This is a genomic window from Pseudoalteromonas peptidolytica (genome assembly GCF_012641745.1).
Classification (GTDB): domain Bacteria; phylum Pseudomonadota; class Gammaproteobacteria; order Enterobacterales; family Alteromonadaceae; genus Pseudoalteromonas; species Pseudoalteromonas peptidolytica.
On the sequence record NZ_WEHZ01000009.1, the window covers coordinates 1 to 115,343 of the forward strand.

Sequence of the window (115,343 nt, forward strand, 5' to 3'; positions counted from 1 at the left end):
CGTGTGTACTAATGATATGAATGAACTTGGCTATACCTAAATAACATCAACAGAATTTGAAGTTTCTTGGGTATCAGCGAATTTACGGCTTCAGCTTAGTACAAATCTACACACGCAGATTAACGAGTGGGGAAGACCATGATGCTGCTTTTGATTGGGAAGTGACAATGGGAGCAGGCGCTTCAGACGACAAAAAACCCAGAAAAACTGGGCTTTTTGTTACCATCGAGCTTAATTTACGATGTCATCATCAGATAAGCTCAATGTAAGTCGTTCGTGTGTACTAATGATATGAATGAACTTGGCTATACCTAAATAACATCAACAGAATTTGAAGTTTCTTGGGTATCAGCGAATTTACGGCTTCAGCTTAGTACAAATCTACACACGCAGATTAACGAGCACGGAAGACAATACGTCCTTTTGTTAGGTCGTAAGGCGTCATTTCAACAGTAACTTTGTCACCTGTTAAAATACGGATGTAGTTTTTGCGCATTTTTCCAGAAATATGTGCAACAACCACGTGACCATTTTCTAGTTCAACACGGAACATTGTGTTTGGTAGCGTATCAAGGACAGTGCCTTGCATTTCAATTACGTCTTCTTTCGCCATGTGTAGCGTATCACCTCTTGGTTAAATTAAACGATGCAGATTTTGCCCAAAAGCGGGGAATAAGTAAAGTTACAAGACAATTTTTTGTTAATTTGTTCTTGTTTTAAGCCAGTACACTTCAATTCTCTGCTTGGATGCTACTACACAAAGCAACAATATGGATGAGTGGTAGCGATAAGGTGTGGATTCTACCACAACTATTTCGACTAGTAACGAGTGAATACTAGACTCTTTACGCTTTGGCTTACGTTTTTTGGCTATGATACGTTGAACAGCAGGTTTAAGTGTATAGCTACACAGAATAAGGTACTAAGGTTCAATATCTAACCAAATATCTTTTACGAGTTTTTGAGCAGGCAAAAACTGTGTTTTATAACGCATTTTTTTACACTCATCAATTTGGTAACCCAAATACAGATAGGGCTTCCCTTGTTTTGCCGCCTGTTCAATTTGAGCCATAATCATAATCGAGCCAACACTTAGTGATTCATAATCAGGGTCGAAAAACGTGTAAATGGCCGATAACGAATTAGGCATTGAATCAGTTACTGCAACAGCAATGAGCTTATCGTGATGCCATAGCTCAACGAAAACAATATTCATCCACCTACAAAACAAAAAGCTCTCATATTGTAGGTGATTGGGAGGGTACATTGAGCCATCACTATGTCTCAATGTAATGTACTTTTCATACAGTGGGTAGTATTCGGGGCGCTCTTGATGACTTATAACAATCTGATAGTCTTGGTTAAGCTTATTACGTTTACGGCGTTGAGACTTACTGGCTTTATACTTTGCTGTTAATACTCTAACAGATTGACAAGCGGAGCATGATGGGCAGTGAGGTCGATAAATTTGATCGCCACTGCGACGAAATCCCAACGCAAGTAACTGTTCAAATCTATCTGGGCTGTAACAATTTGGGTCGAGAATAACCAGTAACTGTTCCTTCTGTTCAGGTAAATAACTACAACTAAATTGTTGGCTTAGTCCAATTTTAGAGGGAAAGTGTTCATTCATAGATAGCTTTCAGCTCCTGAGGCTGCCACATAGATGATGGGACCTGAAATTGTCCCGCCAATTTAAGTCTAGTCAAAAACTCAGGCCTTGGTATAACTTTTAACCCTAAACTTGTCAGATAAGGGTTTTCTAATTGACAATCAATAAATGAAGCCTTATGCGCCTTTAGCCAATTAACCAGCGCCCACATCGCCATTTTTGATGTGTTGGGAACGGTATGAAACATAGATTCACCACAAAAAACACCAGACTGCATGATCCCGTATAAACCACCGACTAGCTTTTCCTCATGCCAGATTTCAACGCTGTGTGCGATCCCTTGAATGTGGGCTTGTTGATACGCAGATAGCATGGCATTGGTGATCCAAGTACCTTCAGCAGCCATTCTTTGATCACGGCATGCTTCTATCACTTGATTAAAGGCGGTATTGACTGTAACGGTCGGCTTCAATTTTCGCTGGGCTTTTTTTAATGTTTTACCACAATGAAACTCGTCAAGTTCGAGAATACCACGCTCACTTGGCGTCCACCACATAATAGGTTCTCCCTCGTTAAACCAAGGAAATACGCCATTCGCATAGGCTTGTTTTAATCGCTCAACGCGTAGACACCCACCAACTGCTAACAGTCCGTCAGGTTCTAATAAAGCGTAATGATTGGGTGGAAATCTGAAGTCATTTTTAGACAGGTGAAATAGCTGTTGGACCATCAAGCAAACTACGAATTTGTTATTTACGACAATATAGCAAATTAACCTGAGCTTCGGATAATTAATGCCTTTCTAGCAGCCAGTTTTAGCGCTAACTGCGTTGAATTCACATCCAATAGCCAGATATTGGTACGTAAATTAACCTTGTTATCCCCAAAACTGTCTGGCTAGAGAAGGGATAACTTCATGTGGTCTTGAAAACAATGAGTCAGCTCATTCCTTATCCAAACCTCAGGTTAATTAAGATGAGGATAACAGGGGGCCGTGAACACAGACCCCTACTTTTTACGAACAGAAAAGACTACTTTTGGCTATCAAGAAAGCGTTCTGCGTCTAACGCTGCCATACAACCTGTGCCTGCAGAGGTAATAGCTTGGCGATAGATGTGGTCAGAGACGTCACCGGCAGCAAATACTCCCTCAACACTAGTTTGAGTTGCATTACCATTTAGACCAGACTGAACCACCAAGTAGCCATCTTTCATTTCTAACTGGCCTTCAAACATATCTGTGTTTGGTTTATGACCGATAGCAATAAACACGCCTGCAAGGTCAAGCTGCTCAGTTGCATCAGAATCAGTATCCTTAATGCGGATACCTGTTACACCCATTTCATCACCTAATACTTCATCTAGTGTACGATTTAGGTGAAGCACAACATTACCGTTCGCTGCTTTATCCATTAGGCGATCGGCAAGAATCTTCTCACTGCGAAATGAGTCGCGACGGTGAATAACATGTACTTCTTCCGCGATATTTGAGAGGTAAAGCGCCTCTTCAACTGCAGTGTTACCACCACCTACCACTGCCACTTTTTGGCCTCTGTAGAAGAAACCGTCGCAGGTAGCACAAGCTGATACACCACGACCTTGGAATGCGGTTTCTGATTCAAGTCCTAAGTACTTAGCTGATGCGCCAGTCGCGATAATAAGCGCATCACAGGTATACGTACCTTGGTCTCCTGTTAGCGTGAACGGACGCTTTGTGACATCAACCTTATTGATATGGTCGAAAATGATCTCAGTTTCGAAACGCTCCGCATGCTCTTTCATACGATCCATTAACGCAGGACCCGTCAAGCCGTGTGCATCACCAGGCCAGTTTTCAACTTCGGTTGTGGTTGTCAGCTGACCACCTTGCTGCATACCAGTAATTAGCACTGGGTTTAAATTAGCTCGTGCAGCATAAACTGCCGCTGTATAGCCTGCAGGGCCTGAACCTAAAATCAACAGTTTGCAGTGTTTTGCGTCGCTCATGTAATTTTCCTAACTATATATTCTAAAAATTGCGATAAAGCAGAAGTTTGTTCGATTCTATGTAATTCAATAGCGAAGTAAATAAAAAACAGCAAACAGATTTGAAAGAAATTGGCAACTTGTCAAAAAATTTGTACTGTGTTGTTTTTAAATCGTCTATTGAGTAGACAGATTTAACTAAAGCAAACAAAAAAACTTCTCTATTTCATGACCTCTGGAGGTTTTTTTGATATGTTTTAGAGAATTTTGTTTTGCTATCACGAGTTGATAGTCTAATTGAAAAGGTACATATGGCATTTTGGCAAAATACCCCAGGCTTTGGGCTAAGTGCGCAAGATTGTGAGGTGCTAACTGATGCTAAACAATATCATCAGACACTCTTAAAATTAATTTCACAGGCAAAGACGCGCATCTACATAACAGCACTCTATCTTCAGGATGATGAAGCGGGCCGGGAAGTGCTACATGCGTTGCATCAGGCCGCACAACAAAATCCAGCTTTAGATGTCAAAGTTTTGGTTGATTTTCATCGAGCCCAGCGTGGTCTAATCGGAGCTGAAAAGTCAGAAGGCAATGCCAAACTATATTGCGATTTGAAAGCGCAGTTAGGCACGCAAGTTGAAGTGTATGGTGTGCCTGTAAAAGCAAAAGAGCTATTTGGTGTGTTGCACCTTAAAGGCTTTGTTTTAGATGATACCGTTTTGTATAGCGGTGCAAGTTTGAACAATGTTTACTTGCATCAAGACGATAAATATCGACTTGATCGTTACTTCTTAATTCAACATCCTGAGTTGGCTGATAGCTTTTGTGATTTTACGGATAAAGTACTGATTGCCTCGGATGCGGTACCAAGATTGGATATTAGACCTCTACCGACGCTGCTTGATATTCGAACTGAGCAAAAGCAATTGATGAAGCAGCTTAAAAAAGCTAGTTACGATGTCTCTAAAGCAACAAGTTGGAGCGGGTTAACTGTGAGGCCTTTTTTGGGTTTTGGCCGCAGAACAAATAAACTAAACCGTTTAATCAAAGCGTTATTTGACACCACAGAGCAAGAGTTGGTGCTGTACACGCCATATTTTAACTTTCCTGCGCCTTTACTGCGCTCATTAAGACGTTTGTTAAAAACAGGTAAAAAGGTAACGATTGTTGTGGGTGACAAGACTGCAAATGATTTTTACATTAGCCCTGATCAGCCATTTAACCGTATTGCCGCATTGCCATATTTATACGAGACGATTTTGTATAAGTTCGTAAAATCGCAGCGTCGTTATATCAATTCAGGCTTGCTTGATGTTTACCTTTGGCAAGACGGTAATAATTCATTCCACCTAAAAGGTGTAAGCAGAGATGGCAATACGCATTTAATGAGTGGCCATAACCTCAACCCGCGAGCATGGGGGCTAGATATTGAAAACGGTATTTTAATTGAAGACCCTGAGCAGGCAATTCTTCCTCAAATCGAGCTAGAAAAGCAAGCAGTTCTGCAACATTGTCGACGTCTCAATGGTCATGAGGATCTAGAAACGATAGCAGACTACCCAGCGCCCGTTAAAAAGTTATTAGGGCAAGCGAAGCGGGTGAAGGTAGACTTTATTATTAAGCGTTTTATTTGATTAGCTTTTAGTTATATCACATTACAGTTTGCATAAACAAAAAGGGACGGTTGTCCCTTTTTATTTACCAGTTTATTACTCTGTTACTGTTACTGTTACTGTTACTGTTGCTTGTACGCGTCATTGTGCGAGCTTGCTGCGCGACCAGAAGGGTCCGCATTATGTTGAAATGACGAATCCCAAGCGAGGGCTTCAGGGGTTGAGCATGCAACTGATTTGCCATGTGGCACGCATTTGGCCGCAGCCTCTCCAGGAAAATGTGATTCAAAAATAGTACGATAATAGTAAGCTTCTTTGCTGTCAGGAGTATTAATTGGGTAACGGTAATGCGCGTTTTCCAGATCAGAATCACTTACCTGTTGAGCGACATAGTCTTTAAGCGAATCTATCCAACTGTATCCTACACCATCAGAGAATTGCTCTTTTTGACGCCAAAGCACCTCATTTGGCAAGTAGCCGTCGAAGGCTTCACGAATAATATGCTTCTCGATCCGTCCATCTTTACACATTTTATAGTCAGGGTTCGTACGCATTGCAATATCGATAAACTCTTTATCTAAGAATGGCACTCGTGCTTCTACGCCCCAAGCGGCCATTGATTTGTTTGCACGTAAACAGTCAAACATGTGGAGTTTAGAAACTTTACGGTTGAGTTCGTTGTGGAACTCCTCAGCGTTTGGCGCTTTATGGAAATATAAATAACCACCAAATAGCTCATCAGCACCTTCGCCTGACAGCACCATTTTAATACCCATAGCTTTGATATAGCGAGCCATTAGATACATAGGTGTAGAAGCCCGAATTGTGGTCACATCATACGTTTCAAGATGATAGACCACTTCTTTAAGGGCATCGATCCCTTGTTGTACAGTAAAGTGAATAGGGTGGTGTATCGTGCCGATTTTATCGGCTACCTTTTGTGCCGCGGCCAGATCGGGTGAGCCGGCTAAACCAATAGAGAAAGAATGGAGTTTTGGCCACCACGCATCAGAAGCGCCATCGTCTTCAATACGCTTTGCCGCAAACTGTTGTGTAATTGCTGAGATGACAGAAGAGTCAAGACCACCTGATAGCAGCACACCATATGGAACATCACACATAAGCTGACGTTTAACAGCTGCCTCTAATCCATTTTTAACCGCTTCAGGGCTAGCATCGTTGCTTTTAACTGCTTTAAAATCTTGCCAGTCGCGCTGATAATAAGGTCTAGCTCCCCCTTCTTTAGAATACCAGTAATGTCCAGGAGGAAACTCTTCGATTTGTGTACAAATTGGAGTGAGTGCCTTCATTTCACTTGCAACATAGAGGTTTCCACTCTGATCTCTTCCAGTGTACAGTGGAATAATACCAATGTGGTCGCGACCGATTAAAAAAGCATCTTTGGTCTCATCGTAAAGACAAAACGCAAAAATCCCATTTAGGTCGTCTAAAAACTCAGGCCCCTTTTGTTTGTATAGTGCCAAGATGACTTCACAATCGGACTCTGTTTGAAATTCAAATGGCACAGTGAGTGATGCTGCGAGTTCTTTATGGTTATAAATTTCACCATTGACCGCTAAAATATTGGTTTTTTCTGGGTTAAATAATGGCTGTGCGCCACTAGATACTCCAACAATTGCTAAGCGCTCGTGCACCAATATTGCTTTTTCACTTGAATAAACACCAGACCAGTCAGGACCGCGGTGTCGGAGCTTCTTGGACATCTCAATCGCTTGTTCGCGCAGCGCTAAGGGGTCGGTCTTGATATCAAGTACGCCAAAAATTGAACACATAATTCCTCATTCCTATTGATGTGTTGATTTTAATAACAAATTATTATTACCAATGCTGACAAATCACATTGGACTTTCTCTGTTCTATCAAAAATAAATTGATAAGTCACACAATGAAATAGGGAATATGTGAATTTTTTGTGATTTAAAATGGTGCAACATTGCACCATTTAGGGGAGAGGGGGGGTTAGTGTGTTGTGCCTGCAACAAGCTTTATATCTTGCTTCTGTGTGATAGCGCTAGTTATAAGTATTTTTATTCCTTTAACGAGAGTGTCGATTTCCATACTAGGTGCACCACTGTGGTGCGCAGCTTGAGATGGTAAATAAGGGATATGGACAAAGCCTCCTCGACAAGCCAAATCGTGCGTGCTTAAGTAATGCAATAATCCATACATAACATGATTGCACACGTATGTTCCGGCAGTGTGAGAAATGCTTGTAGGAACGCCCGCCTGTATCGCGCTCTTAAGCATGCTTTTAATAGGCAGTGTTGTAAAATAAGCATCTGGACCGTGTGTAACAACAGGGGTGTCTATGGGCTGATTACCTGCGTTATCAGCGATCCTTGCATCATTAATATTTATAGCGATGCGTTCGATAGAAATATCACAGCGACCACCAGCTTGCCCCAAGCAAATCACGACACTTGGATGATACTTATCAATCGCTTTGGTTAATGAGGCAATACTGGTATCGAACTCACAAGGGAGTTCTTTTGTGTGTATGATGTGCCCTTCAAGGGTTTCCCCCTCAAGTTGCTGTGCTAATTGCCATGAAGGATTGATTGACTCACCGTCAAAAGGGGTGAATCCGGTGACGAGGACACACGGCTTACTGTAACTGGACATTAAAAAACCACTCCATACATCAGGAAAATATTAATTATCAATAAAGTTATAGCAGTGGGTATTTGCACTTTAATGACTTGGTATTTATCTTTTAAATCTAGCAGTGCCGCTGGCACGATATTAAAGTTAGCAGCCATAGGGGTCATGAGTGTACCGCAATACCCTGAGTACATGCCAATTGCAACCAAAGGCGCAGGGGCTGCTCCGTGGCCTTGAATTAAAAAAGGTAAGGCAACGCCTGCTGTCATCACAGGAAATGCCGCGAACGCATTTCCCATTATCATAGTGAATAACGCCATACCCACGCAATACAGGGCAACCAGCATAAACCGGTTATCAGGGGAGATAAACAGTGTAACTAAATCTTGAATCGCCGTGCCTGTATTTGCAACAATAAAGACACCGCCAAGCATAGCAAGCATTTGCGGCAGAATAGCAGCCCAGCCTATGGAGTCGACTAAACGGCGAGATTCAGACAGCGCTTGCAAAGGACTGCCCTTAGTAATTCTCCAACTTATCAATAATGCTACAGTACAAGCCAGTGTTAACGCTGACAGTGTCACATGACTTTGGTCAAAAAAGTACAGCGTACCTAAGTGAAGATCATCAAGAATAATGGTGCAGATCACAGTAACAATTGGAATAATTACAGCTGGGATGAATAATTTGTTGCCAAAGCGTTTGGCATCTAGCGCCTTGAACTGCTCATCAGGTACGTCGTAGGTGCCCATTGAGACCATATTCATTCCCGCTAACAGGGCAATAACAATCACGCTCACACCAACCCATAAATAGGTGATCTGTTCACCAACTAAAGTGATAGAAACATCGCCAAACATAAAAACAGAGCCAAAAAGAAACCAAAACAGCGCAGTGCTTAAACGCTTTGGGTGGGCGCTATCTTGTAGGGTTTTTATCACCAAAAACATGACGATAAAACCGATGAGTAAATAAACATTGTTAATAGATAGGAGTGCTAGAGGCTCTGGCGCTTGCTCTACAGACTTCATAACGAGCCTTCCTTAAACATAGTGGTGCTATCGTCAGTAGCACTGGCTTGCTTAGTTTGCTGCTGGCAACGGGCGATTTCGGTACGAATTTTTGCCTCAAATCGCGCAAGGCGAAATAAGTGAACCACTAACGCGGCAATCGCTGTGGGAATTGCCCAAAGACCAATATGTAATGGCTCTATTCCGGCGATGCCATTTTCTTTTAAAAACGCGTCCATTAGCAATACGGCGCCAAAGGCGATAAAAATATCCTCGCCGAAGAATACGGCAATATTATCACAGGCTGCAGCATGGGCACCTATCATATCCTTAACGGCTTGTGGTAAGTCACCATACTGGTTTGCTGCTGCACCTACTGCCATAGGTGCAAGTAGAGGGCGTACGGTTTGTGCTTGACCAGCTAAATTAATCAGTCCAAGTGCTGCTGCACATTCACGTACAACAAAATAGATACTTAAGATCCGCGAAGTCGTGGCACCTTTGATACTGGCTACCCAAGTTTTAGCGCGTTGCTGAAGCCCATAGCGCTCAAGAATAGCAATGACGGGTAAAATAAGTAGGAAGCTTGCTAGTTGACGAGAGTTCATAAACTTTTCACCAAATGTGGCTATTAAGGCGATAAAATCAATACCAACGGCAAATCCGGTCACTAAACCAGCGGCAGTGACAACCAACAGAGGGTTAAAACGCATTGCAAAGCCAAGAACAATGACCGCAATACCAGAAAGGGGAAGAAAGTTAATCTCATTCATATTGTTATTCTTTTTTGTTGAGTGCTAACTTTAGCTGATTAAGGTGTGATTTTACTCTATGTCGCTGCTTGGCAGTATGAGTTGTAGACGTTGATTTTAGATGCAGACAATCACCGGCACTCAGTTGGCTGAGATGGCGCATATCTGCTTCTGTGATCACACCAATAATTGGATAACCACCTGTAGTCTGGCAATCATTCATTAAAATTATAGGCTCACCACTTGGAGGAAGCTGAATGACGCCTGGGTGAACGGCTTGTGTCGCAATGCTGTGATTATGTGTTAGTGCCTTGTGACTGCTGAGCCTGATACCCATACGATTACTGTTAGGATGCACTTTCCAGATGGTTTGGTTCAATATATCAAAGACGTGAGGTGAGACTAGTTGTGCATGGGGGCCAGGAGTAAAATGAATGAGCTTTTCATAGCTCGGTTGCAATGCACCAAGAGCGGGTTTTGCCTGCGCTTGTTGATAATACAGTTTATCACCCACCTTTAATGCTCGACCATGCAGCCCACCAAAGCCTGCCATGAGATCGGTGGAGTAGCTGCCAAGCTGCTGGTCAATATTAAGAAATCCACCTTCAACCAGCAGGTAAGCACGTACGCCATCTCTACTTTGCTTAAAGCTTAGTCTATCGCCAGCCTTGGCGCTGTAGCGCCAACATGGATATATATCTGTATCATTCAAGCAAGCATTAAGATCTGCGCCAGCAATAACAAAATTAGCCGGAGCGTGAAATATAAATTCGCATAACCCTATTGTGATCTCAATGGCCGCTGTATTTTCATGATTTGCTAGTAAAGCGTTAGCAAGACGTAGTGCTAGCGGGTCTAATGCGCCAGCTTGACTCACGCCGAGGTGGCGCATTCCACGCCTACCAAGATCTTGTACACTCGACAGTGGCCCTGGTTTAATAACTTCTAACATGATTTCTCCACAAAACGCACTGTATCACCAGGCTGCAATAAGCACACGGATTCTGACTCTGCGTCAAATAATGTTGAGTCTGTTTGCCCCAACAGATGCCACCCGCCAGGTGAGCCACAAGGATATACAGCAGTGTAGCTATCTGCAATTGCGATGCTACCTTTGGGAACATGAGTTATAGGGGTTGATTTTCTGGGAAGGTGGAGTTGAGCTGGCAGGCCCGAAAGATAAGCAAATCCGGGTAAAAACCCCATAAATTGCACTTGATAATCGACACTGGTGTGAAGGCGAATAAGTTGTTCATGCGTCAGTGCTAATCGGTTTGCTACATCGCCAAAGTCTTGACCAAATTCACCCCCATAATTCACGGAGATATGGTGCAGCTTAGACTCGAACGAATCCATCTCAAGATCATTCCATTTTTCTACGATTACTTGTTGCCATTGCTTTATTTTTTCTGGGTTGATTAGATATGCCGTAATTGAAGACATCGCGGGAACGACATCAATAAAGGCATCGCTACTATCTAGCCATTTTTTTAATGCAAAAAGCTTTTGATTAAGCTTTGGTTGCGTCGCTATGTGGCAAGCCACATCAATTACAATCGCGCGCTCTCCCAATAGATAACAGCTGACATTGGTCATAGAAAACAAAGTATTACTTTAGTAAAAATTATGTTTCTTATAACACACCTTGTAATTTAAACGAAGCGATTACGTTTACTGAGTACTTTTCGATGAATAACCTGAACTTGGGGTGAGAAGTGAGTGAATTAGCTAGGATACCAAAGCGCAAAAGGCGTAATGCCGCTTTAGCCAGACTAATATAAGGCAAACTTATTCGCCAATAGCTAGCCTATTGGCAGTGAATTTAACGCAGTTAACGCTACAGCCTTTCTACTAGAAAGGCATTAACTATCATAAGGTTAGATAAAATAGTAAAGCCGCGATATTCGCGGCTTTACTTTAGCTTAACTAGAAGTAAGGCTATTTATTATTAAGTAACCATTGGCTTAAAAGACGAACGCCATATCCAGTACCACCGGTTGGGATTTCATCTTTAGCTGAGCTTGATAATGCGTTTCCAGCAATATCAAGGTGAACCCATCTAGTATCACCAGCAAATTGCTGTAAGAAAGTAGCAGCAGTTGTGGCACCTGGGCCACCAGATCCCACGTTTTGGAAGTCTGCAATGTCAGACTTTAGTTTTTCTTTATAGCCAAGCGGTAAGCGCCATACGTTCTCGTTAACTACTTTACCAGCATTAGTGAATTGAGTGATTAACGCATCATCCTCAGAGAATATCGCAGAGTAATCATTGCCTACTGCACGGATCTTTGAGCCTGTTAGTGTTGCAACATCAACCATGATCTCCGGACTATAGAATTTACGTGCGTACCACATCGCATCAGACAGCACTAATCGGCCTTCAGCGTCAGTGTTTACGACTTCTACACTGATCCCTTCAGCGGTGCGAAGTACATCTCCAGGTGCGATTGCATACTGGGAAACCATGTTAGCAGCCATACCCATTACGGCTACAACGTTAACATCTGCTTTGCTAAGTGCCATTGCTTTTACGGTGCCAAGTACCGCTGCAGCACCCGCCATATCTGACTTCATGCGTGCTATAGAGGCACCTGTTTTGATGCTGTAACCACCAGAGTCGAAGGTGATCCCTTTACCCACAAGGGCAATCGGCGTTTCGTTGTTTCCTTTGTAATGCGCAACTACCAAACGTGAACCGTGCTCACTGCCTCGACCGACACCTTCAAGTGCGCCCATGCCCAGCTCTTTTAGCGCCTCAGGTGCAAGAATTTTTACTTCAACACCGTATTGTTCAAGCTCTTTTGCCGCGTTTGCGAAGTCAACAGGAGTCATTTCAGTGGCAACTTCAGATGTCAAATCACGCGCTAAAAATACGCCTTGTTGAATGTGTGCAAGCTTTTGATAATGCGATTGAGCAGCTTTCTTATCTGCAACATCTAAGTGATAGCTGACGTTGAAGGTCTTTGGTTCTTTTTTATAAACTTCAAAAGTATGGTCACGTAAGTTTGCACCGTGCGCAAACTGTGCGGCTAGTTCAGCATTAGAGAGTTTGCCGTTCACCTCATCAAAAGCGATTGCAACATTTTCAAGCTTTTTAGCTTCAAACTTAGCATGCAAGTTACCGCCAAGCTTGGTCAACTTACTTGCATCAAGTTGCTCAGATTCACCTAAACCAACGATGAAGATGCGTTTATAATCAGAGTCTACAGGAGCTAGTACCTCTACCGTTTTGCCATAAGCACCTTTGAAATCTTCAGCAGCAATTGCACGCTGTAATTGCTTGCGAGTATCTTTGTCTAAAAACTTTAAGTTACTTTGATTTTCACCTGCTTGAAAAATAACCAGAGCATCAGCGTCTGAAAGTGTTGAGTTAAACTTAAAGTCAGCAGCATTTGCTGAAGCTAGGCTGGCAACTGCTAGCGCTAGAGCAGAAAGGCGCGTAGTCAATGACATATTTTTATCCTCAGATAACTAAAACTGCGCCGTTTTTACCTTAAATAGATAAAATTAGACACTATTTGTCGTTGAAGTAACAGGTTTTACCGTTCAGTGACATTTGGTAAGCGGCTTGTCATTCCAATACCCAAGAGCGTAATAACTATGTATAAACCAAGTAACGCATTAATTGAGAATACTGAAGCGATAATCCCAAGTAGGCTTGTTAATAATAATATGATACCGATCATCGTGTTGCTCAACGTAACATAACTAGTCCGTTTATTGCCGTCGGCCATGTCTACAACATATGTTTTTCGGCCAACTCTGACGCCTTGGTGAGCAATTGCAATTACAAAGTAGCAAATTGGAATAAACCATACTTGTGTTAAAACGCTAGGGTAGAGTACAGAGGCGATGAGTACTGTCAGCGTTACGATAACGGTGAGTATTGCACCGAGTATCATGACTTGTTTGCTCGACTTGTCTGCAAGACGCCCCCAAAAGGCGCCACTGGTTAGGCTTGCAACTCCTGAAACACCCAACAAAATTGCTAACACCCAGACTGCATTACTGATATTTTGTTGCGCCAATACAGTGAAGTAAGGAGGTATAAGTGCAGAGCTTAATAATAATCCCCGCGCAAATATAAAATTTCTAAGCATACGGTCTGTTTTCAGTAGTGTAAGCTCTTGTTTGATCTTGTGTAGGCCATTTTCACCGCCGTCTGTCGCACCTGCATACTCATTAATTTGCGCAAAAACAAATGCGCCAATAATCCAAAAAACGGCTGCAAGCAGCAAAGTGAGGACAAAGTTAATGTTGCCAAACTCAGTTGCAGCGTAAAATAAGCCAACGCCAAAAGTAACGGTGACAAGTCCACTAATGGATGAGGCTTGACCACTTAATTGCCCGCGTTTTTGTTTTGGGATCGTCTTCCCTAACACATCTTTTGAAGATACTGAACTTAGGCTTCTTGCAACACTAAAAACCACCAATAACCCAAGTACAAGCCAAGCATACAGTAAGTTTTCAGTTTGTTGCCATGCCAAGGCTGCCATTAAAATAACGCAACCCGACTGTATCAGTGCACCGAGTGACCATAGCAATTTGCGTTTTGCATGTTGTCTTACCCATTGTCCAATGAACAGTTGAGGGATAAGTGAACCTGATTCTCTAATCGGCACTAACGCTGAAATCATAAAAGCGGGTGCTCCGAGGGATTGCATCAGCCATGGCAGTGTTATTTTTGGGTTGAGTAGTGCATCCGCTAACTTGCTAAAAAGTTGACTTAGTAAAATTAGAACATAGTTGCCAGGCACCTCTTTACAAGCTTTGTCGTCGATGGCCTTACAAGCTCGGGCTTCATCGTCATTGGTCAATTTTTGATAGAGACTTTCACTGAACTTATCCACACCGTTTTCCTTGTTATTGCCGCTGCTATAGCGGCTGCTATAAATGTAATACTCAAATCATGACAGAGGGAAGATGAAAGAATCATTAACTTCTGTCGGTCTGATCCAATACGTAAGAAATAGCATTTAGTTTATATCTACTTTGTGTACTTACATCGAGAAAGGTGCTCGTTATTGCAAGGTTAGTTAATTGCGCATGTATTGTGAGAGGTGAAAAATGAAAATGGTGTATCTTGCTGTGGCAGCAGGGGGATTGATTTTGGCGGGCAGTGCAATTACTGCAAACGCGGGCACTGGTATGCCAGAGCCTAAAGTAGATGGCGCGAGTAACCATATAAAAACGTTAGTCCTTGGATCTGGTTGTTTTTGGGGGCCTGAAAAGCGTTATGAGAAAATGACCGGTGTGATTGACGCTGAATCAGGTTATGCTGATGGCAAAGGCTTTACCCCAACTTATAAAGAAATCATCAAGGCAAGTCGACGATTTGATGAGAATAATTATGCTGAGGTAGTGAAAGTTACATACAATGCAAATTTATTGACGACAGAAGCCTTGTTGAAATCGTATTTTGAGAGCCATGACCCGACCCAAAGTAATCGACAAGGAAATGATGTGGGAACTCAATATCGCTCGATTATACTGTATTCAGATACGCAGCAGGGTGATACGGCTGAGGCAGTAAAAGTGCAGTTTCAGCAACGCCTGAGTAATGCGGGTTTTGGCAAGATCCAAACTTCTATTAAGCCACTCAGAAAGTTTTACCCAGCTGAGGAGTACCATCAAAACTATTTAGCTAAAAACCCGAATGGCTATTGCCCTGATCACAGTACTGGCGTGACCTTTGAGAAAGCTGAAAAAACTGAGGTTGACAACAGCTTGCTCTTAACGGGAAAGCATATTGTGATTATCGACTCTAGGAGCTACTGCCCATACTGCGAAAAGCTTAAAAAAGAGGTCATTAATGATTATCAAGGTGATATTCCGCTGCATTTTCGCTTTGCAGATCAACTCCAGGGTTTAACCATTAAGACCGCAACTTGGGCAACGCCGACGATTCTTTTTACGGAGAATGGTAAAGAATCATATGGTTTCCAGGGTTATATGAAAAGGAGTGACTTCTATAAAGCACTAGGGGCTTTTAAACTAGGGCGCTCTGAGGCTTTTAATATTGCCTTTCAAAAGGGAACCGAACGGCCGTTCTGTAAACAATACGATATTTTTAAAAATACTCCAGATGGCGTTTTTGTGGATAAACTCAGTGGCAAAGCATTATTTGATACTCGAGATAGATTTAACTCAGGTACTGGTTGGCTCTCTTTTACTCACCCAGTAGAGGGAAGCGTCACCTATCATCAAGACTTGAGTCACGCCATGGTAAGAACCGAAATTCGGTCTAAAAGTAGCGGGATCCATTTAGGTCATGTTTTTAAAAATGAAGGGCCAAAGGGAGAAGACCGTTATTGTATCAACGCCCAAGTACTAGAGTTTAAATTGAGAGATAAGTTCAGCAAATAGCACTCAGTGATAAGCAGACACTTAATATATTTTCATCCAGTAGTGAGCGTACTGCACTTGGTATAAATTAGATTGCCAAAGAGCCAAAATAAGCGTATACATCGCGCTGAATGATAGTTTTAATTTTAGGCATATTTGTGGACTTTTTCTGGGTACTTTTACTCATCACTTTGAGTGCGGTTTTCGCACTCTGTGAAATTTCATTAGCTGCGGCGCGTAAAGTGAAATTACAAACTTTATTTGATCTTGGTGATGTCAGGGCAAAGAAAGTATTGTACTTACAGGCAAACGCGCATCAATTTTTTGCAGCAGTGCAAGTTGTGTTGAACGCATTGGCAATTGTTGCAGGTATGATTGGTGAGTCTGTTTTCACTCCCTATATCCTGCAATTACTCAATTGGGTAGCCAGTTTTATTTTTGCTGATGTTGCAGTGTATGCGTCGATTTTGCTGCAAATTTCCACCGTGCTCTCTTTCTTATTGATCACATCGTTATTTGTACTTTTTGCTGACTTGCTACCCAAGCGAATAGCGATGGTCATTCCTGAAAACATTGCGATGCGCTTTATATCCTTGATGTGAGCAAGTGTTTGGCTGTTTAAGCCGATTATTTGGTTGTTTAATGTCTTTGCTGACTGGATCATTAAATTATTTAATTTACCCAACGAACGAGATGAACAAGTAACACGAGATGATATTTATTCTGTGGTTGACCAGAGCGCAGAGCAAGGTGAGCTGTGTGAACATGAGTACAATATTATTGGGAATGTGCTGGATCTTAACCAAACCAATATTACCCAGGCGATGATCAATCGTGATGCGATTGTGTGGCTGGATGTTCAAGAGTCAGAAGAGAATCTAAGTAGTCTTATCCAGCGTCATAGTTTCCAACAGTATTTACTCTGTGATGGTTCGTTAGATAAAGTGGTTGCTGCACCTGAGGCGAAGCAATTATTAAGTAATATACTCGCTAATCGGCCACTGTTGGATGGTCACGACCATGACTTCCATAAGCCTGTCATATTGTTGGATACATTGAGTCTATCTGATGCACTGGATGGTCTGAAAAGTCATGAAAGCAATTGTGCTGTTGTGATTAATGAGTTTTCTACTGTAGTTGGTATGGTCACACTTTCGAGTATTTTAAATCTGATTGCATTAAAGGATGATCAAGCGATAGAGGCGCAATTTAGACAAAAAGACAACGCTCGTTGGTTGGTACAAGGTGATATGTCGATTAAAGACTTTCAAACTTCAGTGATTGAATATGAGTTCGAGCCAATAGAAGCGATAGAAACGTTAGCAGGATTTGTGATCCATAGACTAAAACATTTTCCAGTGGAAGGAGAGTCTCTTCAGGTCGAGGGATTTAAATTTAAAGTAATAGAGATCCAAGGTTTATCAATTAAGCAGATTGAAGTGATAAAAGAGCCGACAGTGTAAACTCGCTTAATCTTTAAGTATGGATGATAAGCAAACCTTGAAAGCCAATAATGTTGTCCATTATTACTAATACCTAATATTAAGCTAGATATTTATTGAAAATAACGGGATTATTTTTTGTCGCAACATTTTCATTAATGAAATTTTAATTATTATATTCTTGACCTTGATTATTTTCGGAATAGAATGGCTGCGTTTACGAAGTTCTGGGATTAGATCTTCGTAAACCAAATTAATACTTAAGGATGAACAAAATGAAAAAGTTAATCACTGCACTTGCTGCATTCGTAGCACTATCTGTATCAGCGCAAGAAACCCAAGAAGCAAAAGTACAAGTTGCACAGCAAAATATAAAAATTGTTGCAATTGGTCAAAGTGGCTGGGATCCAATTTGGAGAGAGCCAACTTGCAGCATCCAAAAAACAGATGAAGATGCTGTTGGTAACGCATACATGATCAACCATTATGACATGTGTTTATGCCAAAACAGTAAGAAGGCGAGTTATTTAATTGAAGATACGCAAAGTAACCCAAAACAAGCTGCTGTTATTTGTTACTTAGAGCAATAAGATCTAACCCACTTAATATTGAGTCTGTTTGAGGCATCAAATCTTATTTTAAAGACCTAACTCAAAATAGATAACGACATTAAGTAACTAGTTATAACTAAATTTATTGAAAGCGGAATATTATTATGCTCCGCTTTTTTCGTTTTGTTAGAGTAACCGATATGTATCAAACGGCTAGATATAGCTTTTATCTTTAAAGCCGTTACGTCACAATGTTGATTTAAATAATACGGCAACCCAAAGCAAGGTCTTACGCCTCAACTAGGACTGCACTTTTTCTATCCAAGGCCACAAAAATTTATAGTTTGTCACATTTTTTATCGTTTTCCAGCCATCAATCTGTTTTTGAGTATGATAGTATCCGTTCAGCAGTTTTTTACGAGATAGATTATGTTTCAACCAGTTAGCCTCTTTGTTGGGTTAAGATATAGCCGCGCAGCTAAAGGTAATGCGTTTATATCGTTTATCTCATTTTTCTCTATTGCGGGTATAGCACTTGGGCTGATGAGCTTGATCACGGTAAGTTCGGTTATGAATGGATTTGAGCAGACCCTCAAAGCTGCGATGCTTGATCTGATCCCACATGTGCAAATTAAGGAAAGTGAGCAACTCGATCAGACAAAACTAAAGGCGATAGAAGATCACCCATTAGTCAAGCAAGTATCACCCTATGTTACCAGTGATGTGATTTTACAAACCAATCAAGACTTGGTAGGCGTGCAGTTACAGGGGTTGTTTGAAGGGTACGAAAGTGTCCTAGATGATGCTATTCGTGGCGGGAGTCTAACGCGGCTACACAAGCACAAGTACCAAATTGCATTGAGCCGTTATTTGGCAAACAAACTAGGTGTAAGTATTGGTCAGCAAATCCGTATAATTATGCCAGAGTACACCACATATACCCCACTTGGTCGTACACCAACGCAACGTTTATTTACGGTTGCGGCTATTTATGATGCTCAGAGCGAAGCCGATACTTACCTGGCATTTGCGGATGGCAAAAGCTTGCAACGGCTAATGCGCAAAAAGCCAGAGCAATATGATCTCAATATTCAATTATTTGATGCGTTTAATCTACCAGATTTTTATCAACAAGCAGGTCATTTGTTGCAAGGGTTTGATACCCAGGACTGGCAAACTCAGCAAGGTACATTGTTTGCTGCAGTAGCGATGGAAAAGCGCATCATGTCATTGTTATTAGGGTTGATAGTGATCGTGGCGGTGTTCAATATCATCTCAGCGTTGTCAATGATGGTAAGTGAAAAGCAAGGAGAGGTTGCGATTTTACAAACACTTGGCTTCACACCACAAATGATTGCTAAAGTCTTTATGGCACAGGGCATGTATAACGGTATTTTTGGAACGATACTAGGGATTTTTGGTGGGTTATTACTCTCTAATTACATAAATGAAGCATTACATCTTGCCGGTCTTCAGTTGCTTGGCGGCGCTGAACTTCCTGTCAAAATAGAGCAAACAGAATTAATGATCATGGCGATGGGTAGCATTTTACTTAGCTTTTTAGCCACTTTGTACCCAGCCAAACGCGCGTCCAGTGTGCTGCCAGCAGAGGTATTAAGATATGAGTGATTTAGTTATTGACTGTCAAGGTTTGGTTAAAAGTTACCAAGATGGTAAATCCGAAGTAACTGTCTTAAAAGGGGTTGATCTTACTGTCACACAGGGCGAAATGCTAGCTATAGTGGGTAGCTCAGGCTCGGGCAAAAGTACCTTACTACACATTCTAGGCACCTTAGATAAAGCATCTAAAGGTAGTGTGAAAATTAAAGGTGTCGAAGTTGGTCAGCTGTCACGTGCAAAACAAGCTGAATTTAGAAACAAACATTTGGGCTTCATTTATCAGTTTCACCACTTGTTGATGGAGTTTAGTGCGTTAGAAAACGTAGCAATGCCGTTATTGATTAAAGGTTTGAAAACTAAGCAAGCACAAGAAAAAGCATTAAATATGCTCGATAAAGTTGGCCTTAGCCATCGTGCTAACCACAAACCTTCGGAGCTCTCAGGTGGAGAGAGGCAGCGAGTTGCAATTGCCCGAGCGTTAGTAACTGAGCCTGATCTGGTGCTTGCAGATGAGCCTACAGGGAATCTCGATAAGCACAATGCACTTAAAATTTATGATCTCCTGGCTGAGCTTAATCATCACCTTAAAACCAGTTTTGTTGTCGTAACCCATGACTTAGAGCTAGCTGACAAGCTTGGTCGTGCGGTGCAATTGGATGACGGTAAAGTAGGTGTATATCAGGATGCTTAGTTACTTTTTGAGCAAACGTTTTAGAGAGTCTAAGCGTCAGCTTGGCTTTATTGGTTTTCTAACAAGGGCCTCAACTCTTGGTGTCATGCTGGGCATGGCGGTGTTAATTATTGCGCTATCAGTGATAAATGGGTTTGAAGAACAACTAGAGCAGCGGCTGCTTTCTGTGGTGCCGCAAGTGAGTTATCAAGCACCTTATGACCCCATTCAGTCATGGCAACAAAAGGTTGATATTTTGGAAGATCAACGAGGCGTTGTCAGTGCGACTGCTGAAATCAATTTAACCGCAATGGTACAGTATAAAGGTACGTTGAAAGCTACCCAGTTGAAGGGGGTTGTACCGCATAGGCATCACGCAGTCTCAAGTATTGGCGAATTTATCCAAGGAACACAGCTACCAGCGTTGAAGCCGGGTGAAGTCATTATTGGGAAGGGGATCGCAAACAAACTGAACGTCGCGATCGGAGATAATGTGCAGCTATTGGTCGCAAACAAGCACTCCGACAATCCATTGGCTGCACCAAAGCGATTAACTGCCACTGTGGCCGGACTGATTGCCATGGGTGGGCAAGTTGACCAAACATTAGCTTTAGTGCCACTTGGCGCACTGCAAGAGACGATGGGATTTAGAGAGGATCAGGTAACGGATTTACGAGCGAAAGTGAGTGACGTATTCCAAGCACAGCACATTGCGACATCTGCAGGCAGAGCGTTGCCCGATTTGGTATATGTATCATCGTGGTTCAGAACACAAGGTGGGCTATATCAAGATATTCAGATGGTACGCACTATTGTTTATCTTGTCGTATTTTTAATCATAGCGGTAGCTAGCTTTAATATCGTGTCTTCCATGGTGATGGAAGTGAAAGAAAAACGAGCCGATATTGCTATTTTAAAAACCATGGGCGCACAAGACAGTACGATTTTTTCGACATTTGCGCTACAAGGCGTGACCTATGCTGGTATTGGTGCACTGCTAGGCACGGTAATTGGCATTTTTATCGCCATCAATATTCCCGATATTTTTAAAGCTTGGATTAGCATGAGCGACGATAACCCGCTGGAAGGTGTTTACTTTATCGAATACCTGCCTAGTAAAATTATTTGGACTGATATTTACATCAGCCTACTAGCGACGTTTTTTATGGCGGTAGTTGCAAGCTTATATCCAGCTTGGCAGGCTACAAAAACCGATCCTGCCAAAGTACTTGGAAATGGCTAATCGGAAAGAGCAATAGGCGGCCAAAGGCACGCCTATTCCAACTATAAGCTTTGTGCGTAATGATAAAGCGCTTTTAATATTTGCATATTGCGCTCATTACCTTCATTCTCAGCAACAAGGTTTTCTAGCTCAAGCATAAAGTCTTCGGCCGAAATGGATGGGTTTTCATCATTGTGCATTAACTTGTTTTGGCAGTATTTACGCCATTTATCAAGCTCTAAAGGTGATAGTGACTCTGGCCAATTTCTCGCACGGTAACGAAACAACATTGTGTTGAACTTGTTATCTTCAAAATCTAGCTCCATAGTTGCGAGTTCTTGTGGTGAGGCATTGCGAATTATTGCAAACTTGGCTTTGTCTGCTTTGCTAGTAAAGCCATCATAGAGTTGATAATCTGGATTACTCGGCTTTTCAAAACCTTTGTCATCGCTGAATACGTCAGCAACCTTATCTCTTAACTCTGGTCGCGCTTTGAGATATTTTAAGTTTTCAAGGCACTGTTCACGATCAATCCCTAGCCTTGCTGCGTTTTCTGGCAACAAGGTTTTAGCGGGGGCCACTAATGGGCACTTATTGATATGAAGCAATTTAAGCCCGACCGGCAATTCATCATCGCCCAGCTCACTGCGTTTTGTGTACAGCCGTTCTTTAAGCGCCTCAACGTCAAGATCGTTCAGTACCTCAGGCGACTGAGTCAAGTCAAAGCAGATCACGGCATTGCTATTAATAGGATGGAAACTCATCGGGGCAATCCACGTAGTGCAACCTTGCTGAGCTGGAAACATCGAAGAGATATGCACTAAAGGCTGCATATTAAAGACATCGATAAGGCTCGACACGGCCTTTTTATGTCTGTGGTTAAAGTAAAAATCGTACAGTTTAGGCTGTTTAGTTTTAATCAATTTTGCCAGTGCAATGGTTGCAGTAACGTCACTTAGTGCATCATGAGCTGCGCCATGTTCAATACCGTTGGCAACGGTTAGATGCTCGAGTTTAAAGCTGGGGCTACCATCGTCTTTGGTTGGCCACTCAATCCCTTCAGGGCGCAGTGCGTAACATGCTCTAACAAGATCGATAATGTCCCATCGACTATTGCCATTTTGCCATTCACGCTCGTATGGATCATAAAAGTTTCGATACAGGCTATAACGGGTGAGCTCGTCATCAAAGCGGATACTATTGTACCCAGCAACGCAAGTTTGCGGTTTTGCAAATTCGGTGTGGATCTTAGCCATAAACTCTGCCTCAGTGAGGCCTTTTTTTAGCGCTAGTTGCGGCGTGATCCCAGTGACCAAACATGCTTGAGGGTGAGGGAGGTAATCAGGAGCTGGTTGACAATACTCAATCAAAGGTTCACCGATAATGTTGAGATCTAGATCCGTTCTGATCCCAGCAAATTGGCTTGGTCTATCTTTTTGCGGCGTAGCCCCCCAACTTTCGTAATCATGCCAAAAGATGGTTGGGATATTCTGAGCGTTATTTGGTGTTTCCGATTGGTTTTTATTTGTCATAAAGTCCAGGTGCTATTTAACTATTTTTGTTTTGGCCAACATCTGCGGTGATGGTATCACAACTCTATAAGGTCATGTGTATATGGTGGTAAATAAGTTACCACCATAAAGGAATCGTATTCACGAGTATTATCGCATAGGGGGGCGTGTAGAGTAATACCAATTAGCCTGAATACTTGCTCAATTTGAAGGAGTAAATCTGACATTAATTGCGTTATAAATTTCTTATTTAGAACAACAAAATAGCAAATCTTTGTCTTAAAATAGGCTTTCTAATCAAGATAATTGGTACAAGACTTATAGAATCGAGTTATCTAATACTCAATTACTGACTCTCGCTGGTGAAATTATGGCCTAATCTATTAACATGCTTCCACATGACTATCGTCACACTGATTAATAGGGTAGCTACAGCGACTAGGGTGTTAAAATTCAGTGTTTGATTGTCTTCAGTTTTGACCAATAGACTTGCGAAGATGCCGCTTGCAGCAATTGCAAAGTGTTGAATTGCATTTTGTAAACTAATAAAGGCACTACGCTCTTGCGCCTGTAAAGCAACAATAAGTTCTGTTACCAAAATCATTGAACGACAAGAGCTCGCAATGATAAAGAGTATAAAAAGTGCCGCTGAGAATGTACTTCGACTCGTATTAAAGCCAACCAACACAGTCAGTAGCATAACCCCACTTAGGAAGTAAACTAAATACGATGTGGTTCTATTACTAAACTTACTTCTCGCATATAGCTGAATGACAATAAATGAGCACACACCGCTGAGTAGGTAGCAATAACTAAGTGACGTATTGGAAATGCTGAAGTTGGTTATTAGCATGACGGGAAACTGAGTTGAAATGATAAATGTGCTCATCACAACAACAAAGCTAAAGAGTAGGGCAAAGCTTAGCTTTTTATTAAATAGATGGTTGTTGTTTTGTTTTATTTGACATTCATGATTGACATTCGCTGGTATATTTCTTTTATGCTTTTGCATAAAAATTAACAGAAACAGCAGCGCAGTGATAACCAAGCAGCAGCCCAATAGAAATATACTCGACTGCCAGCCGACATGCTCGGTGATAAATAAAAGTACGGGTATTCCTATCGCAAGGGCACAAGGAAATGTGCTTAGTAATATCGCTGTATTTCTTTTTTTGTTGTGGTGGTCGCTGAGCAAAACAACAAGATTAAGATTAAGTACAAGTGCTGCACCCGCGCAAAGGCCGGTTAATGCTCGTACAACTAGAAGCGAGTAAAAACTATTGAGCAACGCAGTGCAAAGCGTAAAAAACGCGGCTGCGAGTAGTAGACTAATGAGTTTGCGACTTTCGTTAGCAACGTTTTCACCGCCACGAACCCATAAACAAACGAGTGAGGCAGTAACTGCATAAACTGCAACTAATAGTCCTGAATTTGCAGGGGTGGTATGAGTGCTAAGCGCCATTTGCGCGCTAAAAGGAACAATGATTAAAGCATCCAAAGCGAGTAGAAAATGTATGGCAAAACATAATCCAAATGTGACACTTGAGTGCACTGAGTTGTTTAACGAGGCTGAAAGCATATATATCCATAATCAAATTAACAAAAGAGAATATGATTGTATTAACCTCACTAAGGTAATAAAGTGCGTTATATTGGATACATAAACCCATTTTTTGGGCTAATAAAATGACTGACCAAGTAGATCATCAGTGGTTAAAGAGTTTTCATTGTGTTTATGAATGTTTGAGCTTTAAACAAGCCGCCGAGCTTTTAAGGATCCCGACTTCAAATGTAAGTAGACATATCGCCTTACTAGAGGAAAAGCTTGATACAAGATTATTGGAGCGCACAACAAGAAGGATTTCTGTCACGGAAGCTGGTGAGCAACTGTATGAGAGTACAAAGCCGCTGCTTGAGTCATTATCAGATGCGATGCAAGAAGTAACTAGACATGCAAGCACGCCGACAGGGCATTTGCGTATATTGATGCCCGATATACCAATACTTGGTAGGGCAATCGTGACATTTTGTAGCGCTTATCCTTCAGTCTCAATCAGCTGTGATACTAGCCTTAGTCCAAGGGAGAGTTTACTCGATGGATTTGACCTCGTGCTCTACTTCCATCGTGGTAACCTTGAAGATAGCAACTGGGTGGTAAGAGCGCTTGCGCGATTACCAAGCGTTGTAGTTGCAGCACCTAACCTACTTAAAAAACATGTGCCCCCATTTACTTTATCAGATATGCAGGGTTTACCTTGCATCTCAACACTCTCCGCGTTAAACGGAACACCTTGGATATTTAAATTAGAAGATGGGCAGTTAAAAACGCTACATGTTAATTCAAGCTTTCGAGTAAACAGTGGAAGCGTGGCCAAATTAGCAGCGCTGGAAGGACTTGGTTTTGCTATTTTACCAGTAGAGGCATGTAGATCTGAAATCGAAAAAGGCGAACTTATACCAATAAACTTGGAGCATCCGCCAGAAGATCTCGTGCTCTATGCGCTGTACGCGGGACGAAAACACCTTGCAAAGAAAATCACGGCATTTTTGCAGCACTTGCAAGCGACTTTTTAAACGTTATCATCTTTGAGTGATAATTGCGTCACTGAAGTAAGGCTATCTTAGATGCACTGCATTCGAATACACCGAGAAAGAGAGCGTCAGTTTGAGACCACTTTTATGGCTTATACAGATGAACACCCCTCATAAAAATATGTTTATTCAGCGCTCGCTAAATCTTGATTGATCAAATCTAGTAGCGCAATAAGTGCTGTTGCTTTGTCCTCATTGATACTCGGAAATTTACAGCGAATTTGTTCTGGAATGCTCGCTGCTTGATGTCGTAATTCGTTACCTTTAACTTGCAGTTTTACAACCCGCTTGCGCTTATCTTGCTCATCTTTAATGATAGTAATCAACGCTTTGTCGGTCATTTTCTTTAAAATCTGTGTCATTGCGCCGCCATCGATAGCCGTCTTTTTTAGTAATTCAGCAATGCTGATTTCGTCTTGCTCCCACAGCGCCATCATGACCACATATTGCGGATAAGTGAGTTGAAGCTCAAGCAGAGATTCTCGGTATGCTCGGGCAATGCCATTAGAAGCCATGTATAAACGATGACAAATTTGTCTATCTAAATTTAGTTGTGCGTAATTCATCGTATTCTTTTATTACTGTATTGATAAGGTATTTTAATTTGCACGCAAAGTATTTGCAATTCTAAATGCTTTTGCATATTATTTTGTGTGCAAAATAAATTGTTAGCAACAAGCATGACTCATCTGGAGTACAGGCTGTGTTTGCTAGCATTTGAGTGATTATCCAAATGGTATGAAATTGAGGAGAACAAGATGAAAGCACTTCAGAGTATAGCGTATACAGCTAACGCGACCGCGACTGGTGGACGAGAAGGCACTGCAAAGTCTGATGATGGTCGTCTTGATATCGAGTTATCAACACCCAAAGCACTTGGTGGCGATGGCGGTCAAGGTACTAATCCAGAGCAATTATTTGCAGCAGGTTACGCAGCATGCTTTATTGGTGCATTAAAACTAGTTGCGGGAAAGGCAAAAGTGACATTGCCAGATGATACGTATATTAATGCCGAGGTTGCTATAGGGCCGATTGAGGGCGGTTTTGGGATTGCAGTCAAGTTAGCTGTTTCAGTTGGGGAATTAGACAAAGAAACGGCGCGCGCATTGGTCGACAAGGCTCATGAAGTATGTCCTTATTCAAATGCTACGCGCGGAAATATTGCAGTTGAGTTATCTGTGATTTAAGCCCATGCTGCTTTGTTGGGCCAGTTTTTTCAATATTGGCTCAACCTGTTGTAAGTGGGAGGGTGGTTTTAAAATTGTGAACCGCTCCACCGGTTCGAAAATCAATCTGTTTGACCTGCTCAATAATTTCAACGGTATCAAAACCGCTGAGAAGGCCAAACATCGCTGCTTGCTGACCAGAGCCAATAGCATAGGATTGTGTTAGTGGTTCTGATTTGCAGGTGCCATGTTTCACATAGCCATACCACACCCCTTTGTGTGGATGATATTTTATAAATTCTAAACTCTCTATTTTGTCAAACTGGCTGTTGGTAAAGTTGTGCTCTAGGTTATGTATATCGCACGTTTGACCTGTGCAAAATACCCTCCAGCCATTGTGGTCAAACCATTTTTGGGCATTATCTGTAACAATAATCTTGTCTGTAGTGGTTCTGCTATCACAGGCTATCTCTGCTGTAATGGCGTTATAAACAATGGTTGTCATTCCTTCTGACTCCTATGAAGTTGAATATCTGGTCAATTAGTAATTTTGAATGCTAAGGGGTGAATCTGGGCGTTGGCTGCGTGATAAGCTTTAAATTTGAATGCCAAGTTTCTTAATTTTATGATTTATTTTGAGGCGATAAAACCCTGTCGATAATATCACTACTGTTTTTTAGTCACACCACAAGTTGATTACCGGAGCGTGACACATTCAATGTTTACCTAATGTGAATATATTGAAATTATTATGATCTTAATACATGTTTTTGTTTGAAGGAGGGCAAAAGTGCCCTTTACTGGATGAGTGTATTAATTACTTCATAGAGCTTTTTCATATCGATAGGCTTTGCAACGCAGGCATCAAAGCCAAGCTTTTGATAACTATCAAGCTCTCCTGACATTACATTTGCAGTCACCGCAATTAATGGAATCTGCTTGTTATCAAGCCTAACTTCTGCGCATACCTCCAAGCCGTCTTTTTTTGGCATCTGAATGTCGATAAAGAAAATATCGGGCTTTCTTTTTTTATATAGTTCTATCGCTTCCTCACCATCTTTGGCGATAACTAGCTGGGCTTGAGTTGGCTTTATCATTGCGCTAAATATTTTCTGATTTAACGGGTTATCTTCGGCCAACAATAAGTTTTTATCTTTGAGTTGGGGGACGGCATGTATATCTTGGTGTGCGTGCAGCAAAGGTGTAGCGCAAATACTTAGGTTTAGCTCAAGCTTAAATTCACTACCAACACCTTCTTCACTTTGTACACAAATGGTGCCACCCATCAGCTCAGTAAGTTGTTTTACGATGGCAAGTCCTAGCCCTGTTCCACCATATTTTCTCGTTGTAGAGGGATCCGCTTGTTGAAAGCGCTTAAATAAGCTGTCGACGGTCGCTTTATTAATGCCTGCGCCGGTATCAATAACTTGTATAGATACTAATTTTCCAGCATCTTTCATGACTATACGGATCTCTCCAGAACTGGTGAATTTGACCGCATTTGAGACCAAATTACGGAGGATTTGTTTTAGCCTCAAAGGGTCTGCCAACCTGTAAGGGGAGGTTAGTTTTTCACAATTAACTATCAAGGGTACCTTGAGATTGTCAGCCGTGTGAATAAATTCATGTTTAACTTCCGTTGCGATACGGATCAAATTAACTGCAACAGTCTCCACTTTTAATTCACCCGCTTCAATTTTTGAGAAGTCGAGTAAGTCGTTTAATAAACTAAGTAATGTTTTTGTTGATGTCATTCCTTGAGTGATCAATTCGTTTGTGTTGATCGCATCGCTATGATGTTTCATTAGCTGAAATACGCCATAAATACCGTTAAGTGGTGTCCTTAATTCATGGCTCATATTGGCTAGAAAGAAGGCTTTGGCGCGTTCAGAGCTTTGCGCTTTTATTTTTTCATGTTCTAAAGAGCTAATTTGCAACTTAATTTGCTTGGCTAATTGGTTAAGCGTAACTTGTAATGTTTGCAATTCCTTAAATTCAAAGTCATGAGTAGTCGTTACATAGTTGCCTTGCTTCAACCGATCACAGTGGCGCTCCAACACCAACATTGGATTAATGAGCCGTTTTGACAACTTTCTTAAATACCAAACTAGTAGCGCAACTAAAATCAAACCAAAAGATATGATGAGTAATATTGCTCTGATGATGTCATTTGAAAAAGGGGTGTATTGACGATGTAGTAACAGATCTAGTTTTATCTTGTCCTCAACAGCAGAATATATAATATCTTGATAATCAGTTTGGTCATGTCGCAGCTCTGCGCTCCCTTCTAACGTTAAATCGCCACTTTTTAACGAGATAATACCGCTATTTTCGCTCGCTTCGAAGAATGACTGTAAATCAAGTTCAAGAAAGAGTACGCCAGTGTGGTTATACGGGCGCATCAAAGATGACTGCTTTTGTCTGAGCGGTATTTCTAAGAATAACTTTGCTTCTTTTGTTTGGGAGCCGTTAATATCGGCCATCGATACGACACGTTTTTTAATTTTGAGTGTTCGCATTTGCTCTGATAGCACTTGATTAGTGTATGCAGAGAAAACTTTGCTGTTCCATTTTAAGGTGTAAAACGGGTATCCCTCTACTGTAAAAATAGAGCCATCATTAATAAAAGCGGATTTAATCATCGCGTTATTATCAACAACCTGTGTGAGTATCTTGATCGCATGCTGAGTGTATAATAAGTTGTTGGGCAAACTTGACAGTATGTAGTCTTCACTTATCGGTGCGAGCTGATAGATCAATTCATTGATTTGTGCTTTAAAATCGTTGATCAGACTGTTTCCTTTTCTTTTAAGATCTTCCTGTATAAGTGCTGCTTGTTGTTCTAACAGAGCAAAGCTAACCATCGCGACTAGAATCAATAAAAAAATTGAGAATAATGTCGTAATTTTTCTTTTTATTTCTTTAACGATGCTGTGCTTTTGTTTCATTTTTCTGCGACTTTGTGACGATAAACTGCATATACTCAGTGGTATCTTCAACGCTATACACCCCACCTAAATAGCGTGTTAGGCCTTTGAGTATGGCTTCCCAAATATAGGCCATAATGGGTTCATTAGGTTGTGGGTAAGTATGATTAAGTGAGGCGATTAACTGTATTAACGCAATATCTTTTCGCTTTGTTAACTTGTCTAGGCTGTCAGAATTTGTTGGTAGCGCTTTTAACTCATCCCAAAGACGATCTTGAACACGTTGGCTTTGCATAAATTCAACTAGTAATTTCAAATGCGGCTTTTTTTCCGATTCGACTGCGTTCGCAGGAAAAGCCAAAACGTGGGATGATGCAAACGAGATGAGCTGATGTCCTCCCCATCTTGGTAAGGAAGCGATTGCTAAGTTATCTTTTAGAGTATCTTTGAGTTGTTGATACGCCCAAATGCCATTCACAAAGTAGCGTAATTGCGCACTTTTAAAACGATTCATTAAACACTGGTACGCACAATCTGCGTCAATAATGCCACTGTTTAGCAGTAACTGGTAATTTGATAAGGCCAAACGCATCGCTCTCGTGTCGAGATGAGGCAGATCAGATAAAATAACCTCTTCCTGTAGAGCGTTCACAAAGGTAATAAACCAATACATTTCATAAAAATTCCACCCTAACTCGGGCGCTTTAAAGTGGCCTTGCTGGATGTAGTGTTGGAGATCTGTTATTGGCTCGGGTACAAGCGAGCGATTATAGTAGAGTACTAGATGATTACCATACATGAGGGGGATGCCTTTTATTACTCCGCCCACTTTACTCGTGTTTTTGACGCGCAGTGTGAGTTTATCTGCAAGCCAACTTGACGGTATAGCTGAAAACCGTAATTCAGACAAGCCCATATAGTCACTGGGAATAATTAGAGCATCGGGGAGTTGCATCGCATCTGCGTATTGTAATAGCTCACTTTTTAGTTGGTTATTATTGAAAGCTAAAATGTTTATTTTGATGCCTGTCTGCGCACTAAACTCTTCAAAAAGTGGCTGAAAATCAAAATTTTCTAGGCCAACTGCAATGTCAATGCTGACATTGGCTTTCGCTTGGATAGCACCACTGTGAAGACTCAAGAGCAGAAAAATAGTACAAATTAATCGACCTTGCATAAAATAACTATTCCGTAGTGAGTTTAATAATACCAATTTTCTTAATTAAGTGGTCTATTTTGAGGCGAGAAAATCTTGTCGATAACGAGGCGAAAAATTCGCTATTTAGTTGTTCTAAATAAGAAATTTTTAACGCTGTTAGCGTCAGATTTACTCCTTCAAATTGAGCAAGTATTAAGTCAAATTGGTATAAGTATGTCTCTATCGCGCAGGTATTGGTTCTTTGTCAGTGTAGTCTATATTTCTGCGCTTGGAATCAATACAGGTGCAATCGGCAAAGTAGGGGATGGTTTTTATCTATGTCTATAAGTCTTAGTGAATTCTTCAATCACTGCTTTGCCTAGCAAAATGATGATAGGTACTTATCCGAAGCTCAGGTTGAATAGTCATGTTATTGTGTTAATTATAATGAGAACAGCGATGAATAATTTCCAGAAACACGATAAAATACACAGCAAATAAGAATGATGAGTACAACCTTGTTATGAATAAAGGGTTTATGCTGGCCTGTGATGGCAGCAATGGTGCAGGTAAAACAACTGTTATCTCAGGCATAGAAACGCACCTAAAACAACGTGGTATTGAAGTTGTGATGACTCGAGAGCCAGGTGGAACAAAAATATCTGAAAAAATTCGTGAAATCATTCTCGATCCTTCGACACCCGAAATGACTGAAATGGCAGAATTGATGTTGTTTGCTGCGGCACGAGCACAGCATGTGCGGGAAAAAATCATTCCAGCCCTTGAACAAGGTAAAGTGGTTATTTCAGATCGATTTGACGCCGCGACGTTTAGTTTCCAGCACTACGCACGAGGTCTGGATCTCAACACCATAACGACGATTAATCGGCTCGCGTTGGGAGATTTTAAAGCAGACATGAACCTCATATTAGATCTTGACCCCCAAGAGGGACTAAAGCGAGTCAAGTCAAGAGGGGAAGGGTTAGATAGGCTAGAAGATGAGCAGCAACAATTTTTGCAGCGTGCCCGGGAAGGTTACTTGCTACAGGCAAAAAATGACCCAACGCGCTTTACTGTAATTGATGCAAGTCAGAGTAAATCAACCGTGCTTGCGCAGAGTATTGAACTTGTAGATAAGCTTATTGATCAACATATTAAGTTAAGCTCGAGAGTGTAATATGCTTGCAAGTTGGCATCATACTCCCCTTAATCAACTAGCCCAAGCGCAGCAAGCTGGCCGTTTGCATCATGCACACTTGTTGTCGGGTAAAAAAGGCGTAGGCAAAGGCGTACTAGCTAGACATTTGGCTAATGCCTTGCTTTGCAATAGGGCTGAGACACTGACTGCCTGTGGGAGCTGTAAAGCATGCAGCCTCAATCTTGCCGGTAGTCACCCTGACAAACTTATTGTCGCGCCTGATGGTAAATCGATAGGTGTAGATGAGATCAGAGATATCACCAACTTTTTAAACCACTCAGCTCAGCAGGGGGGGAGTAAAGTTGCGTTAATCGAGCAAGCACATCTGATGACACATTCTGCGGCAAATGCGTTATTAAAAACACTGGAAGAGCCTAATTTTAGCAGATATTTACTCATAACCAGTGATGATGATAGCAAATTGCCAGCGACGGTGTTAAGCCGCTGCAACAAAGTGACAATTCACTCACCGAGTTTGACAGAAGCAGCAGAATGGTTAGCAGAGCACGATCTCGGGTCTAACCTTCCTTGGATCCAAGAGTTTTCACTTCAGCCCTTTGTGATTTCAGGGTGGCAAAAGGAAGGGCTTATCGATGAGGTAACACAGTTATTTAACGCAGCGAATAAGCTCGATGGCGAGAGTGCATTGCAAGTTGAAAAGATACTATTAAAACACACTTCGTTGAGTGATGTATTTGCACGCTTTTTGCTAAGTCGTGTTAAGTCTGCGATGCTATCAGAAGCGGGCCTCAGCTTTACACAGTATCAAGCGTTATTAAACCTTATACATCGTTTTATGTATGAACAAAAAAATGTGTTAGGGTTAAATCAAAGCCTTAGCATTTCAAATTTGCTTTTTGCCTTACAAAAACAGTTATAAAGAGGTGGTACATGCAAGAGTTACTTGCGGATTTTGAAGACTTGGATGAGCTCTATCGCTGTTATATGCCGTTCTTGAAGTCAGGGGGCATATTCATTAAGTCAAATGCCCATTTTGAGATGGGACAGGAGTTAACACTACGAGTCACGCTTCCTGATGCGTTAGAAGCTGATGAGGTGGAGGTCATTGTGGCATGGTTAACTCCACAAGGAGCGCAAAACTCTAACCCCCCAGGAGTTGGCGTGGCGTTTGTTGATGCGCCAGCTTTAAACGATAAAATAAATAAACTACTGGGTGCAGCCTTGAACTCAGATAAACCCACTTACACAATGTAGAGCCAGTATGATTGTAGACTCTCACTGTCATTTAGATAGATTAGATTTTGATAAATTAGGCTTAAGCCTTGAAGAAGTATTACATAATGCGAGACAAAAACAGGTCGAACACTTCCTATGTGTTAGCGTTACTCTAGAGCAATTCCCCGCTATGCTCGAGAAAATTTCTAGATTTGACGATGTCTCAGCTTCTTGTGGTGTACACCCCCTAGACCAAAAAGATAAACTAGATATTGATAAGCTCCGTAACTTGGCTAATAACGAAAAAGTCGTTGCTATTGGAGAAACTGGCTTAGATTATTATTATTCCAAAGAGACTCATCAAGTGCAGCAAGAGAGCTTTGCTGGGCATATTGAGGTGGCAAATCAGTTACAAAAACCACTTATTATTCATACTCGTGACGCCAAAAGCGATACAATCGATATTATGAAAGCGCACAATGCGCAAAATTGTGGTGGCGTATTACATTGCTTTACTGAAGACTGGCCAATGGCCAAGCAAGCTTTGGATTTGGGCTTTTATATCTCGATTTCTGGTATTGTGACATTTAAAAATGCCAGAGCATTACAAGATGTGGTAAAGCAAATTCCTATGGATAGGCTGCTGATTGAGACAGACTCTCCTTATTTGGCTCCTGTTCCACACAGAGGCAAAACTAACCAGCCTGCATATGTGCAAGATGTGGCGTATTTTATCGCGGATCTAAAAGGGGTTAGCTATAAAGAACTGGCTCAGCAGACTAGCAATAATTTCTATTCGTTGTTCAACTTGGTAAACCGCCAACATGGCAGCACAACGTAATCAGCTGCCACTGGTATTGATGGCGCCTTTACTTAGGCGCGTCGATAAAAGTACAGTTTGTATTCAATTTGCCACCAGCGAAGCGGTTAGTGCTGACGTAAAACTCACGGGCTTTGAAAGCGATTGTGACGTTGAAGAAATACAGCTGGGCGGTGCGTGCTTCTTGTACACACTTCTGGTACGCCCAAAAAATAGTTTGCCAACAAATACACTCATAAGCTATGTGTTGTTAATCAATGAAAATACTTTTAGTCCAGAGTATTTGCGTTATGGCGAAACGTTGCAATTTGCGGTTCCTGATAAGTTAACTCACATTTTACACGGCTCTTGTCGCAACCCACACCACCATTCGAAAGACAGCTTGCATACAGCCGATCTGTGGCAAACACAGCAACGTGAACTAGGAGAGATAGGGGCTGACTTATGTATTTTTTCAGGTGATCAGATATATGCAGATGACGTTGCAGGAGCCACACTCCTCGCTATCCGGCAGCTGATCCAACGTCTAGACCTCTTCACGGAAACAAGACTGGAGATTGAGCTACCAGATGATGCGCAAGCTCAGTTATATCAGCGTCATCAATACTTACCAAAAACGCCTTGGCAATCACGTTCAAAGTTTTCTGCAGGGTATTGGTTTCGAAAGGATGAAGCACACTTCTCAAGCGTGAAAGCGTTTAATCACCTTATCTTCTTCGAAGAGTTTGTAGCTTGTTATTTATTAAACTTTTCTCATACTGCGTGGCAGCTTGTCGACTTTGATGCGCTAGTCTATGAGGGAAATAACGAGCGCAATAAACGAGTATTTGACTCTGAGCTTATTGCCATAAAGGACTTTGTTAATACCTTATCAAGCGCCGAGCGTCTTTGTGCAAATGTACCCATTCTGATGATGTTCGACGATCATGATGTGACGGATGACTGGAACTTAACAGCAAAGTGGGAGCAGGCCATTGCAAATCATAAAGTGAGCCGCAGGATAGTGAATAATGGTGTGATCAGCTATTGGTTATTTCAAGGGATCGGAAACGATGCTTTTGAGCAAAGTCGTGCGCTGCTTGACGGTTTTAAAAACAGCTTACATGAGAAAAAGTGGCAATTTGATGCGTTCGATAGGCAAGTACGTCGTTTTACCCGTTGGCATTATTGCCTAGATACCTTTCCAAAGGTAGTGGTATTAGACACCCGTACACATCGTTGGCGCAACGAACAAAACTTTAATGAACCAAGTGGCCTTCTAGACTGGGAAATGTTGATGGAGTTGCAAGATACGCTTATCGATCATCGTGCAGTATTGATGGTCAGTCCAGCCCCTGTATTTGGCGTTAAAGCGATTGAGACGATTCAAGCTGTCTTTAATGCCTGTGGTGAGCCTTTAATGGTGGATGTTGAAAACTGGATGGCACACGAAGGCGCTGCAAGAAAGCTAATTGAAATCTTCAAGCGCCCTGATACCCCGAAAGAAACAATTATCTTATCTGGTGATGTACACTATTCATTTTGTTTCTCGGTTCAAGCGCGTTTTGGCCGTCATGACAACCGAATTTGGCAACTTACCGCTTCTGGTATCAAAAATGAATTTCCAAAGCCATTGATCAAGGTGTTAGACAAACTAGATACCATTTTGTATGCCAAATATAGTCCGCTAAATTTATTTACTAAACGTTGGCAACTGTCTGTTAGCAAACATCCTTCCTCTATCAAAGACCATGGTTATTTGGTCTCAGACTCGGCAATTAGTTTAGTCACACTGGATAACGGCTTACTTGAAAAATACGAACTGCTTCATGGCACTGGGACCCATAGCCATTTTGAACTCTAACTATTTTACCTTTAGGGCTCAAAACTTGAGTCCTAAGTTTTTCAGTTAAACTTTTACTACTTACCGAATTTAAAGAAATCAATCGGGCGCGAGTTATACCAATTTTCTTAATTAAGTTGTCTATTTTGAGGCGAGAAAAACTTGTCGATAACTCCGCTACCGCGTCCTGCTATCGCTAAGGTACCTACATCCATTTAGGCAAGGCAAAAATTTTGCTATTCAGTTGTTCTAAATAAGAAATTTTTAACGCTATTAGCTTCAGATTTACTCCTTCAAATTGAGCAAGTATTAAGTCAAATTGGTATTACGTTGTAAGTTTTTTGTGCCGCTACTTCAGCTATTTCTGTTTACAAACTAACTCATTTACGCGATGTAAATAAAAAATGATGCGCTTTTTTTGCTTTTGCTATAGTTAGTGTAATGAAAGCAAACATCAACAAAATATGATCCGACTTAGGTATCAATTCACAGCAACTGCATTGACGAATAGAATAGGCCGAATTGGTGTATTGCTATTGAGTATGTTGTTGAGCTTACCTAGCATCGCTAGCTTTCCAGAATTTAGCGATACAGCACAAGTGATGCGTCGTTATGATTACAGCTCTGGTTTGAGCCAAGTGACAATTACAGCAATCACACAAGACCAACTTGGCTACATTTGGGTTGGAACACAATCTGGGTTGAACCGGTTTGATGGCCATGATTTTATCCAATTTGAAGTAAAACAAAACTCTAAAAATCACCTCTCTGGAGGCTTTATCACCTCTCTTTGTCATAGCGGCAAATACATCTGGATTGGAACGAGTACAGGGCTTAGCGTGTATGACGCGGAGGCTGGATTATTTCGATCTATTTTGGCTGCCTACAATGATGCGATTAACTCAGATAGAGTAAAAAAAGTTGCTTGTTATGGCGAATCGGTGACGGTGTCAACGGAAGAGGGGGATGCCTATCGTGTTAACTACCAAACTCTTGAACCTGAGAAGTTATATTTAACTGGCAAGTTTGTCCGCGATGTACAAGAAACAAGGAACGCATTTGTTTATCTTAATGCTGACGGCCTAGTTAGCCAGCCAAAAGATAAAGTCGGTGCAAAGGTTATTTTAGACGGTGAGTTTAAGACGTTATCGCTGTCTCATGGACGTATATTTGCGGTTGATGATGAAGAACAAATAATTGCTTTTGACACTAAGTTCAATAAAGTGCTTTGGAAAAAAGTCATTAGCGACAAAGTAAACTTTAGCATTTTCCAAGTTAAAGTGCGTACGAATGAGATTTTAGTCGCGTCAAATAATGGTGTTTTTGTACTGGATCTACAGGGGAATATCAAACGTCATTGGTATCGTCGCGCCGAACAAAATGATGGCTTACAAGATAATAATATATTAAGTGTACAAAGAGATCACAATGGCGATTTATGGATTGGTACTGAATCTCAAGGGTTACATTTTTTCAGCCAATTGAGCGAGTCATTTGGTCACGTTGGAGAACAAAACTTCCCCCATGCACCGCTTGGCCACCCTGATGTGCGCAACTTTGCACTGGACAGTAGTGAACGACTTTGGATTGGCACTTCATCAGGGTTATATATTTATCAACAGTCTAGTTTTATTGAGGCCTATCGGCTATTTCCTAGCCTTTCAGCGATAAAGGGTAGTTTTATTACTCAAGTAAAAATCTATGACGATACCTTGTGGCTAACGACCAGAGGAGACGGGGTGATAAAATATGGCTTATTGCAAGGAGAATATCTGCATTTGCAGCCAGACTCGGAAAACGGCCCTGAACTAAGCTTTAATGATATAACAAAGTACCAATCACAAATATTAGTCAGCTCAAGAACGCTTGGCCTTATGCGTTTTGATAACGAGTCCAATCGTTTATTACCATTTTTTGAGAATCGTCCAGATACACCCTCACATGTTTCTTCGTTTAAAGTCGTAGGTCAAGACCTGTGGTTCGGCTCTATTGGTGAGGGGTTATTTAAATATAGCAAAGGTCAGTTACATAACATCACGACTCAAGATGGCCTGAAATCAAATTTAGTTTTTATGATTGATGAAGACCCTTGGCAACGGCTTTGGATTGCAAGTGAAGCAGGAGTAAGCCTTGTTGATAAAGAGATGCAAGTAGTAAAAACCATTGGCGAACAAGATGGGTTAGGTAATCAGGCTGTTTGGGGGCTTGTGTATGATGACTATGAATATATGTGGCTGGGTACAAGCGGCGGGTTATCCCGTGTGAATGTGATGGACTTTGCAATAGATAACTTTTTACCTATTGATGGTGTACAAGCTCATGAGTTTAATTATAACGCGGCATGGAAAGCCCCTGACGGTAGAATTTTTATGGGGGGAGCCAAAGGCTTCAACCAGTTTTTCCCTCAAAATGTATCTATTTCAAATAGTGCGAGACCTATTTTGGTTTCAACAATAGAGTTGCTTGGGGAGCCAATAAAGCCTAGCCCAAATGGGATATTGCCAGTCGCACCGGAATTGGCCAGTGAACTGCACTTGCGTCATGACCAAAATATTATTTCTTTACAGTATTCGAGTCTCGATTTTGGTTCTGAAAAATTAAGCTTCTATTATCGGATAAAGGGGCTGAGTGACAAATGGTTAAAACTTGCAAATGGCGCACGGCAAATTAATTTACTTCAGTTGGAGCCTGGGGTATACCGGGTCGAAACTTACACCGTCAATCGTTTCAATATGCAGTCCCCAGTGCATGAGTTCAGTATTTATGTTGATGCACCGCTTTGGTGGAACACATATTCAAAAACATTATACGGCCTAGTTATTATTTTTATTATTGTCGGGTTTGTTAGAGCGCGGCAGCAACGCTATCGAAAGGTGCTTAGAGATAACCAAGCCATGTCTGCCCTTCAAGAGCGTTTGGAATTATCACTGTGGGCAAGTGGCGATGAACTATGGGATTGGCATGTCGAGTCTGGCTGCATATATCGCTATAGTGTCAACCCAAAAATTAACTTTGGCGAATTGCAAGACAAACTTATTCTAAGCGAGCTAGACCAGTTTGTGCATCCTAAGGATTGCGTATTGTTGGAAGAGCGCTTACTAGCCTGTGTAGATGGTAATGAAGATGTATACGAGTTAGCTATTCGAGTGAAAGGGCAAGATGGTGAGTGGGTTTGGGTGCTTGACCGCGGGAAAGTGGTGGTAAGAGATGAAAATGATAAGGCACTTCGCATTGCAGGTGCTTTGAAGGATATAGCTGATCTCAAAGCACATCAACAGGCCCTGCAGTCGCTAAATGAGCAATTAGAGATTAAAGTGGCGATGAGAACGGATGAGCTTTACAAGAAGAATCAAAAACTTGAACAAGCTATGATTGAGCTAAAGCAAACTCAAGAAGAGCTGATTGAAAGTGAGAAAATGGCTTCTTTGGGTGTGGTTGTGGCAGGTGTCGCTCATGAGATTAACACACCTTTGGGTATAGCAATCACAGCGCTGTCTCATAATGAAGATTGTTTGTCTGACCTAGTTGATAAACTAGAAAATAAAACTCTAAAGCAAGCTGATTTAGTCGCTTCCATTGCATCGCAAAAAGAAGGCTACTTATTGGTCACACGAAACTTAAGACGAGCTGAGAGTTTGATCAGCAACTTTAAACAAGTGGCAGTGGATCAGTCCAGTGAAGTAGAACGTGATATTAACCTGCTTGAGTATATCAACGATGTTTTTGACTCATTAAAGCCACTTGCCAAAAATAAAGAAGTGCAATTGGAAATAGATGGAAATAGGTCGATAAACATTACTACTTTTCCCGGTGCGATTTACCAGATAATGGCAAATTTATTTAATAACTCAGTCATCCACGGGTTTGAAGATAGCGCCTCAGGGTGTGTACGAGTAACAGTAGAGGAAAACGGTTCACATTGGAGTATTATTTATAGTGATAATGGCGTCGGTATGGACGAAACAATGGAAAAAACGTTATTTGAGCCATTTGTAACAACCAAACGAAATCAAGGTGGCTGTGGTTTGGGAATGCACATTGTGTATAACCTAGTAACGCAATTATTAAAAGGGGAGATCCGTTGTAAAACCGCGAAGTTCGAGGGTGTTGAAATTACTATTCGTGTACCCCTTACTCGTTCTGCCACTATTCAATCAGACACGTCTTCCTCTCCTTCTTAATACCATGACTAAGGATAGTCCTCCTCAGTACCATTAAAAACAAATAACTATAAAACCAGCAATAATTGAACAATTAATATTGTATACAATATATCTATTGTGTATTGTTTGCTTGTTACCTAAAAACACACTCATCAATAGGAACATAAGGACAACACAATGCGTAATAACAAAAACACAACGCACATTCTAAGTAAAACGCTCCTGGCATCCGCACTATCAATGGTAATGGGGGCATCAACAGCTGTCGCTGCTGATGGTAATAGCACAGTAAAAGGCAGTATCAAAAGTGGTCAAGGTATTGAGTTGGCACAAGCTCAATTGACTTTTACGCACAACACCAAAGGATTAAAGTTTAGCGTTAAGACAAATACTAATGGTGAATATACTATCCGTAACCTCCCTGTTGGCACCTATACTGTGTCTATTAATAAAGCTGGATTTGAAACGCTTTTGGAGAAGAATGTCGAGCTTAGTATCGGACAGGCAATTATTTTAGACGCGCAACTGTTAAAAGAAGGACAAAATATAGAAAGAATAGCAGTGACAGGTACAGCTATTCGCAGGGTTGATATGGGGTCATCGACTGCGGGGGTCACGTTTACTGACTCTGAGCTAAAAGTTATGCCAGTTAACACAGGCTTTGAGAGTATCGCTTTACTGGCCCCAGGCACTGCGCAGCCCGGTGGTGATGCGTTTAAAGGCGCATCAAGCTTTGGCGGTTCATCGTCAGCAGAAAATGGTTATTATTTTAATGGTCTTAATGTAACAAGCATTCGCTCAGGCTTAGGATCTATTCGCTTGCCTTGGGAAGCAATCGCGCAAACTCAGATAAAAACAGGTGGGATCAGCCCTGAATTTGGCGGAGCATTAGGCGGAATAGTGAACGCAGTATCTAAATCAGGGGATAATGAGTTTACACTTGGTGCTGAATTACGAATAGACCCCTCGTCATCACATAGTTATCACGATTCTACTTACCTAGATAACGGCACAATCCATCTCAATACACAACAGAATTATGATTCATTTAAAGCACTTCAAGTTTGGACAAGCGGTGCGATTATTGAAGATAGCCTGTTTTTTTACGGCTTATTTGCGCCCCGCAGAGAAGACAGTCGCTGGGCAGGACAAACGACCTACAATGATAGGAGCCGAGATGAAGACCGTTGGTTCACAAAGTTAGATTGGTTCATTAATGAAAACCATTCTGTTGGTATTTCAGCAATGAACAACAAGCGAGAATGGACAAGGCAAACTTACACTTATGATTGGCAGCGTAATACCATAGGTGATAAGCAAGGTGTGGCAGCCCCGGGGGAGGATGGTGGTAAAGTATATAGTGTTAACTATAACGGTTATCTGAGTGACTTCTTCTCGGTTTCAGCAGTGGTAGGCCGAGTGACTGAAAATGTCGAAAATATAGTCGCATCAACGGCTCCTGGGGTCTGGGACGAACGGGGAAGTACAGTAACGCTATCGAGCCACACCGCCAGTGGCGTGTCTGAACAAGAATTTATACGCGATCAAGCGCGGCTAGACTTTAATATCGATTTAGATTATCACGCAATTTTGTTTGGGGTTGACTACACAAAAGTACAAGTAGAGTATTTTGAAGGACAAAATGGACTCGCAGACGCACAAGGGTGGTGGACGGTAAAGACCGCAGGGGAAAATAGCATATCAGGCGCTGCACTTGGGCAAGACTATATTGAACGTCGGGTCAGGACACGCACAGTTGACTCCGAGGTGAAATCATTGGCGTTTTATGTCAACGATTCATGGCAAGTAACAGAGCAACTGGTTTTCAATTTAGGACTTAGGTACAGCCAATTTGAGAATACGGTTACAGATGGCCGCGCATTTGTTGATATGGACAATCAACTTGCACCAAGGCTGCAAGCAATTTATGACCTAAATGGTGACGGTGAGTCTAAGGTGTTTGTAACCTATGGACGGTACTTTCAGCCTGTTTCCGCGAATATGAATATCACTCAAGGCTCGGCATCAGTAGAGTGGTTTGAATATTTTGACCTAGACCAAATTGATGGTAATGGTTACCCCGTTTTGTTGCAAGATGGTTCACCAAGTCGTGGAGAAATGCTACGTGACAGGCGATGGCGACAACGGGGTATCACAGAGCCGGGGCTAATTGCGTCATCTTCTCTAAAGCCTATGTATTCCGATGAATTTACTTTGGGTTATCAAACCTCAATTTTTGATGATATGGCTTTTGGTGTGAGGGCAATTTATCGTGATCTTGGTCGTAGTGTTGAAGATACTGATGTCGGCCCTGTTCTTGCGAAGAAGTTGGCAGAGCTAGGTATACAGGACAATGTAGGGCAGGGGTCGTACTATGTGTTAAACAACCCTGGTGAAGCTATCACCATGAGTTATGACTTTGATGGCGACGGGCAGGCTGATGATATTACGCTAACGGCTGAAGAACTAGCACTTCAGCAGGCCGTTCGTAAATATCTTGCACTTGAATTCACTTTGGAAGGAAATATTTCCGATAAGCTGAGAATAAATGCCTCTTATACTTGGTCTCATAGTTACGGCAACACCGAGGGGTTGGTAAAGACAGACAATAACCAAGCCGATCCCGGTTGGACAACATCGTATGACTATGCTGATTTGATGGATAACGGCTATGGTAATTTGCCTAATGATCACCGCCATTCAATAAAGCTATCTGGATCGTACGACATTACTGATGAGTTTACATTGGGATTGGTTGCCCGTACCACCTCAGGACGTCCGATGAACTATTTTTCAAAACACCCAGTTGGTGTGGATAGCTGCCGAAATGGCAGCCCATGGGATGATTGTGTAAGTAAAGATTATGGCCATGTTTCTCATTATGATGAAAATGGTAAGGCCATACCTCGCGGCAGCGTTGGCGAATTACCGTGGGCGACAATAGTGGATGTATCATTGAGTTACTCCACTGACGTACTTGGGCATGATTTATTGCTGAAGGGAACAATTTATAACTTACTTAACAGTGATAAGGCATTGGACATCAACGAGCAACGCTCATTAGATGGAGACAATGGATTGGTGGTTAACCCCGACTATGGCCTAGCGACACTGCGTCAAACAGAGCGTTACGCTTCATTAGTTGCAAGGTTTACATTTTAGTATTCTTAAAGATGCCAAAGCCAAACAGGTTTGTTTGGCTTATTTTCTCGACCATAATTTGATACAGAGTGGACTTACGGGTACGGTTCACTCGCTTTATTTTAGTGAACATGACTTTTATTAAAACAGGTCAATAAAAAGGGTGCTGACTTCTATGCAGGTTAACTATTCAGCCAGACAACAACGTTTAATTAAGAAGTTACAACAACATCAAAGTGATGCTCTTATTGTTTATGGCTACGAAAATATTGTGTATTTGACCGGCTTTACAGGCCACGCAGCAACATTACTCGTGCGAGCTAATGGACAACATCAACTGATCACCGATTACCGGTATTTTGAGCGTGCAGGCAATGAAGCCGTCGGCGTTGAGGTTGTGCTAAGAAATCGTGACGAAGAATCTTTGCCCAACTGTATTTTCAGGTTGCTGGGTAAGGTACGTCAGGTTTCATTTGAGGCGCATCACATTAGTCACGCAGATTTTTTGTCATTAAATACCAGCTCAAAAAGTCAGATGCTGATAGCCGCGCCGCTATGGGTGGAATCGCTTAGACAAGTGAAAGATGAATATGAAATCCACTGTATTCAACGGGCAGCAGAGATTGCAGACTCTGCACTTGCGCATACATTGCGTTTTCTCAAAGCGGGAGCTACGGAGCGAGAAGTTGCGATTGAGCTTGAATATCAGATGCAAAAATTAGGCTCTGAGGGCGTCGCTTTCGATACTATTTTACTATTCGGCGCGCGCTCATCTCTCCCTCATGGAAACCCAAGTAATACTAAACTCAACCTCGGAGACTTAGTGCTCATCGATTTTGGTGCTGTAATAAACGGTTATCGTTCTGATATGACAAGAAGTTATGTACTTGGTGAATCAAACCAACAGCAACAATCAATGTTTGAAATAGTGCAAGCAGCTCAGCACGCAGCGCTTGAGCTGATAAAACCTGGGGTCAATTGTAGCGAGTTGAATACAGCTTCGCATCAAGTGCTCAGTAATAGTCCATTTGCACAATACGCAGGTGAAGGTTTGGGACATGGTGTTGGATTATTTTTGCATGAACAGCCATTTATCAAACCTGGCGTTGACCATCAATTAGAAGTTGGCAATATCATCACCATTGAGCCGGGCATTTATATTCCAAATTATGGCGGCATAAGGCTTGAAGAGGATGTCTTAGTGACAGAAAGTGGGTCTAAATGTTTAACCCATGCTCCGCAAAACTTTCAGCTCGCGAGCTAAGGAGTCAAGATGCAGATTATCTCTCGCCAAGAAGTAATAAATAACCTTAACTACTCAACGCTAATACAGGCGCTTAAGCACGGTTTTGCACAAGCCGCGGGCACCCCTGCACGACAAGTTTTTGAGTTGGATGATAGCCGTAATAATCATGATGCGTTTGCTGTTTTGCCCGCGTGGAATGCAGACGTGATAGGGGTCAAAGCATTTACGTATTTTCCGAGCAATCCCCAGCATGATAAAGCGACACTTTACTCTAAAATCATGCTATTCGGGCGCGAGTTTGGTGAACCGCTGGCATTGGTGGACGGCACTGAGGTAACGTTATGGAGAACATCTGCAGTGTCAGCATTAGCAGCAGATTATCTGGCACCGAAGGATGCTAAGCATTTGGTCTTTTTCGGGTCAGGAAATGTAGCGAGTTATATGATAAACGCTCATTTAAGCGTCAGAAATTATTCTAAAGTTTCCATAATTGCACGTAATGAACACAAAAGTGGTCAGTTAGTAGAGTTGCTATCATCACAATATCAAGATATTGAGTTTGTGCGTTACAAGCGGGCAACTGCATCTGTTATTGCATCAGCAGATGTGATCAGTTGCGCGACTGGTAGTCACTCGCCACTATTTGATGGCGAGTGGCTAAGCGGGGGGACGCATATAGATTGTATTGGTAATCACCATAAGCATTGTCGAGAGTGCGATACAACAACAGTGGTGAGAAGTCGAGTATTTGTTGACAGTCGCGCTAATGTATTAAACGAAGCCGGCGAACTATTATTGCCGATCAGTGAAGGCAAATTCAGCGCCGAAAAGATAGTTGCAGAGCTTAGCGAAATGGCTAAAAATAATCTCAGGCGAAGTGATGAGCATGAAATTACTTTGTTTAAGTCTGTAGGAACAGCATTAAGTGATTTAATAGGAGCAAAATTAGTATATGACTTGGTTCAAAAGTAAAGAGCAAGGCAAAGTATATGAGGTCACCGCAGTAATTAAAGCCGCAGACAAACGCTTGGTTAATCCCTTAATATGTCACCAGTGCCACATGTTAGTCAGCTATCAAGGGGCGGGCGGTGATACAAAAAGTGAAAAGCTGTTGTATGATGACACCTTTTATAAAGCGTTCCAAAATCGTGATAGCTGTTACGTGATGGTGGATGATAATGGCATTCGGCATTATCATCCCAGTGAGAAATAAAATAAGCCGTAGCCCACAATAAATGCGGGCACTGCTGAGTAGAAAGTAGCAAATAGTGCTGCTCTTGGCGCCAGTGCAATTGCAGGAAATAACGCGTCACCATCGTTAGCTACAGCATTTGCTGCAAGTGCACTAAAGGGCACCACACCTTGAAGATACAGAGTCGTCACAACAATCTGTGGTCCACAACCAGGCAACAGCCCGACAAGTATAGCTACAAGTGGTGCATAGATAGCGTAGTCTTTAAACCACATAGCCAGATCAAGCCCTAAATATGCGGTAGATAATTCGTAGAGTAAGAAGCTTGCAACCACCCAAGCGGTGACAAAATGCGTGTCCTGTAAAACCCGAGTAAGCTTAGAAGGCGGGTCGCATTCACCCTCTTCACAGGTGATGTCTTTATAACTGACACCTTTTGAACTTAGTGCCCAAACACTGACGGCGAAAAGGCACAGTATAGCGCCTAGCCATATTATTATGTTTTCAAATGGTGCCATGTCAAAGTTAAACGCGATAGCCAGTGCAATTACCAGACTTGGAAGTAAACATAATTTCCAAACCTTACGGCTGATACTGAAAGCACGACTGACATGAAGGGCTTCTTCTTCGACTTTGTTAACACGCTGTGGTACACAAAAGTCGGGTTTATGAATTAAGTGCACAGCAACTCCGCTTGCAATGCCCACACCGACGCCCATTGTAATGATTATGACGGCTGTAAGCGGCTCCTTAGCCAATAGCAAAAACGCGGCATCTCCCATCGTTGCTGTAAGCACTGCCACAACAGAGGCAAAACTAGCTTGTTTTTTGGTAAATTGAGTAACAACGATGATTGCACCACCACAGCCGGGTAAAGCGCCTAATATTGACGCCATGATAATTTCAAGAATAGGGGATTTAGCACTGAGATAATTCAGGTTGAGTTGTGGGATCTTATCAACTAAAAAGTAATAGATAAGTAAAGTGGCCGCAACGAAGACGCTGACTTGAAAAAAAGCATCACTTAGTGCGCCAAGAACAATAGGTCTGGCTGTTTCAAATGCCAAAAGTACGATGATGAAAATCGGTAAAACCAGACGTTTGTTAAACAATAAACTCACCTTAGCTATGTGTGCTGGTTGAGAGTATCGAAGAAGAGATGAAAGCATAAAGTGCAACCCGTGTATTATCTAAGTTGCACTTTAGATTTAAATTAAATGAAAATCAATATCATTTGTATTATTTTCTTTGGAACTCGGCGGTTGCTTTCCATTTTGGCCATTCATTTTGTTGAGACACATCATAGCCAACTTTAAAGAAAAGTTGCAGGTCTTGCACCGCACCGCTTAGATCCCATTCGTCACGGTAGCGATCACATGGCTGATGATAACAACCACGCAATACCAGCCCCATGCGCTTGCGATACTTTTCAGTAGCGGCATCTCGAGCTTCAGTTCCGCCACCTGCATACATTGCTGGTACGCCCATGTTCGCAAACGCGAAATGATCCGAACGGTAGTAACCACCAGCCGCTGGGCGAGGATCGCCTGAGACTGCACGGTCTTGCGCCTTTGCAGCTGTTTCTAGCATTTCGTCAAGCTCTGACTTTCCAATACCCACAACGCTGATGTCTTTTACTTTACCTAAAAGGTTTAGGCTATCCATATTGATGTTAGCAACAGTTTGTTTTGCAGGGATCACTGGGTTTGCAGCATAAAACTTAGAGCCTAGCAGGCCTTGCTCTTCGGCCGTCACCGCTAAAAATGTAATTGAGCGGTCAGGGCGTGTTGGTAGCTTAGTGAAGGCTTCAGCGACTTCAATCATGCCACCCGTACCACTTGCGTTATCATGAGCACCGTTATAGATTTGGTCGCCTTTACGGTTTGGGTCGATACCTAAGTGATCCCAGTGTGCAGAGTAGATGATGTGCTCATCAGATTTTTTACTGCCAGGAAGGGTAGCAATAAAGTTATATGAAGTAGATTTTTTAATCGTGTTCTTGACTGTGACAGAGGCACTGAGGTCGCCCATATCGACATGATATGCGCCTTGCGCCGCTTTTGCCTTAGCGGTCTCGAAATCAAGCCCTGCTTTTTCAAATAATTCTTTTGCGACGTCAACGGTTACCCAGCCTTCAACAGCCACACGATCCATATTATTATTTTCTTTTTGGAAACCAAATTGTGGTCCACTCCAAGAGTTTTCCACTACGCTCCATGGGTAAGAAGCTGGTGCGGTTTCATGAACAATAATAGCGCCAGCAGCACCTTGACGAGAAGCTTCCTCGTATTTATACGTCCAGCGGCCGTAATAAGTCATTGCTTCACCAGTAAACTTGCCTGAATCAGGATTAGCAAACCCAGGGTCGTTGACTAGCATGACAACTGTTTTACCCTTAACATCTAGCCCTTCATAATCATTCCAATCGTACTCAGGCGCGTTAACACCGTAGCCAACAAATACAAGCTCTGAATCTGTAATTGATTCAAGCTCGCTGATCCGAGCAGAGCCCATCACCATATCTTTTTTATATTCGTAGCTTTTGCCACCAATTTCTAACGTCATATTAGGGTCTGCTTCCAGCGAGACAAGGGGAACCTCTTGTAGGAAGCTATTGCCATTACCAGGCTCATAGCCAAGTGCTTTAAAATGTTTGGTTAAATAGGCAAGTGTTAGCTCTTCCCCTTTAGTTGACGGTGCGCGGCCGCCAAATTCGTCAGATGCCAGTGTTTTGATGTGAGCTCTTAGTTGAGCATCATTAATACTGTTATACGCAGTGTCGATGTCTTGAGGGCTATTGCTTGTGCTAACACAGCCCGCAAGTACAGCAACAGAGAGTGAGCTGAGCGCCAGTCTAAGTTTCATAATTGCCTTTCTTTTACTTGTTAGGAACCCGTAACTTGTAACACAAAATACGGTAAAGTTCGAGAATAAGGAGACGTTCATCACTTTATAGAAGCGACTTACTAGTAGCTTGTAGGGTCGTTTTCAATCAGGTATCACCATCGCGATGTTATACCAATTTGACTTAATACTTGCTCAATTTGAAGGAGTTAATCTGACGCTAACAGCGTTAAAAATTTCTCACTTAGAACAACTAAATAGCAAAATTTTTGCCTTGCCTATATGGATGTAGGTACCAAAGCGATAGCAGGACGCGGTAGCGGAGTTATCGACAAGATTTTCTCGCCTCAAAATAGACTACTTAATTTAGAAAATTGGTATTACTTGCGTTGTGTGCAGTTACGGTCATTTACAATTGACTTTTGCCAAGTATCGAACGCTTAAGTAAAATAGCCAGCTAATTGCATGTTAAGTATTTCAATCCTATGAAAAAGTTTACAGCGCCTGAGGCGTGGCAGGTTACATGTTTAAAGGCCGAACCCTTTTCCCATTTGAATCAGCTGTTTGATTTAAAAAGCCAATCAGACTGGCCAACACCTCAGTGGCTATCATCACACGCAAACACCATTAGCTCACAACAATATAATACTCGGTTTGTGGCCGACGAAACGCTGGACTTTGGTGAAAAATACTACGAAGAAATTATCTATGAAACTCACCAAGTACCAACACGCAGTCAAAATTGGCATGATTTATTTGGCGCGCTTATTTGGTGTTTATTCCCAAAAACAAAAGCACTGTTAAATGCGTTACATATCGAAGAAATAGAACAGTTTGGCTTAAAGCAGAGAAGTAAAAAACGCAATGCCCTTACGTTATTTGATGAATGTGGTTTGGTATTAGCAATAGATGATGACATGTGGCGAGATGCGTTTAAAGCCCACGATTGGCAGCGTGTATTTTATGACAACAAGTCCCAGTGGCCGCAAAGTTTAAAGCCTTTTGTATTTGGTCATGCAAATTATGAAATGCTAACGGATCCCTTTATTGGGTTGACGGGAAAGCTGGTGTGTATCAATGTTGATGCTGCTTTTTGGCAGCTTTCACTTGCTCAGCAATATATTTGGCTCGATACCAAACTGGTTGAACTTATTAGTGACGGTTTACTTGAGGACAATACCAAAATGTCGCCAATTCCACTGCTGGGGATCCCAAATTGGTATGAACCACAAGACCTTGCATTTTATCAAAACACGGACTATTTCAGACCGAAAAGAAGGAAATAGCATGATAGCTATTAGCGGACTAAAAAAACGTTTTGCCCTAACTCGCGAACATAAAAAGAAAAAGAGTCAGACAGATCCTCGAGAGCGAGATGGCTTTTTCCACAGTGTGGAGGAGGTGAACCTACACTGTGGTGAGGGAGAGGTACTGGGTCTACTGGGGCCAAATGGAGCAGGAAAGACCACAACTTTGCGTATGCTCTCTACTGCACTAACCCCAGACGATGGCACTATTTTGGTTGACGGTCAGGATATTGTAAAAAAGCCAGTTGTGGCGCGTAAGGCAATAGGCTTTCTCTCTGGTTCAACGGGGCTATACGGCCGTCTTACAGCCAAAGAAAATGTAGAATACTTTGCTCGACTTCATGGATTAAAAGGAAAAGCGCTAAAAGCCAGATGCGATGCACTGTTTCAACGCTTGGAAATGGAAACTTTTCTAGATAAAAGAGCAGAGCATTTGTCGACTGGAATGAAGCAAAAAACAAATATTGCACGAGCAGTAGTGCATAACCCCAAGGTGGTGGTGTTAGACGAGCCAACTACGGGGCTTGATATTATGACTACGCAAACCGTAATCTCATTTATCCGTGACCTTAAATCAGCTGGCACACCCGTTATATTCTCAACTCATCATTTAGATGAAGTGGCACTGTTGTGTGACCGAGTGTCTGTAATTGACAAGGGGATAACCTGTTTCGATGGCAGCCTTGCAGAATTTAAAACCAAAGGCCAAAGTCACGAGCTAAACCAAGCATTTTTGAATTTATTAACGGGAGCTGCGCATGTTTGAAGTATTTTTGAAAGAGCTCAGAGAGCTTCTGCGCGACCGTAAAACACTATTTTTCGTGATAGCCCTACCCATGCTCGTGTTTCCCGTGATCATGGCATTAGTAGGGTTTATGGCATCACAAGCCGCGATGGAAGCAAAACAGGAAGTGCATACGTACTATATTGTGAACGAGTCCTTTGCCGAAAAGTTTTCAGAACAAGTTTTTTATCATAAAAGTTTTAAAAAATATAATGGAGAACTAGCACTTGATAGTGTTGAAGCGCTCAGTGACGCTGTCCGTAATGGTGTGATTGATGTGGGGATATTTATCCCCGCTGATCCCGCGAAAAACTTAGAGTCGGGCATTAAAAGCGAATGGAAAATAGTGTTCAATGATGCCCAATCGATTAACTTTATTTATGACCGTTTATCTAAACTGGCAATGTCATTTTCCGATGAACTTAGAGCATTGAAATTAGCCGCTTTGGGATTGTCTCAAGAGCAGCAAGCTGCTGTTTTACAACCTATTTCAATTACCAAGGTAGATACTGCGGATAAGCGTGAAAACTTAGGTGAAAAGTTAGGTGTATTTATCCCTTACATGCTTATCCCATTAGTGCTGATGGGTGCGAGTTATCCGGCAATAGACTTAGGTGCAGGAGAGAAAGAGCGTGGTACTTTAGAGACGCTATTATTGACCCCAATTTCTCGCACTGAATTGGTATTAGGAAAGTTTTTAACTGTACTGAGTAGTTCAATATTCTGTGCCCTTATTACGGTCTCTAGTATGGCGTTGTGGATTGGGATAGCGAGTCGTTTCGTCGAGCTTGATGTCATTAAAACTGCTTTTTCTTCGGTGGCCATGATGGACTTTGTCTTAATTTTTGCATTGCTACTGCCAGTTGCAGTTATGCTGTCATCACTGACATTGGCTATTTCCATTTACGCAAGAACCTTTAAAGAAGCACAAAACTATATGGGGCCACTGAGTATGGGGATTTTTATTCCCATAGTGATGTCTTTAATGCCAAATATGGAATTGACGGCTAAGACGGCCTTGATCCCCATAACTAATGTTGCGTTGGCCATAAAAGAAATCATTAAAGGCACCGTTGATTATAGCTATGTTGCTCTGATATTTGGTGCATCAACGGTATTAGCAGCAGGTCTCCTTGTCTGCTGCGTCAAGTGGTTTAATAAAGAAACTGTACTGTTTAGGTAAAGTACAAGGCAGCAGTAATTATTGAGAATTATGGCGTTTTTCTGTACGATTAGCGCCTTAATACATGCCGGAGTTGTAGTTAACTTAAACTCGTCATAATGTTTACCCCGACTTCAGGTTAGTTTCAGGATAGCGGGCGGAAGTTTTAAGCTTCAATATTTGTCACTCAAGGAATGTAAAGATGACATCAACCACAGAACTAAAGTCTGTCAGTGAAACAGTAACTAGCGGCATTGCAATGTTATTGTTGTTATCGTCAGTGCTGCATTTTTTCACTTCAAGTTTCATCGAAGCGCTGGTCTACTTAATCATTGCCTTGGTGCTATTTTCATACTGTCATCGCTTAACGTTTGATCCTTTTAAAAAACAAGTTGTGATCACAAAGCAACTGTCGGTGCTAAGTAGAAACATTTGGACAATACATCAATCTCTAATACCACTTAAAACGGTAACTGACATGTCAGTGGAGGGGAATAAACAGCTCAGTTATTTAGGCATTAGCTACCTTGCTAATGGTAAGCGGCCTGCCATCTATTCGTTTTCGTGTTTGAAGCAAACCAGCCAACTTGACGAGATATTGTCAGGAGTAGGTTTTGATCAAAACAAAGGTCAAACTGGAGCTTCCTATACTGACGGAGCAGCGCGTGAGACCCCAGTAACTCTTGCTGAGTTATTTCCTTCATTTATGAGAAATAATAGAGCGATTGAGGCGTGCTTTCCAGTATTACGATGCGCACTACCAACACCACGGGAGAAGCGCCATATTGCTTGGATGGTAGTAGGGGGCTTTGGTTTTATGACTGGCGCTGTGCTTTACTCATCTCAAAATTATGTAGCGGGTTTAGTATTGTTGGTGCTCACCTATTTGAGCTACTGGTTGACGTGTGTGCTTATCAGTAATAAACACTATTTTGTTTATCATTCTCCCTGTAACGAAATTGAGGTCGAGAAAGACAGCCTATTGCTACCCGCGTTACTGTTTAAAGATAAACAGCCTCGAAAGGTAAACAAGGGCGAAGTTAAAAGTATTAAAGCACACTGGAATACATTCACGGTCAGTGACCTAGATAGATTAGCCGCTTCTACTCGTCGTAATCATATTGTTGAGTTAGTATTTGACACAGAATACGGCACGACGGTCTCACTCTCTGGCATGAGCGTAGAAGCCGAGCCACTTCTGCTAGCGTTAACGCATTGGCAGTATCCGCTGTCGGTAGCGCATACGGATAAAGAGGTTTTCCCAATAGTGAAACACTTTAAATATGGTATCCTTGTCTTTATTTTAGGTATAATTGTTTGGGCAATGACGACATATGTAATACCAATCATCTTAAATAAGTGAGCTATTTTCTATCGCCAAAATAAACACTTTGCTGTTTATTCGTTTTTTCAAACTAAGCAAGCATGAAGACTAATATAATACAGCCAACATGGCAAAAAGCTCAGATAAGTGCAAAAAATGCACTGTGCTAACACTAGGTATAAACACTAAATATGAAACACAATCAGGATTCTCCTCAGGCTTTGGCTGAGGAAATGTTGCAAAAGGAAGCGACACTAAGAGAATTTAACTCGCTGCGGCCTAACAATAAACAGCGATTCTATAGAAGTGCAGGTATGCTAACGGCAGTCGTATTTTTGGTATATTGTTATCCAGAAATTATCGAACAACCTGTTTTATACATACTGCTGATCCTGATGATGAGCTTAAACGCTCAGGCATACGTGCAAAATAAGCGTACTAATAAGCGCATCGATTTACTGCATAAGCTATTAAAGGATGAGTGATTAAAAAGAAGCCGCTAATTAAGCGGCTTTAACATTATTGGTTTCCATACTTTCCATTTCAACGACACTGAGGACAGATTGTACGTCTGACCAATGCAGCAATTCGATACGACCAGCTTGGTTTTCTACCAATGCTGTGCAGTTCTCTATCCAATCACCATCATTACAATAAACGATGCCGTCTACGACACGGATCTCAGGCTGGTGGATGTGCCCGCAGATAATACCGTCAACGCCTTGCTTTTTCGCTTCATGAATAGCGGCATTTTCAAAAGCTGCAATAGCTTCTCTCGCCTTATGTACACGTTGTTTAAGCCAAGATGCCAGTGACCAATAATGGCCTCCGTATAACCGTCGTACACGATTGGTCCAACGATTTAAAAACAATAAAAAGTCATAAGCGGTGTCACCAATGAGGCTGATCAGTTTGTTGTAGCGAGTTGCTGAATCAAAGTCATCACCATGTAGCAGTAAAAAGCGTTTACCTGCCGAAGTGGTATGAATGAAGGTTTTGTGTACTTCGACTTTAAAGAGTGTTTGTCCGCCATAATGCCTAAAGGTTTCATCGTGATTACCAGGAATGTAAATAACGCGAGTACCAGCTTCAGCTTTTTTTTGTATACATTCCAATACCTGATAATGAGAGGGATCCCAAAAGAATTGGCGTTTCATTGACCATAGATCAACAATATCACCCACTAGGTATAGTACATCACATTCTGTTTTGTTGAGGAAATCTAACAAGAACTTTGCTTTACAGTCCTTGTAGCCTAAATGGACATCTGAGATCCAAATACTCGGATAGTACGTTGTTTTCATGGCCTGACTCTTTAGCGTAATAATAATAATGCTAAGAGGTAAAGGTGACAGATACAGGGCAATTAGAAGAAGGTAATATGACAAAGGGGCAGACAAAAGAATGCCCCTCTATTGGAAACTCAAGCGTACTTATTTGCTTTTAATTGCATTAACGATAGTGTCTACCGCAGACTCAATATCAAGCATTAACTTTTCGCCAGTATGGCGGTTTTTCAACTCAACCTTATTTTCATCAAGGTTGCGCTCACCTATTACTAAGGTATACGGTACGCCAATAAGCTCCATATCGTTAAACATAACGCCAGGACGCTCCTTACGGTCGTCAAATAATACATCTATACCCTTAGTTTGCAGATCTGTATAGAATTTCTCTGCTATCTCAGGGATACGGTGAGACTTGTGCATGTTCATTGGCACGATAGCAAGTTCGAATGGCGCAATGGCAACAGGCCACTTGATACCGTAGTCGTCATTATTCTGCTCGATTGCCGCGGCAACGATGCGTGAAACACCAATACCATAACAGCCCATGGTCAATGTTTGGTTTTTACCTTCTTCACCGAGGACACCGGCTTTCATCGCTTCTGAGTACTTTGTACCAAGCTGGAATACGTGACCAACTTCTATACCGCGTTTGATCAGGATTTTACCCTTTCCACAAGGGCTTGGATCGCCCTCGACTACGTTACGTATGTCTTCAACAGTATAGTCGTTTACGTCTCTGTCCCAGTTGATACCACTATAATGAACACCATCTTTGTTTGCACCAGCTACAAAGTCTGCCATTACTGCGGCACTGCGATCTACGATAATAGGCATTGAGAGACCAACAGGGCCCAGTGAACCAGGTTTTGCACCAATTGCCTTGACGATGTCTTCTTCGCTTGCCATTTCAAGTGGTGAATCGACTAGTGCTAGTTTTTCAGCTTTGAGCTCATTTAATTCATGATCGCCACGAACAATCAGCGCGACAAGACCACGATGACCGTCTTCATTTGGTGCCCCATACACAATAAGTGTTTTGACGCCACGGTGCGGTTTCACGCCATGCTTTGCTTTTAGCTCTGCGATGGTGAAAGCTTCCGGCGTGTCAAACGTATTGAGTTCTTTATTTTGGGCTGGACGAGCTTCAGTTGGTGCTAGCGCTTCAGCCTTCTCAATGTTTGCCGCGTAATCACTTTCGTCACTAAATGCGATAGCATCTTCACCAGACTCTGCAAGTACATGGAACTCGTGCGATAAGTTACCACCAATTGAACCGCTGTCTGCGATAACTGGGCGGTAGTCAACGCCTAAACGATCAAAAATGTTACAGTAAGCTTGGAACATCTTATGATAGGTTTTTTCAAGACATTCATCACTCATATGGAATGAGTATGCATCTTTCATGGTGAATTCACGTGCACGCATTACGCCAAAGCGTGGACGAACCTCGTCACGCACTTTTGTGCTCACTTGGTAAAGTGTGATTGGAAGTTGCTTATAGCTATTAATTTCGCGACGTACAAGATCCGTGATCACTTCTTCATGTGTTGGGCCCAGCGCAAAAGGGCGGCCGTGACGGTCATTAATACGTAAAAGTTCAGGACCAAACTGCTCCCAACGACCAGACTCTTCCCATAACTCTGCTGGCTGGATCACTGGCATGAGAAGCTCAATCGCTCCCGCTTTGTCCATTTCTTCGCGGACAATTCTTTCGACTTTGCGGAAAACTTTTAAGCCTGATGGCAGCCAAGTATAAAGTCCAGATGCTAGTTTACGGATCATTCCCGCTCTAAGCATTAACTGATGGCTTACCACTTCGGCATCAGACGGCGTCTCTTTTTGAGTCGCCAATATATATTCACTCGTACGCATTCTTATTCCAGTATAAGTTACTTATTGTTCTCTTATTAGCGGCTATTCTAGCAGTGCTATTGCCGCTTAAAAAGCTTTAATACCTAAACATTTTCATAATTTAGTAGTTTATTGGTAAGCAGCGGTGTTCACTATTTAGCTGACGAAATCTCAGTGACATGATTGTGCTCACCATCTACGCTCCAGCGGATATTATAATCATATAAACTCATACCATAGCTCTGTTGTAATGCACGTTTTTTCTTGTATGCAGGGCGAGGATCTTGTTTAAGTACGTTCGCAATAAACTGTTTTAGTTCTGGGTATTGTTTTTGCTTTTCGATAAAGGTTGCAGCATCATCTGAAAAACTGACTGACATTTGTGTTTCAGGTCTGGTGTCAGCAAAGCCTGCGGTAGCATCCACCAAGGCATCTGAGTATGGAAGGTATGGCTTGATGTCAATAATGGGTGTACCATCTAATAGGTCAATTCCAGATAATAATAAATCTAGTTGACCATTTTTGTATTCAATACCCTCGAGTTTTACTGCACTCATGCCAATGCCATTAGGTCTAAAAGTTGCCCTAGTCGCAAAGACACCTTTGCGTTCATTACCACCTAATCTTGGTGGACGAACGAGAGCAGAATAACCTTTATCAGCCGTTTCATGGAAACGAAATAGCAGCCAAATATGCGTAAACTCGTCAATCCCACGAACAAATTCTTCGCGATTAAATTCGCCGACAAAGCGCAACTTGGCTTTTGCTTCAGGGACAAGCCTTGGTTGTCTTGGAATAGCGAATTTTTGTTTGTAAGGTGATTGAATATAGCCAATGGGCTGAATTTTGACAGGTTCCACCGTTTTCTCTATCTAAATCTAAGTAGCGTGAGTTTACTATCAATTGTGTTTTTCACAAAATCTCAAAAGGGTGCCATCGCTGTAATGTGGTGTAATTATTTTATTTTGATTTTTAGTATAAAGTTGTAAACAAAATAAGATTGGTTCTCTCTCTATGGATAAGCAACAGTTATTTTACCAACTTAATGACAATTCACAGCATCAGTGCGATAGAATTCTTGGTACCCGTGCGCACGAATATAAAAAACTCGTCGCTGAGATTAAGCCTATTCAAGGGCTAAAGGAAAAGCTTCGAGCGCAAAAAATAAGAAATGGTATATAGTTGTCATGGAATTTTATAAAAAAGTTCATCAAAGCTGCCAACAAGCCCTATGCCATTCGTCGCCACTCAGACCTATACTGATAAGCGCAATTTCAAATCGTCGCGCATCACTACAAGCTATCGTGTCAAACTTATCCGATGGTGTAGTTAGTCCCAAAGAATTAGATACTTTACTCAGTCAAGAAGCAGAAAAAGTGAGCGTACAACTACTAAAAGAAGGGAATTTAAGTAAGCAAGAGGCTATTGCTGCAAGTGAAAAGGTGATATTTACACTAGCGCGAAATCTACTTTAATACCAAAGGCGGAAGCTACTAGTAGGTTTAATGATCGTTATTGACTTCGTCAGGTGCTTGCTTATCTAAGAAGTCCAACAACGCGTCAACGCTAACTTGAGTTGTCTCTGAAAATGCCTCTAGATCAAATCTAACACCAAAGAGACAGTCCTTTACCCGCTCATCGTTTACTTCAATGCGCACGATAGTGCCGTGTAGAGCGGCTAAATTCAGTAGTGTTAAGCCGGTATCGTGCTCGAATGTAACGTCAAACTTGGTCGTTTGGAATAATTTTAATGCTTCAGAATAGGGAGCTTGTAGCTGCATACCTGTTCGGCTAATGTTTGTAATTTGTCCATTGATAAGAGTGCGTCCCGAGTATATCAGCGCCTTATGTGGAGGTAGCGCTGAGTGTCGAGTAGATTGGCGTTTGCTTGCACTATTCCATGATTTGTTAACAGCTGCTTCTAGTTTTTCAGCTTTGAATGGTTTAACGACAAAATGGCTTACTCCGTTTTGTATTGCTGTAATGACAAAATCGCGGCCGCCGTTGGAGGTCATCATGATGAATGGAATATCTTTTAGCTGGTGATTGTTCCGGACATGATATAGTAGTTCCTCGCCATTCATTTCAGGCATATTCCAATCTGAAATAATAATATCAATCGGGTGAGACTCTAGAATTTGAGTAGCATGCACACCATTTGTCGCTAGGATGACTTTGTCTGAGCCCAAGCGAGTATGGATGATGTTACGTACAAGATTGCGCACTGTTAAACAGTCGTCTACTACTAAAAATTGTACATTTCTCACCACAAACCAGCCTAAGCCAAAAAATTCGGCGCGGATCCTACCACAGCTATGACTAATTAGTAAGCATCAAGAACAAAACTTAAGCGTGAATGATGTCAAAAAATAAGCAACTTACTGATACCTATTTAAATAATATGAGCTAAAATATTCTAGTGATTACTCTCTGTGTTGTCCTCGCTCGGGTTTATCAGACTTTATGCCAGTCAACTGTGGGAAGCGACTCTATAACTGGTTTGGCAAAGTAGTAACCTTGGAACAAGGTTAGTCCAGCCTGCTTGAGATACTCGTATTCAGCCCGAGTCTCTACTCCCTCTGCGAGTAGCTTCACATTGAGCATATCACAGGTGACAATCATGCCTTTGAGAATAGCTTGCTTAGCATGATTGTTTTGAATATCAGCGATCAGCGACATATCAAGTTTAATAAGATCAGGTTGAAACCCACTAAGCAAGCTAAGGCCAGCATACCCTTCACCAAAATCATCAATAGCAGTCTTGAATCCATTCTCTCTATATGTTTTGAAAATTGTTGTGAGAAAAGAGCGGCTAATCACTTGCTCTTGCTCGGTTACTTCAAAAATAATCTGTTTCGTTGGAAACTGACATCGTTTGGCACTTTTTATGGTAGTCTCGAGGCAAGCTTGAGGTTCATAAATAGCTTGCGGCATAAAATTAATGTTGAGATTATCCGTTTGGTTCAGCGCTGAAAACGTCTCAATCGCAGTTACTCTGCAACGCTGATCAAAGGCATATAGGTTATCTTCATTGACATTGCTTAATATCTCGAACGCGCTCTCTCCGTTTTTTCCTCTCACTAGTGCTTCATAAGAGAATATCGACTTGGAGTTAATATCAACGATCGGCTGAAAGGCCATGGTGATATCAAAATTAAGCTTTTGCTTACATAAGCAGCGTGTTGCTGAGGTATGTCGCATATAGTTAGCCTTTTTGTTGATGCCTGCCGGCACTAGACTCAGCAAGTACTTGATGCTTTATTATTGTCTTTTGATCAGAATTATTTGTCGCTCAATGTTTGCTCTAGTAAAGACTCTGTTTGGATAGCGATCTCTTTCATTTTTACCGCATACGCTTCTAACTTTTTATCTTCTTCTGTTTTCGCCTTAAATTGCGGGATCTGAATGGGGTATCCTGCTTGATCCATGGCAATAAAGCTGATGATGCAGTGATTGGTTTCGACCAACCTTTGAGTTTTTGGGTCTCCACAGCGGACTTGTATAAAGATCTGCATGCTCGTATTGCCAGTATGCGCAATGCGCGCGGACACCTCAACGATTTGACCAACTAAAATCGGACGATGAAAACGCATACCTGCCACTGAAACGGTGACACAATAGCTGCCGCTCCACCCAGCGGCGCAAGCGTATCCAGCTTGATCTATCCATTTCATGACCATCCCACCGTGTACTTTGCCGCCAAAGTTGACATCAGTAGGCTCTGCTAAAAATCTGAAGGTGACGGACTGTTGCGACATAGGTTTAGCTCTAGTTCCGATGACTTTAAGCTAAGTATAGGAAAGAAAGGGGCATTTCGCCCCCGCAATTTAGGATAAATTAGTACTACATGTTGGGATAGTTTGGACCTCCAGCGCCTTCTGGCGTCACCCAAGTAATATTTTGGCTCGGATCTTTGATATCGCAGGTTTTACAATGAATACAGTTTTGCGAATTAATGACAAACTGTTTTTCGCCTTGCTCATTTTCATTGACTTCATAAACGCCCGCTGGGCAGTATCGTTGTGCTGGCTCGTCAAACTTCGCTAAATTAACTTTGATTGGAATATCAGAATCTTTTAATTGAAGGTGACATGGTTGTACTTCCTCATGATTGGTATTCGATAAAAATACAGAGGAAAGTTTGTCAAAGCTTAATTTACCATCTGGTTTTGGATAATTTATCTTTTTGGATTTCGATGCCAGCTTAAGCTGCTCATGATCAGCATGTTCATCTTTAATGGTAAATGGTAGTGAGCCTGAAAAAATATTTTGGTCGATCATATTATAGGCTCCGCCCATAATACGGCCTAACTTATGCATTGCTGGACCAAAATTACGAGACTGATAAAGTTCATCGTAAAGCCAACTCGCTTTGAACAGATCCGCAAAGCTTGCGAGATCTGATGGGGCATGCTCTTGCTCTAGGGCGTCAATGATAGCATCAGCAGCCAGCATGCCAGATTTCATTGCAGTGTGGTTACCCTTTATTTTAGCAAAATTGAGAGTACCTGCATCACAACCGATAAGTAATCCGCCTGGGAAGTGCATTTTAGGCAAGCTGTGGAAGCCACCTTTTGCGATGGCACGAGCACCATATGCAACGCGCTCAGCACCCTCAAGAACTTGGGCAAAGGTGTCGTGATGTTTCATACGCTGGAATTCATCAAATGGACTCAAGTGGGGATTTGAGTAATTAAGGTCAATAATGAGTCCGACTACGACTTGGTTATTTTCTCCATGGTACATAAAAGAGCCGCCATGGGTGCTGTTGTCAAGTGGCCAACCTGTGCCATGAACCACAAGGCCTTCTTTGTGTTTGCTTGGGTCAACTTGCCAAATTTCCTTGAAGCCGATGCCATAGTGTTGAGGAGAAGCTTCTTTATCAAGCTCAAATTCTGAGATGAGTGATTTACCTAAATGGCCTCGGCAACCCTCCGCAAAAATCGTGTACTTTGCTCTGAGTTCCATACCTGGCATGTAACTATCTTTTGGCTGACCCTTCCTATCAAGACCCATATCTCCGGTAACTATACCTTTTACTTGCTTGTCCTCAATGATCAATGAATGGGCACTAAAGCCTGGGAATATTTCAATTCCAAGCTGTTCGGCTTGTTCAGCGAGCCAACGGCATACATTCCCCATTGAAACAATATAATTACCTTCATTCTTAAATGTTTTAGGCACAAGTAAATGTGGCAATTTGGTGGCGCTGTGCTCATCTTTGAATAAATAAATATCATCACCGGTGACTTTAGTGGTTATTGGTGCACCTTTTTCAGCCCAATCAGGGATCAGCTCGTCTAGTGCTTTAGTCTCAAATACGGCACCCGACAAAATGTGTGCGCCGACTTCAGAGCCTTTCTCGACTACACAAATCATTAATTCTTTTTGTTTTTCCTGGGCCTGTTGAGCGAGTCGGATAGCGCAGGATAAGCCCGCGGGGCCTGCACCTACTATCACAACATCAAACTCCATGGTTTCTCGTTCGACCATAATTAACCTCACACTATTTGACGGTAGATTAACTAAAGAGAGGCTTTAGTTTGAATTTCGTTAAACTAAGGTTATTTGAGGTTGACGTTTACGTCAACAGGAAGTAGTCTGAATCCAGTAAAATAATTTGTTGACGTATACGTCAGCTTAGAGAATAACCAGATGATGGAGTAACCATGAAAGTACTTGTGCCAATCAAACGCGTGATTGATTACAACGTAAAGGCAAGAGTCAAACCTGACAACAGTGATGTTGATTTGAGCAACGTAAAAATGGCAATCAACCCGTTTTGTGAAATTGCAGTTGAAGAAGCTGTGCGCTTAAAAGAAGCAGGAACCGCAACTGAAGTTATAGCGGTATCTATCGGTGACAAAGCTTGCCAAGAACAGCTAAGAACAGCACTTGCCCTCGGTGCGGATAAAGCAATTCATATTGAGTCAGATGCAAAACTTGAATCTTTGCACGTCGCAAAACTGCTAGCCAAAATCGTCGAACAAGAGAGCCCAGAATTGGTTATTCTAGGCAAACAGTCTATTGATTCAGACAACAATCAAACGGGACAAATGCTTGCGGCGTTGACTAAGCGTGCTCAGGGCACTTTTGCCTCTAAAGTTGTAGTTGACGGCAATAAGTTGCAAGTGACGCGTGAAGTTGATGGCGGGTTGCAAACAGTGTCGCTATCACTTCCAGCTGTGGTGACAACAGACTTGCGTTTGAATGAACCGCGTTATGCTTCACTGCCAAATATTATGAAAGCTAAGCGTAAACCACTAGATGTAATCACTGCGGATTCATTAGGCGTTGATTTAGCTCCCCGTATTGAGCTGGTAAAAGTTGAAGAGCCAGCCAAGCGCTCTGGTGGCGTGATGGTTGAGAGTGTTGAAGAGCTAGTAAACAAGTTAAAAACAGAAGCAAAGGTGATCTCATGAGCGTATTAGTTATTGCTGAGCACGAAAGTGGTGTACTAAAACCGGAAACCGCTAAGGTGGTTGCTGCTGCAACAAAAATCGCAAGCCACGTTACCGTATTAGTTGCAGGTCACAACATTGCCGAGGCTGCGGATCACTCAGCTCAGATTGCAGGTGTACAGAAAGTAGTAGCAGTTGACGATGCGTCATTCGCACACCAATTGGCAGAAAATACATCTGAGTTGGTTGTTGAGTTAGCAAGTGACTTTTCACACATTTTGTTTTCAGCTTCTACCACAGGTAAAAATATCGCGCCACGTGTTGCGGCGTTATTAGACAAATCGCAGATCTCTGAAATTATCGATGTAATTGATGCTGATACTTTTAAGCGTCCAATTTATGCGGGTAATGCAATTGCGACCGTGAAATCACTAGACTCGCAAAAAGTCATTACTGTACGCGCATCAGCATTTGATGCCGCTGATACGCAAGCTGCATGTGACATTGAAGCGCGCTCGCAAAGTATTGCCTCTCAAGTGAGTGAGTTTGTGAGCATTGAACAAACTGAATCTGAGCGCCCTGAATTAACTGCGGCACCGGTTGTTATTTCAGGCGGCCGTGGTATGCAAAACGGTGAAAACTTTGCTTTGCTAAATGGTATTGCTGACAAACTAGGGGCTGCGATTGGTGCATCGCGTGCTGCTGTTGATGCGGGCTTTGTGCCTAATGATATGCAAGTTGGCCAAACCGGTAAGATTGTGGCGCCTAACTTATATATTGCAGTTGGGATCAGTGGCGCAATTCAGCATCTTGCTGGTATGAAAGATTCTAAGGTCATTGTTGCTATCAACAAAGATCCAGAAGCCCCGATTTTTCAAGTGGCTGACTACGGTCTGGTTGCGGATCTTTTTGATGCGTTACCTGAGCTTGAGCAGGCGCTGTAACGCTTCTTTTTGTAGCTAGCCTACATCAAGAAAAATAATTCTGGTTGTTAAAGCCGTTGTACCTTTGGTCGCGGCTTTTTTCATTTGTAGGGAGATGGACATGCTAACAGGCTTAAATCACATAACAATAGCTGTATCTAACCTCAAGACATCAGTAGATTTTTATTCTGGCTTGTTAGGGTTTGAACTATGGGTATCTTGGGATAAAGGCGCGTATTTAAGTCTCGGTGATGTATGGCTTTGTTTATCTTTGGGAGAGCCCGCTCCGAGCTCAGATTATAGCCATATAGCGTTTAACATTACCGCTGAAGACTTTACGGCTTTTTCTAAAACGATATTAGAAAACGGGGTTGGGGTGTGGAAAGAAAACAGCAGTGAGGGAGATTCTTTGTATTTTTTCGACCCAGATCATCACAAACTTGAGATCCATAGTGGTAGTTTGCAAAGTCGGTTAAAAAGTTTGCAGCAGCAACCATATTCAGGCCTCACTTGGCATAAAGCGGTGTGATTCTATTTTCTAGAATGCTTGTATCTTTAATTGCGCATTTTACTTCTGGTTACTGAGCTCCATAATAAAACAAAACATGATGGAGCAAAGTAATGGCAATTCAACTAAATGGCAAAGCACATGATATCGGTGGTCTTGCAGTAAACCGCGTACTTCCGCAGCGCGCCAAACGCATGGTAGGTCCTTTTATCTTTTTTGATCAAATGGGACCCGGCAAATTCAGTATTGGTGATGGTATCGATGTAAGGCCGCATCCGCATATTGGGCTTGCAACCCTCACTTATTTGTTTGAAGGTAACTTGCTCCATCGTGACTCTCTTGGGAATCAACTTGAGATCCATCCTGGGGATGTAAATTGGATGGTGGCAGGGCGTGGCATTGCGCACTCGGAGAGAGAGTCGTTTGAAACCAAAGCGCAACCCCATGCTATCCATGGTTTGCAATGTTGGGTCGCGCTTCCTGAAGATTATGCTGAAATTGAGCCGAGTTTTTCACATGTCAATCGAATGCAGCTACCAACAAGACAACTCGATGGAGTGATGACAAGAGTCATTATAGGGAGTGCTTATGGATTGCATGCGCCTGTACCAACGTTTTCTCCAATGTTTTACGTAGATGTGATGGCAAAGGCTGGCAGTTATCTTGAAAGACCAAATCAATCACAAGAAATCGGCATATATGTGATCTATGGTGAAGTAGAGGTGTCAAATACATCTTATGGATCACAATCGTTTATATTACTTGAAGGGGACGATATAAAATTACACTTTAGTAAAAACAGTCGTGTGATATTACTCGGAGGACAAGCTTTTTCGAAAACGCCGTATATAGATTGGAATTTTGTATCATTTAGCAAAGCGCGTATTGAGCAAGCCAAACAAGATTGGCGAGGAGGGAGATTTGCTACGATCCCTGAAGATAAGCTCGAACATATTTCACTGCCTTAGCAAGGAGCGCAGCACCAAGAAGGTGAGCGCCCGAACGTTGCACTTAGTAGTCGTAACTTATGTGTTGAAAGAAACGCACATTGACATCTTGTTTCTCGATATTGATGGGTAGTTGAGCGACGAAGCGTTTTATTGCAGTCTCTACGTGATTCATAAAACGGCCATAGCCCATGTCTTTTTTATCCTTGTCATTGGCGACAATAACAAAACGCAGAGTATCTACCAGGTGTGTTTCATCAAATAGTGAATAAATTTGGTGATCATCTGAGCTGGTATTAAAGCTTAACTTTTGCAGTTCTCGGTTAGTATCGGACTTATCGATTTTTGCACTTCTAACAATCGGTAAACGCCCATCTGCTACCATGGCTACCATATTGAGCTGTTTGTCCGCGCAGGCAGATAAAAACGCATCTTCAAGTGTGCGGTAGAATTGTCCGTAATCACCTGAGCGCATCTGGCTTTGAAATTCAGTTTTGATTGCACGAGACACAGGAATATTAAACGTTACATAAGTCATTTCACTGTGTACATCAGGCAAGGCACAGTGCCGAGCTTGATAACGTGGGTACAAGGCTCTTAGCTTATAGCCATAAGACTCCTTGTCACCCTTTGCTTTTGCAAATACGTCGTAGGTCAAGTGTTGATGGTCTCGCACTCTAAACTGTGGCTCTACAGAAGAGAAGCCGTCTTTAAGCGCATCCAGTACTTTTTTTACTTTGTTATGAAAGTGTGCTGCATTGGCACGTAATTCATTACCTGTGGCTAAAAATAGCAAGCGAATTTTGCGTGCTTGATAACCATCACCGAGATAGGTTTGGTGCGCTTCATGAAATTTAGGGTTATAAAAAAACAAAATTTGTTTGTCGGTTTGCATGGTGTAGGCTTCATCATGATATCGAACGACCGGTAACTTGTCATTGGCGATAACATGAACATTATGTAATTCATATTCATCACACAGTGCAAATAATTGGCGAGATAAGCGCTCGTAACATGCTGCAACAGAGTCAAAACACGCATAAAATTCATCATCCGGCTTAAACTCGGCAAGAATATATTGGTTGTTTCTAGCTTTAGTTGAGATGTAAACACGATTTAGATTCATTGAAGCCATTACTTTGTCCTTTCCTAGGTAACGTAATTTAAGCAATACTCGGTGGTTGAGTACTTTAATGGCGCAACTATAGGATGAAGTTGTGAAGGAAATATTGCGCTAGAACAAAATTTGTCACAAAAAGCTGATTAATACTTAACCTAATGAATAAATCCTGATACAGCGCAGATAATTGCTGTAAGTTCGGCTAAGTTTTTGTAATAATGCCGAGGTTAACTTAGAGCATAATTCAGAGGAAAGATTTCCTATGGCGGAAACTGAAAATCGCCCATCAAACTTTATTCGCAACATTATTGATGCGGATCTTGCCAGTGGCAAACATGCGTCTACGCACACACGTTTTCCACCTGAGCCAAATGGCTTTTTGCATATTGGTCATGCAAAATCAATTTGCTTAAATTTTGGTATTGCCCAAGATTATCAAGGTAAGTGTAACCTACGTTTTGATGATACCAATCCAGAAAAAGAAGACATCAACTACGTTAAATCTATTCAAGAGGATGTTCAGTGGCTTGGCTTTGAGTGGGATGGTGAGATTTGTTATTCATCAAACTATTTCGACAAGTTGTACAGCTACGCCGTAGAGCTAATTGAAAACGGTAAAGCGTATGTTTGTTTTTTATCTCCCGAGCAAGCGCGTGAATATCGTGGAACGTTAACTGAGCCGGGTAAAAATAGCCCTTATCGTGATACGTCACCGGAAGAAAACTTAGCCTTATTTGAAAAAATGAGAAATGGCGAGTTTAAAGAGGGTGAATGTGTACTGCGCGCTAAAATTGACATGGCAAGCTCATTCATGGTGCTTCGCGACCCGATTATTTACCGAGTACGTTTTGCCCACCACCATCAAACTGGTGATAAGTGGTGCATTTATCCAATGTATGACTTTACGCACTGTATTTCCGATGCGCTTGAAGGGATCACGCATTCACTATGTACACTAGAATTCCAAGATAACCGCCGTTTGTACGACTGGGTATTGGATAACATCAGCATCGAGTGTCACCCGCAGCAAATTGAGTTTTCTCGCTTAAACCTCGAATATACAGTAATGTCAAAGCGTAAGCTTAATGATCTAGTTGTAAATAATCATGTTGAAGGGTGGGATGACCCACGTATGCCGACGATTGCAGGTCTTCGTCGTCGTGGTTATACACCTGCCGCTATTCGTGAATTTTGTAAGCGCATTGGTGTAACCAAAATGGACAACATGGTTGAAATGGGTATGCTTGAAGCGTGTATTCGTGACGACCTAAACGAAAATGCACCACGTGCTATGGCGGTACTTGACCCTGTTAAGTTAGTGATTGAAAATTTTGACGCAGATAAAGTTGAAATGCTTCGAGCGCCTAATCATCCTACATTAGAGATGGGCGAGCGTGAGTTGCCGTTTACGCGCGAAATCTATATTGAACAAGAAGATTTCCGCGTAGAAGCGAATAAAAAGTTCAAACGTTTGGTGCTAGGTAAAGAAGTACGTCTTCGTAACGCTTATGTGATTAAAGCTGAACGCATAGAAGAAGACGAAAACGGTAATATTACGACAATTTACTGTAGCTATGACCCTGATACTTTAGGTAAAAACCCGGAAGATGGTCGTAAGGTGAAAGGCGTAATTCACTGGGTATCTGCTTCACATTGTATCGAAGCGCCAGTGCGTCAGTATGACCGTTTGTTTACGGTACCAAACCCAGCTGCAGCTGATGATTTTACGGAAGTATTAAATCCAGACTCTTTGGTGACTATTGCTAATGCTAAACTAGAGCCTGCACTTGCAAACGCAAAACCAGAGCAAGGTTATCAGTTTGAGCGCTTAGGTTACTTCTGCCGTGACAATAAGTCAGAAGCGCTGATGTTTAACCAAACTGTTGGTCTGCGTGATTCGTGGGCTAAGATAGAACAGCAAGGTTAACTCTTGATGAGGTCGACTTATGTCGGCCTTTTTTATAGCCTTTTCGTTATCCGATATTATGTCTGAAAAATCCATCCAGCACTTTTATATCAATGAGCAACAGTCTATTTATCTACTGTCTCATATTGACGCAAAAAAACACCGTCAGTGGCTTAATATTTGTAAGAAGCAACTGAGTCTACTTGGCTATAAAAACGTTGAGGTGATTGGATCTGGTGCATTTGGTTTTGTATTCGCAGGTACAAGTGATATTGGCAAGGAGTGGGTGTTTAAATTTTCTCGGATCACACTTGCCCAAAGTGTTCGCGACAGGCTTGAAGACGAAGGTTACATGTTGTCGCAACTTGACAATCCAATGATCCCTAAGTTTTATGCGTTTGAGCGAGCAAAAAAGCAAGGTATTTTAATGATGGAGCGTGCGCCAGGAGAAGATTTAGAGAAAATCTCGCTCAGGAAAGGCCGCTTTCAAGCGCATGAATTAGTAAGTCTTGCTTTGAAACTGAGAAACGTATTGGTTGACCTACGTGAGCGCCGCAATGGCATGTCTCCTCAGCCTATTGTACACGGAGATATAAAACCATCTAATATTGTTTGGGATGAGGCGACAGATAATTTCTCCTTAGTTGATTGGGGTAGCTCGGTTTATGCGCAAGTCGATATTTTCGGTGAGCCTATCGCGAGTAATATCATGGACTTGATGTCATCTGATGTGAGCACAACCAATGCTAGGATGGGAGATGTGTATTTTATTGGTGATGAGCAAATGTCAGGGGCGCAGTCTTCGCCACGCTTTGATGAGCAAGGAGTAGCATCAACAATTTATGCGCTGGCAAGTGCACAATCATGTCGGTTTGGCGCAAAGGTACTCCCAGCCAGCGCTCTGGGGCTTCCCAAGGTATTTGCCCAAGTGCTGGATGGCATGCTTAGCAAAGACAAAGCAACGAGAGACAGTGCAGGGGATTACTTTGTGCGTAACATGCCCGCAATGGCGAAAATGTATCTGCCAGAGTTAATCCTTTCAGAAAAAAAATCTCGCATCCCATTTTGGACACATGAGGCTGAAGTAAAGCCAGAAACGGTAGTATATAGCTCCCGAAAGCAGTTTTTGCGCCGTGCTGACGATAAGCACAATCTAAGAGATGTAAATGATGCGCAGCTCGACAGATACTATAAAGAGTTTTTATTTGATACCGGCGACACCGAGAAAGCGTTTTTGGCGTCTATCAGCCGTTTGGCAAAATATCCTGTAGTAGGTGGCTTGAGTTTTCACTGGAAAGATACTCAAGTATTTGTCGAGTCAAGCCTGATTTTACACGATGAAACATTGAATCTGGCATTTAAAGACGCGTTGAACGCCGCCGTAATGATTGCACAGGGGATAAAACAAAAAGGTTTGTTTAAATGCTGCTTGTTCGACGCGCGTCAAACTATTCAATTGACTCGTGACGGCACTAGTGCTTTTCAATTTGAACAACTTCCTGAGCTCGAATATAGTGTCAGTGACATATCAAGTAATGAAATTACACGGCCACACTCCTATTTTGAAGACGGTAAAGACCCTGATGAGCAGCTTCAGCTTCCAAAACAGATCATCCAATGTGTGTTCGAACTCAATCAAATTCACCATACTGGTTGCATCATTTTTGAATCTTTACAAGATAGGATGAAAATTCACTATTACTACCGACTACTTGACGCCAATAAAGAAGCACAGTTTAAATCGTTATTGACTCGGATCATGCAGTACGCTGTTAGCATTCAAGATTATGGTGTAGCGGGCTTTATGAAGCTTCCTTACAAGAACACACGTGAGTTTGACTTATGCGAGCGCCAACCTGATAGCTTTTTTCCAAAAAACCCAAAAGCATTTATGTCATCAAGCGTGTAATACTAATTGGTATAGTTAAACGAACTGATGCTACACGTTATACCAATTAGACTTAATACTTGCTCAATTTGAAGGAGTAAATCTGACGCTAACAGGTCGCGTTAGCGGAGTTATCGACAAGGTTTTCTCGCCTCAATATAGACCACTCAATTAAGATAATTGGTATTAATTTCCTCTACACAAGAAAATCAATTTTGAATACAAAAAAGCCAGCTTAACGCTGGCCTATTGCTTAAAGAGGCAAAAGATTTGGTTAATTACCATTTTCTTCTGCGTATTTCTTACAAGCTTCTTTATCTTCACATTCACCATACAAATAAAGTGAGTGGTTGGTAAGTTTAATACCATTATCGCTGGCAATTTCTTCTTGTCTTGTTTCGATGACGTCATCTTCAAACTCAACAACTTTGCCGCATTTTAAACATACCAAATGGTCATGGTGTGTGCTACCAGAAAGTTCGAATACAGATTTACCGCCTTCAAAGTGGTGGCGTGTGACAATCCCAGCATCATCAAATTGGTTTAATACTCGATATACTGTAGCGAGTCCAATTTCTTCACCTTTATCTAAAAGGATTTTATATACATCCTCTGCACTGATATGTTGATTATCAGGAGATTGAAGGATTTCTAAAATCTTGATACGTGGCAGTGTTACTTTTAAACCAGCCTTTTTAAGCTCTAAGTTGTGATCAGTCATTAAATCTGTCTCAATCTGTTGGTTATAATTTGTCTTAGGTCAATATTCACGACGCTAAACCTAAGAATAACTTGCTAGGGCAACAAGTGCAAAGCAAATGGATTAATCTTCCAACTCGCTTAGGCACATTTCATCGTATACTTGCGCACACCATTGTTTAACACGCTGCTCTGTCAACTCAGGCTGACGATCTTCATCAATACCAAGGCCAACAAATTTACCGTCTTCTACAACAGCTTTAGATGCTTCAAAATCGTAGCCGTCAGTTGACCAATGGCCAATCACAATAGCGCCACGCTCGGAAACGATGTCGTTGATCATACCCATTGCATCAAGGAAGTACTCGGCATAATCTTCCTGATCACCACAACCGAAGATAGCGACTAGCTTACCTTCAAAATCAATTTCTTCTAACTCAGGGAAAAAGTCATCCCAATCACACTGTGCTTCACCGTAGTACCAAGTCGGGATCCCAAAAAGGAGTAAATCAAATTCAGCAATTTCCTCTTTACTGCTCTTTGCAATGTCCTTTACGTCTACCAGTTTTTTGCCCAGCTCTTTTTGAATCATTTTAGCAACGTGTTCAGTGTTACCAGTATCGCTGCCGAAAAAAATACCTACGCTTGCCATTAATTGCTTACCTTCTATCTATTAACCGCTAACTTTTCTTGTAAGATGGTCTCTATGAGTGCACTTCGACTAATGTTTTGCGACTCAGCCATATCACTTAGCGCTTGATATAACTCTGATGAAACCTTAAATTCTACTCTTTTTAGACCACGAGCACGATCTCTTTTTATTTGATTGCGCTTGTTAACCTTTAACTGCACTTCTCGAGGAAGCGGGTTTGTCTTCGGACGCCCGGGACGTTTTTCATTTTCAAATAAGTCAATGGTCGTTCTATCTGTCTCCGCTTTGGCCATTATCCCACACCTGCGCCTTGCCAAAATACTTGGATCAGACCTTTAGCGATAAAACCTGAACAGCCTAGAAACAGTACGAGCCATACAATATAACGTCCGAACTTTGGTACATCGCCTTTTTTCAGTACGTCTTGAATTGCCATACCGATGAAAAAGAATATACCTGCTAGCGCAAACCATAGCCCTAGCGTTTCAAATTCATTTATAAATTGACTGACCATCTGAGCTCTACTCAATATTTAAACGGCGGCTACTATATCACAATCTACATGCATAAATTAAGTTTATAACGGCAAATCGATTTGTTTTATTGAATAAAATCAATAATTGAACGATTTACCGCATCTGGTTTTTCTGCATGTAGCCAGTGGCCTGCACCTTGTATTATTTTTGCTCGGGCGTTAGGAAATAGACGCGCGATGCTATCTTTATGTTCTGGAAGGATATAATCTGAATTATTCCCTTTGATAAACAAAGTATCGCACAAACAAGAATGAGATTCATTAATGTTGTCTGTTATTGTGTCGTACTTTTCGGTAATTACATCTAAATTAAAGCGCCATGCAAGCTGTCCAGCTTCATTTTTAGCTAAGCTTTTGAGCAAGAACTGACGTACGCCTGGGGTGTCTATATAGGTAGACATAATGCCATCTGCTTCGCTGCGGCTAGATACTTGGCGTTGTTGTACTTCATTTAATGCGGCAATAATTGCATCATGTCGAGAGTGATAAGCTACAGGGGCGATGTCTAAAACAACCAATTTATCAACTTGCTCAGCAAATAACTGTGCAAACTGCATGGCGACTTTTCCCCCCATAGAGTGACCAACGAGATGTACTTTGTCTAGCTTTAACTCATCAAGCAGTATTTTGATGTCATTGGCCATCACAGGATAGGACATATCAACATCGTGAAATGACCGGCCATGATTTCGCAAATCGACATTGATCACATTAAAATTCGATGCGAGTGCTCTTGCGACGACGTTTAAATTTTCAAGGGACCCAAACAGCCCATGTATAATGATAACGGCAGGGTTTGTTGCGTCACCAGTTTGTTGGTAGTTTACCAGCATGCTTCCTCCAAATTTGCGGGTAATTGTGACATTGAAGAGGAAAAATGCAAAGCCATAGAGTAATAAGCTAAATTTGGATATACTACGTGACAATTGAAATGAGTTGCTCCTAATTAGCATAGATGACAGGAAACGCATGAAAAAGATAGAAATAGATGACGAGCTATATCAATACATTGCAAGTAATACTCAAAGTATTGGAGAAAGTGCTTCGCAAATCTTACGTCGTTTATTAAAACTTAATTCTGGGACAGAATCCAAACCCAACTTACAGCAGGAAGAAGAGCAGGCTCAAACAGCAGAAAAAGAGGCTCAACCAAAAGTGCAAAGCCAGCCTGCAAAACCAGCTGCAAATGTCTTTAATATTCTAAATAAAGAAGAATTAGCGATGCAAAAGGGAGTTGTAGGGCGCTTTTTATTTATACTTTCAGCGCTACATCGCACCCACAAATCTGAGTTTAACAACGTGCTCGAAATTAAAGGTCGAGATCGGATTTATTTTGCAACCAGTAAAGAGGCTTTGCTTGAAAGCGGCAGCAGTATGAATCCAAAAAATATTGTTGATAGTGAATACTGGGTAATGACAAACTCGAATACAACGAGAAAGAAAATGATGCTTCATGAAGTAGCTAAGGTGTTAGGTTACACAGATGAAGCTGCCGAAAAAATCAGAGACTACCTATAAGTAAGGAAATCTTATGGCGATCCATCCGCAAGCAGGTAAGAAGGTAACGCAAGAGCAGTTAGTTAATATTCCTAAGCTGGTTTCTTCATACTATTTGAATGAACCTGATTTAGAAATACATCCGGAGCATTGTGTTGCTTTTGGCACCAGTGGCCACCGAGGTTGTTCACTTCATTTCAAATTTAATGAGTCACACATTCTAGCCGTGACTCAAGCTATTTGTGACTTCCGTAAAAATAACAATATCTTTGGCCCACTGTTTTTAGGTAAAGACACACATGCTTTATCGGAAGCTGCTTTTAATTCGGCTATCGAAGTGTTAGTGGCAAATGAAGTGCAGGTGATCACGCAAGAAAATGATGATTATACCCCGACTCCTGTTATCAGCCATGCAATTGTATCGCACAACTTAACACACCCTCATGAGCTTGCTGATGGTATTGTCGTGACGCCATCACATAATCCGCCAGAAGATGGAGGCTTTAAGTACAATCCACCGAATGGTGGCCCAGCAGACACCGATGTCACAAAGTGGATTGAAGATAGAGCAAATCAATTATTACAAGAAGACCTGGTTGAAGTAGAGTTATTTCCGTTTGCAAAGGCCAAGCGTTCAGGGTTTATAAAATATGAAGATTTGATCACCCCCTATGTTGCGGACTTAGGCAATATTATTGATATGGAGGCGATAGCCAAGGCAGGAGTCAATATAGGTGTAGATCCACTTGGCGGCTCAGGCATTAATTTTTGGCCGGTGATTGCTAAGCACTACGGGTTGAATCTTAGCGTAGTAAATAATGTAGTTGACCCCAGTTTCGCATTTATGCCTCTTGATAAAGACGGCAAAGTGCGTATGGACTGCTCATCACCCTATGCGATGGCCAATTTGATAGCGTTAAAAGATGACTATGATATTGGTATTGGTAACGATCCAGACTTCGACAGGCATGGTATTGTCACGCCAGATGGTCTGATGAACCCAAACCACTTTTTAGCGGTGGCAATTGATTATCTGATCAAGCACAGAACTTGGAATAGCTCGATAAAAATTGGCAAAACTTTGGTATCTAGCGCCATGATTGACAAAGTGTGTGGTGCAAATGGTCGTGAAGTTTACGAAGTGCCTGTTGGGTTTAAGTGGTTTGTAAGTGGGCTTGCAACAGGGGAACTAGCGTTTGGTGGTGAAGAGAGTGCAGGCGCTGCTTTTCTGAGAAAAGATGGTACTACTTGGTGTACAGACAAAGATGGCTTTATCATGGGGTTACTCGCGGCGGAAATTTTAGCCGTAACCGGAAAATCACCATCTGAGCATTATTTGGCATTTGAGCAAGCATTTGGCGCGCCGGTGTATAAGCGCATTGATGCACCAGCGAGCAGTGAGCAAAAAGCAAAGTTAAAGGGATTGAGCGCAGATAACATCAAAGCAGATACGTTAGCAGGTGATAAGATTACTCAGGTGTTAACTAATGCACCTGGTAATGGTGCTGCGATTGGTGGTCTAAAAGTCGTCACCGAAAACGGCTGGTTTGCGGCGCGGCCATCGGGCACTGAAGATATTTACAAGATTTATCTTGAATCATTTAAAGGTGATTCACACCTTGCTGAGTTGGAGCAAGCGGCAAAAGCGCTTGTGGATTCGGTAATTAGTTAATAATAAAACTTCTAAAGCCATACAGTTTGTATGGCTTTTTTGTATCCCAGTAAGGGCTACTCAACAAGATCAATTTGGAATTATGACGTACTTAGCAGAATTAAAACAAAACGGTGACTTTCTTACACTCACAAGAAATAACGAATTTACTCTAGAACCTGTCAGTTTCACATTAAACAATGGCACCTTAGTTGAAGTGCTCGATACCGGTGTGATCCAGTTTACTCCAGTGGGTGAAACGACAAAAGACATCGTACTGTCTAGCGCTGTGCACGGAAACGAAACAGCACCGATAGAGATATGTGACGAGCTTATCCAACATATTATCACTGGTAAGCTGACGTTAGCGCAGCGTGTGCTGTTTATTTTCGGTAACCCGAAATCCATAAACATTGGCCAGCGCTTTGTCGATGAGAATTTAAACCGCTTATTTAACGGCGCACATAATCAAGAAACAGATAACCCCGAAAAGGTTAGAGCGCAAAAACTAGAGGGATACGTTCGAGCCTTCTTTGAAAAAGGTGGAAGCGAGCGCTACCGATGTCATTACGATCTTCATACTGCTATTCGGGGTTCGAAAAACGAAAAGTTTGCAGTATACCCCTTCTTACATGGTAAGCCGTGGAAGAAATCACAGCTGCAATTTTTATTGTCATGCGGTGTCAACACCGTGTTAATGATGCGCTCGGCGGCAACGACATTTAGTTACTTTTCTTCTTACCAGTTTGGGGCCGACGCATTTACCATCGAACTTGGGCAGGTAAAACCATTTGGTGAAAATAATATGGCGAGCTTTGCAAAAACCAAAGAAACGCTAAAAGCATTAATTAGCCAAAAAAATGTAGAATATAAAGAATTTAATGCAGATGAGTTTGAGTTATTTATGGTACACCGTACTATCAATCGGACACAGCCTGAATTTTCTTTCCCATTCTCTGATTCTGCGGTGAATTTTACTGGATTTGCGAAAGGCGAACTATTGGCTACTGACGGAGATCAACAATACTTTGCAGAGGTCGACGGTGAGGCAATTATCTTCCCTAATGCCAATGTTGCACTGGGTCAACGTGCATTATTAACGGTAGTACCATTAGAAGTGGATGAAAACTTTATATAAATCAATAATGTAAAAATAAGCCTTCCATCGTATCGAAATCTTTCCAAAAACATTGATGTATTTTGGCGGTTATTCATCTAGGATTAGTTGAATAACCGTTTACGTTAACGTAAAGTTGAATAGCTTTAATTTAATTTACTTACTTAAATCGCAAATATTATTCAGTCTTTGATAAGTTGTTAGACCAGTTACTCACGCTAACCACAAAAGTCATTAAGACCAATTAACACAATCATAAATGCGAGGTGAGTTATGGCTCTTTTCGTCTTACATCAGCTGTACTCTGGTTGTATGTGAGGGGGCAGGGGTTGAGCTCAGTAAGTTTGTTATGACAACAAGAGAAGGTAGGTTATGACTAACCCCAATAATATATCCTTAAATATCAGCCATGCGCTGGAATTTATAGATGGTCATGCACTCAATATCCCTACATTAAAGATTTTAAGTGACCAAGGCGATGTTTTAGACGGTGCAACAGCACCAGAAATTGATAAAGAAACGGCATTAAGAATATATTCCACAATGCGTTTTATTCGTTTACTTGACGAGCGTATGCAAGGTGCTCAGCGTCAAGGGCGTATTAGCTTCTATATGCAGTGTCTTGGCGAAGAAGCAGCCGTTACGGCAAGTGCCGCAGCGCTAAAAGAAGATGACATGATCATGGCTCAATACCGTGAACAAGCCGCAATCCATTATCGTGGTTTTTCATTAGAAGAGTTCATGAATCAGCTATTCTCCAATGAGAAAGATTTAGGTAAAGGTCGTCAAATGCCTGTGCACTACGGATCCAAGGCATTGCATTATTTGACAATCTCATCGCCTTTAGGTACCCAGATCCCGCAGGCTACCGGTTATGCTTATGGCCAAAAGCTGAAGCATATTGATAAAGAGACCGGGGAGTTAACGTCTGAAATAGAAAACGTTACTATTTGCTACTTTGGCGAAGGAGCCGCGTCTGAAGGCGATTTTCACGCAGGTCTAAATATGGCGGCTGTGCATGGCTCACCCGTCATTTTTTATGCTCGCAACAACGGCTATGCTATCTCCACACCAGCGGATGAACAATTTAAAGGCGACGGTATCGCTGCTCGTGGTGTTGGATATGGAATTAAAACGATTCGAGTAGATGGTGCTGACGCTCTTGCAGTATATGCTGCGACACAAGCCGCGCGTAAAATTGCTGTAGAAAATGGTGAGCCTGTGATGATCGAATCTATCGCATATCGTTTGGGTGCTCATTCTACTTCTGATGATCCTTCTGGTTATCGTACAAAAGATGAAGAAGCTGAGTTTAAAAACAGCTGTCCGGTAAATCGGTTTAAGCAATGGCTCCTAAAGCAAGACTGGCTGGATGAAGCGCAGGATGATCTCGAAAAAGAAAAGATCCGCGAAGATATTCTAGCAGCGTTAAAGGTAGCAGAAAAAGTACAAAAACCTGCGCTAGAAGATTTGGTTTCTGATGTCTATGACACCCCAATTCCATCATTACAAAAACAATATGAAGAATTGAAGGCACATATTAAAACCTATCCTGACGCATATCCAGTTACCGCAGGGAGAATAAAATAATGGCTAAAATGAACATGTTACACGCCATTAATTCGGCGTTAGATATCACCATGGCAGAGCACCCACAGGCTTGTATTTTTGGTGAAGATGTTGGCTACTTTGGCGGTGTATTTCGTGCAACTTCTGGTCTACAAGAAAAGTATGGTAAGCACCGTGTTTTTAATACGCCGTTGACCGAACAAGGTATTTTGGGCTTTGCCAATGGCCTAGCGGCATTTGGTGCTCCTGCACTTGCTGAGATCCAGTTTGCTGATTATATCTTTCCTGCGTTTGATCAGATAGTAAACGAGTCTGCAAAATTCCGTTACCGCTCAGGTAATGAGTTCAATGTAGGTAACCTAACGGTTCGCACGCCATACGGTGGCGGAATTGCAGGTGGCTTATATCACTCACAATCACCAGAAGCTTATTTTGCCCATACACCTGGTCTTAAGATTGTCGTGCCTCGTAACCCTTACCAAGCTAAAGGCTTACTACGTGCTGCGATTAAAGACGATAACCCGGTTATTTTCTTTGAGCCGAAGCGCTTGTATCGAGCGTCTGTTGGTGAAGTTCCAGAAGAAGATTACAGCATTGAGCTTGGCAAGGCGGAAGTCATAGAGGAAGGATCGGATATTACGCTTCTTGCTTGGGGTGCGCAAATGGAGATCATCGAACAAGCAGCGCAAAAAGCAGCAGAGGCAGGTATTAGCTGTGAAATAATCGACTTAAGAAGCATTCTTCCTTGGGATGTTGAGACGGTAGCAAAATCAGTGATCAAAACCGGCCGTTTAGTTGTGAGCCACGAAGCGCCAATTACTAATGGTTTTGGTGCAGAAATCGCGGCTACCATTCAAAAAGAGTGTTTTTTACATTTAGAGTCGCCAATTGAGCGGGTTTGTGGATTAGATACGCCATATCCTTTAGCACTGGAAAAAGAATATGTGCCAGATGCACTTAAAGTGTTTGCTGCTATTAAACGTTCTATGGAGTTTTAAGGATAAGTTATGGCTAAAGAATTTATCTTACCCGATATTGGTGAAGGCATTGTAGAGTGCGAAATCGTTGAATGGTTAGTGGCTGTTGGTGACGAGGTAAAAGAAGATCAACCAATTTGTGATGTCATGACTGACAAGGCACTAGTGCAGATCCCAGCGGTACATGATGGTGTGATCACAAAGCTACATTACGAAAAAGGCGAAATTGCGAAAGTGCACGAACCTTTGTTTGCAATGGACGTTGCTGGCGAGCAAACATCACCAGCGGAGCAGTCGGCACCTCAGTCTTCATCAGGCACTTCAACAAACTCAGTATTAGAGGATTTTATTCTACCAGATATTGGTGAGGGAATCGTTGAGTGCGAGATTGTTGAATGGCTTGTCGCCGAGGGCGATGAAATCAAAGAAGACCAAGCCGTTTGCGACGTGATGACGGACAAAGCACTGGTGCAAATCCCTGCAAAATACGACGGTATTGTGGAAAAGTTACATTACCAAAAAGGTGAGATTGCACAGGTACATAGCCCATTATTTCAGATGAGGTTGGCATCATCACATGCTGGAAAATCAGATGATCCAGTGGCGGACATCCACAAGCCCAAAGAAAGCAAAGAGCAATCTGCGACGGTAACTGGTGATGCGATGCGAAGTCTTCCAAAAAATGGTAAAGCGATTGCTTCGCCAGCAGTGCGCCGAAAGGCACGTGAAGTAGGCGTTGACCTGTGTGAAGTGCCCGGTTCTGGTAAAAACGGTCGTGTATACAAAGAGGACATCGAGCATTTCCTTGAGCACGGCGTTAATCTTGATACGGCCAAATCTGAGTCAAGTAAAGCAGCACCAGTTGAAACGCCAAAGCTGCTGTCTACCTCAGAAGGTGGAACAAGAGTTGAACCTCTGCGCGGTATGAAAGCCGCAATGGCAAAACAGATGGTGGCTTCGGTATCGACTATCCCGCATTTTACATATTGTGATGAGATTGATCTGACGGATTTAATTGCACTGCGTGGAACCTTAAAAGAGCAATATGCTAAACAAGGTATCAAGCTGACGATGATGCCATTTTTTATCAAGGCGTTATCACTTGCAATCAACGAGTTCCCTATCTTAAATGCAAAAGTAAATGATGATTGCACCGAAGTAACTTACTTCGATGACCACAATATTGGTATGGCTGTAGATAGTAAACTGGGTTTATTGGTGCCGAATATTAAATCATGCCAAAACAAGTCTATTGTGGACGTCGCCCAATCAGTTACTGAGTTGACTGAGGCGGCTAGGGAAGGGCGGGTATCTCCTGATTCACTTAAAGGCGGTACTATCTCTATCTCTAACATAGGCGCAATTGGTGGTACGGTCGCGACACCTATTATTAATAAACCTGAAGTTGCTATTGTTGCACTTGGTAAGGTTCAGCAGCTACCGCGCTTTGATGCCAAAGGGAATGTGGTTGCACGTTCAATTATGCAGGTAAGTTGGTCTGGTGACCACCGTATTATTGATGGTGGTACAATTGCGCGATTCAATAATTTGTGGAAGTCCTTCCTAGAGGAGCCAGCTAAAATGATGATGGCAATGCGCTGATCTTTGTTTTTGCTAGTTTCTACTTGTTGCAAAGGGTCATTATGACCCTTTTTTATTGGCTATCGGTTGATCATTTGTAGCTCTAGAAAGTATAAACTGTCATCATATACCGGTAAGTAATTCTCACGTCATAAAAGATAAGCTATAAAAACAAGCGGATATTAACCTCCATAAGCGCCCGCAGTATCGATGTTTCTGTCAGTTATAACTGCCTTCTTCGGCGCTAAGTTAGTCTGAAGTTGGCTCGCAGCCTGTGCAGTTTCAATACTCATGAATTATATCAGATAGAGTCACCCCGAGCGCGATTATATATCTCAGCCCGTTACTCAATCGTTTACTAGCGGTTTAGTTCGAGTGAAAAATTTGCAGTAGAAAATTTTTAGTGATCCATTGGAAACTTTTTATCGAGAACAGTGTGAAGTAGATTGTTTCTAAAAATAAAACAATTTCTATATCTCATAAAATAGAGTTTAATCCATATTTCAACTTGTTTAGATTTTACCGAATAGGTTTAAGGTCTGGCTATGTCTTAATCAGCCAAAATTATCATTCATAATTAAGCACTTCTATAGCTAGCTCTACAAATTTGACAGTTTGTTAATTTTTACATTTTTACTACAGGCTCTGTGGTGTTTTTAAAAATATCCATTTATTTCATGTGATTAGAAATAGCTCCCATTTTGGTTAATTTGTTTTGATAAGTTTACGGAAGTGAGCGTATATGACACAAAGTGTGAGAAAGTGTGCTTTCATTTTGTTTTCAAAACAGGTAAAAAGAAAGGGTTAGTTTGGTTGTTACCAAGTCTAAACATCGCAAAAACATTATTTAAAATAATAATTAATATCAACAAAGGGAAATTCGATGTTTGCTAAAAATAAAATTCTTAGCTCAATTCAAATGTCTTTTCTTGCTGCGGCAACGTTGTCTGGAACGGCATTAGCCGAGCAGAATGATAACGAAGCCAAGGAGCTTGAAAGAATTCAGATCACAGGTTCGCGTATTGCGCGGTATGAGCTTACTCAGCCTTCACCTACTATTACTTTAACAGGTGAGCAAATCGAACAAGCTGGTATACCTGATTTAGCACAGGTGCTTTCAGAGCTACCAGCAATTGGTGCGACAGGTACGTTAAGAGCTAACACTGGTAGCAGTGAAAATGCGGGTTCAAGTACAATCGACTTACGCCGTTTAGGTACAGATAGAACACTGGTACTTGTAAATGGTAAGCGTCACGTTGCAGGTCAGCAAGGCTCGGCCGTAGTTGATTTATCTACAATCCCAACATCAATGATTAAACGTGTTGAGGTTATCACAGGTGGTGCTTCTGCGATTTACGGCTCTGATGCGGTATCTGGTGTAGTAAACATTATTACCAGAGATGACTTTGAAGGGCTTGAACTAAAAGTTGGCTATAGTGACTCACTGCACGGTATTGGTAATAAAAACAAGACATTTAGCTTAGTGGGCGGCGCATCTACAGCAGACGGTAGAGGTAACGCTACAGTATATATTACTAAGGATTCTGTTGCTGAAGTAATGGAGCGTGATATGCGCCATTATACTGAAAGTAGCATTGCTGATAATCCAGCAGATACTGGAGAAGATGATGGTATTCCTGATAAGGTGTGGGCACCAAATGTCCTATCAGAGTGGATCAGTCAGACTGCGGTTTTAGATTATAATAGAACGAATTACACTTTTGATAACGCAGGCAACGGTCAATTAATGCCTACGAGAGATTTGTCTAATTCGCAAGCTTTTGGTAGTTTTCCTGATGGCTGTGAGCTATGTTTTTCAACATCAAGATATGAAAACTTCCTTCCAGAGCGTGACAAGGTCACAGTAGGGTCGTTCTTTAACTACGAAATCAATGACAACGTTAAGTTTTACTCAGATGTAAAATACGTGCGCTCTGATATTACTCAGCAGGCTCAGCCAGCGTATCGTTTTGGTGATGGTGATACCGTAAACTTATTAGAAAACCCTTTTGTATCGCAAGAAACACTAGACTTCTTCAAGGCTAAAGCGGCGCAAAATGATAAGGTTAACCTAGAAGAAATAAGTATAAATAAGTTTTTCGACGAGATCGGTAACCGAGAAGCTAGAAATAAACGCGAAACATTTAGACTAGTTTCAGGTGTTAAAGGTGATTTTACCATCAGTGATACCCTGTTTGACTATGATGTCTATTACTCTTATGGGCGTACGGAAAATGACCGAATTCAAGCTAATGATCTAATTATAGGTAATTGGGTTGCGGCATTAGATGCAGTGATCAACCCCAAGACTGGTCAAGCAGACTGCCGCGCAAATGTACCATCTATGCAAGGTGACGACTATTCAAGCCCTGCAACCGTTGATGTGAAAAACTGTGTACCGTATAACCCATTTGGTTATGATCAAGTTTCTGATGAGGCGAAAGCTTGGGTGAGTGCTAACGTAACTCGCCAAGATACAATCAAACAAAGATACTTTGGTGGTTCATTGTCATTTGATAGTGCTGAGTGGTTTGAGTTGCCTGGTGGTGCGATGGGAATGGCACTTGGCTATGAAAAACGATGGGAATCATCTGGTTCAGTTACCGACGAATTAACCAAATCAGGTGCATTGAATGAGGTTGCTACACCAGATACATATGGTGAATATGATGTGTCAGAGTGGTTTGTAGAAGTAAACCTACCAATTCTATCAGATGCTTTCTTAGCACATGATTTAAGTATTGACGGTGCGTTTAGACGAGCAGACTACTCGCATGCAGGTGAAGTTGATGCGTGGAAGGTTGGCTTTATGTGGTCACCTATTGAAGGGTATAGTCTTCGTGGTACCTACAGTGAAGCGGTACGAGCACCAAACGTAACCGAAGCATTCTCACCTCGTAGCCCTGATTTTGCTCGTGTTTGGGATCCATGTGATAAATCAAGACTGGGAAATAACCCGAATCGTGCAGCAAACTGTGCAGCACTTGGTATACCAGCGGATCATGTCGGTCAAGATAATGCCAGTAAACGGGTAATCCTTGGTGGAAATCCAAACTTGACAACGGAAGAATCTACTTCATTTACAGTCGGGTTTGTTGCAACAGCGTTTGAAGACTTTTCATTTAGTATCGATTACTACGATATTGAAATTGAAGATGCGATTCAGTCAATTAAACCTCAAGCAGTCGTGAATAACTGTGTTGATGGTCCAGCACTTGACCCTATTTACTGCTCGCAAATTACACGAAATCCAAACAACAACTCTGTTACGTTTGTTGAGTCTGGTTACCAGAATACCGCAAAACGCGTTTTATCGGGCGTAGAGGCTGACTTTAGCTATAATCTTGATCTTGCTGATTTCTCGCTTCCGGGTGAAACTAAGTTTAACCTATTTGTAAACCATGTGTTTGAGTATGATACTTACGCGTTCCAAAATAACCCTGATAAGCCAGATCGTCAGGATGGAGAGCTAGGTGATCCATCGTGGCAAGCAACCTTCAGAGCAACATATAGTCTCGATGATTTATCAGTGACTTGGAGCAGCCGCTTTATCGATAGATCTGCTATCATTGACTTGAAAGAAACGTATACGGTGGATGGTAAAAAAGAGGGCGATACACCTGAAGATGCTGCTTACCCGTATGCACCAAGCACGGTATATCATGATTTATCAGCTCGTTACTTAGCAACAGACGATCTTTCCGTTGAGCTAGGTGTGCGTAACATTTTTGATAAACTTCTACCTGAGTATGTCGGTGGTTCTGGGGTGGACTCAGCAATTTATGACCCGTGGGGAAGAAGAGCATTTGTTAACTTCACCTACAATTTCTAAGTTGAAGCATTAACAAAAAAGGCCACTTTGATGTGGCCTTATTTTTTCACTGAAAAGGGGTTACCTTTACTCAATCCCTTTTTTTGAATACAGCGTTACTTTATCTGAAAGCAGTGTAACTTTGATATGTTTATCGTCACTTCCCCAAATACAGTTAGTGTGAAGTGTTTTTTCTTCACAGTTATCTGCTGAACCGAGAATTTGCTCTAGTTCAGTTTTGTCCATACCAACTTCTAGTTTATTGTAGTTTTCAACGGTTACTTTAGAACAGCCTGTAAGGCCGAGTAATATCGATGCAAGTACTATTTTTTTCATTATGCTGCCCATCTAATGTTTATATTTTCTTATCTGGAAGATCACACCAAGTTTTGGGTGGTCTAAGTAATGTATATCTCCACTATACACGCGAGTATATTGAGACATTCTTGCGGTACGAGTATCTTGACCTTCTTCGTATCGTAAATCTAAGTTTGTTGTCACGTAAAGGTAATGCCTCACATGGATCTTGATTTGCCCTTCTAGTTGAAAATGCGCTTGAGGATTATGCGCTTCAACATCGAAAGGGCGAGTAAGGGCGGAAAAGCTATCGCCGCTTTGTGTAACAGTATAGCTCAACGGTGGCTTATGTTGCTTACCCGCGATGATTTCAATATTTGGTGCGCGTCGTTTGCTTTGTTCTGGAAAGCGCCACCCTGTATGTAATATGGGGTTTAACCCTTTGCGTTTCAGCTCATTAATCTTGTTTGTAAAATTTAGCTGAGTTTTGTCGAGCAAATAGATAGCATTCATATGCTCTTGTGGTTCAACACGGGGTGTAAGAGGTAACTCGTCAAACTTTGCAACATAGTCTACATCTGGGTTACAGATAGTAGAGTAATTGCCCTGTGTAAGGGCCTTTATCAAGTTCGGTTCTATAAATTGCTCGCTGCCTTGTAAGCATAATTGATGACCGGTGTTATTAAACCCTTCAAGCAATAGCGGTTTAATATTTTTGCGTGGCAGAGGCGTAAGTTCAATACTAAAGTCCTCTTTCAGTGCGTTGGCTGATGCTTGCTCAAACGCGATTATTTCAACCTCAAACCAGCGTACAGCATGAGCATACTGGCTGCTAGCTAGCGCTACCAATAGGCTTATGCTTTTTATTATTTTCATGCTACCGCCTTTTTCTCAAAGTCATCTATCATGGCTTTTATTAGCTTTAACCTTTCTTGGCCATTCTTTTCTTCAATCATAAACTTCAGTTTATTTGCACCTTCCATCCTATAGGTTGAAGGGCTACTTTGTATCAAGCCAATGATGAATGTTGGGTTAACTTTTGTATGACTACTAAACTCGAAGAAACCACCTTTAGGGTTTGCTTCAACTTTGTTGATGCCAAGTTGAGTTGCTTTTAGCTTAACAGATTGTACAGCAAATAAATTTTTCGCTGCATCCGGCAGTAAGCCAAATCGGTCTATTAGCTCTATTTGCAATTCATCTAATTCTTGTAGAGATTTAGCACTGGCGATCCGCTTATACATGCTTAAACGAATATTAACATCATGAATATAGTCATTAGGAAGTAGGGCTGGGAACTTAAGGTCAACCTCACTTTGTTGTTGAAGTAAGTTATCAAGAGTTGGCTCTTTACCGTTTTTGAGGGCTTCAACGGCTTGTTCCAGCATTTCCATGTAAAGTGTAAATCCAACCGTTTGGATCTGACCACTTTGATCATCACCCAATAGTTCTCCAGCACCACGGATCTCTAAATCATGGGTAGCGAGGGCAAAACCTGCTCCAAGATCTTCTAACTGTTCTATTGCCTGCAAACGTTTTACTGCGTCTTTGGTCAATGCTTGGGAATTTTTTGTTAGTAGGTAGGCATAGGCTTGATGATGGCTTCGGCCAACTCGCCCACGTAGCTGGTGAAGCTGCGCTAAACCAAGCCTATCAGCTCTATCCATAATGATAGTATTAGCTGATGGTATATCTATGCCAGTTTCAATGATGGTGGTACAGACAAGGACATTGTACTTTTGATGATAAAACTCTCCCATCAGGTGTTCTAGTTCTTTTTCACGCATTTGCCCGTGTGCCGTTGTTACATTCGCTTCGGGAACTAGGGCTGAAATGTCAGCACTTATTTTATCGATAGTCTCTACATTGTTGTGTAAAAAGTACACTTGGCCACCGCGCTTGATTTCGCGCAATATTGCCTCGCGGATCAACTCGTCATTTCGTTCGCGGACAAAGGTTTTCACTGCTAACCGCTTTGCCGGTGGCGTAGCAATAATTGATAAATCTCGCATGCCACTCATGGCCATATTCAATGTACGTGGAATAGGGGTTGCTGTGAGCGTTAGAATATCAACATCGGCTCTGAGTTGTTTGATTTTTTCTTTTTGCCTGACCCCAAAACGGTGCTCTTCATCGACAATCAATAAGCCTAAATCAGCGAATTTTATATTTTCTTGAATAAGCTTATGCGTGCCAATAACAATGTCAATTTTGCCTTCTTCGAGCTTTTGCAGAGTCTCTTTTTGCTCTTTTGCTGAGTTAAATCGGGATAATACGCCCACTTCAACAGGTAAATCTGCAAATCTATCTTTGAAGTTCTCAAAATGTTGCTGAGCAAGCAAAGTGGTAGGGACTAAAACCGCGACTTGCTTGCTGTCATTAACCGCAACAAATGCAGCGCGCATCGCAACTTCCGTTTTACCAAAGCCAACATCACCACACACGAGCCTGTCCATTGCAAGACTTGACTGCATATCAGCCAATACCGCGGTGATGGCGTTGCGTTGGTCGTCGGTTTCTTCGAATGGAAAGCTGTCCGAAAAATCTCGGTAGGCGTTTGCATCAACCTTGAAAGCATAACCGGGTTTACTTTGACGCTTTGCGTAAATATCCAGAAGTTCAGCAGCCACGTCTCTCACTTTTTCAGCCGCTTTACGCTTTGCCTTTTCCCACGCGTCATTGCCAAGTTTGTGCAGTGGTGCTGAGGCCTCTTCACCACCAGAGTAGCGACTGAGCATGTGCAGCGATGACACTGGCACGTACAATTTTGCTTCATTGGCATAGGTGATTGTTACAAATTCAGTAGCAACACCGGCGGCATCTATTGTTTCTAGCCCTAAGTAGCGACCGACACCGTGGTCTAGATGTACAATCGGCTGGCCTGCTTTTAATTCAGCTAGGTTTCGGATCAGTGCATCTTGACCTTGTTCATATTTATGCTTTCGGCGGCGTTTTTGTGAAATTTTTACACCAAGCAGCTCTTGCTCGGTGATAATAGAAAGGGAGCGAGTCTCTTGCATTCTGACACTGGTCGCCAGTGGGGTGACGATAATGCCAACATCAGCATCACAGGCTATAAAATCCCCGATCCGCTTGAAGGGAGTTAGTTTTAGGCCTGTTGGCTTGAGTAGAGTTAATAACGACTCTCGTCGTCCTTCAGACTCCACGCTAAATAGCACTCTGGATTTTTGTTTCTTTTGTTTAGTGATGTAATCAAGCACTTTTTGATATGGATTACTCTGCTTGTGCTCAATACGGACATCATCTATCAACTCTGCATTGATGTTATGATGGCCAGCCTTTGTCCCGAGTTTTGCTTGACTTAGCTTTATTCTCGGAAATCGATTTATGCCTTCAAAGAGTGTTTCTATCGGTTGGTATAGCTTGGCAGGTGCCAACAGTGGACGAAGCGGATCTACTTTTCGGTTTTCATAACGTTTTGATACATCTTGCCAAAATGTGTGAGCCGCAGACTCAATATCCCCAAATGGCATAATGACGGCGTCGTTAGGTAAATAATCAAATATAGTAGCGAGTGAATCAAAAAACAGCGGCAAGTAGTATTCTATACCAGCAGGCCAGTTGCCCTTGCTAACCTGCATATAAATACTGTCTTTTTCACTGCTTGCACCAAAAGCTTCACGATAGCTGATCCTAAATCGCTCAATATCTTCGGCATTGGTTGGAAACTCGTGAGCTGGCAACAGATCTATCGCTTCGATTTCGTCATTTGAACGCTGACTTTCAATGTCAAAATGCCTGATTGAGTCAAGCTGGTCATCAAAAAAGTCTAATCGAAAAGGAAGAGGGCTACCCATAGGGTACAAATCTATAATCGAGCCGCGTACTGCAAACTCGCCATGCTCCATAACTTGTTGAACGTGTCGGTAACCTGCTTGTGTAAGCGTCTCACGGAGACTTTGGGCATCAACGGTATCTCCCTTTTTAACCTGCAAGCTCATACCATGAATAAAGCTCGGTGGCGCTGTGCGCAGCATAAGTGTTGACACAGGAATGATCAGCACTGACTGCTTCTCATGCTTTAACGTGTTTAGTGTTGCTAGGCGCTGCGAGATGATATCTTGATGCGGTGAAAAGTGGTCATAGGGCAAAGTTTCCCAGTCTGGAAACATCATCACTGGCGTGTCGTTTAACAGGTACGCCAGCTCATGCTCAAGACGAAGTGCAGAAGGAGTATCAGGAGTAATTAGCACCACGAGGTTATCGTGTTTTTGAATGCTTTCACTTAAACAGAGTGACAGGCTACTACCAACTAGGTTACCCCAAGTGATTTTGTCCTTATTAGATTTTACCCATGGTAAATTATTCCACTGCACGTTCGCCATTGACTACTCCTATTTATTAATCGCGATAGATTTTACAAAGATCTTGGTAGTGATCGATTCGTCTGTCTCTTAAATACGGCCAGATCCGACGAACTGATTCACTACGAGCCAAATCTATGTCTACCACACAGACGGCTTCGTCTTGTTCCGAAGCATGTAATAGCATCTCACCTTGTGGACCTGCCACGAACGAGTTACCCCAGAATTGGATCCCTTCGCTTTGTCCTGAAGGATCCGCTTCGTGACCAACACGGTTAACACTAATCACCGGAACACCATTAGACACGGCGTGAGCGCGTTGAGCAATGATCCAGGCATCGCGTTGGCGTGTTTGCTCAGCTTTGTCGTCTCTTGGATCCCAGCCTATTGCTGTTGGGTAGATAAGAAACTCAGCTCCAGCCATCGCCATCAAACGTGCACCTTCAGGAAACCACTGATCCCAGCACACTAAGACGCCAAGTTTACCCACTGAAGTTTGGATCGGTGTAAAGCCCATGTCGCCAGGCGTAAAGTAAAACTTTTCATAAAAGCCTGGGTCATCGGGAATGTGCATCTTACGGTATTTACCAGCGATAGTACCATCAGACTCAAGTACAACCGCAGTATTGTGGTAAAGCCCTGTTGCACGTTTTTCAAATAACGAGGCAACAATAACTACATTCAACTCTTTGGCTAATGCACCTAAGGTCTCAGTGCTTGGACCTGGGATAGTTTCTGCCAAATCAAATAGATCGGTGTCTTCTGTTTGGCAAAAGTATAAGCTGCGATGTAGTTCTTGCAATACTATTAGTTTTGCGCCTTGCGCCGCTGCGGCTTTGATGCCATCACAAGTCTTAGCAAAGTTGCTTTTTAGATCAGCCGAGTTGCTATGCTGCACAACACCGACTTTTATGTTTTTTTCAGCCATGATACTTACCTTAAAAAACCTTTGGGTAACTGCATAGTAATACAATGCAAGCTACCGAATTGATGAATGATTGGTAAACAGTTTACGCCTATTACTGTTCTTTCAGGGTGGGCAAGGGAGATTTTACCCAGTGCTTCTTGGTCTTTTTCATCACCATAAATTGGCACTAAAACCGTTTTATTTAAAATAAGGTAATTTGCATAAGTGGCAGGTAATCGCTCCCCGTCACTATCATACTTAGCACTAGGCCACGGCAGGTCAATCAGCTTGTAGGGATTGCCGCATGGCGTACGAAACGAGCGTAACTGATGTTCCATTTTATTCAGCGCATCGTAGTGCTCATCACTTTTGTCGTCGCATTTTACATACACTAAAGTGTTGTGTGGTGCAAAGCGCACTAGGGTATCGATATGGCTATCTGTATCATCTCCTGCTAGGTAGCCATGATCAAGCCACAAGAAAGACTCTGCACCGAGCTCTTTTTGCAATACCAGCTCTAACTCGGTTTTACTTAAATGTGGGTTCCGATTCGGATTCAACAAGCACTCAGATGTTGTCAGTAATACTTTATGCTCGTTTATCTCAATACCGCCGCCTTCAAGTACAATATCCACAGGTTCAAAGGTGCAGTTGGGGTTTAACACTTGTGTGGCAAGTTGTTTATTGATTTTGTTATCGAGTTCAGCGGCAAACTTATCACCCCAACCTGTAAACGTGAAGTCTTTTACACACAGTTCCATGGTGCTATTTTGTGTTGTTAGCGGGCCATGATCACGTGCCCAAGTGTCATTACAGGGCGTAACGACAAACTGGCATTGGGCTAAGTCAACATTGGCGTCTGCTAATAAACGTTCAATGTGTTTTCTTAGCGATTCATCATGCGCCACAATAACCACTTTTTGAACTTGAGTAATATGTTGGCAAAGTACGACATAGACAGGCTCTACATCGCTGAGAATATCTCTCCAGTCAGTTTGCGAATGCGGCCAAGTGAGCATCACGGCATCTTGTTCTGCCCATTCAGGGAGTAAAGTAAAACTCATTAAATCATCACCATAGAATAATAAGCCTATAGTTTATCATTAACCTCAGAGGTGTCAGTAAATTTTGACGCGTTTAATTGAGGTTGCTGAGTTTGATTGTGTGATTTTTACTCCTTTTGCTGTTTTTGTTTTAGTTGCCTGGTTTGTGCATGTAAACTGGCGCGAACCAATAACTCTTGATCAGCTTCTCTGATAGCTGTGAACACTAAGGTATACTTTGATTGTTGCTTGGCCAGTACTTGGGAGTAGCAAAAAATAGCACTAGCTTCATTGCGTAAAAATACTTTCGTTCGCAGCGACTGACCTACTTCATACTCGTCTTCTAATGTAACCGTTAAGCCTCCACCACCATAGCTGTCACAGTATAAGCTGCTGTCGTCAGGCTCTTCAGTGGCAAGAATGTGGCTAATGATTAGGTCAATTTTGCGTGATTGTGCTTGTAAGTAGGCCGCGAGTTCATTAGCGGTATCGCCTAGGTTGCGTAGGGGCCTCAGGGCATTAAGGTCCAGTGCATTGATTTCATTGGCAAGCTTGAATAGTGGGGGAATGGCAGCCTCTAATTGGTACTCATTTTCAGGTACCATATTATCGTCTACTGGGTATAGGTTTATTTGAACCTGCTCCGCTACTTGAAAGTACTGTTCAAATAATTCCTGCAAATTTGCTTTCATTTTAATCTCTTAGCACTACGGCGCTTACTGCCTCTATTACCTCTATAGTAACGGTTTAGTTTAGTGATAATCAAACTTTGAATTGCTCAAGTAATTGCTCTTGATCAGTAATTTTATCAACTTGTGACTGCATGGTTGAATCAACACTTCTCGCTTCACTGTATACTGACTCAGAAATTTCTTTTATTGATGCGCTACTATTATTAACGTTGCTTACAATGTCATTTTGCTCGTGTAGCATATCGGCAATACGAGAGTTAAGTTCAACAATATGGCGAATAGCACTTCTCATATCCTCTAGCGCGTGGCGAGTTTGCTCAGCTTTATCTACTGTCTTCTCTACATAATCTTGGCTTTGCTTCATAACGGTAACCGCGCTTTCAGACCCTGATTGCAGTTGGTTTATCATGCCTCTAATCTCGGTGGTGGCCTCTTGAGTGCGCTGAGCAAGCGAGCGTACCTCATCGGCAACAACCGCAAAGCCTCTACCTGACTCGCCAGCTCTTGCGGCTTCAATTGCTGCATTTAAGGCAAGTAGGTTAGTTTGCTCTGCAATACTGTTTATCACAGAAAGGATTTGTTCGATGGCAGTAGATGAACTTTCAAGCTCTGTGACAACATTCATCGCTGAGCTGATTTGATTCGATAATGCTCCAATAGTATTGGTAGTTTCGGCAACGATAGCCTCACCCTGAATAGCAACCTGATCGGTGTCTTTTATCGCTTGTGCTGCCTCTTGGGCGCACTTAGTTACTTGATGCTCTGTTGCAGACATATGTGTCGTCGCATTATTTAATACCTTTATCGTTTCTAATTGTGTTTCTATGGCTTGACGAGACTGAGCCGCGACGTGAGATGTGTGCTGAGCATCGCTGAGCACTTCATGCCCTGAGCGTTGAATATTTACAATAAGTGTTCTTAATGTGTTGGTGAAAGCGTTAAAGTTCGTTGCTAAGGCAGAAAACTCGGGTTCATGGTTTGTGTTTAGTCGTACCGTTAAATCGGCATTGCCTTTTGCAATGGCAGCCATTGCAGTGTTGATTTCATCGAGAGGTCTTAATAGCCAACTTATAACGAGCGATAACAACAGTGTTGCCAGCACAACGGAAATAAACGCAAACACGGCTGCATTTCTTCTTAGTTGTGAGAGAGCGGCAAACACGGTGTTTTCGTCTAGCATGACCCCTAAATACCAGTCTAGGTCTGTCACTTCTTTAAATAGCACCAATTTATCTTCGCCATCGACCTTAACGTATTGTAACGACTCCGATGGTTTGATTTGGCCGAGAAATTCTGTTGAAGGCTTACCATTTAGGTTGACATCGGGGTGTGAGATGGTTGAGCCATCTTTGCTCACCATAAACGCATAACCTGCATCGAGCAGGTTAAATGAATTAATCATCTCGCCAAGTTTAGCTAAACTCACATCATAGAAAATAGCACCGCTAAATTGTCCTTGTTTAAAAACAGGCGCGCCTATCGACACAACGATTTCATTGCTGACCGCATCGGCATAAGGGGAGGTAATGATGAGTTCACGTGCATTTTTTGCATCGGTATACCAAGGCCGTTTTCTGGGATCCCAATTAGCACCAGGGTTCCAGCCGGGGTCGCTGGCAACGTATCGACCCGTTTGTTCTTCACCATACCCGATAAGTAGAAAAGCGTCGGTAAGCTGTGGTTGAGAAAGTATGGGAAAAGCGCCTTCTAAAGTATCTGTTGCAGCGACTAGGTTGGTTGTGAGCGCAGCTAAGTCGGTTGCCCCTTTCATTTGCGCTGTGACGGTATTACCAATCCCTTGAATTATCTCATTGATGCTCTGCGCCGTTTGCGTTTTTATTGCTGCACGTACTGATAGGTACTGAATAACAGATAAAACGAGTAACGCGAATAAAAGTACAAACGCAGAGACGGATACAACTTTGTGTTTAAACTTCACAGCCATACTCCAACAGTATTGATACATTAAAGTTATGACAGTTAATGAGAAAATGCCAAAACTTCTGCGCGACATTTGAAGGTATTTTGAATTGTTGCGTTTTTATCAGTTATTTATTCATTGTGCATCTCCTATTCTTTAAGACTTACAAGAGGAGAAAGCACCATGTACAAAGCAGTATTGGCAACAATTGTCTCGGCAATGATTCTCGCTGCATGCGGTGGCGGTTCAGGTTCCGACTCAAACGACACCACCACTACGCAACCAACCCAAAAAATCAACTAGCCTTTTAGGCGTATTGCTACACAGTAATAAAACAGGACTTCATTTGAAGCCCTGTTTTATTGTTTAAGGGAGGTAAATACTTCAGTTGATATTACAGGCATGTACATGATTACTTCATCCAGAACTTTGCTACTCACTAATAGCGCTTGAATGAAGAGTTTGACTCTATTTATGACCTTCGATGTTTATTGAATATCGCTCTATACCGCGTGATCTAATCCCTAAATATTCACCAACAGGAATACTTTTATTACGCATCTGATTTATTACTTCTCATGAAGCCTAAAAAGCGAGGCTATTTACCATGAAAGCAAGTGGCGCCTTTTTAACAATAAAGAAATTGGGTGTAATAGGGTGTAATTGACATTATCAAAACAATGCGATTTAATGGGATATTCAAAATTCCTAATTTTTTATCAACTAATTCAAAAGGTTAATGTAGGTGCTTTTAATGTCATTGAACTTCCTTGATAAGATATGCTCACGCTACTTAGAGCGAGGCTACTAAAAATAATTATTGCACATGAAGTTTGTATGGTTTAACTGACTTTAAATCATAATGCAAATGTGCTGCTGTGTGTATTGTCATATAGTGTCTACACATTCACAAAGCTTAGGAAAGCGAATATGAAAAAAAGCAACGAACCTTCTCAAACTTGGGGCGAAAAGCGACAGCTCAGCTCCGTTGATCCAAGCTTAGAGCGACTATTTAACCAATCACTACGTAGTCAACTTACCCGCCAATTAAAAGGTGATGCGTTTGCTAGCAGCAGTGTCTTGATAAAACACTGCTGTAGCGTTGTTGAAACCTTACTAGCAAAAACACAAACACATGAGCAGTTGGTGGCGGTTTTTGCTGACTTCTCAGAGTCATTGCTAGAGCTTTATCAAGAACTTGCGCTTCCCGAAGAAGAAGTGACACATTCCTATGTCAATGCCACAGGATTAGTAATGGCTGTCAAAGATGCGGTGTCGACAGTCAACGATATTTATCGGGTCAAAGCATTTATTCGTGGGCTTGATAAAGTGCTATCAAAGGTTGAAGGGCAAAGCCAAGAACCACTGCATCTGGTTTATCCTGCTTGTGGTCCATTTGCTCCCCTTGTTTTACCGCTTCTGTGTTATGTCAATGCACATACTCGTTACCAGCGCCCGTTAAAGATTACATTAATAGATATTCAGCCCGGTGCAAAAAAAGTGCTGGAGCGTACTGTAGAGAGTCTGGGTCTGGACACTGACAATATTGAGATACTCTGTATGGATGTAATGGAGTATAAACCAAGCGTGCCAATTGATATTTTAGTGATAGAGGCGATGCAGCATGGTTTGAGTAAAGAAGGACACATGAGCTTTATGCGTCACCTTGCAACGTTTCTAGCTGATGATGCTTACCTCCTGCCAAATGAAATAGTTGTGGAAGCACTACTTACTGTGCCACAGCGGGAATTTGTTGATCAATGGAAAGAACAAGAGCGCAGCCACTCAAGTTTTATAAACGAACAGATCCGCGCTGAGCGTATCTCTCTTGGCACCATTTTTACACTTAATATTACCACCTTAAAGCAACTTGCCATTATGCCTTTGGGCGATGGTTTTGATTTGATTGAGGCAAATCAAGTGACCATTCCACATAATGTGGAAGATATGTCTAAGCGTATTTTATTGCTCAGCGCCAAGCTGTTTGTCGATGACGAAGAGGTGATTGATCAATACGACTCTGGGATCACGCACCCGTTAGCGGATATGTCGGTGTGTATTGATTTTAAACCCAAGGCGTCTGAACCAGACGATTTACTCGTTAAAGGTGGCGATAAGCTCAAGTTTTATTACAAGCTCTGTGGCATGCCAGGCTTTTTACCTACTTTGGCGTAAGGGATTAATATGGAAAAAGTGATTTTATTGGCCAGCTCACCAGCCGCAACACCGGCAATTGAATGCTTAGCTCAGATGAATGCCCTTGCTGGTATATTAAGCGTGTACTGCCCTGAGTCAGTTGCTCAACAACATGCTGCGGCGGCGCAGCACTTTGATGTGCCACATGCCTATCATACAAATTTAGATGAAGATGTTTTGGCTTCTGCTCGGCAAACTTGGCAAGGGAGTCGATTCATTAGTTACCATTTACCCTATGAACCTCTATGTAAGTTGCAAAGCGCACAAAATATTGTGCAGGTTCAAGTTGCACAAAACAGCAATGCAACTGTTGAACATGCAGTGTTTCATAGTATTTATAGTCAGCAATCTAGCTGCGCGTTGATAGCGGTGTGTGTAAAAAAGCAAACCGTTTTATTAAGCCATGATGTCACGATAGATAGCCTCGATACTGCGGGCACCCTACACAAAAAGCTAATCATGCAATTACCTAACCTGTTACAACAGCTAGTTAATGACGTCGATAGCTTGGAACAAACTACGCTTTGCCGACCATTTGCCCCAAAGAGTTTGCCCACTCTGAATGAGGCAGACTTGTTTGTTCATTTGCAAACCGACAGTGCTGAGCAAGTCGTTGACTTAGTTCGTGCTGCAAATCCGTATTTTGGTGGCGCACGGTTACGTATTGGCCACGCGGTTTGTCAGTTATTACAAGTAACTATTAGCCCGCAGCCAACCTATGGCGTAAAAGCGGGCACCATTATTACGTTGTCAACCTCTGGCGGCCTAGTGCTTGCCCTAACAAATAAACAAGCGGTAAAAGTAGATGTGGTAAGCAGCAGCGAAGGGGTGTTTGATGGATACCGCTTTGCTATGCAGGCCAACTTACAAGCCGGAATGAATTTAAAATAAAAAAGAAGGATAAAACAATGAGTGCAGCTCCATTACTTGGCGATATCGAAATGGTGGGGTACAACTTTATACCTCGAGGGTATTTCGCTTGTACGGGTGGAATTATAAGTATTAGTACTAACACGGCCTTATACTCGCTATTGGGTGCCACGTATGGTGGTGATGGCCGTGTCAGTTTTGGTTTGCCTGATTTTCGAGGCCGTGGTCCGGTTGGGGAAGGGACTGGCCCTGGCTTAATACCCAGAATGCGAGGTGGTTTATATGGTTATGATCATATTACTTTGACTCCCTCTCACCTACCAGCACACAGTCATACAGCCACAGCGACAGCGACAGCGACAAGTGTTGCACAGGGCTTTGTTGGTAACTTAACCGTAAACGCGAAAAGCGGTTTGGGTAATACTGACAATGCAGATGGGGCTTATTGGGCAACTGGTGAGCTTGTTAATGGTCGAGTAACAACGCCTATTACCAAGGCATATTCGACCACATCGGATGTACAAATGGCCGGTGGGGCAGTAGAAATCAATGGTGAAGTTGGTCAGGTAAATACTGCTGTTGATGTTAAGGTCGATGTAGGAAGTACAGGCGCATCATCGCCAGTACCTAATTTACAGCCAAGCACTGTTATTAAGTTTGTAATTTCCGAGGATGGCACTTATCCATCACGAAGCTAGTGGTTTTTAGGGCGCTTAGCTTTGAGCGTGAGCGCCTTCATTATTTTTGAGGAGTTAGTTATGTATAGCGGCCAAATTAAGGTCGGCTTTCGTCAACTGGCCTTGAAAGGGTATATGCAGTGTTATGGAGATTATCAATGAGCATTGTTAGAATGCTAAATACGCTAGCCATTTTGCTTATTACATCAACGTCTTTTGCCATTAGTGCAAATACAGAACAAACAATCCGCTTCGCTGACATTGGAGGCATCGATTCTGGCGGCACAGGGTTTAGAGCCTTAACTAATCATACCGGCTATTTGATATCAAATAATTTAGAAGACCCGGGTGATGACACTATTAGCCCGGTGAGTGGAGGATCGCCCCAAACCTTTATATTTAAAGCCAATGGAGGCGATGTAACACACTTTGACGTCACTGATATTAAAATACATGCTTATGGTTCAACACAAATCAAACTGACTACAGCTACTCAGGTCGTTTTTAAAAATGCCAATGGTGATACACTTTCAAATTCAACGTTTAAACTGACAGAGCTGACTGAACTTTCAAACAGTACTTCGGCTGGTTTAGCTGACCTTTTTGGTTCTTTCTCTCCTGTTGCGGGCGTCTCTTCTATTGAATTTACAGTACATGAAAACGCGGGTGGAGAAGATATTCGTAACGTCTCCTTCCTTAGTTTGGTGGTTGATAATGTTAATGCGCAATCTGACACAGCCCCACCTGTTGTTTCATCAATCAACCTAAAAAACAGTCCTAGTGCTGGTGATGAATCTATTACCTACACCGTGACTTTTGATGAGTCAGCTTCAAATGTCTCAATTGATGACTTTACAGTTACCACCGTATCGGGAAACGCTAGAGGGTTTGTGAACAGTGTGTCGGGCTCTTCTGGCAGCACGATTGATGTCACAGTGGGCAATATCAGCGGTGCAGGCTCTTTAAGGCTGGACTTAAACAGTAATACTAATATTGTTGATGGCGATGGTAATGGTAATAGCAATAATGGTTATGTGGCCAGCTTTACTGGTGCGGTGCATACGGTAGATAGAGCTGCTCCAAACCTAGATAGTGCGCAGTCAAGCCCTCAGGATGGCGCAACCAGTATTTCACGTAGCGCAGATATCACGGTAGCATTTAGCGAAAATATCAAGCTTGGCGCGGGTAATATCACCTTATATAACGTTAGCGCAGCCAGCTCAGAAATCTTTTCTGTTACCACAAATTCGGATGGCACAACCACCACTCCTGGCGCAGGCAAGGTGAGTATCAGTGGCAGTAAATTGTATATTAATCCAGCAAGCGATCTTGCCTATAGCACAAATTACGCGGTTAAAATTGATAGCGGTGCCATATTAGACAGCTATAACAATGCCTTTGCGGGCATCAGCGATAACACCACTCTGAACTTTACCACCGAAGCGGCACCTAATGCAGCGCCGACAGTATCTGGCTCGCCGTCAGATATTAGTGTGTTAGAAGATACTGCAAGTAACGTTACTCTATCTGCAGTGCAATTTGCGGATGTCGATAACGATGCCCTCACGGTAACCTTAAGGGTCAATAACGGCACATTTGAAAGCTTATCGAGCGCAGGTACGTTAACTAGCCGTGCACTTTCGAGTGATAAAAAAGTGATCACCCTCGCTGGCAGTGCTGCGAATATTAACGCCTTTTTAGATACCGCAAGCAATATCACTTATAAATCAGCAACTGATGCCAGTGGTGACAACCAAGCACTGATCACCATCACCGCCAACGATGGCACTAATAACTTGGCGAGCAACCCAACGGTAAACATTGATATTACCGAAGTGAATGATGCACCAACGCTGAGCTTGGGTAGCAATATTTCAATTGGCGGAGACGCAGCAGCGGGTAATCAACAAGTGGTTGCTAACTTTGCGTCAATGAGCAGCGATGGTGACGCGAACGCAGTGCAATCGGTCACTAGTTACTTGGTGAGTGAACAAAGTGATGCGAATAATGTGGTCACCAATGTAGCAATTAACATAAGTGGTCAGTTATCTTACACGCCAGCATTGAATGTGAATGGCACTGCAACTATCGCGGTGCAAGTACAAGATAATGGCGGTACGGCCAACGGTGGGGTGGATACCTCTGCTGAAAAAACCTTTACCATCACGGTTGATACAATTAAGCCGACGGTAAGCTCGGTTACTACGTCCACGAGTGCAAGTTATAAAGAAAATGACATCATTGATTTTGTGGTTAATGTATCGGAAGCATTGGATGTAACCACAACCTCTGGCACTCCACGTATCGCCCTAAAAGTAGGGAGCACAACGCGCTATGCAAGTTACCATAATAGTAACGGCAGCAAAACCGCGCTGACTTTTAGATACACAGTACAGGCTGGCGATAATGATACAGATGGTCTAGAGCTGGGCAGTGTGGTAGATACCAATGGTGGCACAATCCAAGATGCGTCGGGCAATAGTTTAAATGTATCGCTGGCTAATGTGGCTGATTTAACGGGTATACGTGTTGATACTACACAACCTAAAGTGTCTTCACTGATGCCACCGAGCAATAAAACCTATACAGCGGGTGAAACGCTTGATTTTACCGCGACGTTATCCGAGTCGGTGACGCTAAATACTTCCGCAGGTAAGCCTCAACTTAATCTGACCATTGGTAGCAAAACGGTTGCACTTGATACCAGCACAACCACATCGCCTACTAGCCAATTACAATTCTCTTATACTGTGGTGCAAGGCGATGAAGATTTAGATGGAATCAGTATCACCAGTTTTGCGCTGAACAACGCAACTCTGAACGATACGGCAGGCAATACCTTTGATACCACGCTAAGTAGCGTTAATACTGACAACGTGCTGGTTGATACCATTGCCCCTACTGTTTCGAGTGTTTCTTCCTCAAAAGCTGATGGCACTTATAAAGTGGGTGATGAAATTGCGATTCAGGTGACGTTTTCTGAAAATATCACTGTAACAGGCGCACCTACTTTAACGCTTGAAACCGGTGATGTTGATAGAGTTGTAAACTTCACGTCGACATCTGATTCAGTTGTGACCTTTAACTACACGGTGAAAACGGGTGATGTTAGCAGTGACCTTGATTATATTTCAACGACTGCGCTGAGTTTGAACGGTGGCACAATTAAAGATGTAGCGGGCAATGATGCAACATTAACGCTGGCAACACCAAGTGCGGCCAACTCGCTTGCTGCCAGCAAGGCGTTAGTTATTGATGGTGTGGCACCAACGATTGATACTGCTGGCTCCTCAACTGCCAATGGTGGTTTTGGTGTTTCAGCAACTGGTGACTTAACGCTGAAGTTCACAGAAGCGATGCAACTTGGCACTAGCGGCACTATCACGTTGGTAGATAGTAACGGCAATGTAATTGAAACCTTTGCAGTTGACAGTCCTAAGATCAGCTTATCAGGTGACACCTTAACCATTAACCCAAGTGCTGCTCTGTCAGCAGGGTTGCGCTATGCCATCCGTATGGATGCGGGCTTTTTAACCGATAATGGCGGTAATGCCTTTGCAGGTTTTAGTGATAATACTGGTTTTGCCTTTACGGTTGCGCCGAATGTAGAGTTGAGTGTTGATAATACAACAGTCAATGAAAAAGGCGGCATTGCAACGGTAACGCTTTCTTTGAAAGATTCAGCTGGTAACGCGGTAACTGCAACCAATGCAGTAACGGTCAGTATCAATGTAACAGGCACGGCTACAGGCTCAGGTACTGATTACAGTCTCTCTGACAATATCAGCAGCAGTGTTACAATTGCCGCAGGCAGCGCCTCTAAAACATTTAAAGTAACTGCGGTGGATGACAGTGTTGTTGATGATAACGAAACTGTGATCATCGACATTGCAGCAATCACAACAAATAACGCCGTTGAATCTGGTACACAAACGGCGACTATTACGTTGGATGAAAACGATGCACCAGTCTTTGCTGACCTTGATGGTACCCCTACATTTACTGAAAATGGCTCAGCTGTGATATTGGATGCCAATGTAACGGTATCGGATACGGAGCTTGATGCACTGAGCAGTAACAGTGGTAATTATGATGGAGCAAGCCTGACTATCACACGAAGCGGTGCGGCCAATGCCAGCGATGTTTTTGCCAACACAGGTGCGTTAGGCGCATTAGTGCAAGGCCAGAATATTGAGTACAGTAATGTTGCTGTAGGTACGGTTACCACTAACAGCGCTGGTACCTTGAAGTTGACCTTTAACAGCAGCGCCACAACGTCCATTGTTGCAGGTGTATTGCAAAGTATTACTTACTCAAATAGCTCTGAAGCGCCAGATACATCAGTCACACTTGTGTGGGTATTTAACGACGGTATTGCAACTAGTGCGGGTACAAATCAAACGGTTGTTAGCATTACGGAAGTGAACGATGCACCAACATTAGATGATACCAAAACGCCTGTATTTACATCAATTATTGAAGATGTATCAGATGCCAATAACGTTGGTGTTGATATTGCTACGCTAGTGGTTGATAACTCAATCGGTGATGTTGATGGAAGTGCCGTTGAAGCCATTGCCGTTACCACAGTCGATAATACCAATGGTAAATGGCAATATACTACGGATAACGGTAGCTCTTGGGATGATTTCAGTGTGACATCAGACCAAATTGTTGACCTAACAGCCGTAGCTCGTTTGCTAGATGGGTCGCTCAGTGGCGCAAATACACATAAAGTACGCTTTGTTCCAAATGCAAACTACAACGGTACATCAAGAATGACTTTTGTTGCGTGGGATAAATCGGCGGGTACAGCTAGTGGCACGTTTGATGCTACATCTAAAGGTGGTACTTCCGCATTCTCAAATACCTCGGATACAGCAACAATCACTATCACATCTGTCAATGATGCACCACAGCAGTTACGCAACTCTGGCTTGAGCATAAGCGAAGGTAGCAAAGGCTTTATCCTAAAAGATAGATTCATGGCTGAGGATGTAGATGATGATAGCGAAAGTTTGACTTATACAGTGACTACATTACCGTCACATGGCGATTTGTATATCGATGCAAATAAAGATAAAAATCCAATTGACAGCGAAAAACTGTCGCTCAACGCAACCTTCACGCAAAAAAATGTCAACGACAAGATGCTAATTTATGTGCATGATGGCAGTGAAACCACATCAGATAGCTTTGTATTCTCGCTTGCTGATGGTGGTGAGGACAATGCGGCACCAGTGACTGGGCAAACCTTCAATTTTACCGTGTATCCAGTTAATGATGCTGTGTCTGTAACGACACCGCCTGCCAATGTTTCTGTAACAGAAGATGCGAGCTCAATCTTGGATTTATCGGCTATAACGATTATTGACCCAGATAGCGCGAGTGTAACATTGACGATTAAAGTGGATAAGGGGTCATTTGATACACCTGCTGATGGTTCAGCGATTGGTGTAACTGCTACCTTATCATCAGATGGGAAAACCATTACTTTAACAGGAGCACCGAGTGCGATTGATACCTACCTCAATACGGTTTCAAATCTTACATACACAGGTGAGGCTAATAGCCAAGGTAATGATCAAGCACTGATCACTATCAGCGGCAGTGATGGCAGTAGTTCAGGGCAGCTGGCAACAGTGAATATTGATATTACCGATGTCAACGACGCACCTGTTATCAATAACCTGAATGGTGATCAGTTTGATTACAATGCCTCAGCGCAAAACTTTGTGATTGTTAATCAAAACAGTGCAGTTACTGTTACTGACATTGATACTGACACCTTCAATGGTGGGATATTAACCGTGTCGATTGTCAGTGGTGCACAAACTGCGGAAGACGTCTTAGCAATTGATGACAGTAGTACTGAAATCTCGCTTAACAATGGCCAAGTTGAATACAACCAAACAAGTGTGGGTAGCTACACAGGCGGTAGTAACGGCAGCGCGCTGACTATTACGTTTAACAACAATGCGACCAATGCGATTGTCGCAACTGTGATTAACGCAATAGAGTATGATAACAGCCAAAACTCTGCGGGTACGGCGGGCGAACGTGTCGTGCGTTTTGTCCTAACTGACGGTGAAGGTGGTACTTCTGCTCACGCTGATGTGACGATTAATGTTTCAGTGAACACAGCGCCGACTTTGGTTTTAGCAGATTCTGTAGAATACACAGAAAATGCTGCGGCAACAGTACTTGACTCTCAAGCAACTGCGGATGACGCAGATGGAGACAATAGCTGGCAAGGCAATGGGGCTAAACTAGTTGCCTCAGTGACAACTAATGGATTGGCGCAAGATAGCTTAAGTATTGCCACAGATGGCGACTTTAGCATCAGCAATGGCAACATTAGTTACCAAAGCACAATCATCGGCACTATTGAAGAGACAAGTGGCACCGCGAATGACGGTATAGTGACTGCGAGCGATAAGTTAACTGTGCACTTAAGCGCAGCGAATAATGCTATCGTACAATCGCTTGTTAGAGCACTTCGCTATGAGAACACATCAGAGAATCCTTCCACATTGAACAGAAGTGTTACCGTGAAACTGACTGATGTACTCGCAGGTACTGTTTCTGATTCAATCAGTATTGTCATTAAGGCGGTGAATGATGCGCCGACGATTACAGGCATCCCAGTGACGACGGTTGCGCAAGGGGCTGCATATTCCTTTACTCCTACCGGACAAGATGTTGACTCAACTCAGCTTACTTATTCTGTTGCTAACAACCCTAAATGGCTAAGTATCAATAAAAACACTGGTACTTTGACAGGTACTCCAGGTAATGCGGATGTTGGTGAGAATAGCGCCATTGTTATTACTGTGTCTGATGGTGAACTAAGCGCAAGTCTAGCGGCATTCAATTTGACTGTCACAAATGTCAACGATGCGCCAACAATTACAGGTTCGCCAAAAGCACAAATCAATGAGCGTCAGTTATATACCTTTACACCTGAAGCGGTAGATATTGACGGTGACAAGCTGACATTCACCATTACCAATAAACCAACCTGGCTTACTATTGATAGTGCGACAGGTACATTGTCTGGTACGCCAGGGCAAAGCGATGTAGGTACGACCGGTGAGATGGTGATGACAGTGTCTGATGGTACATTACAAGCAAGCCTTGAAGCCTTCTCTGTGACCGTAATCAATGTCAATGATGCGCCTACGATCTCAGGTCAGCCTGCACGTTCAGTAGTTGAAGGAGACCGTTATAGCTTCACGCCTAGCGCATCGGATATTGATAGCCAGAACTTAACGTTTAGCATCACAAACAGACCGTCATGGGCATCATTTAATCCGCAAACTGGTGAGCTATCAGGCACGCCTACGGGTAGTGATGTTGGTGTGACAGCTAATGTGTTGATCAGTGTATCAGATGGGGCACTGTCAGATTCATTAGCGCCATTTAACCTCACAGTGACTGTACGAAATACCGCGCCAATTGCAGATGACCAAGCAGTACAGGTTAATGAAGACAGCCGTGTGAATATTGTCGCCAAGGCAAGTGATGCACAAAACGATAGTTTGACATTAACGGCGCAAACGCAGCCTCAAAATGGTGTATTAAGCGCAGTTGAAAATGGCTGGATTTATATTCCTAATGCCAATTTCAATGGTCAAGATAGTTTTACATACGTAGCCCGTGATGAAGCGCTTACGTCTGATGTTGCAACGGTCACAATTACAGTTAACCCTGTGAATGACGCACCGACTGCACAAGACGATAGTTTAACACTCAACAAAACGGCTAATGACAACTATACCATTGCGGTATTGGGCAATGACGCTGATATTGATGGTGATGTACTGAAAGTTGAAGGGGTGACAGCAAGTATTGGTACCGCAACGGTAAGCGGTGCAACAATAAGTTACCAAGCACCTGACGACTTTACAGGCTCAGTGTCACTGTCATATTCGGTAACCGATGGCAATAAAGGTCGCGCGAGTGCGAAAGTTAACTTGGTGATAGAGGGCAATGATAATACTCAAGCACCAACCCTTACAGTACCGGCGGATCTAACGGTAGATGCCACAGCACTTTACACCAAGGTAAACCTAGGTGTTGCCTCAGCAAAAGATGCACAGGGTAATGTACTGCCAGTAGCTTTGGTTGACTCAAAAATGGTATTTGCTCCGGGTAAACATGATGTCTATTGGCGTTCTGTGGATAGCTCTGGACTTGAATCTATTGAACTTCAAAGGCTGAATGTAAACCCGCTTATCTCTTTGAGTAAGGATCAAATTGTATCTGAAGGTTCAACGGTGACTGTACAGGTACTGCTAAACGGAACTTCACCGACTTATCCACTAGAAATTGGTTATACCATTGGTGGTACTGCATCTTTTGACGACCATACTGCACGAAGTGGAACAGTCGTTATAGATAAGGGAACACAGGCGGAAATCAGTTTTGATGTGGCAGCCGATGGTGCATCGGAGCAAGACGAGACGGTAACGGTTAGCTTGTCTTCTGCATTGAACTTGGGCAATAAACATCAAACTACGATTACTATTCGTGAAAGTAATGTGGCACCAACGTTAGATCTCAACGTTTGGCAACAAAACGAAACGAGAATAAAGGTAAGTCAAGCTGGTGGACTTGTGACCATTAAAGCAGCGGCTAAAGATGCTAATAAAACCGATACATTAACGGTAAGTTGGTCATCAGATTTAAGTAACCTCAGTACCGAGCCTGCGCAATTTGTGTTTGATCCAACCGCTATAACGCTTGGAGTACATGCGGTGAAATCAATGGTAACTGACAATGGTTCACCTAGCTTAAATACCTCTGAGACAGTCTATGTTGAAGTTGTCGAGCAGTTAGCTGCCTTGAATGATACTGACACAGATGGTGATCTTATCCCGGATAGCGAAGAGGGCTACCAAGATAGTGATGGTGACGGTATTGCCGATTATCTTGATGCGATTAACGAGTGTAATGTCGTACCTGCACAAGTTAATAATCAAACTGCGTTCTTAGCTGAAGGTGAGCCTGGTGTTTGTTTACGTCGTGGAGCGGTGTCGGTACTAAGCAGCAGCGGTGGCTTACAAGTTGAATCTGGATCGCAAACCGGTCTTGTAAGTGATACACAAGCGACTAATGTAGGTGGTATTTATGACTACATCGCTTATGGATTACCTGAGCAAGGTCAAAACTATAGCTTGGTGCTACCGCAGCAGTTACCAATTCCAGCAAATGCAGTTTATCGTAAGTATACTCAAGCCAAAGGCTGGAGCGACTTTGTTGAAGACGAAAACAACCAAGTGTTCAGCTCTGCTGGTGCTATCGGTTACTGTCCTCCACCGGGTGCTACGCAGTGGCAACCGGGTCTAACAGAAGGTCATTGGTGTGTTCAGATTGTCGTACAAGATGGCGGACCAAATGATGCAGATGGAGAAGCTAATGGTACCGTGGTGGATCCAAGTGGTGTTGCGGTTTACCACAGTGATAATGCTAAGCCAGTAGCTAATGCAGACAACGCAAGCTTACCTTGGAATAGCAGCATTGCAATTGATGTGTTAGCGAATGATAGTGATGCTGATAACGATAGTTTATCTCTGTCTCAAGCTTCTGCTCAGTTTGGTGAAGTGACAATTACTGCACAGCAAACACTGATGTATGTTGCAGCAGAGCAGTTTGTTGGCACAGATGTAATTACTTATAGTATTACTGACGGCCAAGGTGGTACTGCGCATAGTCAGGTAGTGGTGGAAGTAATGGGTAACCGAGCGCCTGTTGTACAGGGTGAGCTAGTGACAGCCATGCACCACAAAGCGACAGTGATTGATGTATTGGCAAATGACAGCGACCCAGATGGTGATAGCTTGACCGTTAGCTCAGCTTCAGCGACTAATGGTAAAGTAACAATTGTATCGGGTGAGAAGCTCAGCTACTTGTCTAACCTTGGGTTCGCTGGGGTTGATACAGTTAAGTATGTAGTGAGCGATTCGCAAGGAGCAAGTAGCAACGGTACGGTGCAAATTCAGGTAATTGCTAATCGTCTACCAGTTGCAAAACCAGACTTAGCTCAGGTTAATGCTGGTGCTAGCATTAACATTGATGTGCTAGCAAATGACAGTGATGCTGATGGAGACACGCTAACGATTATCGAAGCGTCAGCGGCTCAAGGTACGGTCAGCATTTCTCAAGATGGGGTGTTAACCTATATTGCAAAAACTGGATTTGTTGGTATTGACACTATTACATACATGCTTAGTGATGGTTATGGTAACGCTGTTGCTGGTACCGTTAGTGTGACTGTAAAAGCTTCGGACACCAATAATGTTAAAGTGCAAAACAAATCGTCTGGTGCGGTATCGATATGGATATATTTGATCATGCTACTGGCGGTATGTAGAAAGCGCTCAACAAACTGCTTTCAAAAGTGGTGAGTAAGACAGTGCGACAAGTAGCTTGATCGGTTAATCGAACAACGTTACTTTCACTGCTAAAAGGCTGCAACTAAGGTTGCAGCCTTTTTTATTGGTGGCGGATCACCATTGCCCATTACCCAAAGAGCTTGATCTTGCGTGTAGTGTGATGACTTTTTAATAAGTAATACCAATTTGCTTAATTAAGTGGTCTATTTTGAGGCGAGAAAATCTTGTCGATCACTCCGCTACCGCGTCCTGCTATCGCTAAGGTACTCACATCCATTTAAGCAAGGCAAAAATTTTGCTATTTAGTTGTTCTAAATAGCAAAATTTTTAACGCTGTTAGCGTCAGATTTACTCCTTCAAATTGAGCAAGTATTAAGTCAAATTGGTATAAGCTTTGCGAGAGGAGGTTGGTAATTTAGCAGGTGTGCAAGATTGTGTGCTCTTGTGACTAGTAAAAATAGAAAACCCAGATAAGCACATAGAGCAAGACGCCGGTTAGCTTCTACTTCAAAGTTTTTATTCTTTTAATTGGAACGAATGACAGGGGATTGGGAAAATGACAATAAAAAACACCACAGATCCGAAGATAAGTGGTGTTTTAAGGTGTGTTGTATCAATCGCTATTAAGCGTTTTCAAGTGCCGTACGCGGGTCAACATATTCCATGTTGAAGCCTTCAGCTACTTCTTTACACGTTATCTGACCTTTTAGAACGTTTAAGCCGTCCATGAAGTGCTTGTCATTTAGTAACGCTGCTTTGTAACCCAAGTTTGCAAGCTTGATGATGTAAGGAAGCGTTGCGTTATTTAGCGCGAATGTTGAAGTGCGAGGTACTGCACCAGGCATATTAGCTACACAGTAGTGAACTACGTCATCAACAATATAAGTAGGCTCTGCGTGTGTTGTCGCTTTAGACGTCGCAATACAACCGCCTTGGTCGATAGCTACGTCAACAATTGCTGCACCAGGCTTCATTGCTTTGATGTGTTCAGCAGTCACAAGCTTAGGAGCTGCTGCGCCAGGAATTAGCACGCCACCAATTACAAGGTCAGCTTCTAATACGTGCTTCTCTAGTGCATCAGCAGTAGAATAAATAACTTTAGCTTGGCTACCAAACTGTGCATTTAGTGAACGTAGTACGTCGATGCTACGGTCAAGGATAGTAACGTCTGCACCTAGACCTACCGCCATTTGTGCTGCGTTACGGCCAACCATACCACCGCCGATCACAACAACTTTAGCGGGTTCAACGCCCGGTACACCACCAAGTAGCATACCACGACCTTCACGTGACTTTTCAAGCGCTTGAGCACCAGCTTGGATAGACATACGGCCAGCCACTTCAGACATTGGTGCTAGTAATGGAAGACCACCGCGTGTGTCAGTTACTGTCTCGTAGGCTATACAGATTGCACCGCTCTTAACTAGATCTTCAGTTTGAGGAAGGTCTGGTGCAAGGTGAAGGTAAGTGAATAGAATTTGGTCTTCACGTAACATCGCACGCTCAACAGCTTGAGGTTCTTTAACCTTAACAATCATATCTGCTGTTGCAAATACTTCAGCTGCAGTGCCTAAAATTTTAGCACCAACCTGAACATAATCTTCGTCAGTAAAACCAATGCCGATACCAGCATTGGTTTCAACAACAACTTCGTGACCGTGATTGATTAGTTCACGAACGCTCGCAGGAACCATACCAACGCGGTATTCGTGATTTTTTATCTCTTTAGGTACACCAATAATCATAATATTCGCCTCAAAATAAGAACGGAGTAAAATTTTTGACTATTATATTTACCTATAGCCAGTGTGTCTCACTGTTTTAATATTTAAAGGTAGTGATATACTCTAAAATAACAAGCTATTTAGGATAAAAAACTACCTTATGCACCAACAACTAGACAGAATCGACAGAAAGATTTTAGTCGAACTTCAAAAAGATGGCAGAATTTCTAACGTAGAATTAGCAAAACGCATTGGTTTAAGCGCAACACCTTGCCTAGAGCGGGTCAAAAAGTTAGAACGCGAAGGTTTTATACGCGGTTATAAAGCCGTAGTTGATCCTGCTAAACTCGGGCAAGGGCTTTTAGTGTTCGTGGAAGTGACAGTGAATAAAAATTCACCAGATGTGTTTGATAGATTTAATCAAGCGGTGAAGCAACATGACGAGATCATAGAATGTCATTTGGTTTCTGGTAGCTTTGACTACTTACTTAAAACACGCGTAACCGATATGTCTGAATACCGTGGGGTATTAGGTGAGATACTCCTTAAATTGCCAAATATAAGTGAGAGCCGTACTTTTGTAGTGATGGAAGAAGTAAAAGGAGAGGAAGGAGAAGTAATAAAACCTTGTGCACCTTGAGGTATTTCTTGGTAAGGTGTAAGTATATACAGCAATACTAACGCAAATCACTAATTTGCTGACATTTTGGGCTTGATATGCCCAAAAAAGAAACAAAAAAAAGGTTTAATTACAATGCGCTTAAATGGTGTGCAACGCCTCTTAGAGACAGGTCTGATTGTAAGCACGGCAGCAGCAATATTTATGTTGTGTGCGTTGATAAGCTTCGACCCAGCAGATCCTGCTTGGACTCAATCCGGCGAATACGTAAAAGTAAATAATATAACCGGTGCTGCTGGTGCATGGTTAGCAGATATTTTGTTGCTGAGTTTTGGGTGGCTGGCATTTTTGATCCCCGCAGCAGTGCAATTTCTTGGCTATTTACTGTTTAAAAAGCCACATAAGCTCCTTCAGCTAGATTATACAACCCTTGGGCTACGCCTTATTGGTGCGACACTCTTCATCACCTCAGCAAGTGCCATTAGCAGTATTAACTTTGATGATATCTACAACTTTTCATCTGGCGGTGTAGTAGGGGATGTTGTCGCCGGCGCCATGATGCCTGCCTTTAATTTTACGGGGACCTCTATATTACTGTTATGTTTTTTCTTTGCGGGTATGACATTACTTACCGGTGTTTCTTGGGTGGAGTTTGTTGATTATCTTGGAGAAAAAGTCGTCGCTGGGCTACGCTGGTTGGTAAACAAGCTTACCACTAAAGATGAGCAACCAGCAGATAAACTGGATACTGTAAAAGCTGAGCCGGAATTATCAACGGCTAGCGCGCCTGTTAATGAACCGAAATTCAGTGAAGGTCTTGGTGATGCCATGGAGCCTGTCTTAAACGATGACATTATCCACCAGGAGTCAACAAATGATGAAGAGACACCAAGTGGTCTTGGCAAATTAAAAGATAAATTGTTCAGAAAAACCAACGATACAGCGATTCAAACCTCAGCGTCAGACACAGTTACAGAGGCGGCACCTAAGCAAGAGCCATGCGTTTTCGATGAGCTTGACGATATCTTGGAGCAAGAGATTAATTTTTCCGCAATTGAGGATGAACCATTAGATACCGTAGCTGCGCTCAATGCGCTCGACGAAGCGCCGGTTCATGAAACTAAGGTTGTATCCCCAGCACGGCCACTCAAAACAAAAAACAGTGAAACAACGAGCACAAAAGGGTATCAGCCACCACCGAGCGCAAAAGAGCAGTTCGAAGCATTATTAGAAGCCCAGCCTCCGGCAGACCCATTACCGTCACTGGAACTTCTTGATAGACCCGATAAAGCTAAAAACCCAATATCACAAGAAGAGCTTGATCAGGTTTCACGGTTGGTAGAAACCAAGTTGTTAGACTTTAATGTTCAAGCCAGCGTGGTGGGAGTTTATCCAGGTCCTGTAGTAACGCGCTTTGAACTTGACTTAGCACCAGGTATTAAAGTTGCAAAAATTACTGGTCTTGCCAAAGATCTCGCTCGCTCTTTGTCAGCGGTGAGTGTGCGAGTGGTAGAGGTAATACCAGGTAAGACTTATGTAGGTTTGGAGTTACCTAACAAACACCGTGAAATTGTACGTTTATCTGAAGTGATAGACGCGCCTAAGTTTGAACAAAACCCATCACCGCTGACCATGGTGCTAGGTAAAGATATCGCTGGACAACCCGTAGTGGCAGACTTAGCAAAAATGCCACATCTGTTGGTTGCAGGTACCACTGGCTCTGGTAAGTCAGTGGGCGTTAATGTCATGATCTTAAGCTTGCTATATAAATCTCCTCCAGAAGATGTGCGCATGATCATGATAGACCCAAAAATGCTTGAACTTTCTGTTTATGAAGGGATCCCACATCTATTATGTGAGGTTGTCACTGACATGAAAGAAGCTGCGAATGCGCTACGTTGGTGCGTTGGGGAAATGGAACGTCGCTATAAGCTGATGTCAGCGCTTGGTGTGCGTAATCTAAAGGGTTACAACCAGAAGATTAAAGAAGCAAAAGAAGCGGGACACCCCATTGTTGACCCACTTTTTAAAGACACTGATGGTATGGCGGATGAGCCAGAAATGCTAGATAAGCTCCCGAGCATCGTAGTGGTCATCGATGAATTTGCTGACATGATGATGATTGTTGGTAAAAAAGTGGAAGAGCTAATCGCGCGTATCGCTCAAAAAGCACGAGCTGCCGGGATACATTTGGTGCTGGCAACACAGCGCCCTTCGGTTGATGTAATTACCGGCCTAATTAAAGCAAATATTCCAACGCGAATGGCCTTCCAAGTATCGAGCAAGATTGATTCACGAACTATTTTGGATCAACAAGGCGCTGAAAATTTACTTGGTATGGGGGATATGTTGTATTTGCCTCCAGGTACCAGTGTACCGATACGTGTCCATGGCGCGTTTGTTGATGACCATGAAGTGCACGCGGTAGTTAATGATTGGAAAGCGCGAGGTAAACCTAATTACGTCGAAGAGATCCTATGTGGGGAAGCAACGGAAGATATCTTGTTACCAGGAGAGGCACCAGAAGGTGGAGATGACGAGTCTGATCCGCTGTACGATGAAGCGGTTGGCTTTGTAATAGAAACAGGTAAAGTGTCAGTGTCGAGTGTTCAGCGTAAGTTACGAGTGGGCTATAACCGTGCTGCTCGACTGGTAGAACAGATGGAAATGTCTGGTGTCGTGAGTGCACCTGGACATAATGGCGCACGAGAAGTATTGGTAAAAGGCGGAGCCAATTAATGAAGAAGTTTAATAAAATAGCATTACTTGTGATGCTATCTAGCATAACGATGCAACCAGCTTGGGCCGATGAAGCCGCAATGCAGAGCCTAAAGGCCAAGCTTGCTAATTTAACCAGTTTTCAAGGCGAATTTTCGCAAGTAGTTAAAGATCAAGAGGGCAATGAATTACAGTCAGGCACAGGTAGCATTGTACTTGCACAGCCTTTGAAGATCCGATGGCAGCAAGAGATGCCAGACGATACGCTTTTTGTCTCAAGTGGCACAACGACCTATTATTATGATGCCTTTGCAGAACAGGTTACGATTTTAGATACAACTAAACTGATTGATACAACACCTTTTGTTCTGTTAACAACGCAAGATAATAGCCAGTGGTCTAAGTATGCGGTAAAACGCGAAGGCGACGCGTACTTAATCACGCCCAAGAACAGAGTTGACTCTCAAGTTGAGCAATTGGCGTTGATGTTTGATGTTACCAATGAGGGGCTTGCACAATTAACGGTGAACGACATTTCAGGCCAAATCTCTACATTTAATTTCAGACAAAGCAAAGTTAATGTGCCCGTCGCTGAGCGCACTTTTGAATTTGTTATCCCTGAGGGAGTGGTCGTGGACGACCAAACAGGCGTTGACTAGTTTAGGCTTTGATTTTACCCCAGATGTTAGACCGTTGGCCGCTAGAATGCGGCCAACCACGTTAGCGCATTATGTTGGCCAAAGCCACATTTTATCAAAAGGCTCTGTATTGTATCGAGCTATCGCCTCAGGTCGCTGCCATAGTCTTATTCTTTGGGGCCCACCAGGTGTTGGTAAGACCACGCTTGCACAAATTATTGCTAATTACGCAGATGCGGAGCTTATTCAACTCTCAGCGGTCAGTGCTGGAGTAAAGGAAGTACGCGAAGCGGTGATTGATGCCAAAAATCAACTTGCTCAAACTGGTAAACGAACATTATTGTTTGTCGATGAGGTTCACCGATTCAATAAGTCGCAGCAAGATGGCTTTTTGCCCCATATTGAAGATGGCACCTTTACTTTTATTGGCGCTACGACTGAAAACCCATCTTTTGCACTGAATAATGCTATTTTATCGCGAGCACGGGTATATACTTTACAACCCCTAGATGAAGCCGAATTAATACAGGTACAAAAAGATGCACTAGCCAGAGATGTGCAACTTTCCAAACACGCAATTGAAATCGACCATGATGCGCTAAATCTGATAGCCAAAGCTGCCTCAGGTGATGCCAGAAAAGCACTTAATTTACTAGAGCAGGCGATAGACTTAGGGTTTGACCCAGATATAAATCGCTATGTAGTCAATGAAGCAATATTGCAGCAGGTATTGCCAAGTCAACTATCAAACTATGACAACAAAGGCGACCTCTATTACGACCTAATCTCTGCGTTTCATAAGTCCGTTCGCGGCAGTGCTCCTGATGCTGCACTTTATTGGTACTGTAAAATATTAGCAGGAGGGGGCGACCCTTTATATGTTGCCAGACGGCTACTAGCCATTGCCACGGAAGATATTGGCAATGCTGACCCAAGAGCCATGCAAGTTGCGCTCAATGCGTGGGATATTTATCATCGTGTAGGTCCAAGCGAAGGTGAGCGTGCAATAGCACAGGCCACGCTATATCTAGCCAGCGCCCCAAAAAGTAATGCTGTGTATATGGCGTTTAATCAAGCAAAACACGACGCTCAGAGCGACCCTAATTATCCAGTGCCGGAACACCTTAGAAACGCTCCAACAAAATTAATGAAGGAAATGGGCTTTGGTGAGGAATACCGCTACGCTCACAACGAGCCTGGTGCCTTTGCAGCAGGAGAGAACTACTTTCCTGAAGCCATTCATGAGCGCCAATACTATCAGCCTACGCAAAGAGGCTTGGAAAAACAAATAGCGGAAAAACTTGAATATTTGAAAGCGCAAGATCTACAAAGTACCAAAAAGAGGTACAAGTAAGGATGCTTATTAATTACCTTACAATTGCGCTTGGTGGTGCTTTGGGAGCCATGTTACGGTTTTTTATCAGCGATATATCAATAAAACTCTTAGGTAAGGGATTCCCTTTTGGGACGTTGATCGTTAATATTCTTGGTTCATTATTGATGGGTGTGCTTTACGGTTTAATTGAAAAAGAAGTAATTGCAGTTTCACCCGCTAAAACGCTAATAGGTATTGGCTTTTTAGGGGCGCTGACTACTTTTTCTACATTCTCAATGGATTCCTTGTTGCTACTCCAACAAGGGCAATATGTGAAAATGGCGTTTAACGTCACCCTAAATGTGGTGGCGTGTATCTTTATGGCCTGGGTTGGTCTCTGCCTCATCATGCAAAAAGGTTAAAAAAACAATGTTAGATTCTAAATACTTTCGTCAAGACATCGAGGAAGCCGCTGCGCGTTTGAAAAAGCGTGGTTTCGAACTTGATGTTGCTAAGATCACTGAATTAGAAGAAAAGCGCAAGGCGCTACAAACCAAAACTCAGGAATTACAAAGCGAGCGTAACAGTTCTTCCAAAGCAATTGGTCAAGCCAAAGCGAAAGGTGAAGATGTTCAGCCGTTACTAGATGCTGTTGCTAATCTTGGTGATCAGTTAAGTGCAGCCAAAGAAGAGCAAGATAAAGTATTGGCAGAGCTGAATGATTACGCTATGTCTTTACCAAACCTGCCAGCTGAAGATGTTCCAGCAGGTGCTGATGAATCTGAAAATGTAGAGATCAGCACTTGGGGAGAGCCAAAGCAATTTGATTTTGAAGTAAAAGATCATGTTGACCTTGGTGAAGCGCTGGACAAAGGCCTAGATTTTGAAACGGGTGTTAAGTTAAGTGGTTCACGTTTTACCGTGATGCGCGGTGGCGTTGCGCGTATGCATCGAGCGCTTGTTCAGCTGATGCTAAACACGCACACTGAGCAAAATGGTTATACAGAAATGTATGTACCATATTTGGTAAATAAAGCGAGCTTATTCGGTACGGGTCAACTACCTAAATTTGCAGAAGATCTATTTCATACTGAAGCCTTGTCTGAAGATCAAGATGGCTTTAGCTTGATCCCGACTGCGGAA

The 115,343-nt window shown here is 42.3% G+C and carries 89 protein-coding genes and 1 pseudogene (1 of these 90 running past the window's edge); 49 read left to right on the forward strand and 41 right to left on the reverse strand.

Annotation, left to right across the window (positions count from 1 at the left end; translation table 11 throughout):
* Positions 1–394: 394 nt before the first annotated feature.
* The 4 genes from infA to trxB all read right to left on the reverse strand — a co-directional run bounded on the left by infA (position 395) and on the right by trxB (position 3,597).
* The gene (gene infA, locus F9Y84_RS07600) at positions 395–613 is read right to left on the reverse strand and encodes a translation initiation factor IF-1 (RefSeq protein WP_058029687.1); all 219 of its coding nucleotides are present in this window, start codon (positions 611–613) and stop codon (positions 395–397) included.
* A gap of 309 nt (positions 614–922) precedes the next feature.
* On the reverse strand, positions 923–1,633 hold the full coding sequence (locus F9Y84_RS07605; protein ID WP_147389750.1) for an arginyltransferase: 711 nt from the start codon (positions 1,631–1,633) through the stop codon (positions 923–925).
* Positions 1,626–2,342, reverse strand: coding sequence for a leucyl/phenylalanyl-tRNA--protein transferase (aat, locus tag F9Y84_RS07610; protein WP_147389748.1), 717 nt, complete (start codon positions 2,340–2,342; stop codon positions 1,626–1,628). The genes F9Y84_RS07605 and aat overlap by 8 nt, the downstream gene beginning before the upstream one ends.
* 301 nt (positions 2,343–2,643) lie before the next feature.
* Positions 2,644–3,597 (reverse strand): thioredoxin-disulfide reductase, encoded by a 954-nt coding sequence (gene trxB / locus F9Y84_RS07615; RefSeq protein WP_128730270.1) that lies wholly within the window; start codon positions 3,595–3,597, stop codon positions 2,644–2,646.
* Between the two features lie 290 nt (positions 3,598–3,887).
* On the opposite strand from trxB, the gene pssA reads away from it, so the two are divergent.
* On the forward strand, positions 3,888–5,213 hold the full coding sequence (pssA, locus tag F9Y84_RS07620; protein ID WP_147389747.1) for a CDP-diacylglycerol--serine O-phosphatidyltransferase: 1,326 nt from the start codon (positions 3,888–3,890) through the stop codon (positions 5,211–5,213).
* A gap of 101 nt (positions 5,214–5,314) precedes the next feature.
* Here the strand turns inward: pssA and asnB are convergent, their stop codons facing one another.
* From asnB to F9Y84_RS07660, 8 genes are all read right to left on the reverse strand, one after another.
* On the reverse strand, positions 5,315–6,985 hold the full coding sequence (asnB, locus tag F9Y84_RS07625) for an asparagine synthase B (protein WP_128730267.1): 1,671 nt from the start codon (positions 6,983–6,985) through the stop codon (positions 5,315–5,317).
* Between the two features lie 187 nt (positions 6,986–7,172).
* Positions 7,173–7,835 (reverse strand): pyroglutamyl-peptidase I, encoded by a 663-nt coding sequence (gene pcp, locus F9Y84_RS07630; protein ID WP_147389745.1) that lies wholly within the window; start codon positions 7,833–7,835, stop codon positions 7,173–7,175.
* Complete coding sequence (locus F9Y84_RS07635) at positions 7,835–8,845, reverse strand: DUF979 domain-containing protein (RefSeq protein ID WP_147389743.1); 1,011 nt, start codon at positions 8,843–8,845, stop codon at positions 7,835–7,837. The genes pcp and F9Y84_RS07635 overlap by 1 nt, the downstream gene beginning before the upstream one ends.
* A complete protein-coding gene (locus tag F9Y84_RS07640) occupies positions 8,842–9,597 on the reverse strand; it encodes a DUF969 domain-containing protein (protein ID WP_147389741.1) in 756 nt (251 codons plus the stop codon). The genes F9Y84_RS07635 and F9Y84_RS07640 overlap by 4 nt, the downstream gene beginning before the upstream one ends.
* A 4-nt stretch (positions 9,598–9,601) precedes the next feature.
* Positions 9,602–10,528, reverse strand: coding sequence for a 5-oxoprolinase subunit C family protein (locus tag F9Y84_RS07645; protein ID WP_147389739.1), 927 nt, complete (start codon positions 10,526–10,528; stop codon positions 9,602–9,604).
* A complete protein-coding gene (gene pxpB / locus F9Y84_RS07650; RefSeq protein WP_147389737.1) occupies positions 10,522–11,172 on the reverse strand; it encodes a 5-oxoprolinase subunit PxpB in 651 nt (216 codons plus the stop codon). The genes F9Y84_RS07645 and pxpB overlap by 7 nt, the downstream gene beginning before the upstream one ends.
* Positions 11,173–11,514: 342 nt before the next feature.
* Complete coding sequence (locus F9Y84_RS07655; protein WP_147389735.1) at positions 11,515–13,029, reverse strand: leucyl aminopeptidase; 1,515 nt, start codon at positions 13,027–13,029, stop codon at positions 11,515–11,517.
* An 86-nt stretch (positions 13,030–13,115) separates the two neighbouring features.
* Entirely contained in the window at positions 13,116–14,426 is a 1,311-nt protein-coding gene (locus tag F9Y84_RS07660; RefSeq protein ID WP_147389733.1) for an MFS transporter, read from the reverse strand.
* Between the two features lie 223 nt (positions 14,427–14,649).
* Here F9Y84_RS07660 and msrA point away from each other — a divergent pair, with 223 nt between their 5' ends.
* The 7 genes and pseudogenes from msrA (at position 14,650) to F9Y84_RS07690 (ending at position 21,447) form a co-directional block, all read left to right on the forward strand.
* A complete protein-coding gene (msrA, locus tag F9Y84_RS07665; protein WP_373865581.1) occupies positions 14,650–15,942 on the forward strand; it encodes a peptide-methionine (S)-S-oxide reductase MsrA in 1,293 nt (430 codons plus the stop codon).
* Positions 15,943–16,079: 137 nt separating this feature from the next.
* Positions 16,080–16,673, forward strand: a pseudogene (locus F9Y84_RS22125) (CNNM domain-containing protein); the annotation flags it as partial.
* A gap of 390 nt (positions 16,674–17,063) precedes the next feature.
* Positions 17,064–17,384: a transporter associated domain-containing protein gene (locus tag F9Y84_RS22130; protein WP_225740721.1), complete on the forward strand. Its 321-nt coding sequence runs from the start codon at positions 17,064–17,066 to the stop codon at positions 17,382–17,384.
* 254 nt (positions 17,385–17,638) lie between these two features.
* The gene (locus F9Y84_RS07675; RefSeq protein ID WP_125251457.1) at positions 17,639–17,953 is read left to right on the forward strand and encodes a hypothetical protein; all 315 of its coding nucleotides are present in this window, start codon (positions 17,639–17,641) and stop codon (positions 17,951–17,953) included.
* Positions 17,954–18,343: 390 nt separating this feature from the next.
* Positions 18,344–19,543, forward strand: coding sequence for a lipoprotein-releasing ABC transporter permease subunit (locus F9Y84_RS07680; RefSeq protein ID WP_147389731.1), 1,200 nt, complete (start codon positions 18,344–18,346; stop codon positions 19,541–19,543).
* Positions 19,536–20,225, forward strand: a complete 690-nt coding sequence (lolD, locus tag F9Y84_RS07685; RefSeq protein ID WP_128730253.1) for a lipoprotein-releasing ABC transporter ATP-binding protein LolD — start codon at positions 19,536–19,538, stop codon at positions 20,223–20,225. The genes F9Y84_RS07680 and lolD overlap by 8 nt, the downstream gene beginning before the upstream one ends.
* Positions 20,218–21,447: a lipoprotein-releasing ABC transporter permease subunit gene (locus tag F9Y84_RS07690; RefSeq protein WP_128730251.1), complete on the forward strand. Its 1,230-nt coding sequence runs from the start codon at positions 20,218–20,220 to the stop codon at positions 21,445–21,447. Before lolD ends, F9Y84_RS07690 begins: the two co-directional genes overlap by 8 nt.
* A 41-nt stretch (positions 21,448–21,488) precedes the next feature.
* On the opposite strand, the gene sbcB is transcribed toward F9Y84_RS07690, so the two are convergent.
* Together sbcB and F9Y84_RS07700 are read right to left on the reverse strand one after the other, a co-directional pair.
* Entirely contained in the window at positions 21,489–22,958 is a 1,470-nt protein-coding gene (gene sbcB, locus F9Y84_RS07695; RefSeq protein WP_147389729.1) for an exodeoxyribonuclease I, read from the reverse strand.
* A gap of 325 nt (positions 22,959–23,283) precedes the next feature.
* Positions 23,284–24,516: an MFS transporter gene (locus tag F9Y84_RS07700; protein WP_147389727.1), complete on the reverse strand. Its 1,233-nt coding sequence runs from the start codon at positions 24,514–24,516 to the stop codon at positions 23,284–23,286.
* A gap of 107 nt (positions 24,517–24,623) precedes the next feature.
* Between F9Y84_RS07700 and F9Y84_RS07705 the strand changes: the two genes are divergently transcribed.
* Complete coding sequence (locus tag F9Y84_RS07705) at positions 24,624–25,511, forward strand: LysR family transcriptional regulator (RefSeq protein WP_147389725.1); 888 nt, start codon at positions 24,624–24,626, stop codon at positions 25,509–25,511.
* A 143-nt stretch (positions 25,512–25,654) separates the two neighbouring features.
* On the opposite strand, the gene F9Y84_RS07710 is transcribed toward F9Y84_RS07705, so the two are convergent.
* Entirely contained in the window at positions 25,655–26,095 is a 441-nt protein-coding gene (locus F9Y84_RS07710) for a MarR family winged helix-turn-helix transcriptional regulator (protein ID WP_147389723.1), read from the reverse strand.
* A 192-nt stretch (positions 26,096–26,287) separates the two neighbouring features.
* Between F9Y84_RS07710 and F9Y84_RS07715 the strand changes: the two genes are divergently transcribed.
* Entirely contained in the window at positions 26,288–26,716 is a 429-nt protein-coding gene (locus F9Y84_RS07715; RefSeq protein WP_147389721.1) for an organic hydroperoxide resistance protein, read from the forward strand.
* 40 nt (positions 26,717–26,756) lie between these two features.
* On the opposite strand, the gene F9Y84_RS07720 is transcribed toward F9Y84_RS07715, so the two are convergent.
* The 3 genes from F9Y84_RS07720 to F9Y84_RS07730 all read right to left on the reverse strand — a co-directional run bounded on the left by F9Y84_RS07720 (position 26,757) and on the right by F9Y84_RS07730 (position 30,799).
* Complete coding sequence (locus tag F9Y84_RS07720) at positions 26,757–27,200, reverse strand: hypothetical protein (RefSeq protein WP_128730243.1); 444 nt, start codon at positions 27,198–27,200, stop codon at positions 26,757–26,759.
* Positions 27,201–27,492: 292 nt separating this feature from the next.
* Entirely contained in the window at positions 27,493–29,643 is a 2,151-nt protein-coding gene (locus tag F9Y84_RS07725) for an ATP-binding protein (protein WP_147389719.1), read from the reverse strand.
* The gene (locus F9Y84_RS07730) at positions 29,618–30,799 is read right to left on the reverse strand and encodes a sugar ABC transporter substrate-binding protein (RefSeq protein ID WP_147389717.1); all 1,182 of its coding nucleotides are present in this window, start codon (positions 30,797–30,799) and stop codon (positions 29,618–29,620) included. The genes F9Y84_RS07725 and F9Y84_RS07730 overlap by 26 nt, the downstream gene beginning before the upstream one ends.
* A gap of 484 nt (positions 30,800–31,283) precedes the next feature.
* Between F9Y84_RS07730 and tmk the strand changes: the two genes are divergently transcribed.
* From tmk to F9Y84_RS07780, 10 genes are all read left to right on the forward strand, one after another.
* Entirely contained in the window at positions 31,284–31,937 is a 654-nt protein-coding gene (gene tmk / locus F9Y84_RS07735; RefSeq protein WP_128730238.1) for a dTMP kinase, read from the forward strand.
* Between the two features lies 1 nt (position 31,938).
* Positions 31,939–32,838: a DNA polymerase III subunit delta' gene (holB, locus tag F9Y84_RS07740; RefSeq protein ID WP_147391393.1), complete on the forward strand. Its 900-nt coding sequence runs from the start codon at positions 31,939–31,941 to the stop codon at positions 32,836–32,838.
* Positions 32,839–32,849: 11 nt separating this feature from the next.
* Positions 32,850–33,173 (forward strand): PilZ domain-containing protein, encoded by a 324-nt coding sequence (locus F9Y84_RS07745; RefSeq protein WP_125251442.1) that lies wholly within the window; start codon positions 32,850–32,852, stop codon positions 33,171–33,173.
* Positions 33,174–33,180: 7 nt separating this feature from the next.
* Positions 33,181–33,975, forward strand: coding sequence for a TatD family hydrolase (locus F9Y84_RS07750; protein ID WP_147391392.1), 795 nt, complete (start codon positions 33,181–33,183; stop codon positions 33,973–33,975).
* The gene (locus F9Y84_RS07755; RefSeq protein ID WP_147391391.1) at positions 33,959–35,797 is read left to right on the forward strand and encodes an alkaline phosphatase D family protein; all 1,839 of its coding nucleotides are present in this window, start codon (positions 33,959–33,961) and stop codon (positions 35,795–35,797) included. Before F9Y84_RS07750 ends, F9Y84_RS07755 begins: the two co-directional genes overlap by 17 nt.
* A gap of 521 nt (positions 35,798–36,318) precedes the next feature.
* Entirely contained in the window at positions 36,319–39,957 is a 3,639-nt protein-coding gene (locus F9Y84_RS07760; protein WP_147391031.1) for a sensor histidine kinase, read from the forward strand.
* A 159-nt stretch (positions 39,958–40,116) separates the two neighbouring features.
* Complete coding sequence (locus F9Y84_RS07765) at positions 40,117–43,101, forward strand: TonB-dependent receptor (RefSeq protein ID WP_147391026.1); 2,985 nt, start codon at positions 40,117–40,119, stop codon at positions 43,099–43,101.
* A 154-nt stretch (positions 43,102–43,255) separates the two neighbouring features.
* Positions 43,256–44,344 carry a M24 family metallopeptidase gene (locus tag F9Y84_RS07770; RefSeq protein ID WP_147391027.1) on the forward strand — a complete coding sequence of 363 codons (1,089 nt, stop codon included), beginning with the start codon at positions 43,256–43,258 and terminating at the stop codon, positions 44,342–44,344.
* A 9-nt stretch (positions 44,345–44,353) separates the two neighbouring features.
* Complete coding sequence (lhpI, locus tag F9Y84_RS07775; RefSeq protein WP_147391028.1) at positions 44,354–45,298, forward strand: bifunctional Delta(1)-pyrroline-2-carboxylate/Delta(1)-piperideine-2-carboxylate reductase; 945 nt, start codon at positions 44,354–44,356, stop codon at positions 45,296–45,298.
* A complete protein-coding gene (locus F9Y84_RS07780; protein ID WP_147391029.1) occupies positions 45,279–45,539 on the forward strand; it encodes a hypothetical protein in 261 nt (86 codons plus the stop codon). The genes lhpI and F9Y84_RS07780 overlap by 20 nt, the downstream gene beginning before the upstream one ends.
* Here the strand turns inward: F9Y84_RS07780 and F9Y84_RS07785 are convergent.
* Both F9Y84_RS07785 and F9Y84_RS07790 read right to left on the reverse strand, forming a co-directional pair.
* Positions 45,521–46,687: a putative manganese transporter gene (locus F9Y84_RS07785; protein ID WP_128730224.1), complete on the reverse strand. Its 1,167-nt coding sequence runs from the start codon at positions 46,685–46,687 to the stop codon at positions 45,521–45,523. The genes F9Y84_RS07780 and F9Y84_RS07785 overlap by 19 nt on opposite strands.
* Before the next feature lie 70 nt (positions 46,688–46,757).
* A complete protein-coding gene (locus F9Y84_RS07790) occupies positions 46,758–48,383 on the reverse strand; it encodes a M28 family metallopeptidase (RefSeq protein ID WP_147391030.1) in 1,626 nt (541 codons plus the stop codon).
* A 464-nt stretch (positions 48,384–48,847) separates the two neighbouring features.
* On the opposite strand from F9Y84_RS07790, the gene F9Y84_RS07795 reads away from it, so the two are divergent.
* The 5 genes from F9Y84_RS07795 to F9Y84_RS07815 all read left to right on the forward strand — a co-directional run bounded on the left by F9Y84_RS07795 (position 48,848) and on the right by F9Y84_RS07815 (position 53,424).
* Entirely contained in the window at positions 48,848–49,648 is an 801-nt protein-coding gene (locus F9Y84_RS07795) for a DUF3025 domain-containing protein (RefSeq protein ID WP_128729686.1), read from the forward strand.
* A gap of 1 nt (position 49,649) precedes the next feature.
* The gene (locus tag F9Y84_RS07800) at positions 49,650–50,435 is read left to right on the forward strand and encodes an ABC transporter ATP-binding protein (protein WP_125251432.1); all 786 of its coding nucleotides are present in this window, start codon (positions 49,650–49,652) and stop codon (positions 50,433–50,435) included.
* Positions 50,428–51,636 carry an ABC transporter permease gene (locus F9Y84_RS07805; RefSeq protein ID WP_147390551.1) on the forward strand — a complete coding sequence of 403 codons (1,209 nt, stop codon included), beginning with the start codon at positions 50,428–50,430 and terminating at the stop codon, positions 51,634–51,636. Before F9Y84_RS07800 ends, F9Y84_RS07805 begins: the two co-directional genes overlap by 8 nt.
* A 181-nt stretch (positions 51,637–51,817) precedes the next feature.
* Positions 51,818–52,978, forward strand: coding sequence for a hypothetical protein (locus F9Y84_RS07810; RefSeq protein ID WP_147390552.1), 1,161 nt, complete (start codon positions 51,818–51,820; stop codon positions 52,976–52,978).
* Between the two features lie 152 nt (positions 52,979–53,130).
* Positions 53,131–53,424 carry a hypothetical protein gene (locus tag F9Y84_RS07815; protein WP_147390553.1) on the forward strand — a complete coding sequence of 98 codons (294 nt, stop codon included), beginning with the start codon at positions 53,131–53,133 and terminating at the stop codon, positions 53,422–53,424.
* 18 nt (positions 53,425–53,442) lie between these two features.
* Here the strand turns inward: F9Y84_RS07815 and F9Y84_RS07820 are convergent, their stop codons facing one another.
* From F9Y84_RS07820 to tsaA, 3 genes are all read right to left on the reverse strand, one after another.
* The gene (locus F9Y84_RS07820; RefSeq protein WP_128729682.1) at positions 53,443–54,243 is read right to left on the reverse strand and encodes a UDP-2,3-diacylglucosamine diphosphatase; all 801 of its coding nucleotides are present in this window, start codon (positions 54,241–54,243) and stop codon (positions 53,443–53,445) included.
* A 129-nt stretch (positions 54,244–54,372) separates the two neighbouring features.
* Positions 54,373–56,100, reverse strand: a complete 1,728-nt coding sequence (locus F9Y84_RS07825; protein WP_147390554.1) for a proline--tRNA ligase — start codon at positions 56,098–56,100, stop codon at positions 54,373–54,375.
* A gap of 131 nt (positions 56,101–56,231) precedes the next feature.
* Entirely contained in the window at positions 56,232–56,939 is a 708-nt protein-coding gene (gene tsaA, locus F9Y84_RS07830; RefSeq protein ID WP_147390555.1) for a tRNA (N6-threonylcarbamoyladenosine(37)-N6)-methyltransferase TrmO, read from the reverse strand.
* Between the two features lie 327 nt (positions 56,940–57,266).
* On the opposite strand from tsaA, the gene F9Y84_RS07835 reads away from it, so the two are divergent.
* Positions 57,267–57,554 carry a hypothetical protein gene (locus tag F9Y84_RS07835; RefSeq protein ID WP_125251425.1) on the forward strand — a complete coding sequence of 96 codons (288 nt, stop codon included), beginning with the start codon at positions 57,267–57,269 and terminating at the stop codon, positions 57,552–57,554.
* Between the two features lie 27 nt (positions 57,555–57,581).
* On the opposite strand, the gene F9Y84_RS07840 is transcribed toward F9Y84_RS07835, so the two are convergent.
* From F9Y84_RS07840 to F9Y84_RS07855, 4 genes are all read right to left on the reverse strand, one after another.
* Positions 57,582–58,346: a response regulator gene (locus F9Y84_RS07840; protein ID WP_128729679.1), complete on the reverse strand. Its 765-nt coding sequence runs from the start codon at positions 58,344–58,346 to the stop codon at positions 57,582–57,584.
* Between the two features lie 187 nt (positions 58,347–58,533).
* On the reverse strand, positions 58,534–59,280 hold the full coding sequence (locus F9Y84_RS07845) for an EAL domain-containing protein (protein ID WP_147390556.1): 747 nt from the start codon (positions 59,278–59,280) through the stop codon (positions 58,534–58,536).
* Between the two features lie 80 nt (positions 59,281–59,360).
* Positions 59,361–59,837, reverse strand: coding sequence for an acyl-CoA thioesterase (locus F9Y84_RS07850; protein ID WP_125251422.1), 477 nt, complete (start codon positions 59,835–59,837; stop codon positions 59,361–59,363).
* 85 nt (positions 59,838–59,922) lie between these two features.
* Positions 59,923–61,572: an electron transfer flavoprotein-ubiquinone oxidoreductase gene (locus F9Y84_RS07855; protein WP_147390557.1), complete on the reverse strand. Its 1,650-nt coding sequence runs from the start codon at positions 61,570–61,572 to the stop codon at positions 59,923–59,925.
* Positions 61,573–61,748: 176 nt separating this feature from the next.
* Here F9Y84_RS07855 and F9Y84_RS07860 point away from each other — a divergent pair, with 176 nt between their 5' ends.
* From F9Y84_RS07860 to F9Y84_RS07875, 4 genes are all read left to right on the forward strand, one after another.
* The gene (locus F9Y84_RS07860) at positions 61,749–62,501 is read left to right on the forward strand and encodes an electron transfer flavoprotein subunit beta/FixA family protein (protein ID WP_147390558.1); all 753 of its coding nucleotides are present in this window, start codon (positions 61,749–61,751) and stop codon (positions 62,499–62,501) included.
* Positions 62,498–63,424 (forward strand): electron transfer flavoprotein subunit alpha/FixB family protein, encoded by a 927-nt coding sequence (locus F9Y84_RS07865; protein WP_147390559.1) that lies wholly within the window; start codon positions 62,498–62,500, stop codon positions 63,422–63,424. Before F9Y84_RS07860 ends, F9Y84_RS07865 begins: the two co-directional genes overlap by 4 nt.
* Before the next feature lie 100 nt (positions 63,425–63,524).
* On the forward strand, positions 63,525–63,932 hold the full coding sequence (gene fos / locus F9Y84_RS07870) for a fosfomycin resistance glutathione transferase (RefSeq protein WP_128729676.1): 408 nt from the start codon (positions 63,525–63,527) through the stop codon (positions 63,930–63,932).
* A 92-nt stretch (positions 63,933–64,024) separates the two neighbouring features.
* Positions 64,025–64,879 (forward strand): pirin family protein, encoded by an 855-nt coding sequence (locus F9Y84_RS07875; protein ID WP_147390560.1) that lies wholly within the window; start codon positions 64,025–64,027, stop codon positions 64,877–64,879.
* Between the two features lie 43 nt (positions 64,880–64,922).
* On the opposite strand, the gene F9Y84_RS07880 is transcribed toward F9Y84_RS07875, so the two are convergent.
* Positions 64,923–65,993 carry a DUF3083 family protein gene (locus F9Y84_RS07880; RefSeq protein WP_128729675.1) on the reverse strand — a complete coding sequence of 357 codons (1,071 nt, stop codon included), beginning with the start codon at positions 65,991–65,993 and terminating at the stop codon, positions 64,923–64,925.
* A gap of 247 nt (positions 65,994–66,240) precedes the next feature.
* On the opposite strand from F9Y84_RS07880, the gene glnS reads away from it, so the two are divergent.
* Positions 66,241–67,905, forward strand: coding sequence for a glutamine--tRNA ligase (gene glnS, locus F9Y84_RS07885; protein ID WP_147390561.1), 1,665 nt, complete (start codon positions 66,241–66,243; stop codon positions 67,903–67,905).
* Between the two features lie 58 nt (positions 67,906–67,963).
* Entirely contained in the window at positions 67,964–69,793 is a 1,830-nt protein-coding gene (locus F9Y84_RS07890; RefSeq protein ID WP_147390562.1) for a protein kinase domain-containing protein, read from the forward strand.
* 253 nt (positions 69,794–70,046) lie between these two features.
* On the opposite strand, the gene fur is transcribed toward F9Y84_RS07890, so the two are convergent.
* From fur to F9Y84_RS07915, 5 genes are all read right to left on the reverse strand, one after another.
* Entirely contained in the window at positions 70,047–70,493 is a 447-nt protein-coding gene (fur, locus tag F9Y84_RS07895; protein WP_125251414.1) for a ferric iron uptake transcriptional regulator, read from the reverse strand.
* A gap of 102 nt (positions 70,494–70,595) precedes the next feature.
* Positions 70,596–71,123 (reverse strand): flavodoxin FldA, encoded by a 528-nt coding sequence (gene fldA / locus F9Y84_RS07900; protein ID WP_125251413.1) that lies wholly within the window; start codon positions 71,121–71,123, stop codon positions 70,596–70,598.
* Positions 71,124–71,137: 14 nt separating this feature from the next.
* Positions 71,138–71,416: a LexA regulated protein gene (gene ybfE, locus F9Y84_RS07905; RefSeq protein ID WP_010372698.1), complete on the reverse strand. Its 279-nt coding sequence runs from the start codon at positions 71,414–71,416 to the stop codon at positions 71,138–71,140.
* Positions 71,416–71,637 (reverse strand): DUF2788 domain-containing protein, encoded by a 222-nt coding sequence (locus tag F9Y84_RS07910; protein ID WP_010372701.1) that lies wholly within the window; start codon positions 71,635–71,637, stop codon positions 71,416–71,418. Before F9Y84_RS07910 ends, ybfE begins: the two co-directional genes overlap by 1 nt.
* Positions 71,638–71,723: 86 nt before the next feature.
* The gene (locus F9Y84_RS07915) at positions 71,724–72,491 is read right to left on the reverse strand and encodes an alpha/beta fold hydrolase (protein ID WP_147389687.1); all 768 of its coding nucleotides are present in this window, start codon (positions 72,489–72,491) and stop codon (positions 71,724–71,726) included.
* Between the two features lie 136 nt (positions 72,492–72,627).
* On the opposite strand from F9Y84_RS07915, the gene seqA reads away from it, so the two are divergent.
* The 7 genes from seqA (at position 72,628) to F9Y84_RS07950 (ending at position 83,882) form a co-directional block, all read left to right on the forward strand.
* Positions 72,628–73,176 carry a replication initiation negative regulator SeqA gene (seqA, locus tag F9Y84_RS07920; protein WP_147389689.1) on the forward strand — a complete coding sequence of 183 codons (549 nt, stop codon included), beginning with the start codon at positions 72,628–72,630 and terminating at the stop codon, positions 73,174–73,176.
* Between the two features lie 13 nt (positions 73,177–73,189).
* Positions 73,190–74,827 carry a phosphoglucomutase (alpha-D-glucose-1,6-bisphosphate-dependent) gene (gene pgm / locus F9Y84_RS07925; protein ID WP_147389691.1) on the forward strand — a complete coding sequence of 546 codons (1,638 nt, stop codon included), beginning with the start codon at positions 73,190–73,192 and terminating at the stop codon, positions 74,825–74,827.
* A gap of 82 nt (positions 74,828–74,909) precedes the next feature.
* Positions 74,910–75,944, forward strand: a complete 1,035-nt coding sequence (gene astE / locus F9Y84_RS07930; RefSeq protein ID WP_147389693.1) for a succinylglutamate desuccinylase — start codon at positions 74,910–74,912, stop codon at positions 75,942–75,944.
* Positions 75,945–76,295: 351 nt separating this feature from the next.
* Complete coding sequence (locus tag F9Y84_RS07935; protein WP_125251408.1) at positions 76,296–77,513, forward strand: thiamine pyrophosphate-dependent dehydrogenase E1 component subunit alpha; 1,218 nt, start codon at positions 76,296–76,298, stop codon at positions 77,511–77,513.
* On the forward strand, positions 77,513–78,490 hold the full coding sequence (locus F9Y84_RS07940) for an alpha-ketoacid dehydrogenase subunit beta (RefSeq protein ID WP_125251407.1): 978 nt from the start codon (positions 77,513–77,515) through the stop codon (positions 78,488–78,490). Before F9Y84_RS07935 ends, F9Y84_RS07940 begins: the two co-directional genes overlap by 1 nt.
* A 9-nt stretch (positions 78,491–78,499) precedes the next feature.
* On the forward strand, positions 78,500–80,071 hold the full coding sequence (locus F9Y84_RS07945; protein WP_147389695.1) for a dihydrolipoyllysine-residue acetyltransferase: 1,572 nt from the start codon (positions 78,500–78,502) through the stop codon (positions 80,069–80,071).
* A gap of 862 nt (positions 80,072–80,933) precedes the next feature.
* The gene (locus F9Y84_RS07950; RefSeq protein WP_147389697.1) at positions 80,934–83,882 is read left to right on the forward strand and encodes a TonB-dependent receptor domain-containing protein; all 2,949 of its coding nucleotides are present in this window, start codon (positions 80,934–80,936) and stop codon (positions 83,880–83,882) included.
* 66 nt (positions 83,883–83,948) lie between these two features.
* On the opposite strand, the gene F9Y84_RS07955 is transcribed toward F9Y84_RS07950, so the two are convergent.
* The 7 genes from F9Y84_RS07955 to F9Y84_RS07985 all read right to left on the reverse strand — a co-directional run bounded on the left by F9Y84_RS07955 (position 83,949) and on the right by F9Y84_RS07985 (position 93,070).
* The gene (locus F9Y84_RS07955; RefSeq protein WP_128729666.1) at positions 83,949–84,197 is read right to left on the reverse strand and encodes a DUF3862 domain-containing protein; all 249 of its coding nucleotides are present in this window, start codon (positions 84,195–84,197) and stop codon (positions 83,949–83,951) included.
* Positions 84,198–84,209: 12 nt separating this feature from the next.
* Positions 84,210–85,034 (reverse strand): CsiV family protein, encoded by an 825-nt coding sequence (locus tag F9Y84_RS07960; protein ID WP_147389699.1) that lies wholly within the window; start codon positions 85,032–85,034, stop codon positions 84,210–84,212.
* Positions 85,031–88,504: a transcription-repair coupling factor gene (mfd, locus tag F9Y84_RS07965; protein ID WP_147389701.1), complete on the reverse strand. Its 3,474-nt coding sequence runs from the start codon at positions 88,502–88,504 to the stop codon at positions 85,031–85,033. Before mfd ends, F9Y84_RS07960 begins: the two co-directional genes overlap by 4 nt.
* A 16-nt stretch (positions 88,505–88,520) precedes the next feature.
* The gene (locus tag F9Y84_RS07970; protein ID WP_147389703.1) at positions 88,521–89,411 is read right to left on the reverse strand and encodes a carbon-nitrogen hydrolase; all 891 of its coding nucleotides are present in this window, start codon (positions 89,409–89,411) and stop codon (positions 88,521–88,523) included.
* A 5-nt stretch (positions 89,412–89,416) separates the two neighbouring features.
* Positions 89,417–90,454, reverse strand: a complete 1,038-nt coding sequence (locus F9Y84_RS07975; RefSeq protein WP_147389705.1) for an agmatine deiminase family protein — start codon at positions 90,452–90,454, stop codon at positions 89,417–89,419.
* 107 nt (positions 90,455–90,561) lie between these two features.
* Positions 90,562–91,125: a PilZ domain-containing protein gene (locus F9Y84_RS07980; protein ID WP_125251399.1), complete on the reverse strand. Its 564-nt coding sequence runs from the start codon at positions 91,123–91,125 to the stop codon at positions 90,562–90,564.
* Between the two features lie 70 nt (positions 91,126–91,195).
* On the reverse strand, positions 91,196–93,070 hold the full coding sequence (locus F9Y84_RS07985) for a methyl-accepting chemotaxis protein (protein ID WP_211091575.1): 1,875 nt from the start codon (positions 93,068–93,070) through the stop codon (positions 91,196–91,198).
* A gap of 906 nt (positions 93,071–93,976) precedes the next feature.
* Between F9Y84_RS07985 and F9Y84_RS07995 the strand changes: the two genes are divergently transcribed.
* The 4 genes from F9Y84_RS07995 to F9Y84_RS08010 all read left to right on the forward strand — a co-directional run bounded on the left by F9Y84_RS07995 (position 93,977) and on the right by F9Y84_RS08010 (position 107,198).
* Positions 93,977–95,221, forward strand: a complete 1,245-nt coding sequence (locus tag F9Y84_RS07995; protein ID WP_147389709.1) for an SAM-dependent methyltransferase — start codon at positions 93,977–93,979, stop codon at positions 95,219–95,221.
* A gap of 9 nt (positions 95,222–95,230) precedes the next feature.
* The gene (locus tag F9Y84_RS08000; protein ID WP_147389711.1) at positions 95,231–96,133 is read left to right on the forward strand and encodes a hypothetical protein; all 903 of its coding nucleotides are present in this window, start codon (positions 95,231–95,233) and stop codon (positions 96,131–96,133) included.
* 17 nt (positions 96,134–96,150) lie between these two features.
* Positions 96,151–96,810: a phage tail protein gene (locus F9Y84_RS08005; RefSeq protein WP_147389713.1), complete on the forward strand. Its 660-nt coding sequence runs from the start codon at positions 96,151–96,153 to the stop codon at positions 96,808–96,810.
* A 137-nt stretch (positions 96,811–96,947) separates the two neighbouring features.
* Positions 96,948–107,198: an Ig-like domain-containing protein gene (locus F9Y84_RS08010; protein ID WP_147389715.1), complete on the forward strand. Its 10,251-nt coding sequence runs from the start codon at positions 96,948–96,950 to the stop codon at positions 107,196–107,198.
* A gap of 611 nt (positions 107,199–107,809) precedes the next feature.
* Here F9Y84_RS08010 and ald read toward each other — a convergent pair.
* Positions 107,810–108,931, reverse strand: a complete 1,122-nt coding sequence (ald, locus tag F9Y84_RS08015; RefSeq protein ID WP_147391188.1) for an alanine dehydrogenase — start codon at positions 108,929–108,931, stop codon at positions 107,810–107,812.
* A gap of 139 nt (positions 108,932–109,070) precedes the next feature.
* Here ald and lrp point away from each other — a divergent pair, with 139 nt between their 5' ends.
* The 6 genes from lrp to serS all read left to right on the forward strand — a co-directional run.
* Complete coding sequence (gene lrp, locus F9Y84_RS08020) at positions 109,071–109,550, forward strand: leucine-responsive transcriptional regulator Lrp (protein ID WP_125251392.1); 480 nt, start codon at positions 109,071–109,073, stop codon at positions 109,548–109,550.
* A 114-nt stretch (positions 109,551–109,664) separates the two neighbouring features.
* Positions 109,665–112,268, forward strand: a complete 2,604-nt coding sequence (locus F9Y84_RS08025; protein ID WP_147391189.1) for a DNA translocase FtsK — start codon at positions 109,665–109,667, stop codon at positions 112,266–112,268.
* Positions 112,268–112,906 carry an outer membrane lipoprotein periplasmic chaperone LolA gene (gene lolA, locus F9Y84_RS08030; protein WP_128732711.1) on the forward strand — a complete coding sequence of 213 codons (639 nt, stop codon included), beginning with the start codon at positions 112,268–112,270 and terminating at the stop codon, positions 112,904–112,906. The genes F9Y84_RS08025 and lolA overlap by 1 nt, the downstream gene beginning before the upstream one ends.
* A complete protein-coding gene (locus tag F9Y84_RS08035; RefSeq protein ID WP_147391191.1) occupies positions 112,899–114,239 on the forward strand; it encodes a replication-associated recombination protein A in 1,341 nt (446 codons plus the stop codon). Before lolA ends, F9Y84_RS08035 begins: the two co-directional genes overlap by 8 nt.
* A 2-nt stretch (positions 114,240–114,241) precedes the next feature.
* On the forward strand, positions 114,242–114,622 hold the full coding sequence (gene crcB, locus F9Y84_RS08040; protein WP_128732712.1) for a fluoride efflux transporter CrcB: 381 nt from the start codon (positions 114,242–114,244) through the stop codon (positions 114,620–114,622).
* Between the two features lie 7 nt (positions 114,623–114,629).
* Positions 114,630–115,343, forward strand: the 5' portion of a protein-coding gene (gene serS, locus F9Y84_RS08045) for a serine--tRNA ligase (RefSeq protein ID WP_147391190.1). It continues 582 nt past the right edge of the window; only the first 714 of its 1,296 coding nucleotides appear in the window; the start codon lies at positions 114,630–114,632; its stop codon lies off the right edge, out of view.

Excerpts from the sequence above, each read along its gene's own strand:
- trxB (WP_128730270.1), bottom strand. The coding sequence starts at position 3,597 with ATGAGCGACGCAAAACACTGCAAACTGTTGATTTTAGGTTCAGGCCCT.
- F9Y84_RS07955 (WP_128729666.1), bottom strand. The coding sequence starts at position 84,197 with ATGAAAAAAATAGTACTTGCATCGATATTACTCGGCCTTACAGGCTGT.
- F9Y84_RS07785 (WP_128730224.1), bottom strand. The coding sequence starts at position 46,687 with ATGCTTTCATCTCTTCTTCGATACTCTCAACCAGCACACATAGCTAAG.
- holB (WP_147391393.1), top strand. The coding sequence starts at position 31,939 with ATGCTTGCAAGTTGGCATCATACTCCCCTTAATCAACTAGCCCAAGCG.
- F9Y84_RS07855 (WP_147390557.1), bottom strand. The coding sequence starts at position 61,572 with ATGGTCGAACGAGAAACCATGGAGTTTGATGTTGTGATAGTAGGTGCA.
- infA (WP_058029687.1), bottom strand. The coding sequence starts at position 613 with ATGGCGAAAGAAGACGTAATTGAAATGCAAGGCACTGTCCTTGATACG.
- F9Y84_RS07970 (WP_147389703.1), bottom strand. The coding sequence starts at position 89,411 with ATGGCTGAAAAAAACATAAAAGTCGGTGTTGTGCAGCATAGCAACTCG.
- F9Y84_RS07910 (WP_010372701.1), bottom strand. The coding sequence starts at position 71,637 with ATGGTCAGTCAATTTATAAATGAATTTGAAACGCTAGGGCTATGGTTT.
- F9Y84_RS08000 (WP_147389711.1), top strand. The coding sequence starts at position 95,231 with ATGGAAAAAGTGATTTTATTGGCCAGCTCACCAGCCGCAACACCGGCA.
- F9Y84_RS07645 (WP_147389739.1), bottom strand. The coding sequence starts at position 10,528 with ATGTTAGAAGTTATTAAACCAGGGCCACTGTCGAGTGTACAAGATCTT.
- F9Y84_RS07805 (WP_147390551.1), top strand. The coding sequence starts at position 50,428 with ATGTTTGAAGTATTTTTGAAAGAGCTCAGAGAGCTTCTGCGCGACCGT.
- F9Y84_RS08025 (WP_147391189.1), top strand. The coding sequence starts at position 109,665 with ATGCGCTTAAATGGTGTGCAACGCCTCTTAGAGACAGGTCTGATTGTA.
- F9Y84_RS07605 (WP_147389750.1), bottom strand. The coding sequence starts at position 1,633 with ATGAATGAACACTTTCCCTCTAAAATTGGACTAAGCCAACAATTTAGT.
- F9Y84_RS07690 (WP_128730251.1), top strand. The coding sequence starts at position 20,218 with ATGCTTAGTTACTTTTTGAGCAAACGTTTTAGAGAGTCTAAGCGTCAG.
- F9Y84_RS08010 (WP_147389715.1), top strand. The coding sequence starts at position 96,948 with ATGAGCATTGTTAGAATGCTAAATACGCTAGCCATTTTGCTTATTACA.
- F9Y84_RS07890 (WP_147390562.1), top strand. The coding sequence starts at position 67,964 with ATGTCTGAAAAATCCATCCAGCACTTTTATATCAATGAGCAACAGTCT.
- F9Y84_RS07705 (WP_147389725.1), top strand. The coding sequence starts at position 24,624 with ATGACTGACCAAGTAGATCATCAGTGGTTAAAGAGTTTTCATTGTGTT.
- pgm (WP_147389691.1), top strand. The coding sequence starts at position 73,190 with ATGGCGATCCATCCGCAAGCAGGTAAGAAGGTAACGCAAGAGCAGTTA.
- fur (WP_125251414.1), bottom strand. The coding sequence starts at position 70,493 with ATGACTGATCACAACTTAGAGCTTAAAAAGGCTGGTTTAAAAGTAACA.
- glnS (WP_147390561.1), top strand. The coding sequence starts at position 66,241 with ATGGCGGAAACTGAAAATCGCCCATCAAACTTTATTCGCAACATTATT.
- pxpB (WP_147389737.1), bottom strand. The coding sequence starts at position 11,172 with ATGACCAATGTCAGCTGTTATCTATTGGGAGAGCGCGCGATTGTAATT.
- seqA (WP_147389689.1), top strand. The coding sequence starts at position 72,628 with ATGAAAAAGATAGAAATAGATGACGAGCTATATCAATACATTGCAAGT.
- F9Y84_RS07755 (WP_147391391.1), top strand. The coding sequence starts at position 33,959 with ATGGCAGCACAACGTAATCAGCTGCCACTGGTATTGATGGCGCCTTTA.
- F9Y84_RS07850 (WP_125251422.1), bottom strand. The coding sequence starts at position 59,837 with ATGTCGCAACAGTCCGTCACCTTCAGATTTTTAGCAGAGCCTACTGAT.
- lhpI (WP_147391028.1), top strand. The coding sequence starts at position 44,354 with ATGCAGATTATCTCTCGCCAAGAAGTAATAAATAACCTTAACTACTCA.
- F9Y84_RS07800 (WP_125251432.1), top strand. The coding sequence starts at position 49,650 with ATGATAGCTATTAGCGGACTAAAAAAACGTTTTGCCCTAACTCGCGAA.
- F9Y84_RS07810 (WP_147390552.1), top strand. The coding sequence starts at position 51,818 with ATGACATCAACCACAGAACTAAAGTCTGTCAGTGAAACAGTAACTAGC.
- F9Y84_RS07835 (WP_125251425.1), top strand. The coding sequence starts at position 57,267 with ATGGAATTTTATAAAAAAGTTCATCAAAGCTGCCAACAAGCCCTATGC.
- ald (WP_147391188.1), bottom strand. The coding sequence starts at position 108,931 with ATGATTATTGGTGTACCTAAAGAGATAAAAAATCACGAATACCGCGTT.
- F9Y84_RS07815 (WP_147390553.1), top strand. The coding sequence starts at position 53,131 with ATGAAACACAATCAGGATTCTCCTCAGGCTTTGGCTGAGGAAATGTTG.
- lolD (WP_128730253.1), top strand. The coding sequence starts at position 19,536 with ATGAGTGATTTAGTTATTGACTGTCAAGGTTTGGTTAAAAGTTACCAA.
- F9Y84_RS07820 (WP_128729682.1), bottom strand. The coding sequence starts at position 54,243 with ATGAAAACAACGTACTATCCGAGTATTTGGATCTCAGATGTCCATTTA.
- F9Y84_RS07700 (WP_147389727.1), bottom strand. The coding sequence starts at position 24,516 with ATGCTTTCAGCCTCGTTAAACAACTCAGTGCACTCAAGTGTCACATTT.
- mfd (WP_147389701.1), bottom strand. The coding sequence starts at position 88,504 with ATGGCGAACGTGCAGTGGAATAATTTACCATGGGTAAAATCTAATAAG.
- F9Y84_RS07975 (WP_147389705.1), bottom strand. The coding sequence starts at position 90,454 with ATGAGTTTTACTTTACTCCCTGAATGGGCAGAACAAGATGCCGTGATG.
- lrp (WP_125251392.1), top strand. The coding sequence starts at position 109,071 with ATGCACCAACAACTAGACAGAATCGACAGAAAGATTTTAGTCGAACTT.
- fldA (WP_125251413.1), bottom strand. The coding sequence starts at position 71,123 with ATGGCAAGCGTAGGTATTTTTTTCGGCAGCGATACTGGTAACACTGAA.
- F9Y84_RS07680 (WP_147389731.1), top strand. The coding sequence starts at position 18,344 with ATGTTTCAACCAGTTAGCCTCTTTGTTGGGTTAAGATATAGCCGCGCA.
- F9Y84_RS07845 (WP_147390556.1), bottom strand. The coding sequence starts at position 59,280 with ATGCGACATACCTCAGCAACACGCTGCTTATGTAAGCAAAAGCTTAAT.
- F9Y84_RS07915 (WP_147389687.1), bottom strand. The coding sequence starts at position 72,491 with ATGCTGGTAAACTACCAACAAACTGGTGACGCAACAAACCCTGCCGTT.
- F9Y84_RS07760 (WP_147391031.1), top strand. The coding sequence starts at position 36,319 with ATGTTGTTGAGCTTACCTAGCATCGCTAGCTTTCCAGAATTTAGCGAT.
- F9Y84_RS08005 (WP_147389713.1), top strand. The coding sequence starts at position 96,151 with ATGAGTGCAGCTCCATTACTTGGCGATATCGAAATGGTGGGGTACAAC.
- pcp (WP_147389745.1), bottom strand. The coding sequence starts at position 7,835 with ATGTCCAGTTACAGTAAGCCGTGTGTCCTCGTCACCGGATTCACCCCT.
- F9Y84_RS07880 (WP_128729675.1), bottom strand. The coding sequence starts at position 65,993 with ATGGCTTCAATGAATCTAAATCGTGTTTACATCTCAACTAAAGCTAGA.
- F9Y84_RS07995 (WP_147389709.1), top strand. The coding sequence starts at position 93,977 with ATGAAAAAAAGCAACGAACCTTCTCAAACTTGGGGCGAAAAGCGACAG.
- F9Y84_RS07875 (WP_147390560.1), top strand. The coding sequence starts at position 64,025 with ATGGCAATTCAACTAAATGGCAAAGCACATGATATCGGTGGTCTTGCA.
- ybfE (WP_010372698.1), bottom strand. The coding sequence starts at position 71,416 with ATGGCCAAAGCGGAGACAGATAGAACGACCATTGACTTATTTGAAAAT.
- F9Y84_RS07795 (WP_128729686.1), top strand. The coding sequence starts at position 48,848 with ATGAAAAAGTTTACAGCGCCTGAGGCGTGGCAGGTTACATGTTTAAAG.
- F9Y84_RS07715 (WP_147389721.1), top strand. The coding sequence starts at position 26,288 with ATGAAAGCACTTCAGAGTATAGCGTATACAGCTAACGCGACCGCGACT.
- F9Y84_RS07640 (WP_147389741.1), bottom strand. The coding sequence starts at position 9,597 with ATGAATGAGATTAACTTTCTTCCCCTTTCTGGTATTGCGGTCATTGTT.
- F9Y84_RS07940 (WP_125251407.1), top strand. The coding sequence starts at position 77,513 with ATGGCTAAAATGAACATGTTACACGCCATTAATTCGGCGTTAGATATC.
- F9Y84_RS07765 (WP_147391026.1), top strand. The coding sequence starts at position 40,117 with ATGCGTAATAACAAAAACACAACGCACATTCTAAGTAAAACGCTCCTG.
- aat (WP_147389748.1), bottom strand. The coding sequence starts at position 2,342 with ATGGTCCAACAGCTATTTCACCTGTCTAAAAATGACTTCAGATTTCCA.
- F9Y84_RS07720 (WP_128730243.1), bottom strand. The coding sequence starts at position 27,200 with ATGACAACCATTGTTTATAACGCCATTACAGCAGAGATAGCCTGTGAT.
- F9Y84_RS07945 (WP_147389695.1), top strand. The coding sequence starts at position 78,500 with ATGGCTAAAGAATTTATCTTACCCGATATTGGTGAAGGCATTGTAGAG.
- F9Y84_RS07675 (WP_125251457.1), top strand. The coding sequence starts at position 17,639 with ATGAAAAAGTTAATCACTGCACTTGCTGCATTCGTAGCACTATCTGTA.
- fos (WP_128729676.1), top strand. The coding sequence starts at position 63,525 with ATGCTAACAGGCTTAAATCACATAACAATAGCTGTATCTAACCTCAAG.
- F9Y84_RS07860 (WP_147390558.1), top strand. The coding sequence starts at position 61,749 with ATGAAAGTACTTGTGCCAATCAAACGCGTGATTGATTACAACGTAAAG.
- F9Y84_RS07950 (WP_147389697.1), top strand. The coding sequence starts at position 80,934 with ATGTTTGCTAAAAATAAAATTCTTAGCTCAATTCAAATGTCTTTTCTT.
- F9Y84_RS07780 (WP_147391029.1), top strand. The coding sequence starts at position 45,279 with ATGACTTGGTTCAAAAGTAAAGAGCAAGGCAAAGTATATGAGGTCACC.
- F9Y84_RS07710 (WP_147389723.1), bottom strand. The coding sequence starts at position 26,095 with ATGAATTACGCACAACTAAATTTAGATAGACAAATTTGTCATCGTTTA.
- crcB (WP_128732712.1), top strand. The coding sequence starts at position 114,242 with ATGCTTATTAATTACCTTACAATTGCGCTTGGTGGTGCTTTGGGAGCC.
- pssA (WP_147389747.1), top strand. The coding sequence starts at position 3,888 with ATGGCATTTTGGCAAAATACCCCAGGCTTTGGGCTAAGTGCGCAAGAT.
- F9Y84_RS07960 (WP_147389699.1), bottom strand. The coding sequence starts at position 85,034 with ATGAAAATAATAAAAAGCATAAGCCTATTGGTAGCGCTAGCTAGCAGC.
- F9Y84_RS07745 (WP_125251442.1), top strand. The coding sequence starts at position 32,850 with ATGCAAGAGTTACTTGCGGATTTTGAAGACTTGGATGAGCTCTATCGC.
- sbcB (WP_147389729.1), bottom strand. The coding sequence starts at position 22,958 with ATGACAAATAAAAACCAATCGGAAACACCAAATAACGCTCAGAATATC.
- F9Y84_RS07985 (WP_211091575.1), bottom strand. The coding sequence starts at position 93,070 with ATGGCTGTGAAGTTTAAACACAAAGTTGTATCCGTCTCTGCGTTTGTA.
- F9Y84_RS07935 (WP_125251408.1), top strand. The coding sequence starts at position 76,296 with ATGACTAACCCCAATAATATATCCTTAAATATCAGCCATGCGCTGGAA.
- msrA (WP_373865581.1), top strand. The coding sequence starts at position 14,650 with ATGGTGTATCTTGCTGTGGCAGCAGGGGGATTGATTTTGGCGGGCAGT.
- tmk (WP_128730238.1), top strand. The coding sequence starts at position 31,284 with ATGAATAAAGGGTTTATGCTGGCCTGTGATGGCAGCAATGGTGCAGGT.
- F9Y84_RS07865 (WP_147390559.1), top strand. The coding sequence starts at position 62,498 with ATGAGCGTATTAGTTATTGCTGAGCACGAAAGTGGTGTACTAAAACCG.
- F9Y84_RS07725 (WP_147389719.1), bottom strand. The coding sequence starts at position 29,643 with ATGAAACAAAAGCACAGCATCGTTAAAGAAATAAAAAGAAAAATTACG.
- F9Y84_RS07980 (WP_125251399.1), bottom strand. The coding sequence starts at position 91,125 with ATGAAAGCAAATTTGCAGGAATTATTTGAACAGTACTTTCAAGTAGCG.
- F9Y84_RS07635 (WP_147389743.1), bottom strand. The coding sequence starts at position 8,845 with ATGAAGTCTGTAGAGCAAGCGCCAGAGCCTCTAGCACTCCTATCTATT.
- F9Y84_RS07790 (WP_147391030.1), bottom strand. The coding sequence starts at position 48,383 with ATGAAACTTAGACTGGCGCTCAGCTCACTCTCTGTTGCTGTACTTGCG.
- F9Y84_RS07730 (WP_147389717.1), bottom strand. The coding sequence starts at position 30,799 with ATGCAAGGTCGATTAATTTGTACTATTTTTCTGCTCTTGAGTCTTCAC.
- F9Y84_RS07825 (WP_147390554.1), bottom strand. The coding sequence starts at position 56,100 with ATGCGTACGAGTGAATATATATTGGCGACTCAAAAAGAGACGCCGTCT.
- F9Y84_RS22130 (WP_225740721.1), top strand. The coding sequence starts at position 17,064 with ATGGTCACACTTTCGAGTATTTTAAATCTGATTGCATTAAAGGATGAT.
- asnB (WP_128730267.1), bottom strand. The coding sequence starts at position 6,985 with ATGTGTTCAATTTTTGGCGTACTTGATATCAAGACCGACCCCTTAGCG.
- F9Y84_RS07770 (WP_147391027.1), top strand. The coding sequence starts at position 43,256 with ATGCAGGTTAACTATTCAGCCAGACAACAACGTTTAATTAAGAAGTTA.
- F9Y84_RS07750 (WP_147391392.1), top strand. The coding sequence starts at position 33,181 with ATGATTGTAGACTCTCACTGTCATTTAGATAGATTAGATTTTGATAAA.
- lolA (WP_128732711.1), top strand. The coding sequence starts at position 112,268 with ATGAAGAAGTTTAATAAAATAGCATTACTTGTGATGCTATCTAGCATA.
- F9Y84_RS07655 (WP_147389735.1), bottom strand. The coding sequence starts at position 13,029 with ATGTCATTGACTACGCGCCTTTCTGCTCTAGCGCTAGCAGTTGCCAGC.
- astE (WP_147389693.1), top strand. The coding sequence starts at position 74,910 with ATGACGTACTTAGCAGAATTAAAACAAAACGGTGACTTTCTTACACTC.